The sequence below is a fragment of the Bradyrhizobium sp. genome, from assembly GCF_049519115.1.
Lineage (GTDB): Bacteria > Pseudomonadota > Alphaproteobacteria > Rhizobiales > Xanthobacteraceae > Bradyrhizobium.
On the sequence record NZ_JBEKRB010000007.1, the window covers coordinates 56,462 to 169,624 of the forward strand.

Here is a 113,163-nt window from a genome sequence, read left to right on the forward strand (position 1 = left end):
CTCCGCCCGCAAGCCGGATCGACACTTAACTTTAAGATTAATACGCGACGATTCCCTGCTTTCGGGGCCGGGATATTGCAATGAAACTGTTTGCCAGAATGTCGATCCGGGTCGTGCTCGGACAGATCATTGGAGTGCTTGGAATCTTCCTGGTTGCGCTCAGCGCAATGGAACTGGTCTCCGCCGTGGAGCGCAACGAGGCCGCGCAGCGTGTGGCGTCGCTTGCCGGGACCGACCAGCAACTGTTCGCGACGCTGATGGGATTCCGTCTGGAGCGGGGGACGACAATTCCGGGTCTGATCAGCGAAGCGCCCGCGGATAGCGTTGCCGAAACCCGGGTCGCAACCAACCGGGAGGCTTCCGAAAACGGCTATCGTGCGGTGATCGAACGGCTCGCCGGGACTGCGGACCCCACTTTGTCACCGCTGCTGGCCCGCCTGATGGCGGCTCATGAAACCCTGGCGGAACTGCGCACCAAAGCGGACGCCGCCACGCATTGGCCGAAATCGGAGCGCGACCCAAGTGTCGCGCAAGACTACCCGAAGGCCGCCCAGGTCTATCTGGACGCCATTCTTGGGCTGACCGGCGCGCTGGAGGCATCGCTCAAGCTGGTCGATCCGGTCGTCGATCAATTGTTGATGGTCAAGCAAGCCGCATGGGCCGCGCGCAGTTTCGGCGGTCTGGTGGCTGTTCGGATCGAAAACAACGCCGCGGCCGGGCAACCCTTCAGCCAGGCCGATGTCGTCGCCGCCGCGGAGGACCGCGGCCGGGCCGCGCTGGCCTGGAGTCAGATCATGGAGGCGGTCGCCCGCGCCGACGCTCCGGCGTCCATCGTCGACATCGTCGCCCGCTCGAAGGAGCCCGCCGCGGTCGCGATCGTCGAGCGTCAGCGGGAGATCGTCAAGGCAATGAGCAACGGACAGAAAGCGGAGCTTCCGGTTTCGGAGCTGCAGAAGATCAGTACTGCTTCGCTCGTCCCCAGCGTCGACGTCGCCAACGCCGCGCTCGCCGAGATGGTGGCCCGCGCCGGCCGTCAGATGAGTGGCGCCACGCGGAGTCTGGCGTTGAACGGCGTCATGATGCTGGTCGCTCTGGCAATGACCATTGCCGGTTTCGTAATCGTCCATCGGCGTGTCAGTGCACCGATCAGGCGGCTGACCGGCGCGATGCGCCGATTGGCCGAACACGATCTGGCGACCGAGTTGCAAGGTACCGAGCGCACCGACGAGATCGGCGACATGTCGCGGGCCGTCGCTATTTTCAAGCAGAACATGCTCGAGGCCGATCGGCTTTCCGCCGAACAGCAAAACGAGCAGGGCCGCAAGGAGCAGCGTCAGATCGTGATCGAGGGTTTTATCGCAGCGTTCGACCAATCGGTTACCGAGTCGCTTCGCTCGTTGGCCGCAGCGTCGACCGAACTGCAAACGACGGCGCATTCGATGTCGGCGACGGCCGAGCAGACCAGCAGTAAATCCGCCACGGTGGCGTCGGTCTCGGAGGAGGCTTCGACCAACGTCCAGACTGTTGCGTCGGCGACCGAGGAGTTGTCGGCATCGATCAACGAGATCAGCCGGCAGGTTGCGGAATCCACCGGTATCGCAGGCGAAGCGGTCAGCCAGGCCGAACGAACCAACGCCCAGGTCCACGCGCTCGCCGATGCGGCGCAGCGGATCGGCGATGTGGTCAAGCTGATCAGCGGGATCGCCGGACAGACCAACCTGCTGGCGCTCAACGCGACGATCGAGGCCGCGCGCGCGGGCGAAGCCGGCAAGGGTTTTGCGGTCGTGGCATCCGAGGTGAAAAGCCTTGCTACCCAGACTGCGAAGGCGACGGAGGAGATTACCGCGCAGGTCGCCGCCATCCAGGAGGCGACCGGCTCTTCCGTGCAGGCCATCCAGGCCATCGGGGAGACGATCAGCCGGGTCAATCATATTGCTGCGGCGATCGCCGCAGCCGTCGAACAGCAGGGCGCAGCGACCCAGGAGATTGCGCGCAACGTGCAGCAGGCGGCTGCCGGGACCACGGAGGTTTCGGGACATATCGCGAGCGTCAGCCAGGCGGCCGGTGAGACCGGCGTCGCTGCCGGCGAAGTGCTCGGTTCGGCGAAAGGCCTGGTCCAGCTCTCGGAAGCCTTGCGCGATAACGTTGATCGCTTCATCGGCAACATCCGCGCGGCTTGAACCCACGCGATTGCCGCCTGCTCAATCACGCGCGGCAAGTGTGCGGGCGTTGGCGCGGATCGCCGCATCGCTCACCGTGATGCCCAGCCCAGGACCATCCGGCACGACGACGTGACCGTCACGGTGCGGGATGCGTAGTTCGAGCACGTCTTCGGTGAGGACGTGGTGGGGCATGTAAAACTCGCAGCCCAGCGAGATCCCCGCCGTGGCGGCGATCAGATGGGTGCCTGCGGCAAGGCCGATGCCGCCCTCCCACAGCGTGCCGCCATAGCCGGGCAGGCCCGCTGTGTCGGCTATGGCCATCAGGCTTTGGGCCTTGAGCGGTCCGCCGCATTTCATCAGCTTGACAGAGATGGCGTCGGCGGCCTGGAGGCGGACGATTTCGACCAGATCCTGTACATCGAAGCAACTCTCGTCGGCCAGGATCGGTGTATCGAGCGCAGCGGCGAAGGATGCCATCGCGGCGAGGTAGGGACGTGGAACCGGCTGCTCGATAAAGGTCGGCTGGAACCTGTCGACATCGCGCAGGATCTTGATCGCGCCGAAAGGTTGCAGCGCCTGATTGTAGTCAAGTCGCAGATCGATGCTGTCGCCGAACTCGGCGCGCATCGTTTCCAGATGTGCAAGATCCTCGCGGTGGGGTTTGACGCCGGTCTTGACCTTGTAGATGACGTTGCCGGCCGCAACCATGGTCCGCATCCGATCTAGATCGGCCGCAAAATCAGGATCGGCGATCGAGAACGAGAGCGGGATCGTGTCGCGCACGCGACCGCCGAGCAGGTCGGCAACCGACAGTCCGGTCTGCTTGCCCAGAATGTCGAACAGCGCAGTCTCAATCGCGACCTTGGCTTCGGCATGACCAACCAGAGTCTTGTCGAGCAGGACCATCGTCTCGCGGATGCGGCGTATCGGCCGGCCGATCAGCACCGGGCGCAGATACACGTCTATGGCCGCGAAGGCGGCCTCCGGCGTTCCGGTAAACACCTCCCATGGGGCCGCTTCGCCCCAGCCGACAGTGCCGTCGCTCGCGGTTAGCTCAAGCAGGACGCGCTTGACGGTCCCTTTGACATTCCCGACTCCCTGGAGCCGGGTCATCTTGATGGGACTCTCGATCAGGAACAGCCTGATCCGTTCGACAACCTCGGTCCCCATGCGATTCTCCGTTTGGAGCCAGACCCGGTCTGCGACATTTGATGATGCTGGCATGTCACGGAAGTCAAATCTGACGACGGCGTTCAATTTGCGCCACTACGGCGTCACATCGCCGCGGGACACCGCTTTCGGCGCGGTCGTTTGCTTCCAGGTCGAATTCGCCACCTGGATCGGCGAGAACGCCGGCCGTTCGACATATTTTCCATCGCCCTTTTCGGCGCGAAGTTCGCCTTTGGCGAAGGCGATCCTGCCGCCCGACAGCGTGGCGGCGGGCGCGCCGGTACAGTCAAAGCCTTCGAACACGTTATAATCGATCCGGCTGATCTGGTTTTTGACGCTGATGGTTTTGCTTTGCGTTGGATCCCACACTACGATGTCGGCGTCGGAGCCGATCCCGATCCGGCCCTTGCGCGGATAGACGTTGAGGATGCGAGCGATATTGGCCGACGTCACCGCGACGAACTCTTCCTTTGTCAGTCGCCCGGTGTGGACGCCCGCGGTCCAGAGCAGCGGCATGCGGTCCTCAAGCCCGCCGGTGCCGTTCGGGATCTTGCGGAAGTCGCCGGCGCCCAAACGCTTCTGTTCCGTCGTGAAGGCGCAGTGATCGGTCGCAACCACCTGCAACGAGCCCGACTGAAGCCCGGCCCATAAACTGTCTTGGTGGCTCTTGTCGCGGAACGGCGGCGACATCACCCGCCGCGCGGCATGATCCCAGCTCCTGTTTTCATATTCGTCGGCATCCAGCAGCAGATGCTGGATCAGCGGCTCGCCGAACACGCGTTTTCCGGCGGCACGCGCCCGTGCAATCGCCTCATGCGCTTCGCGGCAACTGGTGTGCACGATGTAGACCGGCGAGCCCGTCATATCGGCGATCATGATGGCGCGGTTGGTGGCCTCGCCCTCGACCAGAGGCGGCCGCGAATAAGCGTGGCCTTCGGGACCGGTGATGCCGCGTTCGAGCAGCGCTTCCTGCATCCGCGCCACGACGTCGCCATTCTCGGCATGCACGAGCGGCAGCGCGCCGAGATGGGCGCAACGCGCGAACGAGTTGTAGAGCTCGTCGTCGTTGACCATCAGCGCGCCCTTGTAAGCCATGAAGTGCTTGAAGGTGTTGATGCCATAGGTTTTGACCACGGTCTCCATCTCGTCGAATACCTGTTTCGACCACGACGTCACCGCCATGTGGAAGCCGTAGTCGCAAGCCGCCTTCTCGGACTTGCGGCGCCAGTCCTGATACGCTGCCAGCATCGATTGCCCGGAATCTGGAATGCAGAAGTCCACGACCATGGTGGTGCCGCCGGCCAGCGCCGCCTTGGTGCCCCACTCGAAATCGTCCGCCGACACGCTGCCCATGAATCCGAGTTCGAGATGGGTATGCGGATCGATGCCGCCCGGCATCACGTAGCAACCGCCGGCATCGATCACTTCAGTGCCGGCGGGCGCGTCGAGCGATGGACCGAACCCGACAATTTTGTCGCCATCAACAAGCACGTCGGTGCGCCAGGAATGATCGTGGTTCACCACCGTGCCGCCGCGGATCAGGATCATGATGATGTCTCCTGTGGGAGTGGAACACCGCCATAGGCGATCGCCTTGCCGCCAGTATGGCCTGCAACGGGCATGCCATAGCAGGAAACTTTGCAAGAAACTTTGCATGGCTGAAATCGCAGTACGCCTCAATCAACCCTTGCGCCGTTGCAGCCCTGGCGGCACATTTAAGCACAAGGGCGCGCCCCGAATGCGACGCCCAAGAAAGACACGCAAGAAAATAAGATCGAGGAAACGGCACCAAGGGACGGAACATGGCGGCGACGCGGATCGACTGCGATATCCACCCCGCGATAGGCGGCACACGTACCACGCTGTTGCCCTATCTCGATGATCACTGGAAAGAGCAGGTGGTGAGCCGGGCGATCGACGGTCTCGATCTCAACAGCTATCCGCCGAACATGCCGCTCTCCGGCCGTGCCGACTGGCGGCCCGCCAAAGGCAAGCCCGGCAGTGACCTCGCGATGGTTCAGCGCGGCGCGTTCGACCAACTCGGTGCGAGCCACGCGATCTGCAACGTGCTGTACGGCGCACAGGCCGTTTACGATCCCTATATGGCGTCGGCCTTCTGCGAGGCGATCAACGACTGGATCGCGGCCGAATGGCTCGATCGTGACTCTCGTCTGCGGGCCTCGATCGTGATCCCATTGCAGGCGCCGGATCTGGCTCTCGAGGAAATCGAACGCCGCGCCGGCGACAACAGATTCGTCTCCGTGCTGGTGCTGGCGCAGGGCGAAAGCCTGCTCGGCCGGCGGCATTATTGGCCGGTGTGGCAGGCCGCCGAGAAACACAGATTGCCGATCGCCATCCATGCCGGCAGCGCCTATCGGCAGGCGCCGAGTTCGGTCGGCTGGCCGTCCTACCGCTATGAATTTTATCTCGCCGAAGCGCAGGCGTTTCAGGCCCAGGTGCTCAGCCTGATCTATGAGGGTGTGTTCCTGAAATTTCCGAAGCTCAAGGTCGTGCTGATGGAATCCGGCATCACCTGGCTGCCGGCCTTCATGTGGCGGGCGAACAAGACCTGGCGCGGCGTCCGCGTCGAAGTACCGTGGGTCGATCGCGAGCCGGCGGCGATCATGCGCGACCATGTTCGTCTGACCACGCAGCCGTTCGACAGTCCGCCCGATGCCAGGAGCGTTGCCGACATTATTGATATGATTGGTTCGGACAAGATGTTCCTGTTCTCTTCCGATTATCCGCATTGGCAGTTCGACGGGGACGACGCGATCCCGCCGCATCTGCCGCCAAGTCTTGTTTCGCGCATGTGTGCCGACAACCCGCTTGAAACCTTTCCGCGGCTTTCGCTCGCCGCATAGATCATGATCCGGAAAAGTGGGAACCGGTTTTTCCGATAAGATCATGATCCAGACTTAGAATGGAGGATCGCATGAGTGATGTCATCGACCGCCCGCTGCTCGATCAGGAAGCCCCTGCCAGGATCCGGTTTCGGATCGTCGACTGCGATGTCCATCCGAGCCTGCATGCGAAAAGCGATCTCAATCCGTTCCTGCCCAAACGCTGGCAGGAGCATCTCAAGACTTACGGCGATCACCTGCGCACGCCCTATATGGGCACCACGCCCTATCCGCGGTCCTCGCCGTTGATCGCGCGCCGCGATGCCTGGCCGCCGACCGGTGGACCGCCCGGTTCCGATCTCGATTTCATGCGCAAGCAGTATCTGGATCCCTACGATGTCGAGTTCGGCGTGTTGCAGGTGCTCGACATGTTCATCTTCTCGCAACAGAACCTGGAATGCGGCGCCGCGATCCAGCGAGCTGTCAACGAGTGGCAACTCGCGCACTGGACCAGCCGCGATCCGCGATTGAAGGCCTCCATTCTGGTCGGGCAGGACGGCACCGATTTGGCGGTCGCCGAGATCGAGCGCTGCGCCAAGGTCGGCCAATATGTGCAGATCAACATTTCGCCGCGGGCCAATGAGCCGATCGGTCGCAGTCGCTATTGGCCGATCTATGCGCGCGCGGAGGAATTGGGTCTGCCGCTCGGCATTCATACCGGTGGCTATGGTGGTCATTCGCCGGCTGCCGGCGGCTGGCCGTCCTATTACGCCGAAGAGCACCAGTCGAATGCGCATACCATGGCGGCCGCGCTGACGAGCCTCGTGCTCGAAGGCGTGCTGGAGCGCTTCCCGCGCCTGAGGATCGTATTCATCGAAGGCGGCTTCGGCTGGATTTCATCCACCCTGTGGCGGATGGATCAGCACTTCGCGCGCTTCCGCGACGAGGTGCCCCATCTCAAGCGCAAGCCCTCGGAATATGTGCGGGAACATTTCTGGTTCACCACGCAGCCGGTCGACGAGCCGGACGAAGCGAGGCATCTGCGTTCCCTGATGGAATGGGTCGGCATCGATCGCCTGCTGTTTTCGTCGGACTATCCGCATTGGGATTTCGACGATCCGCGCTTCGCCTTCAAGACGCCGCTCAGCGAGGCCGAAAGGATCAAGATTTTCCAGACCAACGCGCGCGCCGTCTACAAACTCTGATCGCAAAGCACTGATCGTTCGCCATGGCCCGTCACATCGTCGCCCGGACCACCGACATCCCGCCCGGCGGTAACAAGGTGGTCACGCTCGAGGGCCGCGACGTGGTCGTGTTCCATGCCAATGGCGAGTTCTTCGCTTTGCTTAATCGCTGTCCGCATGCCGGTGCGCCGCTCGACCAGGCGGCCTGCGTGGCGCGGCTGACCTCGCCGGAACCCGGGGTGTATCAGCGCTCGCGCGTCGGCGAATTGCTTCGTTGCGCCTGGCATGGCTGGGAATTCGACATGCGCAACGGCCAGTCCTGGTTCGATCCCAAGCGCGTGAAGGTCAGGACCTATCCGGTCGTCATCGAGGACGGTGAAACCCTCGCCAAGGGACCCTATGTGGCGGAAACCTTTTCGGTTCACGTTGAAGACAATTATGTGGTCGTCGAGACCTAGTGTCCCGATTCCGAAGTTCGTAGCATTTTACGGAGCCACGTTTCGAACATCGGAATCGAAAGGACACTAGCAAACCTATTGTTCTAGTGTGGCTTTGGTTCAGAAGCCCGCATAATGAACTCGCGGCGACAACGATGCGGACTTCTGAACCGCCACACTAGTGGCTTGCGAATGTCAAATCCACTTCACTAGACTCTTTTGCTCGCAAGGCACAATGACAATGCTATAAGGCCGCCATCTGCGATCAGGATCAGGTACGAGCCGATGTCAAAACAGTCGATGCGCGAGGAGGCCGAGCGGCTGATCCGCGAAGCCATGGCGCGCAAGCCGCTGGTGGTCAAAGAGGGCAACACCCGCATCGAGGCGGTTTGCGGAAAATGCGGCGCGCCGAACCGCGTCTCCGCCGAACGCGGCGTAACGCGCGCAAAATTCGTCTGCAAGCAGTGCGGACACAAGCAGGAGACGTTGTAACCGCTTCGAGGTGAGCAGATGGGTGTAGCGGACGGAATGGAGCCGATCGAGACTGCCAGCGCCGACCAACTAGTTTCACTCCAGCTTGTGCGCCTGAAAGACGTGGTCAGCCGTGCCTATCAAAAGGTGCCGCATTACAGGCGCGCCTTCGACGATGCGGGCGTGCATCCGGACGACCTCAGGCAGCTTTCCGATATTTCGAAATTTCCGTTTACGACCAAGCAGCATCTGCGCGACAATTATCCGTTCGGGATGCTGGCGGTTCCGATGGACAACATCATCCGGATTCACGCCTCCAGCGGCACAACCGGCAAGCCCACCGTCGTCGCCTACACCCGAGGCGATATCCAAATCTGGTCGCAACTGATGGCGCGCTCCATTCGCGCCGCTGGGGGCCGGTCGACGGACAAGATCCAGGTTGCCTATGGATATGGCCTCTTCACCGGCGGGCTCGGCGCGCATTATGGCGGCGAACATCTGGGCGCGGCGGTCATTCCCGTCAGCGGCGGGATGACCGAACGGCAGGTGCAGATCATCTGCGATTTCCAGCCGGGGATCATCATGGTGACGCCCTCTTATATGCTGGCGATCGCCGACGAGTTCGACCGGCAAGGGATCAAGGCCAGCGCGTGCTCCCTGCGAATCGGCATTTTCGGCGCTGAGCCGTGGACCGAAAGCATGCGGTCGGAAATCGAATCGCGCATGGGGCTGCAGGCGCTCGATATCTACGGTTTGTCCGAGATCATGGGGCCCGGCGTGGCGCAGGAATGCATCGAGACCAAGGATGGCCTGACGATCTGGGAGGATCATTTCTATCCCGAGATTATCCATCCGGATTCAGGAGTTCCGCTGGCTGACGGCGAGGCTGGCGAACTCGTGTTCACCACCCTGACCAAGGAAGGCATGCCGCTTATTCGTTACCGCACCCGCGATCTCACACGCCTGTTGCCGGGCACGGCGCGAACGATGCGCCGGATGGAGCGGGTCAAAGGCCGCAGCGATGACATGCTGATCGTTCGAGGCGTCAACGTCTTTCCGTCCCAGATCGAAGCGGCGCTGTCAGGCGAAGAAAAATTGGCCCCGCATTACGTGCTCGAGTTGCGCCGTTCTGGGCGTCTCGACGAGCTCGATGTCGTGGTCGAGACGCGGCAATTGTTGGGCGGCGAAGCAGGCAGTGAACGGGAGACGTTGCGGCTTCGGGCCGAACATCTGATCAAGGCGTCGGTCGGTGTGAGCTCTCGGGTTCGCATCGTCGATCCCGGCGCGATTGAACGGTCGCAGGGCAAGGCAAAGCGCGTCCTCGATCTGAGGCCCAAAGACTGACCAAGGATTGACTGAGGTGGAGTCGAACATGCTTCCTATTGGCCTTCTGCCGGCCGCGACCCTCCAGAGCTGGCAAGCTGCGGATCCGGATTCGGCGACTGATTTTGCTGCGAGCGATTTCGCCGGCGATTGCCGCCGCTACGTGGCCTTTTGGACGCTTGCCCGCGAGCTTCTTGAAAGCTTGCCGGCCAAGCCGGCCCGCAACAATGAACAGGCAAGAGCCGCCGAAACCATCCGAGAGAAAGCGCGCGCCGCGCGGCAGCGCTTCCTGGCTCAGCATACGGCTTCCGTCTACGAGAGGCTCACGCAAAACTATTCCAGGTTTATCCGGGTCGAGACTTTGGTTCAGGCCGCGGCCGATGCCTTTCCAGGCCTCGTGCCCGGCGCCGACGAGATTGCCGAAGATGCAGGCAGGCTGCAACGCGACAAGGAAGGCGTCGAAATCGACCAGGGGATATTCCTGTCACATGTGCTGGGCGAGATGCGCTCGGGCACGCATCTTTGCCACGCGATGCTGTTGCCGAGAGCGGATACCGAGCCACATCTCGAAAAGTTTATCGCCGATGGTTTTGTCGACCTTGACGCGGTGACGGTCGAGCGCCGCGGACATGCGGTCCACGTCACCTTGAAGAACCCGCGTTATCTGAATGCGGAGGACCAGACCACGATCGATGCGACCGAAATTGCCATCGATCTGGCGACCCTCGATCCCAAAAGCAACATCGCCGTGCTCAGGGGTGGCGAGGTTGAGCATGTCAAATACAGTGGACGCCGGATACTCGGCAGCGGGATCAATCTCACGCATCTTTACCGGGGAAAAATTCCCTTTCTCTGGTTCATCCAGCGCGAGCTGGGCTTCGTGCATAAATTCATGCGCGGCGTTGCGCGTGCCGATGCGCTTCCGGACGATGTCCATGGAACGGGTGCCGAAAAGCCGTGGATCGCCGTGGTCGAAAGCTTTGCGATCGGTGGCCATTGCCAGATTTTGCTGACGCAGGATTATGTGCTCGCGGCAAACGATGCCTTCATGACGCTGCCCGCCCGCAAAGAGGGCATTGTTCCCGGTGCTGCGAATTTACGGCTGCACCGTTTTGTCGGTGACCGGTTGGCGCGTCAGTGTGTCCAATACGAGCGCAAGCTGCCCTGCGATAGTCCGGAAGGACGCTTGATCTGCGACGAGGTCGTCGACGCCGGCGAGATGGATGCGGCGATCGAGCGGGTGATCGAGAACTTGACCAGCTCCGGCGCTGTCGGTGCGATCAGCAATCGCCGCGCGTTCAGGATCGCGGTGGAATCGCTCGATCTGTTCCGCCGTTACATGGCCGTCTACGCGCGTGAACAGGCTTATTGCCATTTCAGCCCGGCCCTGATCGCCAATCTTGAACGATACTGGAATGCACAGAACAGGGCGGACTAAGGCTCGATTGCTGTAGAGCCTGTGTCAGCTTTCTGTGACAAATTTTGCGAAAGCTTCGGCATAATCCGGATGCCAGCGCGAAAGCGGCGGACGATTTTCGACAATATCTCCCGCCGCCCAGAGAATTCGCCGCTCGTCGAGGCGTCGCGGCACGTCGTTGTCAGGACAAAGAATATAGAAGTCGCCGGCCTCCAGCCGCTCGATCATGAAATCGACGGTTTGCTCCCCGGTCCAGGCGCCGGCCGGCTTTTCAGTGCGGCCCTTGGCGGTCAAGCCGGTAAATACGAAGCCCGGAATCAAGAGATGCGCCGTGATGAGGCTGCCTTTGACGTTTCGCAACTCGTGTTGGAGCGCCTCGGTAAAGGCTTTCACGCCGGCTTTGGAGACGTTGTAGGCGGGATCGCCGGGCGGCGTGGTGATGCCCTGCTTGGAGCCGGTGTTGATGATCAGGCCCGGCCGTCCGCGCTCGATCATGCGGGGCGCAAAAATCTGCGAGCCGTAGATCACGCCCCACAGATTGACGGCCAGAATCCGCTGCCAGTTCTCCGCTGGGCCGAACATCGCGCTGCCCGGCTGAATGCCGGCATTGTTCATCAGGAGATCCGTGCCGCCGAAGCGCCCGCGTACGGCGGCTTCCAGCTTTGACACTTCCTCGGCCCGGCTGACATCAACCGCCATGGTCATGATATTGGCAGCCCCTCCTTTCGACGCCGACACCAATTCGGCCTCGGCGGCCGCAAGACAGTCGGCGCCGAGGTCGGCGATGCATACCTTCATGCCGAGAGATGCGAATTTTCGGGCGGCGGCAAAGCCTATTCCGCTCGCGCCTCCGGTGATGACGGCGACCTGATCGGGTGACAGGACAGGATGGGCCATGAGTTTTTCTCAACAATGGAAGAGGATTGTTACGAACTTCGGAAAAAGAGCGCCAGACCTGTTGCGGTGACATCATCTTGATCGCAAATTGTGGCGGACACACTGCTAGTGCGGCGAATTTGAAGTTCCTGTCAGTTTCGCTGCAAGTACGTTATAGGGACTTCAAATTCAAAGCCGCACTAAAAACCCATATTTTCTAGAGCTCCTTTGATTCCGAAGTTCGCATCAGGGGTTGCTGCGATTGTTTGCGAACTTCGGAATCGGAGCTCCAGAGGGCGCGCATCACATGAATTTTCCTCACCTGTTTTCCCCGCTTCAGGTCGGCCCGTACCGGCTCCAGCACCGGGTCGTGATGGCGCCGCTAACGAGAATGCGCGCCGATCGATCCAGTTTCGTGCCGCGGGCACTGAACGCCGAATATTACGGGCAGCGCGCCACGCCGGGCGGCCTTTTGATCGCGGAAGCAACGCCGGTCATGGTTGAAGGCCGCGGCAATCCCGGTGTCCCCGGAATTTATTCGGATGCGCAGATTGCCGGATGGCGCGGTGTGGTCGATGCCGTCCACGCCAAAGGCGGGTTGATCTTTCTCCAACTCTGGCATGTCGGCCGTGTCTCGCATTCGTCGTTTCAGCCCGGCGGACAGTCGCCGGTCGCGCCTTCTGCCGTGCCGATCACGGGCGATGGCATGCTGGCGATGACATCCGACGGCAAGATGGTGCCGTATGAGACGCCACGGGCGCTTCAGACCGAAGAAATCGGACAGGTCGTCGAGGCGTTCCGGCAGGCGGCGGTGAATGCGAAACAAGCCGGATTCGACGGCGTCGAAATCCACGGCGCCAATGGCTATCTGCTCGAACAATTCCTGCAATCGCACACCAATCTGCGAACCGGCCAATACGGCGGATCGATCGAGAATCGCGCGCGGTTGTTGCTGGAGATCGCGCAGGCCGTGATCGCCGTGTGGGGTTCGAATCGCGTCGGCGTTCGCCTGTCGCCTTACGGTGTTGCGAACGGCAGCGGTGAGGCCGAGCCGATGCCGCTTTACACTTACGTGGTCAAGGCGCTCGATCCGTTGGGGCTGGCTTATTTGCATTTCATCGAGCCGCGATCGAGCGGGGCGGGCCGTGCCGAAGTGAACTGGCAGAACGTGCCGTCGGCGATGGTGCTGTTCCGGCCGCTCTGGCGCGGGGTCTTGATTTCCGCCGGCGGTTTCACCGGCGAGACGGCGGAAGCTGCGATCGCGCAAGGCCAGGCCGATGCGATCGCGTTCGGACGTATCTTCATTTCCAATCCTGACCTGCCACGCCGCCTGCAACACGGCTTCCCGCTCACGCCTTACAACCGCGCGACCTTCTATGGCGGCGAGGCGGCAGGCTATACGGATTATCCCGTTCACGGCGGGATGGCGACGGCGTAGACACCTTCTCAGTCGTCATTCCGGCTCTGGTGCTCAGCGCAAAATTGGACTTCAATTTTGTCGCTTCGCATCATCCCGGAATGACGGTATCGGGATTGCGCAAATGTCAAAACCAACCAAAGCCGCAGGCGTCGCCAAGGGCCAATGCCTCTGCGGCACTATTTCGTTCGAGATCGACGTGCCGGCGCGCTGGGCCTGGCACGATCATTCCGTGGCAAGCAGGAAGGCGCATGGCGCGGCCTATGCGACCTATGTCGGAAGCTGGCGCAAGCGCTTTCGCGTGACGAGCGGCGAGAACGACATCGCGCATTTCGAAGACACGACGACCAAAACCAAGCGCAGCTTTTGCAGGCGTTGCGGCACGCCGCTGATTTACGAACGTGCGCGCTCGCCGCATATGCTCAACATTCCCCGCGCGCTGTTCTCCGGTCGCACCGGCCGGCGACCGCTCTATCACGTCGCGATCGAGGAGTTGCAGGAGTGGACCTATGCCGGCGAGCCACTGGTGCCGCTGAAAGGTTTTCCCGGCGTGGTCTGGCATCGCGGGAAGAAGAAGCCTCGTGGAGTGGATTTGACATTCGCTCTCCACCCAGCCCGATCTCGCTTAGCGAATGTCAAATCCAAAACTCCACGACAAACCTGATTTGGTTAGTGGTCCTTTGATTCTAACATTCGCAAAGTGCCCACCGAGACAGGATGCGAATGTTAGAATCGGACCACTAACAATAATCGCGAGGGGATGTTCTGACCGCGGTTTACTTGCCGCGTTGCAGGCTCAGCTTCTGCTGTGAGGCCGTATCGGGCGGCAGCTCTTTATCACCCTTGGGGTAGTCGTTGTTATCCAGCAGGAAGGAAGCAAGATCGGCATAGCTCTGATCGGTGAGGCTGCCCGGCCGGTCCGGCGGCATCTTTGCCTTCATGTAGGCCACCAAAGCCGCGACCGAGCCGCCGCCCCAGTGCTGCTTGAAATATTTTCCGTTCAGCGGCGCGCCGCCGAACTCGCCGTTATCCAGTGTATCGCCGTGGCACTGGACGCAGCGATCTGAATAGATGTCGGAGCCGCGCGTCACCTGACCCGCCGTGAAGCTGACGGGCGCCGTTCCGCCCGCGCCATTGGGTGTTGCGGCGGTGGCGGTCGCTGTTGCAGGCGCGCCGGACCGCAGCGCATAGACCTGCGTCGAAGTGAGTTCTGGCGTACGTAACACCTTGATCTCGTCTGACGTGAAAGGCTTGAAGTCGGATGGCAGCGACTTGCCATTGTCCCAGGCCTTGCTGACGTAGTTGAGCACGTCAGCAATATCGTTATCGCTTAAGGTGCTCCAGGCCGGCATCGCGCCGGCGAAAGCGTTGCCGTTGACGTTGATCTCGCCCTCGAGACCAAACAGCAGCACCTTTCCGACATAGGTGCGGCCGTCCGCCCGCTTCAACAGCTCGGGAACATGCCCGGCCAGCGGCGGAAAGGCCGCAGGCACCCCTGTGCCGCCCGCCTGATGGCAGGCGACACAGTTGGCCGCATAAACCCGCGATCCCGCATCCGTGGCTCCCGCACCGGTTTGGGCATGTACGGGAAGTGCCGCCGCCAGCAAGACTGTGGCGGTGGCAATCGGGACCAAGCGCGAGAAGCGTCGTTGCATCATTTACTTTCGGGCAGTGCGTACACGAACAACGCCGAGCCGCCATCGGGGACGGCGATCTCCGGCGTCAGCGTGGCGAGCGAACGCGCGTGGCTCGATCCGTTGCCGACCGCAACCGCAACATATTGCTTGCCCTTTACCGAGTAGGTGATCGGGAAGGAGTTGACGATGTTGGAGGCACGCATCTGCCACAGAATCTTGCCGGTCTTGTCGTCATAGGCGCGGAAGTAACGGTCCAGCGCGCCAGCAAACACCAGGCCGCCGCCGGTCGCAAGCGCCGCACCGGTCTGCGGTGCACGGGTGCGATCGGACCACACGGCCTTCTGTGTAAACAGGTCGACGCCGTCCACGCGGCCGATCTTGCCGTCGCTGTTCGGCACCTGTCCGCGCGCGAAGATCGCGCGGCTGCCGCCGGTGTAGCTCTTGCCTTCCTCGATCGGAACCGGGGTCGTGTCGGAGCAATACTCGTTCAGCGGGATGTAGAGCATGTGCGTACGCGGGCTGTAGGCCGTGGCCGGCCAGCCGCGGCTGCCGGGATCGGCCGGGCAGTTGGTGGTGGTCTGGCCGATATGCGGCACGGCAGCCTGGTTGATGGTCTTTTCGCCGGTCTTCGGATCGATCGCCGAGACAACGTTCTGGTACACCGTTTGTTTCGACCACAGCCACTGGCCGTTGGTGCGATCGAGCACCTCGATGATGCCGAGCTTGCCGACCGTCACCATGGCTTTACGTATTTTGCCGTCGACAGGAATGTCGACCAGCACGCGCTCATAGGCGTAGTCGAGATCCCACGTGTCGTTCTTCAAGTGCTGATAGTACCACTTCAGCTTGCCCGTATGAGGGTCCAGCGCCAGCGTCGCGTCGGTATACAAGGCGTCGTTGTTGGCGCCTTCCTTTTTCGGCAACAGGCCGCCGATTTCGGCGATGTGCGGATAGGGTTGGCCGACGCCCAGGAAGAGCGTGTCGGTATCCGGATCGTAGGTGCCCGAATTCCAGGTCGAGGCGCCGAAGCGTTTTTCCAGCGGCAACCCGTTCCAGCTGTCGCCGCCGGGCTCGCCGGGCTGTGCGATGGTGTGGAAGCGCCAGAGCTCCTTGCCGTCGTTGATGTCGTGACCCGTGACGAAACAACCGCCGGGCATCGCGTTGCCGCAGCCGGACATGCCCTGCACAATGACGTTCGAGGCGACCAGCGGGCCACCGGTATAGCGCCAACCCTTCTTGTAATCCTCGGTCTCGTGGTCCCAGATCACCTTGCCGGTCTTGGTGTCCAGCGCGATGATATGCGCATCGGAGGTCGCAACGATCAGCTTGTCGTCGACCATCGCCATATTGCGCTTGGCGGCGTTGTTGCCATTCTGACGCGGGATTTCGACGGCGATATCACGCTTGTACTCCCACAGCAGATCGCCATTGGTGGCGTCGAGCGCCTGCACCTTGTCGAGCCAGTTATAGAGGAAGAGCACGCCGTCATGGACCAGCGGCGTGGTCTCGGTGGCGCCTGGCGTCATCGCCCAGCTCCAGGCCACCGTCAGGTTCTTCACATTGTCGGCGTTGATTTGTTTCAGCGGGCTGAAGCCCCAGCCGTCGTACGTGCGGCGCCACATCAGCCAGTCGTTGTCCGGCGGATTGAGCAGCATCTTCGCCGGCACCGGGGTCAGCGCGCGCAGCGCGGCGTCGTTCTTCGGCGGGGTTACCTGAGGCTTGCCGTTTGTGACCGGCGCAGCTGGGACTTGCGCAAAGGCTGGGGACACGCCCAGCGTACCCGTAGCGAGTGCAGTGGCGAGAAATAATCGTTCAATCAGCTTTGCAACCGGCTTGTGTGTCGGCGTGTTCATTTAGATCTCCCTATATTGATTATTGGCGGAGGAATGCGGTCGGTGGGGTTCAGCCGTTATATCCATACGAATATGACAAATCGCGCATAAGTCTAACCGATTGCAGCTGTGCAGGGCTGCCATGAAGCCGCTTTCTTGCCTCGGACAAGCAAAGTTGATCATGATGGCGGGAAGCTTCGATTCCGAAGTTTGCAAATAACAGCGGCAACCTCTGGTGCGAACTTCGGCAGCAAAGGAGCTCCGGTAGATGGCGGTTTTGAGTAGCGGCTATGAACTTGACGTTCCTATAACAAACTTGCGGCGCCATCGATAGCAACTTCAAATTCGACGCATGACGACGGCAAAAGCCGCGAGCGAGAGGAAACATGAAAAATCGTATCACCGGGCGTTCGGCGTTCCTGGCCCTGCTCAAGGACGAGGGCATTACGCATCTGTTCGGCAATCCCGGCACCACCGAACTGCCGATCATGCATGCGCTGAAGGAACACCCCGATCTCACCTATGTGATGGCGATGCAGGAAAGCCTCGTCGTCGCGATCGCCGATGGCTACAGCCGCGCCTCCGGCCGCCTCGTTGCCTGCAACGTCCATGTCGCGCCCGGATTGGGCAATGCGATGGGCTCGCTCTACAACGCACAATTCACCGGCACGCCGATGATCCTGACCGCCGGCCAGCAGGAGCAGGGCCACGGGCTGATGGAGCCGTTGCTGTATGGCCCGCTGGTGCGGATGGCCGAGCCACTGGTGAAATGGGCGGTCGAGGTGACGCGGCTGGAAGATCTGCCGCGGATCGTGCGCCGCGCCGCTAAGATCGCGACCACGCCGCCGACCGGACCTGTCTTCATTTCGCTGCCGGGCGATATCCTGAATTCCGAGGCCGGTATCGAACTCGGCCGCTCGACCCGCGTCGATACCCGCGTCCAACCTTCCGACGAGGCCTTGCAGGCGCTGGTCGCGCGCATCCTCAAAGCCGAGCGGCCGGTTATCATTGCCGGCGATGAGATCGTGAAAAGCGATGCATTGCTGGAAGCGGCGGCGCTTGCGGAGGCGCTCGGCTGTCCGGCGTTTCAGCAATCGGTGGCATACGGGGCGCATTTCCTGTCGGAGAGCCCGTGTTTCATGGGCGCGCTGTCACGGTCGCAACCGCAGGTGCGCGACGTGCTTGCGCCTTACGATCTCCTGATCGTGCTCGGCGCTGACCCATTAAGAATGTCGGTGCACAGCGAGGTCGATCCGTTGCCGGAGGGACTGCCGATCGTGCAGGTCGGCCTCGTGGAATGGGACCTCGCCAAGAATTACGGCGCGGAGATCGCGCTGAAAGCCGATGTGAGGGAGACCTTGCGGGCGCTGGTTCCGGCGCTAAAGGCCAAAGGCGGGTCGGCGCTGGAGACGCGGGCCGAAAAGGGTATTGCCGCGTTGTCGTCGACCAATTGGTCCGCACGCCGCGCCACGCTGGTCGAACAATTGACGAAGCGGAGCGACCGCGCGCCGATAGACCCGGACTATCTGACCTTGCAGATGGTCGAGGCGCTGCCGGATAACGCCATCGTGGTCGACGAAGGTTTGACCTCTTCGCGTCAGATGCTCTCGCTGCGTCCGCATCGCGATCGTTACGGCTATCATGCGCTGGCCTCGGGCGGCATCGGATGGGGATTGCCGGCGTCCGTCGGCGTCGGCATCGCCAATCCCGACCGCCCGGTGGTGTGCTTCTCCGGTGATGGCAGCGCGATGTATTCGATCCAGTCGCTCTGGACCGCGGCGCATCACAAGCTGCCGCTGAACGTGGTGATTGCCAACAATGGCGGCTATCGCATCATCAAGCAGCGGCTGCTCGCCTTCCATGGCGACGATAATTATATCGGGATGGATTTTGCCGATCCGCCGGTGGATTTTTCAGGCCTCGCCAAATCTCTGGGGTTGGAGGCGATACGGATCACTAACCCTGCGGACCTGAAATCCACGCTGGCCTCGGCGTTCAACCGGCCCGGCACGAAGCTGATTGAAGTGATGGTCGACGGGACGGTTTGAGAGACGTTGTCATTCCGGGGCGATGCGAAGCATCGAGCCCGGAATCCATCGGGCCGCAGAGTTCGTTGAGGAATGGATTCCGGGTCTGCTCCTTCGGACCATCCCGGAATGACGAAATCTAAATAGCTACACAATGAAAGCGGTCGTCTACGTCACCTAGGCCTGAACTGCGCAGCCGTATGCGTTGCATCGAGCCGCGCGCGGCCGGCGCCGAACAGCTTTTCCCGCAACGTACCTTCGCGGTACGCCGTCTTGTAGCGCCCGCGCCGCGTCAGTTCCGGCACCAGCATCTCGGTGATGTCAGCGAAATCGCCGGGTGAAATCGCAAACGGCATGTTCAGCCCGTCGACGTCGGTCTGATCGAACCAGGCCTCGATGGCGTCGGCGGCCTTTTCCGGCGTGCCGACCACCACGGGTCCGATGCCTCCAATGCCGACGTGTTGCGCGACCTCGCGCACGGTCCACACCCGGTCCGGATCGGCACGGGTGATGTTGTCCATCGCCGTGCGGCCCGCATCGTTCTCAACATGCCGCACCTGCTGATCGAGATCGTAAGTGGAGAAGTCGACGCCGGTCCAGCCCGACATCAGCGTCAGTGCGCCTTCAGTGCTGACATGGCTGCGGTAGTCCTCATATTTAGCTTTAGCCTCGGCGTCAGTCTTGCCGAGGATCACGGTAAACATCGAGAACATCAAAATCTCGCTCCCGTTGCGCCCGGCTTTGGCAGCGAGTTCGCGAATGCCCGCCACGCGCGGCGCGATGATTTTCGCCGACGGCCCCGACATGAAGACGCATTCGGCGTGTTGTGCCGCGAACTGGCGACCGCGTGGTGAGGTGCCGGCCTGATAGAGCACGGGGGTGCGTTGTGGCGAGGGCTCGCAGAGATGGATGGCGTCGAGGCGAAAATTCTTGCCCTCGTGCTGGACGCGATGCACCTTCTTTGGGTCGGCAAAGATGCCGCGCGCGCGGTCACGCAGTGCCGCGTCGTTTTCCCAACTGCCTTCCCAGAGCTTGTAGACCACTTCCATATATTCGTCAGCGATGTCGTAGCGGTCGTCATGCCCGGTCTGCTTGTCCTTGCCGGCGCCTTTCGCCGCGCTGTCGAGATAGCCGGTGACGACGTTCCACCCCACACGCCCTTCGGTCAGGTGATCAAGCGTCGACATCCGGCGGGCGAACGTGTAGGGCGGCTCATAGGACAGGTTGGACGTCACGCCGAAACCTAGATGTTCGGTCACCGCGGCCATCGCCGGGATCACCAGCAGGGGATCGTTGGTCGGCGTCTGCGCGGCGTTGCGCAGGGCGGCATCGGGGCTGTTGCCGAACACGTCGTAGACGCCGAGCACGTCGGCCAGAAACAGACCGTCGAACCGTCCGCGCTCCAGTGTCTTGGCGAGATCGAGCCAGTAGGGCAGGCGGTTATAGTCGGCGGTGCGGTCGCGCGGGTGGGTCCACAGTCCCGGCGATTGATGCGCGACGCAATTCATCGCGAACGCGTTGAGCCGGATTTCTTTCTTCATGGGGAGATGACTTTCAAAGGCGCTTTCGCGCGGGCTTTGTGGCCCGCGCGATTTTAGAGAGAAGTTACTGACCGGCCTGCTTGAATGGCATCTCGGCCTCTGCCGGCGGTTTGACGCGGGCGACGTTGAGCGTCATGGAGACCACATCGTAATAGCCGTTGACCGCGACCAGATCGATGATGCCCGCCTCGCCGAACTTCTCCAGCGCGCGTGCGTAGATCGCGTCGTCGACGCTGTGGTCGCGGCGTAATTGCGTGGTGAACTCCCAGACGATAGCTTCGTCGTCCTTCATGTTTTCGGGCTTCCGGCCGGCGCCAATCGCGGCGAGCACCTTAGGATCGAGGCCAGCTTTGAGCGCCAGCGGCGCGTGGGCGTACCATTCATACTGCGCGCCCCAGGCTTGCGCGGTCATCAGGATCGCCATCTCGTTGATACGTTTGTCGAGTGAGGTGTTGAAGCGGACATATTCGCCGACTTTTTGCAGCCGGTCCGCTAGGATCGGGCTGCGAAGCCAGGCGTTGAAAGGACCGCTCATCCGGCCCCTCGGCCCGGTCATGATGGCCTCGGCAATGCTGCGCTGAGCCGGTGTCATCGTTTCCAGCGTCATTTCCGGCATGCGTTCGCCGGTCAGGGCAAATGCGGAACCTGCAAATAAGAGGCTTACGGTTGCAAGGCGCAGAACGGCTTTCATGGAGCTCTCCCTTGGTTGGCTCGATCGGATGCCGGGCCATTTTTCAAATTGTGACATTCCTAGAGCTCCGATTTCAAAGTTCGCAAGCCCCCGAGGTAACTTCTCATGCGAACTTTGAAATCAAAGGAGCTCTAGCAATTTACTAGTTTCTAGTGCGGCTTCGAATTTGAAGTTCCTATAACGAACTCGCGGCAAAATTGATAGGAACTTCAAATTCGCCGCACTAGTCTTAGCAAAGTGCCTTCCAGCCGCCTGGTGGTCCGATTCTAACATTCGCACCCACTTCTCAGCGACCGCTTTGCGAATGTTAGAATCGTAGGACCACCAGCAAAAATAAGCAGTGGAGTTTACGATTTGACATTCGCTTTCCGGATTCGCAGCTAGATTGGTAGCGAATGTCAAATCGACTCCACTGCCTTATCCCGCTAACGTGACCATTGAAACGCCAACGTCAAACTTGCGAATAAAATCCCATGACCAGAGCCGATGCCATCGCCCGTGCCCACATCATGCTGCGTTCGGGAGAATTTCTTGAGCAACTCGATCGCAGGGTCGCCTATCAGACCGAAAGTCAGAACCCCGAGCAGCGCGACGCGTTGCGGGCCTATCTCACTGACGACCTTCAGCCGGCTTTCGCCAACATGGATTTCTCGACCAAGCTGATCGAGTCGCCCGCCGGCAAAGGTCCCTATCTTCTGGCCGAATACCGCGAGAGCGCCTCGGCGCCGACCGTCCTGATCTACGGCCATGGCGATGTGGTCGACGGCATGGCGGGCGAATGGCGGGACAACCTCGACCCCTGGCGCACGACCCAGGTCGGCAACCGGGTCTACGGGCGAGGCACCGCTGACAACAAAGGCCAGCACAGCATCAACATGACGGCGTTGCGCGCCGTGCGCGAGAGCCGCGGCGGCAAGCTTGGTTTCAATGTCAAATTCATCATCGAGACCGGCGAGGAGATTGGCTCACCCGATTTGCCGGAAGTGTGCCGGCAGCTGCGCGACGAGTTGAAAGCCGATCTGCTGCTCGCTTCCGACGGCCCAAGGCTATCCGCCGAGCGACCGACGCTGTTCCTCGGATGCCGGGGCGGCATCCGCATTCATCTCGATGTGAACTTGCGCGCGGGCGGCCATCATTCCGGCAATTGGGGTGGCGTCCTGGCCAACCCTGCGACCATTCTGGCCAACGCCATCTCATGCCTCGTCGATGGCCATGGCCGCTTGCTGCTCGAACAGTTGAAGCCGCCGCGACTGTCGAATCAGGTCCGCGCGGCGCTGGCCGACGTCGAGGTTAGGCCTACGGCGGATGAGCCGGCGCTGTCGGAAAACTGGGGCGAGGATGGCTTGTCGGCAGCCGAGCGGCTGTATGCCTGGAACACGTTAGAGGTGCTGGCGATGTCGTCGGGGAATATCGAAAAGCCCGCCAATGCGATACCCGGACGCGCGTCGGCGGTCCTGCAACTGCGCTTCGTCGTCGGCACCAAGGTCGACAATATCGCTGACGTGATCCGCTCGCATTTGCACGCCCGCGGCTTCTCGATGGTTGGGGTTGAGGCGACGCAGCGCTTTGCCGCCTCGCGCACCGATTTCGACAGCCCCTGGATCAACTGGACGGCGGAGTCGATCCGCAAGACCACAGGCAAGGCGCCGGCCGTGTTGCCGAATTTCGGCGGCTCGCTGCCCAACGACGTCTTTACCGATATTCTAAAACTGCCGACGCTGTGGGTGCCGCACTCCTATCCCGGATGTTCGCAGCACGCACCCGACGAGCACATTTTGCTGTCAGTCACGGAAGAGGCGCTCGGCATCATGGCCGGCCTGTTCTGGGACTTCGGCGAGATGAAACAGCCTTTGGCCCGTGCTTAAGAAAGTGATCGCATGAGCGTTTCGGCACCGGCGGCAATAACCGAAGCGGCAAAGGCCGGCAGTGAAAAGAGCATCGCGCGGCTCATTGTGGCGACGTCGATCGGCAATGCGCTCGAGTGGTACGACATCACGATCTACGGTTATTTCGCCATCTACGTGTCCAAGGCGTTCTTTCCGAACGACGACCAGACGACATCGCTGCTGCTGACGTTCGGAACGTTCGGGCTCGCTTACCTTGCCCGCCCCATCGGCGGCGTTGTGCTCGGCGCCTATGCCGACCGTCACGGCCGCAAAGCCTCTCTACTAATCTCCATCGTTCTGATGACGCTGGGGACGCTCATGGTCGCCGTGATGCCGACGTATGGCACGATCGGCATTCTGGCGCCGATTGCGGTTTTGCTCGCGCGTTTGGTGCAGGGATTTTCGGCCGGCGGCGAATTCGGAAGCTCAACGGCGTTTCTGGTCGAACATCGCCCCGGGCAGCGCGGCTTTATCGCCAGCTGGCAATTTGCCAGCCAGGGCCTGAGCAACCTGCTCGCATCCGCCTTCGGCGTCGGCCTCACCGCCTGGATGGCGCCGGCGGACCTGACCGCATGGGGCTGGCGCATTCCGTTTTTGTTCGGGGTCCTGATTGGGCCGATCGGCATCTACATCCGCAACCACCTGGAAGATGCCACCGCACCGCCGGCCGCGCAGAGCTCGCCGGTGAGAGAAGTTTTCCTCCACCAGAAATCGCGGGTGCTGCTCGGCATCGGCGCGCTCGCGATCTCGACCGCGGTCAACTACCTGATCATCTACATGCCGACCTATGTCGTCAAAAACTTCAACTTGCCGCCGATCACCGGTTACACCGCGACCTTTGTCGGTGGCATCATGGTCACGTTGCTGACGCCTTTTGCGGGAATGGCTTCCGACCGGATCGGCCGGACGCGGCACATGATCACGGTCAATATTTTTCTTCTGCTTTCGATTTTTCCGGTTTTTCTCCTGATCACCAATTATCCGAGGCGGGCCGTCATCGTCTTTGCCGTGTTCTGGCTGTCGACGCTGAAGGCGCTCTATTACGGCCCGCTCGCGGCGTTGATGTCGGAACTGTTGCCGCCGGCGACACGGGCCACGGGGCTGGGGCTCGGCTATAATATCGGTGTCACATTGTTCGGCGGCATGGGGCCGGCCACCATGACGTGGCTCGGCGGCTTTGCCCTGATCGGCGATCTCGCGCCTGGATATTACCTGACGGCGGTTGGCATCCTGAGCCTGGGGACGCTGTTAACCATCCACGCCACGTCGGCGGCTTCCAGCAAGGCGTGACTAGTGTGGCGACACTGACGTTCCTTCCGGTGCCGCCGCGAGTTCTTTGAAGGAACGTCAGTGTCAAAGCCACACTAGAATCATATGGGTTGCTAGTGTCCCGGTTCTGACATTCGTAATCGTGCTCGCCGCGATATGGTACGAATGTCAGAACCGGGACACTAGTTGTGGCGCATGCGCGCTTTTCCCGCCAAAGGTCGGCTTGCGACCTCCTGACGTTCAGACCATAAGATAGGGCAAGAAGACAGGGAAAGGCGCGCCCGCCATCGACTGGCGCGCCAACAGTTTCACGTCGGACAAAGGAGCATTTTTTTATGAAACCAACGCTTATCGCAGGCGCAGCCTTGGCCCTGGCGCTTTCGGCGTGGCCGGTATCTGCACAGGAATTGACGGGGACGCTGAAGAACATCAAGGAGACCGGCGCGATCACGCTCGGCTACCGCGACTCCTCGATCCCGTTCTCTTATCTCGACGACAACCAAAAGCCCGTCGGCTACGCCATGGACATCTGCTACAAGATCGTCGATGCCGTGAAGAAGGAACTCAAGCTCGACAAGCTCGAGGTCAAGCTCAATCCGGTCACGTCCGCCACCCGTATCCCGCTGATGGCCAATGGCACCGTCGACCTGGAATGCGGTTCGACCACCAACAATGCCGAGCGGCAGAAGCAGGTCTGGTTCACCAATACCCACTTTCTGACCGCCAGCCGCTTCGTCTCCAAGAAGGCGAACAACATCAAGTCGATCGACGACCTCAAGGGCAAGTCGGTGGTCTCGACCTCCGGCACCACCAACATCAAGCAGCTCAACGAAGCCAATGCCGCGCGCAGTCTCGGCATCAACATCATTCCGGCGAAAGATCACGCCGAGGCGTTTCTGATGGTGGAAAGCGACCGCGCGGTGGCGTTCGTGATGGACGACATTCTGCTCGCGAGCTTTGTGGCGAGTTCGAAGGACCCGGACGCTTACGTGATTTCCACCGACGCGTTCTCCAAGCCCGAACCCTACGGCATCATGGTGCGCAAGGACGACGAGCCCTTCAAGAAGGTGGTCGATGCGGCTACCGCCGCACTCTATCAGAGCGGCGAGGGCGCCAAGATCTACACCAAGTGGTTCATGGAAAAGATTCCGCCGAAGGGCCTCAATCTCAAAGTGCCGTTGGGTGCGGAACTTAAAGGTGAATTTGCCAAGCCATCGGATTCGCCGGATCCGGATTCCTACAAGGCGATGTGAAGCGGTTATTGTTTGCGCATGATCTCCGCGCAAACGCTTTCGCGTTTGTCGCGAGGGATCACGCGCTGGGGCGAGGGGCACATCATGCGGCGATTGCGCGGGATCGGCTTTGCCTGTGCGGCGGCTTTGTTCGCCGCGCAAGCGACTTTTGGCGTTGTATCCGCGCAGGCTGAAGAGCTTTCGGGCACCCTGAAGAAAATCAAGGACACCGGTTCGATCGCGCTCGGTTTTCGCGATTCCTCGATTCCGTTTTCCTATCTCGACGACGACCAGAAGCCCATCGGCTACGCCATGGACATCTGTTACGCGGTCGTGGATGCCGTGAAAAAAGAGTTGAAGCTCGACACGCTCGCGATCGAACTGGCTCCGGTGTCGTCGTCGACCCGTATCCCGCTGCTCGCCAACGGCACCATCGACCTCGAATGCGGCTCGACGACGAACAATCCGGAACGGCAAAGGCAGATCGCCTTCAGCAACACCCATTTTCTCACCGCGACGCGTTTCATCTCGAAGAAGGCAAACAAGCTGAATTCGATCGACGATCTGAAAGGCAAGCCGGTGGTCGCGACCTCCGGCACCAGCAACATCAAGCAGCTGATCGAGACCAACGCGGCGCGCCATCTCGGCATCAATGTCATCCACGCCAAGGATCACGCCGAGGCGTTCCTGATGGTCGAGAACGACCGCGCCGTAGCCTTTGTGATGGACGATATTCTGCTGGCGGCTTTCGCCGTCGGCTCAAAGGACCCCGAGGCTTACGTGATTTCGTCGGACGCGTTTTCGAAGCCGGAACCCTGCGGCATCACGCTGCGAAAGGACGATCCGGCCTTCAAGAAGGTGGTGGATGATGCGACGGCCGCGCTCTATCAGAGCGCCGAAGGCCCCAAGCTTTATGACAAGTGGTTCATGCAGAGGATTCCGCCGAAAGGCCTGAACCTCAACGTGCCGATGGGGGCCGAACTCAGACATGAATTCGCCAAACCATCCGACTCCTCCGACCCCGATGCCTATAAAGTCATGTAAGGTCGTTCGATGCGGGGGCCTACGGGCGCAGGCGGCCCGGTCCTTGCATAACCGCGGAAATAGAGCCGCGGCTGAAAACTGCGGACAAAGGCCCTGGGTAGAGGGTTCTTGTCGAACGTCGTTGGAGTGAGAGAGATGCGAATGAAGTGCCTGCATATCACGGGGTTTGCGCTCGCCGCGGTTCTTTATGCAGGGACGGCCGATGCCGATGAACTCACGGGCACGCTGAAGAAGATCAAGGAAACCGGCGTTATCAACGTCGGCTACCGCGATTCCTCGATTCCCTTCTCTTATCTCGACGACAACCAGAAGCCGATCGGTTTCGCGATCGATATCTGCATGAAGATCGTGGACGCCGTGAAAAAAGAGCTGAAGCTCGACAAGCTGACGGTGGAATTCAATCCTGTGACGTCATCGGGTCGAATTCCCTTGCTCGCGAACGGCACGATCGACCTCGAATGCGGTTCGACCACCAACAATCCCGATCGGCTGAAGCAGGTCGCCTTCACCAATACCCACTTTCTCACCGCGACGCGCTTCATCTCGAAGAAATCGAGCCATCTTAATTCGATCGACGATCTCAAGGGCAAGACGGTCGCTTCCACCTCCGGCACCACCAATATCAAGCAACTCACCGAGACCAATGCCGCGCGCAATCTCGGCATCAACATCGTCCCGGCCAAGGAACATGCCGAGTCGTTCCTGATGGTCGAGACCGACCGCGCGGTCGCAGCGGTGCTGGACGACATTTTGCTCGCAAGCTTTGCTGCCGGCGCCAAGGACCCCGACGCCTATGTGATTTCGACCGACGCGTTCTCCAAGCCTGAACCGTATGGCATCATGCTGCACAAGGACGACCCGGCTTTCAAGAAGGTCGCGGACGATGCTACCGCGGCGCTTTATCAGAGCGCGGAAGGTCAAAAACTTTACGAAAAATGGTTCTTGCAGAAAATCCCGCCGAAGGGCTTGAACCTCAACGTGCCGATGGGGGCGGAATTGAAGAAAGCGTTTGCCAAACCGACGGACACGCCGGATCCGGATTCCTACAAGGCCATGTGAGGGGGCGGTCTTGAACTATCATTGGAACTGGCACGTCTTCTTCGAGCCGTCGCCGAACGGCACCGGCACCTATCTCGACATGTTGTTGTCCGGGCTTGTGGTGACGATCGTCACCGCGCTTGCGGCCTGGGTGATTGCGCTCGTGACCGGCACCATTGTCGGCGTGATGCGAACACTGCCGTCGAAAGCTGCCAACTTGTTCGGCTTTTGCTATGTCGAATTCTTCCGCAACATGCCGCTATTGGTACAGCTGTTCCTGTGGTTCTTCGTGCTGCCGGAGCTTCTTCCCGCTTCCTGGGGCCTGTGGCTGAAGCAGTTGCCCAACGCGCCGTTCTACACGGCGGCGATCGGGACCGGATTGTTCATGTCGGCGCGCGTCGCTGAACAGACGCGGGCCGGCATCAATTCGCTGCCGCGCGGCCAGAGGCTCGCGGCGACCGCCTTGGGCCTGCGGCCATCGCAGGTCTATCGTTACGTGCTGCTGCCGATCGCGTTCCGCATCATCCTGCCGCCGCTGACATCGGAATTTCTCTCGACCATCAAAAACACCTCGGTCGCCCTCACGATCGGCCTGATCGAACTCACGGCGGAAGCGCGCGCGATGCAGGAGTTCTCGTTTCAGGTGTTCGAGGCTTTTACGGCCGCGACCGCGCTCTACTTGCTGATCAATATCGTCGTCGTCATCGCCATGCACTTCGTCGAGCGCGGCGTGGCGATCCCCGGCTACATCACCGGGAAATAGCCGATGTTCGCCAATTTCGATTTCGACGTCATTCGCCGCTCGCTCGGCTACCTGTTTTTCGACGGCATGACGTTCACGCTGACGCTGACGGGGTTGGCGGCCCTCGGCGGCCTCGTGTTCGGGACCTTGATTGCGATGATGCGGCTCTCCAGCCTGTGGCTGGTGTCGCGCTTCGCCCGTCTGTACGTCGACCTGATGCGCTCGCTGCCGCTGGTGCTGGTGATCTTCTGGTTCTACTTCCTGGTGCCCTATATCGGGCAGTGGATGACCGGCTCGTCGCGGCCGGTGCGCGTCGGCGCGTTCGCCTCGTCGCTCATTACGTTCACGCTGTTCGAGGCGGCGTATTTCGCCGAGATCATGCGCGCCGGCATCCAGTCGATCTCAAAAGGCCAGCCGTCGGCCGCTTCCGCGCTTGGTCTGACTTACGGGCAGACCATGCGCTATGTCGTGCTGCCGCAGGCTTTCCGCAACATGCTGCCGGTTCTGTTGACGCAGACCATCGTGCTGTTCCAGGACACTTCGCTGGTCTACGTGCTGTCGATTCCCGATTTTCTCGGCGCCGCCAGCAAGGTTGCGCAGCGCGACGGCCGGCTGGTCGAAATGTATCTGTTCGCCGCCGTCGTCTACTTCGTGATTTCCAGCATTGCATCTTTCGGCGTGCGGCGCCTGCAAGCGCGCATCGCCATCGTTCGCTAACGTTCAGGAAAAGTGGGACCGTTTTTTTCGAATGAGATCACTTTCAAACAGTTGGGGTCACCGATGATCGAGATCAGCCACGTCGACAAATGGTATAACCCGACCTTCCAGGCTCTGAAGGATTGCACCACGAGCGTCGCCAAGGGCGAGGTGGTCGTTGTCTGCGGTCCGTCCGGCTCGGGAAAATCGACGCTGATCAAATGCGTCAACGCTCTGGAGGCGTTCCAGAAGGGGCAGATCGTCGTTGACGGCATCTCCGTCGGCGATCCCAAGACCAATTTGCCGAAGCTGCGCGCCCGCGTCGGCATGGTGTTTCAGCATTTCGAACTGTTTCCGCATCTTCGCATCATCGATAATCTCTGCCTGGCACAGGAAAAAGTACTCGGGCGGCGGCATGCCGAGGCGCTCGCGAAAGGCTCAAAGCTGCTCAACCGCGTCGGCTTGAAGGTTCAGGCGCAGAAATATCCGGCCGAGTTGTCTGGCGGCCAGCAGCAGCGCGTGGCGATCGCGCGCGCCTTGGCGATGGACCCGATCGCCATGCTGTTCGACGAGCCGACGTCGGCGCTCGATCCCGAAATGATCAGCGAGGTGCTCGACGTCATGGTCGATCTGGCGCGCGACGGCATGACCATGATGGTCGTGACCCACGAAATGGGTTTTGCCCGCAAGGTTGCCAACCGGGTCATCTTCATGGACCAGGGCGAGATCGTCGAAGACGCGCTGAAGGAGGATTTTTTCGGCAAGCCGCGCAGCGACCGCGCGCAGAAGTTCTTGTCGAAGATTTTGTCGCATTAAGTCATCATTGCGAGCGATAGCGAAGCAATCCAGCGTAAGAAAAAAAGACTGGATTGCTTCGTCGCTTTCGCTCCTCGCAATGACGGAAATGGCGGCTTCCTGCACCTCAGAATCGCGTTTGTAAGGGTTTATCAGCAACCGCGTTTCGCCTATATGATCAGTCCATCGTCTCATTGCCGCCGGGAGAATGAACTTGGGCTCCATCGCTTACGTCAACGGTGACTTCGTGCCGCTCTCAGAGGCGAAGGTCTCTGTGCTGGATCGCGGCTTTCTGTTCGCCGACGGCATTTATGAAGTTTCCGCGGTGCTCGATGGAAAACTGATCGACAACGAGTCGCATCTTGCCCGTCTTGAGCGTTCGGTCGGCGAGATCAAGCTGCCGTTGCCGGAAACCGTCGCGCGCATCAAGGAGATCCAGCACGAGCTGATCACCCGCAACGCGGTCAAGGATGGGCTCGTTTATATTCAGGTCACCCGCGGCGCGGATGTGGGGCGGGATTTCGCGTTTCCGAAAGGCGTCAAGCCGACCTTGATGATGTTCACCTCGGTCAAGGACATCGTCAACGCCGCGTCCGCCAAAACCGGCATCGGCGTCATCACCGTGCCTGACATCCGCTGGTCGCGGCGCGACATCAAGAGCGTGGCGCTGCTCGCGCAGGTGCTCGCCAAGCAGGCCGCGGCTGAAGCAGACGCCGGCGAAGCCTGGATGATCGAGGATGGCAAGGTGACCGAAGGCGGATCGTCGTCGGCCTTCATCCTGACCAAGGACGATGTGCTGGTGACGCGCGAGAACTCATCCGCAATTTTGCCGGGCTGCACCCGCAAGGCCGTTGTCAAGCTCGCCGAAGAACGCCAGTTGCGCGTCGAAGAACGGGCGTTCACGATCGAGGAAGCGCTGAAGGCGAAGGAAGCCTTCATCACCAGCGCGTCGTCTTTCGTGCAGCCGGTGGTGAAGATCGACGGCAAGGCCGTCGCTGACGGCAAGCCCGGCCCGATGGCCGCGCGCCTGCGCGAGATCTACATCGAGTTCGCGCGCGCCACGGCGACGTAGCGAAGCGATCCGAAATTTTGTCACCCGTCATGGCCGGGCTTGGCCCGGCCATCCACGTCTTCGCTTCAACGAGAAGTAAGTAAGACGTGGATCACCGGGACAAGCCCGGTGATGACGGTGGAGAGTATCGTTCTCGCCCCCCGTCGCAACGATGCCTTACGGCTTCAAAATCAGCTTCTGCACGCGCCAGTTCAACAATTCGGCGACATACAGCACGTTCTCCGACGGACAGGCCATCGCGTGAATCCAGCCGAATTGTTTTAGCTGCTTGCCGGACTGGCCGAGCACGCCCAGTACCTTGCCGTCGAGTGAGAGCTTGTAGACCCGGCCCGGCCATGCGTCCGAGCTATAGAGCACCTGATGCGGCGGCGGCGTGATGCAGATCGACCAGGGTGAGCCCGGCGCAAACGTGCCCTTGGCCTTCGTCGCTTCATCCGGAATCCTGCCGATCGCGGGCTTCGCATCCGATGGCACCGGCACATCGATCACGATCTGGCGCTCGAACTTGCCGTCCTTGTCGAACACCTGGATGCGATGATTGCCACGATCGGCAACATACACATTGTCGTTGGCGTCGGTCGCGATCGAGTGCGGCGTATTGAGCTGGCCCGGTCCGTTGCCCGGCTCGCCCCACGACTTCAGCCAGTTGCCGTCCTTGTCCACCTTGCCGACGCGCGAGTTGATGTAGCCGTCGCTGATGAAGGTGTCGCCGGCCTTGTCCCAGGCGACGTCCGTCACCTGGCGGAACCGGCCGTCATCCGGCGGCAGCGGCGGCTTCGGGTGCTTCAGCGGTTCGGTATCTTCGTCGGAGGCCTCCTGCTTGCGGCCGAACACCATCAGCACGCGGCCTTCGGTGTCGAACTTGATCACCATGTCCGAGCCCTTGTCGGTGACCCAGATATTGTCGCTGGGGTCGATCTTGACGGTGTGGGCGAACGACCAAGCATAGAGGTTCTTGCCGATCTCGCGGATGAACTTTCCGTCCTTGTCAAACTCAAGAAGCTGCGTGGCGGCAGCCGCGTAAGCGGGGCCGCTCGTGTTGCCGCGCGACAGCGCAAAGACGTGTCCCTTGGAATTGACGGCGACGCCGGAGACCTCGCCGAAATACATGTTGGTCGGCAGCTTCAGCGGATTGGGCACCGACTCGAAATTGATGGTCGGAACCGCCTGCTGCGCGAAAGCTTGTGACCCGACCAGAAGCGGCAAAACAAAGAGCCAGCGCCTCATGGATTCCTCCCAACTGTTTTTCGTTGGCGCGGACACTAATTAACGGCGCTTGATCCGTCCATATGGCCGCGCACGTCCGACGTCATATCGGCAAGTCGCTCCGCGCATGGCATGTTTCATGGGGTGAAACCTGCTAGGCTGCCTGCAAAAATCCGGTCTTCAAAAATCCGTGTCGGAGGCAAATGCCCGTGGTTGATGCACGCATCTGGAAACGACCTTTTCCGCTGCTTGCGGTAGTGGCTTTGGTTCTCGTCGCCTTTCCGAACCGGCCTGCGTCGGCGCTCTATCCGGAGCGGGGATTGCGGATCGTCGTGCCGTTTGCGCCGGGCGGCGGCACCGACGTGGTTTCCCGCACGCTCGCGCAGGAGATGGCGAAGGACCTCGGTGTTTCCGTCATCATCGAGAACAGGCCGGGCGCGGGGACCATCGTCGGAACCCAGGCCGTCGCGGTGAGCGCTGCCGACGGCTACACGCTGTTGATGGGGACCTTTGCAAACGCGGTTAATCCCAGCCTGAACGCGAAGCTGCCCTATGATCCGCACAAGGATTTCGCGCCCGTGGCACTGATTGCGCGCTCGTTCAATATCGTCGTCGTCAATCCGAAGTCTTCGATCCGAACGATCTTGGACCTGATCGCGGCAGCGAAGGCCAATCCCGGCAAAATGACGTTCGGGACCTTTGGCGCCGGCACGTCGGCGCATCTGGCCGGCGAGTTGTTCAAGGACATGGCCAAGGTCAATTTGACGGCGGTGCCTTATAAGGGGGCAGCTCCGGCCATCACCGACCTGATCGGCGGCCAGATCGACGTGATGTTTACCACTGTCGCAAGTGCGGCTTCGCTGGTCGAAAGCGGACAGTTGCGCGCGATCGCGGTGACGTCCGCCGAGCGCTCGCCCGCCTTTCCGCAAGTGCCGACGGTGGCGGAGGCCGGGGTCCCCGGCTATGCCGCCGAAAGCTGGTACGGACTGTTTGCGCGGGCCGGAACGCCCCCTGAGCTGATCAACCGGCTCAATCGATCGGCCGCCTCGGCGGTCCAATCCGAAGCCTTCAAGAGACTGGGCGTCAATGAGGGACTGGTCGCCGTCGCGCTCCCGCCGGAAGCGCTCGATCGATATTTTCACGCTGAAGAAGAACGCTGGCGCCGCGTCATCAGCGAGGCCGGGATCAAGATGGAGTAGGGCGCTCCGTTGCAGTGCGATGATCGCTCGTTAACCGGCGCTGTTAAGGAATATTCCAACCCGGCGGGGGTTGCAGAGGAGGCGTGTTTCAGGCACTTGGCCGGAACGGCCTTCCACTCCTGTTCTGCCGGCCATTCAGACCCCACGGAGGATCAACATGTTCAGTACGCTCCAGCGCACGATCGCTGCTGCGATGTTCGTCATGACCTGTTTTGCGTTGCCGGCGTCCGCACAGGAAACGCTGCGCATTCGCGGCACGGTCGAAAGCGTCGACGGATCCGTCTACGTCATCAAAAATCGCGACGGCGCCGAGGTGAAGCTCGGCGTCATCGATCCCCAGCTTTACGTCGCGATCGTGAAAGCGACGATGGCCGACATCAAACCGGGCCAGTTCGTCGGCGCGACCGGCCTGACGCAGCCCGACGGCAGCCAGAAGGCCATCGAGGTGCATATTTTCCCCGAGTCGATGCGCGGCACCGGCGAAGGCCACTACGACTGGGATCTGCGGCCCAACACCAAGATGACCAACGCCAACGTCGAGCAGACGGTCGGCGGTGTCGATGGGCCGGTGTTGACCGTGAAATACAAGGACGGCGAGAAGAAGGTGTTCGTGACGCCTGAGACCCAGGTCGTCACCTATGTGATCGGCGACAAGGCCGATCTCAAGCCGGGCATCAAGATCTTCGTCGGTGCTGCGAAAAAGGGCGCCGACGGCACCTGGCAGACGCCGCGCGTCACCTACGGCAAGGATGGATTGACGCCGCCGATGTGAGGGGCGTTTCGAGCAAGTATGTCTACCGACACCACTGAAGCTCAGTTCAACAGGGAGAGTATAATGCGTTCGATGATTTCTTTGGCAGTGGCGGCGTTTGCCGTCGTGACGATCAGCTCGCAGGCACTGGCGCAAGCGCCGGCGCCGGCCACCCCGCCGGCACAACCGCCGTCCGGCGGCACACCGGATGCGATGCCTTTCGATATTCCCTATGGCATGTCGATCGGTCTCGAGAAGGCCAAGCAACTCGTAGCGGCGGCCGAGGCCGAAGCCAAAAAGCGCAATTGGAAGATGAATATCGCCGTCGTCGATACCAATGGTGAGCCGGTGCTATTCGAGCGGATGGAAGGCGCACAGATCGCTTCCGGCGCGATTTCGATCAACAAGGCCCGCACCGCAGCGCGCTTCCGCCGAGAAACCCGCCTGTTCTATAATGTCTACGAGAGCGGTCACACTTATCCAGGCACGCTCGATCCAACGCTGACGGCGAGCCCCGGCGGCTTTCCGCTGGTTGACGGCGGCAAGCTGATCGGTGCGATCGGCTGCAGCGGTGGCACTGGCGATCAGGACGCCTTGATCTGCAAGGTCGGCGCCGACCTGATGAAGTAACAGCGCTGTCTAGTGGTCCGATTCTAACATTCGCATCCCATTGCAGCGGCCTCTTTTTGCAAATGTTAGAATCAAAAGGACCACTAGCAAATATAGGTTTCTAGTGGAGTTTTGGATTTGACATTCGCTTGGCGAGCCCGCGGCTAGGTAGATAGCGAATGTGAAATCCACCCCACTAGCGCTTTAGTCTAAGCACGCTCGTTAATGACGCCGCGCCGGTATCCCCGTCGCGGCGTCATTGCGTTGGAGCGTCTCGTCGCTGCAATGCGGCAAAGCAAATGCTGGACGCAGTAACGATCCGGTCGTAGATAGCCAAAAGATAGCTGGCCTCGATAGGTCGAAAGCCGCTTATTAAAGGATGCCCGTCATGTGGGTGCTGTTGCTGCTGCCGTTCGTCGGCCTGTTATGGGTGCCTTTCTACAACTTCCAGGACCCCGCGCTGTTAGGCTTTCCATTCTTCTATTGGTATCAGCTTGCCTGGGTGCCGATCACGTCGATCCTGATCTGGATCGTGTATCGCTCGCGCACGCCCGACGACGAAACGCCATAAAATCCCGCCTCACTGGATAAGGCCCACCATGTCCGCTGACATCGACTGGATCGCGCTCACCGTCTTCATTTTCTTTTTCGCCCTTGTCACGGTGATGGGATTCTTCGCCGCCCGCTGGAAATCCGGCCCGGTCAGCGAGCATCTCGACGAATGGGGCCTGGGCGGACGTCAGTTCGGCACCTGGATCACCTGGTTTCTGGTCGGCGGCGATTTCTACACGGCCTATACCGTGATCGCAGTGCCGGCGCTGGTCTATGCGGTCGGCGCCTACGGCTTCTTCGCGCTTCCCTACACGGTCGTTGTTTATCCCTTTGTCTTTGCGATCATGCCGCTGCTCTGGAAGGTGGCGCACGCCAAGGGACATGTGACCGCGGCCGACGTGGTTCATGGCACCTACGGCTCGCGCGGACTTGAGCTCGTGGTCGCGATCACCGGTATCGTTGCGACGATGCCCTATATCGCGCTGCAACTGATCGGCATGGGCGTGGTGATCAAGGCGATCGGTCTGACCGGCGAACTGCCGATCGTGGCCGCCTTCGTCATCCTGGCGCTCTATACCTACAGCTCCGGCTTGCGCGCGCCGGCCCTGATCGCCTTTGTCAAGGACATCATGATCTATATCGTGGTGCTGGTTGCGGTCGTCGTCGTGCCGGCAAAACTCGGCGGCTATGGCGCGGTGTTCAGTGCGGCCAGCGACGCCTTTGCCGCCAAGGGCGGCGCGACCGGGCTCACGCTGAAGTCGCCGCAGATGCTGGCTTATGCGAGCCTTGCGCTCGGCTCGGCGCTCGCGGCTTTCATGTATCCGCACACGCTGACCGGAATCTTCGCCTCGAAATCCGCCGACACCATTCGCAAGAACGCGATCTTGCTGCCGGCCTACACGCTGCTGCTCGGGCTGATCGCATTGCTCGGCTACATGGCCTATGCCGCCCACATCAAGGTCGCGTCGAACAACGACGTCGTGCCCGCTCTGTTCAAGGAGCTGTTCCCGTCCTGGTTCGCAGGCTTCGCATTCTCGGCGATTGCGATCGGCGCACTGGTGCCAGCCGCCGTGATGAGCATCGGCGCCGCCAACCTGTTCACGCGCAACATCTGGAAGTCCTACGTCAATCCGGACATCAGCCATGCCGGCGAGGCGTCGGTGGCCAAGATCGCCTCCCTTGTCGTCAAGGTTGGCGCGCTGGCCTTCACGATCTTCCTGCCGACGCAATATGCGCTCGACCTGCAATTGCTCGGCGGCCTGTGGATCCTGCAAACCTTCCCGGCGCTGGTGTTCGGTCTGTTCACGCGCTGGTTCCGCGCCGAGGGTCTTCTGCTCGGCTGGGCGGCCGGCATCCTCTGGGGAACCTGGACGGCGTGGAGCAATGGCTTGAAGCCGCTGGCGACGCTCAGTGTCGGCGACACCAGCTACGTCTTCTATGTCGGCCTCGGCGCGCTGATCCTCAATGTGGCCTTCGCCGTCGTCGGCACGCTCGCCGTCGGCCTGATTTCGCCGCGGAGCGCTCCGGCTCGATCCTGATGTCGGTCTTGATATTGCGGGCGCCTCGGGGACACTGAGGCGCCGGCTGCTTTGCGGTTTGTGCCCGCGAAAGCCGTCTATTTCTCGGCGACGAACCGGTTGCGCAGCGTGCCGATACCGGTGATCTCGATCTCGACCACGTCGCCTGCCTTGATGTTCGGCGAAGCGCCGTCGGTTCCCATCCAGATCACGTCTCCGGGCCACAGGGTGAAATACTTCGTCATCTCGACGATGAATTCCCTGATCCCGAAAATCATCTCATTGGTGCGGAAGCGGTTGCTCTCTTTGCCGTTGAGCCGCACGACGGTTTCCATCGCCTCGAGATCGACCGAGGTTTCGATCCACGGTCCCATCGGCTTGAATGTGTCGGCATTCTTGGAACGCCACAGGCTACGGTCGGCCTTCTGCCAGGTCCGCTCGCTGACGTCGTTGCCGATGGTGTAGCCGAACACGCAATCCATCGCGTTGCTTGCGGATAGGTGCTTGGCCTTCTTGCCGATCACGACGACAAGCTCGCCTTCGTAGTGAATTTGTTCGGTGGCGATCGAAGGGATGATCACGTCCTCGTCATGCGCGATCAGCGCATTCTGGGCGCGGTAACCGACCTCGGGCCGGTCCGGGATTTTCGGCACCTCGCCGCGTTTGTCGGCGGCTTCCTTGAGATGCTTGAGGTAATTGAGACCGACGCAATAAAACGTGCGCGGGACCAGCGGCAGCTCGATCTTGACCTCATCGAGGGCATAAGTTTGCGGCGTGCGCCGCCATTCTCCGAAGGGATCGCCGTCGACCGCGATGACGCGGTCGCCTTCGACGATGCCCCAGGAGGAGGTCTGGTTTGCCGTATACCGGAGCCAGCGCATCCGATCACCCCAGCGGTTCGAGCGATGGTTACTCTTCTTTGACCAGCGTTGATGATCCCGGCCCCTCGCCCATGATCAGGAGCACAGCGTCTTCGTCTTTGGCGCCGTCCCAATGCACCTGCTTGCCGAAATGGGTGACGAAGCTGCCGGCCGGGATGGCCTTGGTCTCGGCGGGATCGAAATGCGGTCCGGTTCCGACCCACCAGGTGCCTTGCAGCACCACGATGTAGCGGTCGTTTGGATGGAAGTGCGGGCGGCTGAAATGGTTGCCCTTGGTCCACTTGTTGTAGACCATATAGAAGCCGGGCTTGGTCGGGTCGCCGACCACGACGGCCGATTGGGCGCCGCGGGCATCGACCGGGCTCCACGGGATATTGTCGGGCATCTTGATGGTGATCGCAGCCGGATTGAGTTCGGCGGCCGAACTCATGCTCAGCATGCCGGCGAGCGCCAGCGGCATCAGCAGAAATCGCCAGAGCCGGTTTGTGATTTTCATGTTTTTCCTCCCTTGAAAACTGCCTTACGCCTTGGTTGATCGACACTAGCCGGTGCCCCCGCAGGGGAGCAAGGGGTGGCCCTGCATGGGGGCAGCATTCGCCCATCAACACTTTGAAAACCGTGAAAGCCGTTTACCGAACCCGATAAGCAATTGAAAACCCGCCGCCGGCAAAGTCGTTTCCGGACACAGCCAATGGGGAGGCAAGAGATGAGCGGGAATGCAATTCTGGAAAACGTTCGGCGATATCGCGCCACGGCGTCATTGTATCGTCAAACGGCGGCGTTTCGCCCCACTCAGCGGCAATCGCTCCTGGAGCAAGCCTACGAATGGGAAACCCGCGCGCTGGTCGAGCTGGAGGGCTATTTCGAGCCGCACGAGACCCAGTCAAGCCCGTTGCAGACCTGGATGGTCCAGACCGCCACCTGGCCGATGCTTAACGCCGCGTAACTTTTTTACGCGCGGGCGGCGTAGCCGTCGCGCCCTCCATGCGGTTTTCCGGGGTTGCGCTTTACCTCGCCTTTGGCAAGAGTTGCGTGCCGTGCCTGTCTTTAACGGTGCATGCGCAAGGCCAAAGGAAACCGTTGCAAGATGTCGATCGAGAAAATCCAGCCGGATAAGTTGTTCAAGCGCAATGTCGGCGGCCATGTGCTCTATTCCCATGTCGTCGTCGCTTCCGGCGAAAAGCTTGTTTTCGTCTCCGGTCAGCTGGCACGCGACAAGGACGGCAACATCGTCGGTCCTCGTGACATGCGCGCGCAGATCAAACAGGTCGGCGAGAACCTGAAGAACGCGCTGGAAGCTGCCGGCGCCACGCTTCACGATTTGGTCAAGACCACGACCTTCGTGACCGACATCGATGAGTTCTTCAAACACGTCGATGTCCGGCACGACTATCTCGGCGTCGGCCTGCCTGCGAGCACCACTGTTGAGGTACGCCGGTTGTCGCATCCCGATCTCGTGGTCGAAATCGAGGCCATGGCACTTCTTAAAGAATGATCGCGCTTCTCAAGGGATAATGGCCCTTCTCAAGGCATGAGATTTGCCTGATGGTATCGGCTTTATTTTTGCCTTTTCATTTTAGCTGATGAGAGGAAGTCAGATGACGTCGCCCACCACCTTCATCTCCCGCCGCGCCGTGATGATGGGCGCGACCGGCGCCGCTCTATCGGCGCCCTTCGTGTCCCGCGCGGGGCTGGCCGCTTCCGTCCCGAATATCCGTTATGCGACCGGTGGCGGCATCGGGCCGAACGAGATGGAGACGATCATCTTTCTCGACTACGTCAAGCAGAACGTCCTGAAGAACTACGGCAAGGCCTATACGCTCGACATGACGTTTACGCGCGGTACGCCTGAGGCCGCCGCTTTGTTGGCGGCGGGTCAGGCCGATATCGCCACGCTATCGGGACCGGCCTTTGCCACCATCATCGTCAAGGACGCGGTGCCGAATGGATTGACCATCATCTCGGACAATTACCAGGATGGCCATCCCGGCAACGCCACCAACAGTTTCATGGTCTTGAAGGACTCAGCCATCAGGACCATCGCCGATCTCAAAGGCAAGAAGATCGGCATCAACGCGTTTGCATCCGCGGTCGATCTGGCATTGCGCGTCGTGCTGAAGAAAAATGGCATCGACCCGCGGCGCGACGTCGAGATCGTGGAAATCGCTTTCCCGAATATCGCGTCCGCCATTCGAGAAAAGCGCATCGATTGCGGCGTGCTCGTGATTCCGTTCCTGGCGATCGAAAGCCCGAAGGGCGACCTGCGGCAGGTCTTCACCGGTGGCGATGCGTTCGGGCCGTCCTCGGTGATCTTTCAGGTCACGACCAACGCGTTCCTGAAGGAGAATCCCGATGCGGTGAAGGCCTTCCTCGCCGATTACGTCGACGGCATCGCCTGGTTCTACGATCCCGCCAATCGCGAGAAGGCGATCCAATTGGTGTCGGATTTCACCAAGTCGTCGAAGGAGGTGTTGAATTCCTACTTCGCCACCGGCCGCGATTACTACCGCGATCCGAATGCTTGCGTGTCGGCCCAGACCATCCAGAAGCCGCTCGATGCAATGTTTGAGGAAAAGCTGATCGACCGTCGCATCGACGCGTCCAAATATCTCAATGTCAGCCTGCTGCCGAGGCCGTGCGCGCTGTGATGCCTGAGGTTGCCAAAGTCGAAATCAAGGGAGTCTCCAAAACCTATCCCGGCGACAAACAGGCGGTGCAGGCGCTTCGGACCGTCGACCTCAAGATCAAGACCGGCGAATTCGTATCCATCGTGGGTCCCTCCGGCTGCGGCAAGAGCACGCTGCTGTATGTCGTCGGCGGGTTCCTCGATGCCGCCGGCGAGGTTCTGGTCGATGGCAAGGCGATCACGGGATCCGGCATCGATCGCGGCGTGGTGTTTCAGGAATATGCGCTGTTTCCGTGGCTCTCGGTGCGCAACAACATTCTCTACGGTTTGGAACGAGGTCCGTTGCCCACTGATGAGTGCGCGCGCATCGCCGACCGCCTGATCGGCGTGATCGGCCTGAAGGGTTTTGAAGACCGATTCCCACGCGAACTGTCCGGCGGCATGAAGCAGCGTGTCGCGATTGCACGGACGCTGGCCTGCGATCCCGCCATTCTGCTGCTCGATGAACCCTTCGGTGCGCTCGATGCGCAAACGCGCGAGGTGATGCAAGATGAACTGCTTCGGATCTGGCTCGAGACCCGCAAGACGGTTCTCATGATTACCCACGACGTCAACGAGGCGGTCTATCTCTCCAACCGCATCTGCGTGATGTCGGCCCGGCCGGGAAAGATCGTCGAGGAATTCAAGATCGATCTCGACCGCACCATCCCGCGCGAACAGCTCTTCACGTCGGATGCTTTCAACAAAGTGCGCAACGAGGTCTGGATTTCGGTCCGGCGTCAGGCGCTCGTCGCGGAGAAAGCCAAGCATGCGGGCTGATCGCGCGCCCCTGCTGTCGTCGCCGGTGGGGCGCGCCCTGCCGCTGGTTCTGATCGGCCTGCTCTGGCAGGCGGCGAGCAGTTTCGCTCTTATCGACCCGGCGTTTCTCCCGTCGCCCGTGCGTGTCGGCACCGCGATCTATGATCTTCTTTCGGGGCGAGAAATCAGGGACAATCTGTTCATTACGCTCTGGCGCGCCGGCCTTGGGCTGGCGCTCGGCTCGATTGCGGGCATCTGGCTCGGCCTGATGATGGCGCGCTCGCCGGTGTTTCGCGCCTATGCGACGCCGATCGTCGGCGGCACCTATTCGCTGCCGAAATCGGCGCTGATTCCGCTGTTTATCCTGTGGTTCGGCATCGGCACCACCACTTCGGTGTGTGCGATATTTTTGGCTTGCCTGCTGCCGATGGTCGTCAACACGGCGCAGGGCGTCGCTTCCACCCCGCACGTGCTGGTCTGGGGCGCGGAAGCCTTCGGCACCCGGCCGCGCGCCATGCTGTGGCGGGTCTATCTGCCGCACGCGCTGCCGGATATTTTCGCGGGTCTTCGCGTCGCGCTCGGCTTTTCCTTTGTGCTTGCGATCTCCTCGGAAATGATCGCCTCGACCAACGGCATCGGCAAGCTGATCTTCATGTATGGCGAGAACGGCGCCTACGATTACATGTTTGCTGCAATCGCCTGCATCGTCGTCGTGGCCTTCGTCGCGGACCGCCTTCTGTTGATGCTGACCGGGAAAAGCCTTCGCTGGCATGAATCGGCGAGGGGACAATGACGGCAAAAGTGGTGAGCCAGCGTGGCCTTCACGCCCGCTCGACGATCTCGGTGCTGACGGTCATCGTGCTCTGGGAGGCGGTTGCGCGAGCGGGCCTCACTTCGGCTTTGTTCCTGCCGCCGTTCACGAAGGTGATTTCAGAATGGTGGGCGGTCTGCGCCGACGGTTCGCTGCCGCTTGATCTCGCGGTCAGTCTGTCGCGCGCAGCGGTCGGGCTTTGTCTGGCAACCGCCATTGGTGTTCCGCTCGGCATTGCGATGGCACGCAGCCGCTTTCTGCACTGGCTGTTCGATCCCGTGATCGCGCTGGCCTTTCCCTCGCCGAAGATCGCCTTCCTGCCGATCTTCATTCTCTGGTTCGGCATCTACAGCCTGTCGAAAATCCTGCTGGTGGCGTTCGCCTGTGTGTTCCCGATCCTGATCGGCAGCTTCGCGGCGGCCGCAGGCGTCAACCGGGTCTGGATCTGGTCGGCGGCTTCGTTGGGAACATCTCGCCTCGGCATGTTGTTTCGCATCGTGCTACCGGCGGCCTGGCCGAGGATTTTCTCCGCATTGCGGGTCGCGCTGCCAGTGTCACTGATTACGACGTTCACGGCGGAAATGGTCTCTGGCGGCGGCGGGATGGGCGCAACCCTGATGTACTCGCAGCGCTTTTTCGAAAGCGCGACCGTGTTCGCCTATATCCTGACCATGCTCGGTGTCGGCTTGTTGCTCGATTTTCTCATGCTGAAGCTGCAAGCGGCGTCGGCCTGGTCGCAGCCGTCGTGATTGCCTCAGGTCAGCGCATCACTTAAGAGTCTTCCCACATGGCGGATTTCCACGGTGTCTTTCCCTATCTTGTTTCTCCGGTCGATCCTGACGGCACCATTCGCCGCGAGGTACTGGCACGCCTGTGCGAGGACCTCATCGCCTCCGGCGTGCACGGGCTCACGCCGCTTGGCTCGACGGGCGAGTTCGCCTATCTCAACAACGCCCAGCGTTCGGCCGTTGTTGAGACAACGATCGAAGCGGCACGCGGCCGGGTGCCGGTCGTGGCCGGCGTCGCCTCGACCTCAACGCTGGACGCGGTGGCGCAGGCGAAGGCGTATCAAAAACTCGGTGCCGACGGTATCCTCGCGATTCTGGAGGCGTATTTCCCACTGTCCGATGCGCAGGTCGAATCTTATTTTCGAGCCATCGCGGATGCGGTGGATATTCCCGTCGTGATCTATACCAATCCACAATTCCAGCGCTCGGACCTCTCGCTCGATTGCATCGCGCGGCTGTCGGCCCATCCGCGCATCCAGTACATCAAGGATGCCTCCACCAATACCGGGCGGCTGTTGTCGATCGTGAACCGCTGCGGCGATTCGATCCGGGTGTTCTCTGCGTCCGCGCATATCCCGGCGGCGGTGATGCTGATCGGCGGCGTCGGCTGGATGGCGGGGCCGGCCTGCATCATCCCGCGGCAGAGCGTGGCGCTTTACCAGCTCTGCAAGGCGAAGCGCTGGGACGAAGCGTTGGTGCTTCAACGAAAGCTGTGGCGGGTCAACGAGGCCTTTGCGCGCTACAATCTCGCGGCCTGTATCAAGGCCGCACTCTCGATCCAGGGCTATGACGTCGGCGATCCCGTCCCGCCTCAAAAGGCGCTGACGGCCGACGAGTGCACGGCCGTGGCGGCAGTATTGCGGGAGGTCGGGTGACTAAACGCCGTCGTCGCTGCGCCCTTTGTCGTCATTCCGGGGCAGCCCGTCAGGGCTGATCCCGGAATCCATTTCTCCCAGCGTTCGTGCGGCACCATGGATTCCGGGCTCGCTCGTTGCACTCGCGCCCCGGAATGACGGCGGAGGGGGCTTGGCGTGTTCCTTGCCTGTCGGCTACATTGGCAGCCTGACGAAATCCTAGGGAAAGCGCGCGATGAACATTCTTCCCGGCAATCTACGTTTCGGTGCGGGCCAACCGGTCAAGCGTCTGGAAGACCAGCGGCTGCTGACCGGCAAGGGCCATTTCATCGACGACAAGCCGGAAGACGGCGCGCTGTGGCTCTATATGCTGCGCTCGCCGCATGCGCATGCCAAGATCGTCTCGATCGACACCAAGGCGGCGGCCGAGATGCCGGGCGTGGAAGCGATCTATACTGGCGCCGACCTGATCACTGATGACATCGGTACCCTGCCGACGCTGTTGATTTTCCCGCGGCCGGACGGCTCGTCGATGACGGTCCCGCCACGGCGTCTGCTCGCCCATGATCTGGTGCGTTATGTCGGCGAGACCGTCGCCGCTGTCGTTGCGACCTCGCGGTTTGCCGCGCAGAGCGCAGCCGAAGCGATCGCAGTGGAATATCAGGAATTGCCCTCCGTGGTCGACCCGTTGGAAGCGATCAAGCCGGGCGCGCCGCTGGTGTGGTCCGAAGTGCCCGACAATATCGTGGCCCGGATGAGCTATGGCGATGCGGCGGTGGTGGAAGCCGCCTTCGCCAAAGCCGACCACGTCGTCTCGCTCGATCTCGTCAACCAGCGTCTGGTGCCTTCCGCGATGGAGCCGCGCTCGGCCATTGCCGAAGTCGAAAGGAAAACCGGCCGGCTGATCCTGCATGTCCAGTCGCAGACGCCGGCCTCGACCCGCGACATTCTCGCCGAAGCCGTGCTGAAGCGCCCAAAGGAAAGCATCCAAGTTCTGGTCGGCGACATCGGCGGCGGCTTCGGTCACAAGACCAACCTCTATCCGGAAGACGGCATGGTCGCCTATGCCGCCGTCAAGCTGAACAAGAAGGTGCGATGGCGTGGCGAAAGGTCGGACGATTTTCTCGGTGGCACCCATGGCCGCGATCTGACCTCGACGGCGGAGTTCGCGCTCGATGCCAAGGGCCGCGTGCAAGCCTTCCGGGTGCGTTCGGTTGGCGGCACCGGCGCCTATATCTCAGGCACCGGCGCGCTGATCCCGCTGATCCTCGGGCCGTTCGTGCAGACAGGGGTCTATGACCTGCCGCTGGTTCATTACGACCTCAAGGCGGTGATGACCCACACTGCGCCGGTCGCCGCCTATCGCGGCGCAGGCCGGCCCGAGGCCGTCTTTGTCGTCGAGCGCTTGATGGATGCGGCCGCGCGCCAATTGAAAATGGATCCGCGCGCCATTCGTAAAGCGAACTACGTCAAGCCGGCGCAAATGCCTTATACCAATGCGGTCGGTCAGGTGTACGATTCCGGTGCGTTTGCGCACATGCTGGAATGCGCCGTCAAACTGTCGGACTGGGAGGGTTTCGCCGCGCGCAAGAAGGCCGCGAAAAAAAAGGGCCTGCTCTACGGCCGTGGTCTGACCAGCTATATCGAATGGACCGGCGGCACCGTGCATAACGAGCGGGTCAACCTGCATGCGACTGCCGAGGGACGCATCGTGCTCAATGCCGGCACCCAGGCGATGGGGCAGGGGCTACAAACCACCTTCTCACAGATGATCGCGGAAGCGCTCGGCGTCTCCATCGACAAGGTCGATGTGGTGCAGGGCAATACCGATCTGGCGATCGGCTTCGGCAGCGTCGGCTCGCGCTCGCTGTTCGTCGGCGGCACCGCCGCGGTGGTGTCGGCGGCGGATCTGATTGCGAAGGCTCGCGAGAAGGCCTCGCAGATGCTGGAGACTTCCATCGAGGACATTGAGTATCGCGACGGCACGCTCACGGTTGTGGGCACCGATAAACATGTTAGCCTGTTCGACATCGCCAAAAAGGAAGCTGGCGCGCGGCTCTCGGTCGACAGCGAGGGCCAGACCGACGGCCCGAGCTGGCCGAACGGGACGCACATCTGCGAGGTCGAGATCGATCCGGAAACTGGTGTGACGCGCGTGGTGCGCTACACCACGGTGGACGATGTCGGCGTCGCCATCAACCCGATGCTGGTGACGGGGCAGGTGCATGGCGGCGTCGCGCAGGGCATCGGACAGGCGCTCTATGAAGGCGTGACCTACAGCGGTGAAGGCCAGCTGATCACCGCGAGCTATCAGGACTACTGCATTCCGCGCGCCGACGACGTGCCGCCGATCGAGGTGACGCTGGATGGTTCGGCGCCGTGCCGCACCAATCCATTGGGCGCCAAAGGTTGCGGCGAATCCGGCGCGATCGGTGGCCCGCCTTGCATCGCCAATGGCGTGATGGATGCGCTTTCCGATCTCGGCATCACCTCGATCCAGACTCCGATCTCGCCGATGAAGGTCTGGGAGGCGATCCGGGACGCCAGGATCAAGGCGGCCTGATTCTTCTCTTATCCCTCCCCACGCAACGCGGGGAGGGATCAAGCGACCATCGTCACGCATCCCCTGAACTTTTAGCATCATCAAGACGACTAAAGCCGACAACACCACGGAACTGGGCGTGTGGCGCGATTTGGTGGCTTACCTCGCTGTGCCGTTCTGATAGGTTCGCCCGCGATGGTAACGGAGAAATTCGATGCGCAAATTCTTGACGATGCTCGCGGCGTTGGCGACGCTGAGCCTTACCAATTGCGGCTATAACGCGATTCAGACCAATGACGAGCAGGTCAAATCGTCATGGTCGGAGGTCCTCAATCAGTATCAGCGCCGCGCCGACCTCGTGCCTAATCTCGTCAATTCGGTGAAGGGCTTTGCGCAGCAGGAAAAAGACGTGCTGTTGGGCGTGACAAATGCGCGCGCCAAGGTCGGCTCCATCCAGGCGACGCCGGAACTCGTCAACGATCCCGGCGCGTTTGCAAAATTCCAGGCCGCCCAGGGCGAACTGACGAGCGCATTGTCGAAGCTTCTGGTCGTGACCGAGAATTATCCCCAGCTCAAATCGGATGCGCTGTTTCACGACTTGATGTCGCAACTCGAAGGCACCGAGAACCGCATCACGGTGGCGCGCAACCGCTATATCAAGGCGGTGCAGGATTATAACGTCGGCATCCGCACCTTCCCGAACAATCTCACCGCGATGGCGTTCGGCTATAAGGAAAAGGCCAACTTCACGGTCGAGAACGAAAAGGAAATTTCGACCGCGCCGAAGGTGGATTTCAACCCAGCACCGGCGCCGGCGAAGTAGCCGCGCACCGATGATCGCAAGGGCTCTCCTCGCCGCGCTTCTGCTGTGCTGGCCGTTTGCCGCCGCGGCCGATGTCGCGGTGCCACCATTGTCCGGGCGGGTGGTCGATCAAACCGGCACTTTGTCGGCCAGTGACGCCGCCGCGCTGACGCAACGGCTAAAAGACCTCGAGACCCGCAAGGGCAGCCAGGTCGCGGTGCTGATTGTGCCGACCACGCAGCCCGAGACGATCGAGCAGTTTTCGATCCGCGTCGCGGAAGCCTGGAAAATCGGCCGTAAGAAGATCGACGACGGTGCACTGTTGGTCGTGGCCAAGAACGACCACAAGCTGCGGATCGAGGTCGGTTACGGGCTGGAAGGCGCGCTCACCGACGTCACCGCGCGCCGCATCATCGACGAGATCATCGCGCCTCAGTTCAAGACCGGCGATTTCACCGGCGGCATTTCCGCAGGCGTCGACCGCATTATCCGCATCATCGATGGTGAGCCGTTGCCGGCGCCAAAGCCGGAAGTGTCGCACAGCGTCGACCCGGATATGGCGTTCAACATCATTTTCAGCCCGTTCGGCTTTATCGGCTTTTTGGCGATTGCCGGCATTTCCCGCGGCCTATTCGGCCGGCTGCTCGGCTCCGGCGTTACCGCCGGCGTGATCGGTGCGGTCTTCTGGTTCTTGCTGGGATCGATCGCCGTTTCCGTCGGGTTCAGTATCTTTGCGTTCATTCTCACGCTGTTCGGCGATGCCATCATGGCCGCAAGCCAGGCGGCGAGCCGCAACGCCGGCCGCGGGGGCAGCGGCTGGTCGACGGGTTCGTCCGGAAGTTCCTGGTCCAGCGGTTCGAGTTCGGGCTCCAGCGACAGCGGGTTTTCCGGCGGCGGTGGCAGTTTCGGCGGCGGCGGCGCGTCGGGGAGCTGGTAGCGATGAGCCTTACACGCATCAGTAAGCATCTGATCGAGCACCACTGGCGGGTGCGGCGGGTTTTCCCGCAACAAGCGCTCGACCTGATCGAGCAGGCCATCAAGGCGGGCGAGGCGACGCATTCCGGTCAGATCCGTTTTGTCGTCGAAGGCGCGCTCGACGGCAAGCCGTTGTTCAGCGGGCAATCGGCACGCGAGCGCGCGCTCGATATTTTCTCTCACCTGCGGATCTGGGACACCGTGCACAATAACGGCGTGCTGATTTATCTCTTGCTCGCCGATCGTGATGTCGAAATCGTCGCCGACCGCGGCATCGACGCCAAGGTCGGCGCGGCCGGTTGGGACAAAATCTGCAAAGCGATGGAGGCCGATTTCAGAGGCGGCAATTTTTCGGGCGGGGTGATCAAGGGAATTCAAGCCGTCTCGCAACAGCTGGCGACATATTTTCCCAAACAGGGCGCGGGTCCCAACGAACTGCCGGACAAGCCGGTCGTGATGTGACGTTGTCATTCCGGGGCGCGCGTTAGCGCGAACCCGGAATCCATTTATCCGCGCGCTATTGTGGCTCATGGATTCCGGGCTCGAGGCTTCGCCTCGCCCCGGAATGACACCCAGTCGTGCTACGATGGCCACCGCGCGCGCGTTCACGCCTTCTTGGCAGCGGCAGGAGGGGTCACAGGGTCAGCCTTCAGCGAAGGCCGCTCGGCGACACGGTCGAACCATGCCTTGATATGGGTGTTGGCGGGATCGATCGATTGCCCGACCAGGGCACCGAAATCGAGCCAGCAAAACAGCAGGATGTCGGCCAGCGTGAAGCGTTTGCCGCAGAGATATTCGCGCCCGTCGGCCATCTGGCCGTTGAGCCAAGCGAGGCGATTGGCCGCGACCATCTTCAAGCCTGCCGAAGCCTCCGGAACGACCGGAACGCGCTTTTCGAAGAACCTCACGGCTTCGCCGAAACGATAACCGTTGGCGAGCGGCTCGCAAATATTGAGATCGACGCGGCGCGTCCACATCCGGCATTCCGCACGTTCCTTCGGAGTCGATCCGATCATCGGCGGCTCCGGCTTGATCTCTTCGAGATATTCGCAGATCGCGGTGATCTCGGAGAGATAGCTGCCATCGTCGAGTTCGAGCGTCGGCATCTGGCCGTGCGGGTTGCGCTTGATATGTTCGGCCTGCCGGTTTTCGCCGCCGCGCAGATCGACGGTCTGTTTCGGCATCTCGATGCCTTTTTCCGCCATGAAGATGCGAACGATGCGCGGATTGGGCCCGATCGAGTCGTAAAGTTTCACGGCGTTCTCCCCCTCTGTTTTTTTCAACGGCAGGATGAGCAGACCGAAGTAGACCTGTCAAATGGCGGGGATGCTTAACTGTCGTCGAGCTTGTTGAGGTCGCGCACCGATTGCATGATCGGCTCGAAGTTCGAGCGCGCGTCGAGCGCGTCGAACAGTTGCGCGGTATCGGACAACAATGCGTGCGAACGCGCGATCGCGATCCGCACATCTTCCTGCGGCGTATCGGACAGCCGTCCATGCCCCGACAGCAGGATTTTCGAGTCGAGGCCCTTCAGCCGCCCCAGCGACTGGATGTAGTCGCTGATGCTGCCGGAGCCGAACACCCCGCCCATCACGCCGCCGGGCATCAGCGTGTCGGCGGCAAACAACAGTCCCTTGTCCTGGTCGAATAGGCTGATGCAGGCCGAGGTGTGGCCCGGCGTGTACATGACATTCAGGCGGAAATCGCCGAGGTCGAGCAGATTGCCTTCCTCGAGCCAGATGTCGACATTGATCGGCACGTTCGGCTCGTTGAACATCTTGCGCAGCATCGAGAAGTCGTCGCGCAGCATGATCTTGTTGGCGGCAAGCCGATGCGCCGCGATGATGGTGCGGCTTTCGTTGAAATGCCAGGCGGCGCCGATGTGATCGAGATGCTCGTGGCTCAGGATCACCATGTCGATCTTGCTTGGTGGACAGTCGAGATGGTTCAGGCACTCCAGCAGAGCTGAGTAGTTCGACGACAGCCCGACATCGATCATGATGGTGCGCAATTTGCCGCGCACCAGATAGGCGTTGGCGGCGCGGTTCTTGAACCGGATCTGGTAGACGTTTTCGGCAGCCTGGATCAGCGAGCAGACGTCGTTGTTGAGCAGCACCGGAAACGGGCTCGGCTTGCGGTCGCTCATGAGTTCGCCGCCTTGAAGGTGACGGCATTGGAGGCGCGCAGGCGTTTACTGAGCGCATCCATCACCATCAGCGCGAACGCCGGCTGCTGGCTGACCAGATAGACAAAGCGGGCGTGATTGATCCGCATCACGCGGGTATTGGGCGCAGCCGCGATCGCGGTCGCGGAGCGGGCCGAGCCGTCGATAACAGCCATCTCGCCAAAAAACTCGCCTTTGCCGAGGGTGACGATCACGGTCTTGCGGCCGTCGTTGAGCTTGGCGATCTCGACCTGGCCGTCGAGCACGACGAAGAGTTCGCGCCCGGTCGAGCCTTCCTCGAAAACGACCTGATCGACCGCAAACTCGTTGATGCATTTCTCGATGGCCATGGCTCCCCCGCCCATCTTTTCAAGCCATGTTAGTCGGGAAAGCTGGCGCTGCAAACCGGTCGCTAGTGTGGCGGTTCAGAAGTCCGCATCATTTCTGCCGCGAGTTCGTCATGCGGACTTCTGAACCAAAGCCACACTAGATCAATGGGTTTGCTAGTGTCCTTTCGATTCCGAAGTTCGAAATGTAGCTCCGCAAAACGCGACGAACTTCGGAATCGGGACACCAGCCCGGGGATGGGTTCCGGCCGGGAGGCCGGCGGGGAGGCCGCTGGCTGCCCAAAGACCGCCCCGGTCATTTCCTAAATTTTCGGTAAGACCTCTGCCAGTTAAGGATTTGGCAAGATATGAAAGTTACCAAATGGTCAATCTTTAATGGAGAATTGCCGTGAGCGACCAGCAACCCGAGCCAATTGGCGGCGAATCCGGTTCCCTTGACGCAGGTGTTTCCCATCCGTCCAGCGAGGCGGTAACGGCTTCCGCGGCGGCGACCAGCGAAGCGGCGGTCGTGCCGGTGTCCGAGCCATCCATGCCGGAGCCGTCAATGTCCGAGCCTTCAATGGAGGCAGTGGCGTCGGAGACCCCGAAAGTCGAGGCCCCGAAAGTCGAGGCCGTGAAGGCCGAGGCGAGCCCTCAGGCAGCCCAGCCGGAAGCCGCGGGTGAGAAAATTTCACCCACCCCCGGCAAGGTCATCGTCATGTCACGGGGCGATCGTGCCTGGTCCGATCATGGCGTCCATGCCGAGTCTGAGGCGGCCGGGCAGCAAAGCGTGTTCGGCATGCGCCGAATCGCGGCGATCGCCGCCGTGGTGGCGCTGGCGATTGCAGCCGGTGCGCTCGGCGGTGCGTTTGCGACCGCGACCCTCATGCATGGCGGCAGCGACACGGCAAGCAACGGCAGCCCGACTTCGCTCGAGGCTTCGCTGTCGCGGATCGACACCGATATCCAGGCGCTGAAGACCGGCCTCGATCACACCTCCAAACTCGGCTTGAGCCAGTTCAACAAGACCAGCGAGCGTCTCGACAAGCTCGAGCGTGCGCAGGCCGACCCGGCCGCCAAGATCGCCAAGCTCAGCGAAACCGTCGACAAGCTCCGCGCCGCACCCGCTGCGGCACCGGCGGCGGCTGCGGCGGCTCCTGCCGCATCTTCCGCCGCGAAGGAAACCACCGGTTCGATCGCACCCGCCCAGCAAGCTTCGGCAACGACGGCTGTGCCCAAAACCGAAGCCAAGACCGAAGCCAAGGTCGACACGAAGACCGAAGTCGGCCGCTTGCCGACGCTGGAAGATTGGGTGCTGCGCGATGTCGGCTATGGCGGCGCCCTGATCGGCGGCCGTCGCGGCACTTACGAAGTCTATGCTGGCGACACGATTCCGGGTCTCGGCCGGGTCGATGCCATCCGCCGCCAGGACGGCCGCTGGGTGGTCGTGACCAGCCGCGGCCTGATTGTGGCGCGCTAAAAATCCTTCGTCCGGTTCTCACCGTGACGTGAAAGTGCGGCGGTTGTCACAAGACAGCCGCCGTCTTTTTGTCTATTTCCTGACCACAAAGCCTCACCCGAAACGTGTGGAATGCGGGCCTCCGCGCGGGGTTTGTCAGGATATGGGTCTTCCGTTGCGTTCACTTGTCATCGCCTTCGCGCTCGTCTTTAGTTCGTTGCCGCCAAGCGCTGCGCAAAGTGCGCCGGCGCTGGAGCGCGGCACGGCGGTCACCGATCCCCTCGCTTTACGTGAACTCGATCGAGGCCCATTCGGCCTTGCGCGGATGCTCTCCGCATCGTCATCGTCGAACAAACCGTTTACCGACGACGCATTGTTTGCGTTGTCGGCCATCACGCCGATCCGAAAATCGCTCGACGAGGAGTTCGAACGATATGTGCAGCGGCACAAGGCCGAACTCCCGAACGAAACCATCGGCGTCGGGCCGCAATTCGATTTCCAGCTATTCGACCGCGACCAGCTTTATTCGCAGGCCAGCCGCTTTGTGCTCGCCGGTATTGTCAGCCGGATGGACCGCGCTTTTGTGGCGCCGGACAGTTGCGGTGAAATCCGGCTGATCTATCGCCTCAGCGAGATCGATGCGCCGCCGGTCGGCGATCACGGCGATCACGGCGCTTCGGCGCGGCTGCCGATGACGCTTAATCTGGTTTTGAAGGCGAAAGCCGACAAGGCCGACGCCAAGGGCGCGGCACTGACCTGCGCGGCCATTGCCCGCCGTTGGCTGGAATCAGGTGACTGGCCGCTCGCTGGCGCGGCGCTCGCGGAAAAACTGACGTCCGATGAGGGGCCGTTGGTTTCGATCGGGCCCGAAAATATCGAGCGCATCGAAACCAACCTGCAGATCGCGCATGTGTCGCAGTCGCCGGGCCATGAATTCCGCACCGACTATCTGCTGAAGGTCTTTGACTATAACCCGCAGGCAAAAGCTTTCGAGGAAGCAACGCTGGAAGACCAGATCGATCGCGAGCGTTTGCTGGCGGATGAAAAGCTCAGGCGGGATTTCAAGGCGTGGCTGCTCGATCCCACGCATCTGGCGGAATTCGATCGCGGCACGGTCCTGATCCCGAAGGAATTTCTCGCCAAAGCGGCGATCGCGCCGACCCCGATCGGCTTTGCGGCCTCGCCGGTACAACCAGCTTTCGGCCTTGTGCAGGGCGAGGGCGAAAATCCCCTGTTTTCGACGGATGACGTCGTGACGGCGCTGCAAAAAGCAGCGGCGCACGGAATCAATTTGCAAAACATCCGTTCGGTTGCAGGCTTCGAGCGCCGTCTCAACGACATCACCTGCGCCGGATGCCACCAGACCCGCGGCATCGGCGGATTTCATTTTCCCGGCGTCGACTGGATGGCGGCCCATCCGTCCAACACATTGATCGTGCCGGCCTCGCCGCACTTCTTCGGCGATCAGGTTCGCCGCCGCGACATTCTGGCCGAAATCCGCGACGGCAAGCCGGTCGATTACAGCCGCGGCTTTTCCGAACGGCCGCAGTTGCGCGGCAGCGGGGAGCTGGTCGGAACCGAATATGACGACGGCTGGGGCGCGCATTGCTATGGCCTGCATGCCAAAGCCGGCGACAAGGCCGCCGATAACGACCGAAGTTTCGTGTCATGGAGCTGCGCCAAGGGGCTCGCCTGTCAGGTCATGAGCGAGGCCTCGCGCATGGGCATGTGTTTCGTCGCCAATCAGTAGAACGCGGGCGCTCTCGCACCGCGCGAGATTGACAGTAAGCTCACTAATCGTGTTTCATCGCGCCAACGCAACCACCAAGGGATGCGGGGAGGGAACATGGACGACATCCTGATCGTCGGCGGTGGCATCGGCGGCCTGACCCTGGGTCTGTCGCTGCACGCGGCCAACATTCCCTGCCGGGTCTTCGAGTCTGCGCCGGAAATCCGTGCGGTTGGCGTTGGCGTCAATCTGCTGCCGCACGCCACCAAGGAACTCGCCGCGCTCGGGCTTGAGGCAGATCTGGCGCGGGTGGCGATCGAGACCAAAGACGCATCCTTCTTCAACCGCTTTGGCCAGTTGATCTACCAGGAGCCGCTCGGGCGCGCGGCCGGTTACGACCATCCGCAGTTCTCGATCCATCGCGGCGACCTGCAAATGGTGCTGCTCGAAGCCTTCAAGAGCCGCGTCGGCGCCGATCGCATTCTCACCAACCATCACTGTGTCGGCGTCGAGCAGGACGACCACGGTGTCACCTTGCATTTTGCGTTCGGCTCAAACGATGCAGTCGGCAAGAGCGTGCGCGGTCGCGCTGCGATTGCCTGCGACGGCATCAATTCGGTGATCCGCAAGCAGTTTTTTCCCGACGAAGGCGAACCGCGTTATTCCGGCGTCAACATGTGGCGCGGCGTCACGCGATGGAAGCCGATCTTGTCGGGCGCAAGCATGACGCGGGCCGGCTGGCTGTCGCATGGCAAGATGGTGATCTATCCGATCCGTGAGGCCGGCAGCGATGGCTTGCAACTCATCAACTGGGTCGCCGAGATCGAGACGCCCAATTATCGCCGGCGCGACTGGAATCGCTCGGGCTCGCTTGACGATTTCATCGGGGCCTTTGCCGACTGGCATTTCGACTGGCTCGACGTCCCCGCCTTCATCCGCGCCGCCGACAGCGTGCTGGAATTTCCGATGGTCGATCAGGATCCTCTGCCGCAATGGAGCTTCGGCCGCGTCACGCTGCTCGGCGACGCCGCGCACCCGATGGTGCCGCGCGGCTCCAACGGTGCGGGCCAGGCGATCCTGGACACGCGGGCGATGACCTCGGCGCTGCTCGCCGACGATGATCCCGTCGCGGCGTTTGCGGCCTATGAGAAGCAACGGCTGGAGGCGACGACACGCGTGGTTCTCACCAACCGCACCAATCCGCCAGACGCGATCCTGCGCGAAGTCTATCAACGCACCAACGACCAGCCGTTCAAGGCGATCGGTGACGTCATCAGCCATGATGAACTGGTCGCGTTGTCCGATAGCTATAAGCAGATCGCGGGCTTTTCCCAAGAAGCGCTGCGCGCGTGACCGGCACATCGCCAAGAGATGCGTCGACCGTCGACGTCGCGACGTTCATCGACGCCCAGCCGGTCGGCGCCTTTCAGGTCAAGCTGCTGCTGATCTGCGCGACGGTCCTGTTTCTCGATGGCTTCGACACCACTGCTATCGGCTATGTCGCGCCGGCGCTCGCAAAGGAATGGAATGTGGGCAAGGCCGCGCTCGGCCCCGTTTTCAGCGCGGGCCTGTTCGGCCTGATGATCGGTGCGTTGGTGTTCGGCCCGCTGGCCGATCGCATCGGGCGCAAGAAGATCATCATTTTCTCCACGCTCGCGTTCGGTCTTGGCACGCTGGTCACTTCGCTCGTCAACGACGTGAATTCGTTGTTGGCGATCCGGTTTCTGACCGGCCTTGGTCTCGGCGGCGCGATGCCGAATACGATTGCGCTCACCTCCGAATTCGGCCCGGATCGCCGCCGCGCCACCATGGTGATGGTGATGTTCGTCGGCTTTTCGATCGGGGCGGCGCTCGGCGGCCTGTTGGCCGCCGCGTTGATTCCGCCATTCGGCTGGCGATCGGTGTTTGTCGTCGGCGGCGCTGCGCCGCTCGTGCTGGTGCCGTTTCTGGCTTGGCGGCTGCCCGAATCCGTGCGGTTCCTGGCGCTGACCGGCCGCGCCGATCGACGCGTCGCCGAGCTTTTGACCTTCGTCAATGCCAAGGCGGCCTTCGCCGAAGGCGCTCGCTTTGTCGTCGATGAGCCCGCATTGAAGGGCATTCCGGTCCAGCATCTCTTCAGGGGCGGACGAACGCTTGCCACGCTGTTGTTGTGGGTGGTGTTCTTCATGAGCCTGCTCGATATTTATTTTCTGTCGAACTGGTTGCCGACCGTGCTCAACGATCTCGGCGCCTCGATCTCTGAAGCGGCCGCGATCGGCTCGATGCTGCAGGTCGGCGGCGTGGTCGGCACCTTTGCGCTCGGCAGCATCATCGATCGCTTCTCGTTTCGCGCGCTGGCGCTGGTCTATTTCGTCGCGGTGTTCGCCGTCGGCGCGATCGGCCAGCTCGGACATTCGGCCGCTCTTGTCACGTCAGCGATCTTCGTCGCCGGCTTTTGCATTGTCGGCGGTCAGATCGCGGCGAATGCGCTCGCCGCCGGATTCTATCCCACGTCAGTCCGAGCGACCGGCGTTGGCTGGGCGCTGGGTGTGGGGCGCATCGGCTCGATCGTCGGTCCGCTGGTCGGCGGCGTCTTGCTCAGTCTGCAATGGAGCGCGGGCGAAGTGTTTGTGGCCGCAGCCGTGGCTGCGCTGTGCGCCGCACTGGCCGCGTTTTCGCTGGGCCGGTTGGCCGGATTGGGTGGAACCGGCAGGGATGTTCGCGCATCCGCGCCGCCGCTGGAGGCGGTGACGCGGGCTCGGGCATAAGATACCTTGGGGCCAGAGTCGTTGCTGGGAGATACGCCGTGACCGATCCGACCGGAGAGAGCAAGGAACGCAACCGCGAGATCGCCGCCAATGAAAGCGCGCGGCAGACCACGAGTTCCGTTCGCGTCAGCGTCTGGGCGATTGGGGCGGCCGTGATCATCGGGTTGGCGGCCTTCGGCTGGGTGGCCCTCCACAACCAATAGGCGGCGCGGCAAACTTGACTCGGACGTCTTGGCTCAGACGTAGTGCGTCAGGCGTTTGCCTGGCAGGAGGTCGTAAGCCGAACGCCAGCCCGGAAGGGCCGCCACGCGTTGCAGCCAGCGATCAATCGCGGGATGGCTGGTCTCGAGATCATATCCGGTTTCCTCGGCCGGATAGTGCAGATAGGCGATCATCGAGATATCCGCGATCGTGGGCTTCACGCCTGCGGCAAAATCGTTTTGCTGCACATGCCGCTCCAAAATGCCCAGGAAATCGTCGAGGCGTTTGCGCAGGAATTTCAGAACATTCGGATCTGGCGACGGCGTGAAGGTGCGCATGAAACGATAGGTCGCCATGTAGCCCGAGAGCTTGTGGTTGTCCCAGAACAGCCAGCGCAGCACTTCGAATTTTTCCTCCGCGCTCTCGCCACCGAGGCGGTCATATTGTTCGGCGAGTTTGAGCAGGATCGGCGCGGTCTGGGTCTGGCGCGCGCCGTCTTCTTCCAGCACCGGGATTTCGCCCATCTCGTTGACGGTTTTCCGCCACTCCGCGGTTCGCGTCACGCCCCCGGAGAAATCGGTCCACACCGGCTCAAAGCTCTGGCCGCACAAGGTCAGCATCAGCGCCAGCTTGTAGCTATTGCCGGATTCCGGGAAGTAATGCAGTCGGTAGGTGGGCATTCTCGTCACCCTTACGCCACGGCACCGGACGCCTTCAGGCGACCAATCGAAGCCTCATCGTATCCGGCCTCGCGTAGAATTTCATCGCTGTGTTCGCCGACTTCAGGCGGGTGCTTGGGTTTGACCTTCGCGCTGCCATCGACCCAGATCGGGCTATTGATCGTCAGCATCGTATCGTTTTCAAACGGCACCAGCGCCTGGGTTTCGATCATCTGCGTATCGTTTTTGATATCGTCGAGAATGCCGACCACCCCGAATACCAGGCCGTTGCCGTCGAGAACGGTGCGCCATTCGGCAAGGTCTTTTGTCGCGAAGATCTGGTCGAAAATCGCGATCAACTCGATCGAGCGCGCATGGCGTTGGGCCTTGGTGGCAAATCTGGCATCACTCACCAGATCTTCGCGCCCCAGGCAACGGGCCAGCGCCGGCCATTGCCGCTCTTCATTGAGCAGCGAGAGGATCAGCCAGCGGCCGTCCCTGCAGCGATAGTGATTGGTCACGGCGTTCAGCGCGCGGTCGCGCGGCCTCCGCTCCTGAAACTCGGCGCCGCATAATTTGGCCTGTGCCAGCACGCCCGCGGCCCATAGGCCATTCGCCATTAGGTTTGACGATACGTGCGAACCTTCGCCGGACCGCTCGCGCTTGTAGAGTGCGGTCACAATCGCCCCATAGAGCGCCATCGCGCACGGATGGTCGCCCATGCCGGGAATAGAGCGCGCTGGTGTCGTGTTCTCTTCGGCGCGCACGAGGTCCATCAGGCCCGATCGCGCCCAATAGGCGTTGCTGTCGAAGCCGGGCTTGTCGGCCTCCGCGCCGGTTTCGCCGTAGCCGGTGAAGGAGGCGTAGATCAGACGCGCGTTCATGGGCTTGATGTCTTCATAGGTGATGCCGAGGCGCTTGCGAACACCAGGCGGAAAATTGGTGATGAAGACATCGGCCTCGGCGGCCAGCCGATACAGCACCTCGCGTCCTTCCGGCTTGGCGAGGTCGAGCGCCAGGCTTCGTTTGTTTCGCCCTTCCAGGAGCCAGGCAAAGTTATGCTCGCTGATCGGATATCCCGGCAGTTTTGGTAAAAGCCGGTAAGGATCGCCGGTGCCCGGCGGCTCGATCTTGATGACTTCGGCGCCGAAATCCGACAGCACGGTGGCGGCTGCGGGCGCCGCGATAAAGCTCGCGCAATCCAGAACCTTCAGCCCTTCGAAGATGCCGCCTTCCATGATGAGGCCGTCCCGTGTGTTGATATTATTCCGCGCGATGGAAACGTCGTTCCACGCGGTTTGCCGATGGTTTTGATCGATAACGGCGGTCGATGCAACGGCGGTTTTTTGCCGTCGACGATGACGGCTATTCCTCGCCCGACAGCAGCGCGGCATTGCCGCCGGCGGCGGCCGTATTGATCGTTACGGTCTGCTCGGTGGCAAAGCGCGCGAGGTAGTGCGGGCCGCCGGCCTTGGGGCCTGTGCCGGACAGGCCGGAGCCGCCGAACGGTTGCACGCCCACGACCGCGCCGATCATGTTGCGGTTGACATAGACATTGCCCACGCTGAGCCGCTCCACTACCGCATCGACCACATCGTCGATCCGCGAGTGAATCCCGAGCGTCAGCCCGTAACCGGTGCGTTCGATCGACGCCAGCACCTCGTCAAGACTACTGGCCGCGTAACGCACCACATGCAGGATTGGGCCGAATACTTCTTCGGTCAGCTGACCGGCGTTTTCGAGTTCAAAGATATGCGGCGCGACATACTGGCCCTCCGGGGCGGCCCCGGAAAAATGCACCCGCGCCTCGCGCTTCATCCGCGCAATGTGCGCGTCCAGTCGCGCTTTGGCCTCAGCATCGATCACCGGGCCGATATGAACGGCGGGATCGGAAGGATTGCCGATCTTCAATTCACGCGCAGCCCCGGAAATCATTTCGATCATGCGATCGGCGACGTCTTCCTGCACGAACAAAATCCGCAACGCCGAACAGCGTTGGCCGGCCGAACGGAAGGCAGAGGTGAGGACATCGTCGGCAACTTGTTCTGGCAGCGCGGTCGCATCCACGATCATGGCGTTGATGCCGCCGGTCTCGGCGATCAGCGGCACGATCGGGCCGTCCTTGGCCGCCAACGTGCGATTGATGCTGCGCGCGACTTCCGTCGAACCCGTAAAGACGACGCCGGCCGCGTCCGGATGGGCCACCAGCGACGCACCGATGCGGCCGTCGCCGGGCACCAGATGCAGCGCGGACGAAGGCACGCCGGCCTCGTGCAACAGAGCTACCGCCTCGAACGCGATCAACGGCGTCTGCTCGGCGGGCTTTGCCACCACGGTATTGCCGGCCATCAGAGCCGCGGTGATCTGGCCGGTAAAAATCGCGAGTGGAAAATTCCAGGGCGAAATCGCGACGAAGGCGCCGCGGCCGCGCAGGCCCAGCACATTGCTCTCGCCGGTCGGGCCAGGCATGGTCTCGCCCGCGCCAAACAGCTCGCGGCCAAGGCTCGCGTAATAGCGGCAAAAATCCGTGGCCTCGCGAACTTCCGAGATCGCGTCGTCGAGCGTCTTGCCGCCCTCGCGTTGTAAAAGCGCGATGAAACGCGCGGCGCGGCTCTCCAAGAAGTCAGCGGCGCGATCGAGATGATCAGCACGGATGGCGGCCGGCGTGCGGCTCCAGCTTGAGAAGCCGGCGCGGGCAGCAGCCATGGCTGCATTGGCGCCCTCAACGGTCGGCTCGATCACGTTTCCGATCGGCGTGGCCGGATCGGCCGGGCTGAAAAGCTGTCGCGCCTTCCCGGTGCCGGCGTTGCCGCCGATCACGGCTGTCGCGTCGACCGGCGCGGTCTCGGCTTGGACCGACGCGAGCATGGCTTGCAAGGCCGCGCGGTCGCCGAATTCGATGCCGCGCGAGTTCTGGCGCTGCGGCCGATAGAGATCGACCGGCAAGGGGATGTTGGGGTGGCGGGCATTGTCGGCGCTACCGATGATATCGGCGGGACGCCGCAGCAACGTCTTTACTGGCACGGCGTCGTCAGCGGCGAGCGCGACGAAGGAGGAGTTGGCGCCGTTTTCAAGCAGGCGCCGCACCAGATAAGCGAGCAGATCACGGTGGCTGCCGACCGGCGCGTAGGTGCGGCAAGCGAGCGTCGGGCGATCGGCGGTCAGTCGCGCATAAAGCGCTTCGCCCATGCCGTGCAGGCGTTGCAATTCAAAGCCGCCCTCGTCGCCCGCAAGTTCAAGAACGGTGGCAACCGTCAGCGCGTTGTGGGTGGCGAATTGCGGGAACAGCCGCGGCCGCAGCTTCAGGAGCTGTTCGGCGCAGGCGATGTAGTTCAGGTCGGTCATCGCCTTGCGCGTGAAGACGGGATAGCCGTCGAGGCCGCGCTCCTGCGCGCGCTTGATCTCGCTGTCCCAATAGGCGCCCTTGACGAGCCGCACCATCATGCGCCGGTTCAGTTTGCTTGCCAGTTCGCAACTGTAGTCGATCACGGCGCTGGCGCGTTTTTGATAAGCCTGAATGGCGAGGCCAAAGCCGTCCCAGTCCGCGAGCGAGGGGTCGGCAAACGCCGCCTCAATCACTTCGAGCGAAAGGTCGAGCCGGTCGGCCTCTTCGGCGTCGACCGTGAGGTTGAGGTCGAAGGATTTGGCGCGCTGCGCCAGATCGATCAGCCGTGGCACTAATTCCGCCATCACGCGCTGCCGGCTCAAGGGCTCAAAGCGCGGATGCAGCGCCGAGAGTTTGATCGAAATGCCGGGCCGGTCGGGCAGGGGGCGCGAGCCGGCGCTGGCGCCGATCGCGTCAATCGCGCGTGCGTAGGCTGTGAAATAGCGCTCGGCGTCGGCGGCGGTGCGCGCGCCTTCGCCAAGCATGTCGAAGGAGTAGCGGGGAAACGCGCCCGATTGGGCCCGCGCCAGCGCGGCCTCGATGGTCTCTCCAAGCACGAAATGGCTGCCCATCAGCCGCATCGCCTGCCGCGTGGCGGCTCGGACGGCCGGCGCGCCGAGGCGCTTCACCAGCCGGCCGATGGTCCCATCCGGCGTTTCGCCCGGTTGAATGACCCGCGCCGACATGCCGAGCGCCCAGGCCGAGGCATTGACCAGGAATGCGCTCGATCGGGTCTCGTGGTGGATGAAGTCGCCCTCGCCGAGCTTGTCCTCGATGAAGCGGTCGGCGGTGCGCGCGTCCGGAACGCGCAGCAGCGCCTCCGCCAGCACCATCAGCGCGAGGCCCTCTTTGGTGGAGAGCGCAAATTCGCGCAGCATGTCCTCGACGCCGCCGAACCGGTCGTCGTTGGCGCGGATGGCCTCGATCAGCCGGGTCGCGGTTAGGTCAATCCGCGCCTCGCGATCGCCACTGAGGCGTGAAGCGCCCAATAACTGCCTTGCGATCGCGATATCGTCCACAGCGTAAGGCGCCGTAAACGCAAGCAGGCCAGCAGGTTCGGAATGCATCGCGGGCTCCGACGCAAGAATCCGCACTAGTGGTCCAATTCTAACATTCGCACCCCTTCGCAGCCGCACTTTTGCGAATGTTAGAATTGCAGAACCACTAGCAACAGTCGATTTTCGTGGAGTTTAGGATTTGACATTCGCTTCGGGAGTTTGCGGCTAGGCGGGTAGCGAATGTCAAATCCACTCCACGAAGCATATATTATAAGGCGCCTTCAAAGGAATCGGCTTTGCGAAAGCGCCGGGGTCGGTCTAGCCGGTCCTCAGCGAGGCGCTATGGCCGATCGGCGCGAGAGACGGTCCATCCTGGCGTTTGGACCACGATGCATAGCCTGCAACCATCGTCATGATGGCGATACCGCCGAGGCTGACCAGGATCTGTTGCATCGGGGACCCGGACCCCGTCACCAGAACAAAGTGGCCGGCAAGGGAAAGCAGCACGCCGGCGCAAAACACCGACAGCGCCTGTTCGCCGCACAGGATCAGCGGCCTGAAGACCGGCGAGTTAAGGGCGTACCACCGCTTCGGGATCAGGCGTGTGGCAAACAGCGCCAGAACGATGAAATGCAGGATGCGGTAAGGGGCGAGGTTGACCCGGTCGTTTGGAATGAACGCGTCGTGCAGCCACACCGGCAGCATATCGCCGAGCGCGGGGAAGTGCCCGGCCAGCGTCATGGCATAGGCGAAGACGAGAAAGGCAAGACCAAGATACGCCCATAAGGGCTTGCGGAAACGGGCGTGAAACCGGCTCACGCCGCCAAGCGCGCACCAGGAGCCGAGCACGAACAGCAACTGCCAGCAAAACGGGTTGAAATTCCAGTTTCCGTCCGGAAAAGTCTGCAATGTCCATTCGAACCGGCGCGCGGCAACATAGAGCACGAACGATCCGGCCAGCGTGAAATTGGGCACGCGCAGCATCAGCCACAACACGGCCGGAAAGCACGCCATCAGCAAGACGGAGAGCTGAAGCACGTCGAGGTTGGCTGCCCTGGATTGCAGCAGCAGGCCGTGGGTGATGGTGCGGACCGGATCGTCGAGGAGAGCGACAACATTGAACTCGTAGACGATGTCAGGCGCGGCGTAGCGCGTGGCGATATCGCCGATCGACACGGCGTAAATCGCGAACAGCACGATGAAGGCGGCATAAAGCTGCCAGGCGCGCCGGAATACCCGCGTGGCACCGACGATGCTGCCACGTTCCAGCATGATGGGCGCATAGGTCAGCGCGGCGGTATAGCCGATGATGAATACAAACAGCTCCGCGGCGCCGGAGAAACCGAAGTTCCGCAGCGTGATCGAGCTCACCAGGTTGTTCGGGATGTGGTCCAGAAAGATGAACCAGTTCGCCAGACCCAGGAACAGATAGAGCCTCGTGTCGCGCGCGTGACGAGCGAGGGCGGTAATGGCATCCATAAAGATTAATTTCGTGTGGGGGCGTTCTGCCGGCGTGACAATGAACGCAGGACGTAAGGCGCTTCGGCCGCGCTTGCAAGGAGGCTCGCCGTTATGTGAATCGAGGCTGATCTGCGCCTGCGTTCATCGTGAAGTTCGCTGGGGACACGAAGCCGTGAGGCACGGGAATATTTTAGCGCGTGGGCGAATGATCGTTAATTGATCATTGACGGCTTCTGCTTTCGAAAGAGGCAATCATCTCCAGGGCGCGAACGAATCACCGGTTTGCAAAGTGAGGGGAGCGGCGTTCGCGCCGTACTTGATCAGCAGAGCGAGAACGATCGCAAGCAGGATGACGAAGAGAAGCCGTCGTTTCATGGCGGCGAGTGTGACACCCGCTTTCGTCAAGTCAATTCCGGATCACCGGTCAGCCTGTTTTCTCAAAAAATGCGACGCTCCGGCCGCGAGCTGGCGACCGGAGCGTTCGAAGCAAACGGGAATCATTTCGATCAGTAAGCGCAGACGTTCACGGTGCGGAAGCGATAGCCATACGGCGTCAGCACACGGCGGGTGACGTAGCAGCCGTCGTCCACATAGCCGACGCCCATGCCGAAGCCGCCGAAGTGGCGATGATGGAATCCGCCCCAACCCCAGCCGCCAAAGGGCTTGGCCGATGCGGTGGATGGAGCCAAGGCTGCGACGCTGAGAGAAGCCGCGGCGGCCAATACGATCGTCAGTTTGCGTAGCATGGTCGTTCTCCTCGATTTGCGCTGGTTGCGCGGGTTGCAGTTGCTGTCAGTTGCAGTCTCACCCCTTGGCAATCAGTCGCGCCGTTTCGAAACGTGGTTCGAGAAAACCCCATTCGGTTTAAGGATTTTTTTCTGAATGCCTGTTCAGCTTCGCGCGTAAATAGCTTCGTCCCCGCCTTGTGCGCAATTGCGCACTGGCGCGGGGACCCCAGCGTGAGCACAATCACGCTCGTCGCGGTACGCCGTGGCTTCTCATTTTTGAAATTTGGCTGACGGCGTTTGCTGCCATCTGCTGGTGGTTATGGGTCCCTGCTTACCGCCTTCGCTAAAGCTTCGGCGGCCGGAGAGCCTTCACACCGGCGAAGCCTTGGCGTAGCCGGGTCGCAGGGACGACGTGGGCTGCGGCGGCGGATCGTTCAGGCGGCTACAGGCTTCTCGTCGTCAACGAGCGCAGACAAGGCATCGGCCTTGGCGACGACGCACACACTCATCGGTCCCGCGCGGCCACGGATTTCAATGTCCTGCCGTGATAGCGCATCGTCGGCAACGCCCGCCGTCGCGCGCACGTCATCCGAGAAGATGACCTCGCAGCCGAGGCCTTTGGTCATGTCCTGCAACCGCGCCGCGACGTTGACGGCGTCGCCGAGCGCGGTGAACACCATGTGGTCGCGGTAGCCGATATCGCCGACGATGACCTCGCCGGCATGAATGCCGATCCCGAATCGGATCGGCTCGCGCAGGTCGTTTTTGAGGAATTGATTGAGTTCCTCGACATGGGCCGAAATGCGCCCCGCCGCCGCCAGCGCCTGGCGGCAGGCGATTTGTTTGGTCGTCGCCAGTCCGAACAGCGCGAGTTGCCCGTCGCCGAGAAACTGGTTCGGCTGGCCGCCGCATTCGATCACGGCCCTGGAGACCGCGCCGAGAAAACGGTTGACGACGAAGACCGTGTCGAACGGCAGGCGGTTTTCCGCGAGCCGCGTCGAGCCGCGCATATCCACGAACATGCTGACGAGATAACGCTCCTCGCCGATATGCGAGGGGCCGTGACGGGTCGGCGCGGCCTGCGGCGTGAAGATCTGGAAGAAGGAAAGGTCGGCATCGGGGCGGAGCTGACAGGCGAGCCGGATCGCCGGATCGGCGTCGCTCCCGACCCGGTTGAGTACGAACGCTTCGCGGTTGGAGGGCCGCGGCAGGGACGCACAGTCGCCGATCACGCGGATGCGGCAGGTCGAACAGCGGGCGCGGCCGCCGCAGACGCTGGCGTGCGGGACCTGATAGCGCAGGCTTGCCTCGAGCACCGAAAGGCCTTTCGGCACCCGGATGGTGCGGCCATTGCCGTAAGACAGGTTAATCATGCCGGCGCGCCGCTCGTGAAGCGTGCGAAAGCCACGCGCAACCAGTACCAGACCGAGCAGGCCAAGATAGCCGATCAGGAAGTCCGTCGTGATGGTTTCGAGCACATCGGCCTGGGCCGGCGTGCCCGTCTTGTCGGGAGCCAGATTGACCGCGCGCCACTCGGCGTCAGCGCTGTCTTTCACGATCGTTCGGCCGCTCTGGTAGAGGCCGAGCAAAGCGAGGGTCGGCACCACAACCGCCGCAGCCAGCAGGAACGGGGCGGCGTATTTGAAAAACGCCTTCATCCGCAGCCAGAAATAAAGGCCGATGCTGCCGTGGATCCAGGCGATGATCAAAACCGAGAGCGTCATCCACATCCGGTTCGATGCCGTCGCCCAATAGCCGTGAAGCACCTGCGGATAGAGCTTGGAGGTCCCGAACAGCGTGTGGCCGAGCCGCGTCCCGATGATGTGGGCGGCAATCAGCGCCGGAATGCACAGGCCGAGCACGAGTTGCAGCGGCTCGATCGTCTTCCAGCGGAATTGCCGCCGCTCGTAAAGCGCCCAGATTCCAAGACCGCCATGAACCAGCACCGCGCCGTAGAACACGATTGCGACGGGCAGGAATTGCCAGAACAGGAGATGGTAGTGCAGGCCCCAGGCCAGCGCCTCCAGCGAAATATTGCCGAGCGCGTGGTTGAGGAAATGGCTGATCAGATAGGCCAGCAGGATCAGCCCGCAGACCATGCGAATCTGCCGGACGCTGACGCCACGAAGGAATTTTCCGATTTGGGGCAGGGTGGGTTCGCTCATTCCGGTCCACTGATTCATAGACTCGCAAAGCTAGCGTTTAATTCCATCTGGCACGAGTGGCGGTTTTGGCCAATTAACGCAATATCCGGCCGTTGACACCCATGCCGGAGTTGGGGAGAAAGCGCCGTGACGATGGCGCCCCCAGATAGCTTCCGGAGCGAAGCCAAACATTCCGCGCTCAAGCCGTGGCTTGGCGTCATCGCGCTGATCGTGGCGATGACGGTCATGCGCGCCGTCTATGCGAGCCTGATCGATCTGCGGACCGACGAATCCTATTACTGGACCTGGTCGAAGGAGAGCGTGCTTTCCTTCCTCGACCATCCGCCCATGGTGGCCTGGTTCGTTCGTTTCGGCACCGCGATCTTTGGCGATACGAATTTCGGCGCGCGATTCGCCGGTCTCGTGGCCATGCTTGCCGCGCAATTATTGCTTGCCGATCTCGTCTGGCGCGTCACGCGCGATCTTCGGATGGCCGTCGTCGCGGTACTGATGATGGAGGCATCGCTCTATTACGGCCTGCTGATGACCAAGATCGCGCCGGATGTCCCGCTGGTTCTCTTCGTCACCGCGATGGCCTGGGCGCTGGTGCGGTTGGCCGAAAGCGGCGATGGGCGATGGTGGCTCGCGGCCGGTGTTTTTGCCGGGCTCGCGGCACTGTCGAAATTCACGGTTGCCTTACTGCTTCCGGCGGTGCTCGCCTTCATGTGGGTGCCAAACTGGCGCGGCCGCTGGCTGCGCAGTCCCTATCCATGGACGGCTGCCGCAATAGCATTGTTGCTGTTCACGCCGGTCCTGATCTGGAACATGCAGCACGATTGGGCTTCGTTTCGTTTTCAGGCGGTGCGGGCGGCAGCATCCCATCAATGGTCGCTACGTACGTTCGGCGAATTTCTGGGCCTGCAATTCGGCCTCGTCGGTTTTGTCCTGTTGCCGGTCGTCTTGACGGGCGTCGTGTTGACGGCGTGGCGCGGATATCGCCGTGGTGAAGCCGTTGCGATCCTGCTGTCGACCGCCGTGCTCATTCCCTTTGTCTACTTTTTGTGGAAGTCGCTGAGCTTGCGGGTCGGCGATACCTGGCCGACCTTCATCTGGCCGTTCGGTTTTGCGGCGGCCGCGATCAATCTGTCGATGCTGCGGAAGGAAGGATGGTCCCAATCCTTTATCGCGATGTCGCACCGCTGGGTCAGGATCGCGATCGTCTCCGGCATCGCCTTTGTGGTTGCTGTTTGCTTCTACTACCTGGCGATGCCGTTCAATTTCATCGGCCGCACCGATCCGGTCGGTGGCGAGGCTGGCTATGAGTCGATCGTGACGCGGACCGAGGCCGAGCTGCAAAAGACCGGTGCGACCTGGATCGCCACGTCAGACTACCGCACTTATGCGATGCTGCGCTGGTTCTTCCATGGCCGCCTGCCGGTGGTGCAAATCAACGAGCGCGGTCGGTATCAGGGTTTTCGCGAGCCGGACATGAGCCTGATCGCAGGCCATGCCGGCATATATGTCGGGCGCGAACCCGACAATAATCCGTCGGCTTCCTTGTGGGCTTCGGTCCCGGCCAAACGCGAACCGCTGGAGCGGGTCGATCGCGTCTGGCGTGGGATCGTCATGGATAGTTATTCGATCGAGAAGTTCACCGGCTGGACGCCACAGCTCTCGCCGCCGCCGGATTCGCCGTTGTTCGACTGGCGCTGGCTGGCGTAGCCGAGGGAGTTTTGCGGTCGCACGTTGCCGCCGCCAGCATGTCATTCCTGGGGCCCGAAGCGCGAACCCGGAATCTCGAGATTCCGGGCTCATGCTTCTCATGCCCCGGAACGACGAGTTCAACAACTTAATCACCGCTCGTCCTCTTCCCCACGCTTCCGCAAAAGATCCTTGGCGAGGTCCGTGAGCGAGGGACGCGGCAGGGCTGCAAACGGTAGCGGCCGGGTGACGTCGATCGCAGCCAGCCCCAGCCGCGCCGTCAGGAGCCCGTTGAGGACACCTTCGCCGAGCCGTTGCGACAGTTTGGCGGTCAGGCCATGGCCGAGGATCTGCTGGATCACGCTGTCGCTCGCCGCCATGCCGCCGGTGATGGCGAGATGAGCGAGCACGTGGCGCATCAACCTTATCATACCAAGCGTGCCGGGCCGTCCGCCGTAAAGCCGCGCCAACTGCCGGATCAGGCGGAGCGAAGCCGCGAACACAAAGACGACGTCGAACAGCGCGCGCGGGCTGATCGCGGTGACGAGCAAGACGCGTTGCGCGGCGGCGGAAATCAGCAGCCGCGCCTGCTGATCGAGCGGCGTCATCAGTTCACGCTCGGCGAGGCGGATCATGTCCGCGCCGTCAATAATGTCGCCGGAATGCTGGCTCAGCGTGGCGCGGGCGCGCGCTAGATGCGGATTTTGATGAGCGATCTTCAAGAGATCGCGCAACACGTCGCGGCTCTGGTTGCGATCGTCGCTCGCGATCACTAAAGCTGCACGCCGATGCAGCTCTTCGATCGCGGAAAGCCGCATCAGGCCGATCGCCTCGCGCGCGGTCACCACGATCAGTGACAGGGTCGAAGCAAAGGTCAGCACCAATCCCAGGATCCCGAGGCTTTCGCTGCGCGCAAACAGATCCTCGATCAGATGCGCCACGCCAAGGCCGGCGCCGAGCAGCACCAGCCCACCGAGCGCGCTCCAGAACAGCGTGCCCCAGCGAAATCGCGGCTCGGGCGGAGCGATCACAGGCTCCAACGCCACCGGTAACTGCGGCGCGTCGTTTTCCGGCGTGACGTGAACCGTGCCGCGCGAAGGGCGGCTCTCGTCGTTTGGATCGGTTACGACGACGTTTGCGTCGTCCAGCTTGAAGGTCGCGGGCTTGCGGTTGTGGGGGCGCTCGCTCATTGCAGCCTGTCTCCGATCAAGAACTGCAGCGCCCGGTCAAGGCGGATGTGGGGCAGCGAAGCCGCATTGTCGCCCTCCGGCGTGAGGCGGGGCGGGCGGAAGCGAAGGAAGCGGAAGTCGGTGCCGTTACCTTGCCCGTTGGCGAGGCCGGAAAACGCGGCCTCGCTCTCGAACAATGCTTGCGGATCCTCAGGCAGCTCGCCGGGAAAGGTCGCCACTTCCGTGTTGCCGTCGAAAGTCTCGCCGTCCGCTTTCTCGCCCGCGATCGGTGTTCCTAGGATCGACGGCAGGCTTTCCCGGCTGCGCGTGACCTGGGCCTCCCGCGTGGCGCGGACGGCGGAAAGGGCCACGACGTCGATGGTGGCGCCGGTATCTTCAGCCCGCATCACGGCGCGCGAAACCGCCCGCCGCAGCACCGCTTCCAGCCGGTCGTGGCTTATATGATGCAGGTGGTCGGCTTTGGTGGCGGCGAATAAAATGCGGTCGATCTTCGGGCGGAACAGCGCGTTCAGGATCGTGCCGCGGCCGATGTGGAAGCAGTCGAGGATTCCGGCCAGCGCCGACTCCAGGTCGAACAGCGCGTTCGGTCCCGAATTGAACGCGGCCAAGGCATCGACCAGAACCACCTGGCGATCGAGCCGCGCGAAATGGTCGCGGAAGAACGGGCGAACCACGACGTCCTTGTAGGACTGATAGCGCCTGCGCATCATCGCCCACAGCGAGCCGTCCGGCGGGTTACCGTCTCCGGGCACGTCGAGCGGCGCGAAGGTCAGCGCCGGCGAGCCCGCAAGATTGCCCGGCATCAGGAAGCGGCCCGGCGGCAGTAGGCTCATGGCGAAACGCTCGTCGCGGCAGGCACGCAGATAATCGGTGAAGAGTTTGGCGGAGGCAAGTGCGGCCTGTTCGTCGGCCGGCGCTTGTGCGTCCAGCCCGGAGATATACGCATGCCAGTCGGCAGCGAGGGCCGCGCGGGCATTCCCGCGCGACAGTGCCAGGCTCTCGCTCGACCACTGTTCGTAGCTTTTGTTGAGCAGTGGCAGATCGAGCAGCCACTCGCCGGGATAATCCACGATATCGAGGGTCAGCGTCCGCTCGGTACCGTTCTGGCGCTGGTAATCGATCACAAGCCGCAACTCGCTGATGTCGACAGTCGAGTTCGGCCAGGCCCGTTCGTCGATCAACGTGCGAACGTGGCGCTCATAGTCGAAGCGCGGCACGGCGTCGTCGGGCTGCGGCGCGAGATAGGCGCGGGCGATCCGGCCCGAGGCCAGCGGCTCGAACACTGGAAAGCGTCCGCCGCGGGTGAGGCCATGGATCAGCGCCGTGATGAACACGGTCTTGCCGGCCCGTGAAAGCCCGGTGATGCCGAGTCGCAGCGTCGGATTGAAGAGGCCCTCGCTGAAATCCTTCAGCGCGCGCGCCGAAATGCGCGCTTCCTCCATCATGTCGGAAAAATCAAAGGCCATGCGCTGAAAAGGGGAACAAACCGGCTTCGGAAAGGTAATTTGGTAAACCAATCACAAGTGGCGATTGACCGGCTAAAATCAAGCTTCACATTTAAGACGCCAATTCCGCTTAATTTCCGCGTACAGGCTTAGGGGATCGTTGACGCCCCAAAGTTATCCTCTGTTTCATCCTGAAGAAGTGCAGTACTGGATTAAATGACCGTTTTCCAACTGAAACAGTTCGCCTCGACCTCGGCCCATGCGGCGGCCGACGCGATTCGCTGGAATTATGACCGCGCCGAGCTGATCGCCGACGGCATCGTGCACGGCATCGGCGTGTTCGGTGGCGTGGTGGCGGCGACCGTGCTGATCGTGCTCGCGGCGGTGTTCGCCTCCGCCTATGAAGTCGTCACCGTGTCGGTCTATGCCGCGGGCCTGCTGGCGATGCTCGGATTTTCCGCCGCCTATAACCTCTGGCCGGTGTCGCGGCGCAAGTGGCTGTTGCGCCGCTTCGATCATTCGGCGATCTATGTCCTGATCGCGGCGACCTATACGCCGATCTTCACGCAGTTGCAGGACCGCGTGTTCGCAATGTCGCTTTTGGCAGGCGTATGGGGCGTGGCGGTGATCGGCATTGCCGTGAAGCTGATGTTCCCCGGACGCTTCGACCGGCTGGCGGTCGGGCTCTATCTTGCGATGGGCTGGAGCGGCATCATTGCCTATGACGCCGGCCTCTCGCAGCTGCCGCAACTGGTGTTCTGGCTGATCCTCGCCGGTGGCATGCTCTACAGTTTCGGGGTAATCTTCCACGCATGGCAACGGCTGCGCTTCCAGAACGTGATCTGGCATTGTTTCGTGCTTCTCGGCGCGGCGTGTCACTATACGGCTGTGCTCGATCTGGTTCTGGCGTAACACTTCATTTCATCATTCAGGGTTTGCGATGCAGGTGAACGGCAAGGTCGTCGTCGTCACCGGCGGCGCCAATGGCATCGGCCGAGCGTTGTGCGAGGCCTTTCATCGCGCGGGCGCCGCCAAGGTGATCGTGGCCGATCTCGATATCGCAACCGCGCGGACGGTCGCCGCTTCGCTCGACGGCGCGGCATTCAAATGCGATGTCGCGCAGGAGAAAGACATCCTTCACGTCATCGACGAGACCGAACGCTTGTTCGGACCGATCGATTTGTTCTGTTCCAATGCCGGGATCTTCGCCGGCATCGATCCGTTGTCAGAAAATGCCGGCGGCAGCTCGGATGAACCATTTTCGCGAAGCTGGGCCGTTCACGTCATGGCACATATTTACGCGGCGCGGCATCTCGTCCCCCGCTTCAAGGCGCGCGGCGGCGGCTATTTCCTCAACACCATTTCGGCTGCAGGGCTTTTGTCGCAGGTCGGAAGCGCGGCTTATTCCACGACCAAGCATGCGGCCGTGGGTTTTGCGGAAAATCTCGCGATCTCGCACAAGGCCCACGGAATCAAGGTTTCGATCCTCTGCCCTCAGGGCGTCGACACCGAGATGATCCGTACGCTCCCGAAGGGGCCGCAATCCGGTGACGGCGACCTGCCGCCGGCGCAGGTCGCCAAAGATGCGCTCGAAGGCATCGAGTGCGAGACGTTTCTGATTTTGCCGCACCCGCAGGTGCTTACCTATATGCGCAACAAGACCGAGAATTACGACCGCTGGATTGGCGGCATGGCCAAGATCCAGGCGAAGCTGCGGGAAGAGCATCGCGGTTGACGGAAAGTCAGTCGGTGGCAAGCTGAAGCGAGCCTTCCAGCGACGCGGATCTCAAGTGGTCCGCTGTCAATGCTGCCGCATACAGTCTCAGCCCCTCACGCACCGTCCGCTGCTCCGATTTGCTTAGACGTTGGAGTGCGGCCATCACCTGGCGCCTGCCAAAATCGTGAAGCGCGGCAAGAGTGCGCTTTCCCTTGGCCGTGAGCGAGAGTGGCTTGCTGCGCGAATCGCACGAATCCATTGTGTCCTTCAGTTCGCCGGCCTCGATCAGCTTGTGTACCATCCGGCTAACGCTCGATTTCTCCAGATGCAAAATATTGGCAAGTTGCATCGCCGTCATCGGCCCGCGAAGTCCGATCTCGAGAATGGTATGGACCGCCGAAGGCGGATAGTCGGTGGCTGCCAGCGTCGCTTCCATAAAACCCAGCTCGCGAACCATCAGGCGCGAAGACGAGCGGATGTCGTCAATGAGAGCGACGTCGAGATCAGGCATCTTGACTCCTCATACAGTTGTATTATACAACTATATGCCGAAACGATGTACTTTGAAAGAGGAACCGGCCTTCGTCGCGGTTAGTCAGGTGTCATGAGCGAGACTTTGCCAAGTGAAGGTCGGCTAGCGAAATCATCGGCTCGCATGCTCGGGAAGGTCTGCCTGGTCACGGGAGGCGGCACCGGCATCGGCCGCGCCTCCGCGCTAAAGATGGCTGAGGAGGGGGCTGCCGCCGTGCTGATCGCCGGACGGCGGCCATCCGAGATCGAAGCCACAGCGCAAGCCTGCGAAAATTTCGGCGTCGAAGCCTTTGCGCTCGCCACCGACGTAACCCGCGAGGACGAAGTCGAGCGTCTGGTTGCGACAGCGATCGCGCGCTTTGGCAGGCTGGATGCCGTCTTCAACAATGCCGGCTTTCAGGAAAGACGCGCTCCTCTCGAAGCACAGGACAGCGCCGTTTACGATACGGTATTCGACACCAACGTGCGGGGCGTATTCCTCTGCCTGCGAAATCAGTTGCCGGTGATGTTTGCGCAAGGCTCGGGCAGGATCGTCATCAATGCCTCGGTGAGCGGTGTCCGCAATCCGAATCCGGGTCTGTCGCTCTATTCCGCTTCCAAGGCCGCGGTGCTGTCCCTGGTTCGTTCGGCAGCGATGGAGGCCGCGTCGCGCGGCGTCTCCATTAACGCGGTCGCGCCGGGCCGCGTCATCACCGATATGATGCTGCGCTCGGGCGTTGGCGACATGGCAAGCGTTGCGGCCGGCTTGCCGCTGAGACGCATGGGCAAGGCGGAGGAGGTGGCCGAGGCTGTGGTCTGGCTGCTCTCAGACGCGTCTTCTTACGTGGTCGGTCATGTTCTCGCGACCGATGGCGGCTTCCTGGCCTCCTGAGGCTGCGCGCTACGTCGGTGTCTTGCGCGCGTAAAGCACCGTCACCGCGGAATCCACCGTCACCTCGATCACGCTCGTGCCCTGATGCGTCAGGCCAAGCTGCAGCGCGCTGGCCAATTCGGATGATTTCGTCACGCGCAACGCCATGCAGCCCATGCCCTCGGCGATCTTAGCAAAATCGATGCCGGGCATGTCGAGGCCGGGCACATTGCGCACCTGCATCACCTGGCTGAACGCGCGCATCGCGCCATAACCTTCATTGTTGATGACGATGACGGTCAGCGGCAACTTCCGCTGCGCCGCCGTCCAAAGCGCCTGGATCGAATACATCGCCGAGCCGTCGCCGACGAGGCAGACGGTGCGGACGTTCGAGCGCGCCATTGCGATGCCGACGGCGGCCGGCAGGCTGTGGCCCAATCCGCCGCTCGCCATGGTGTAAAAACTGTCCTGGCCCCGCATCGGCATGAACTTGTGCATCGTCGGACGATGTGAGGGCGCTTCTTCCACCAGCACGGCATCCTCGGGCATCGCCACGCTAAGGCTAGCCAGCAGAAATTCCGCCGGAATCGGATCGGCCGCTTTCGGCGGCGGCGGCAGTGCGCGGCCTTTCGGCATGGCGCGTGTGGTCTCAGCCGTCAGCTCGATCAGCGCGGCCAGCGCCGGCTTCATGGTCGCGATGATGCTGGTGCCGGCCGGCGTCACTGCGGCCGCTTCCGGATCGTCGGTAATCTGGAATAGCTGCGTCGCGCCATCGAAAATCGGAGCGTGGCCTTCGACGTGAAAGGTGAACACCGGCGCGCCGATCACGACGACCAGATCATGGCCGCGCAACGCTTCGGATAGTTGACCGGGCGAGGCGTGCAGAAAGCCCGCGAATTGCGGATGGCGTTCCGGGAAACTGCATCGCGCCGAGAAAGGGCTGACCCAGACCGCGGCGCGGGTCTTCTCGGCCAGCCGCACCATCAGATCAACCGCCTGCGCGCGATCGATGCCGGGACCGACCACAAACGCGGGTCGTTCACTCGCCGCGAGGGCTTGCGCCAGACCCCTGATAGCGTCTGGATGGGGGCCGAGCTCGCGCGTCACGCTGCGGGCTTCCAGTGCCTGCGCGGGCTTGGTCCAGTCGTCGATCGGCACCGAAACAAAGGTCGGTCCGCACGGCGGCTGCATCGCCGTATAATAAGCGCGCGCAATCGCCGCCGGCACGTCTTCGGCGCGCGCCGGCTCGACCGCGAATTTCACATAGGGCCGCGGGAATTCGGAGGCGCGTTCGGCAAACAGAAACGGCTGCAACGGCAGGATCGAGCGCGCCTGCTGGCCCGCGGTGATCACCAGCGGCGTCTGGTTGCGATAGGCCGTGAACAGGTTGCCGAGCGCGTGACCGACGCCCGCCGCCGAATGCAGATTGACGAAGCTGGCATTGCGGGTCGCCTGCGCATAGCCGTCGGCCATGCCGATCACGGAGGCTTCCTGCAGGCCCAGCACGTAATCGATGTCGTCGGGCCAGTCGCTCAGAAACGGCAGCTCGGTCGAGCCGGGATTACCGAAGACTTTTCGAATGCCGAACGCCCGCAACAGGTCCAAGGTGACCTGTTTGACCGTGAGCGTGCTCACCACGTCGCCGTCCCCTTCATGGTCGGCTGTCCCATTGAATTCGCCGTCCACGTCTCTAGGCCGGCCGTCGTCTCGTTGGCATTGACCGAAAACTCAGAACCCTCGAACAACGGTTGCACGCCGCGATAGGCGAATTTTGCCGGCACTCGCCCGCGCAATTTGGCGGCGAACTCGATCTGCAGCGCCGCCTGCATCGGTCCGTGAAAGATCAGGCCGGGATAGCCCTCGACCTTGGTGACGTAGTCGCGGTCATAGTGGATGCGATGGCCGTTAAACGTCAGTGCCGAGTAGCGAAACAGCAGCACCGGATCGGCCATATGGGTTTCGCGGTGCTTTGCCGCCGGCGGCGGCGCGGCGGCCTTGGCGGGCGCGGCCGCAGCGGGGGTGACATCGCGGTAGACGATATCGTGCCGCTCCCGGATCGCGATGCCGCGCTTGGTGGTCAGCTCGTGGTCCACGGCCACAAAACACAACGTGCCGGTCGAGCCGCTCTTCAAGCTCACGTCCTTGATGCGCGAGGTGCGTGTCACCTCGTCGCCGACGCGCAGCGTGTCGATGAATTCCAGTTCGCCGCCCGCCCACATCCGGCACGGCAGTGGCACCGGCGGCAGAAAGCCGCCGCGGGCCGGATGACCGTCGAGGCCGAGCTCCGAGCTAGGCACCACCGGCGGCGCCAGGCACCAATGCACGGTGAAGGGCGCCGCGTCGCCCGCCTTGGGCTCGCCGACGGGGAGAAACAGCGTGGCCTGCAATCCCTTCACGAGTTGGGCGGTGACGGTGTCGGAGGCTTCGGTGCTGCGGCCGATCCATTGCCGTAAATGATCGAGGTCGGGCTTTTCGCTCATGACGCTTTCCGCGTGGAAGACTTCTTGGCGGACGCAGGCTGCTCGCCGATCGCGGGCACCGCTCCGTAGGTCCGCGGTTCGTCGACGAAGATCACAGCCGGCGCCGGGTAACTCACCACGCCATTGGGCGTATCCACCTCGATCCGCCTTAAGTGCGGGTGCTGGGCCAGGTCGGCAGTGCTGTTGACCTCGGCAAAGGCGATGTCGGCCTCCGCCAGCCGCTTTAAAACCTCGTCGCGCGTCATCGATCCAAAACTGTCGCCGACGATGCCGTCGGTGAGTTGACGGTTCTTGACGCGCTCGACCATGCTGGAAAAGCGCGGGTCATTCGGCAGGTCGGGCTGGCCGAGCACGTCACTGCAGAGTTTTTTCCACTCCCGCTCGCTCTGGATCGAGATCAGGATGTCCTTGCCGTCTTTTGAGCGGAACACGCCATAGGGCGCGATCGAGGGATGGGCGAGGCCGATCCGTTTCGGCGGTTGACCGGCTTCTGAGTTGATCAGCGGCACGGCCATCCAGTCGGCCATCACGTCGAACATCGAGATGCGGATGTCGGCGCCCTTGCCGGTGCGCGAGCGCGCGATCAGCGCTTCGAGTATCGAAGCATGCGCGGTGGCGCCGGTGGCGATATCGACGATCGAGAGCCCGACACGCGAGGCGCCCTCCGGTCCGCCGGTGATCGATGCGAGTCCGCTTTCGGCCTGGATCAGGAGATCATAGGCCTTGCGGTGCGCGTAGGGCCCTTGGTCGCCGTAACCTGATATGGTGCAGCAGATCAGCGCCGGATAATCCTTCTTCAGCCGATCGAGCGAAAAGCCGAGCTTGTCCATCGAGCCGGGCTTGAGATTCTGCAACAGCACGTCGGCCCTTGCGATCAGCGTTTCAAGCTTAGTGCGGCCCTCTTTGGTGGCGAGGTCGACCACGGCGGAATCCTTGCCGCGGTTGAGCCAGACGAAATAGCTGCTTTGTCCTTTTGCGGCGGCATCATAGCCGCGCGCGAAATCGCCTTCGGGCCGCTCGACCTTGATGACATGGGCGCCGGCGTCCGCGAGCCGCGACGAGCAGAACGGCGCGGCGACAGCCTGTTCGACGGCGATGACGGTTATTCCTTCGAGCGGCAGCATGGCTAGTGTCCCGGTTCTGACATTCGTATCATATCACAGCGGGCACTTTACGAATGTCAGAACCAAAGGGACACTAGCAAATCTATAAATTCTAGTGTGGCTTTTGACCCTGACGTTCCTTTTGCGAGGCCGCTGAGAAACTGAAAGGAACGTCAGCGTCGCCACACTAGATCTCAATAAGAGCGGGGCATGCCGAGCACGTGCTCGGCGATATAGGACAAAACCAGATTGGTCGAGATCGGCGCCACCTGATAGAGCCGCGTCTCGCGGAATTTGCGCTCGACATCGTATTCTTCAGCAAAACCGAAGCCGCCATGGGTCTGCACGCAGGCATTGGCCGCTTCCCAGGAAGCATCCGCCGCCAGCATCTTGGCCATGTTGGCTTCCGCGCCGCAATCAAGCCCGGCTTCATATTTGCGGGTGGCTTCCTTGACCATCAGTTCGGCGGCGCGCATCGCGGCATAGGCTTTCGCGATCGGAAACTGGACGCCTTGGTTCTGGCCGATCGGGCGGCCGAACACGCTGCGTTCCTTGGCATAGGTCGAAGCCTTTTCAATGAGCCATTTGGCGTCGCCGATACATTCGGCCGCGATCAAAATCCGCTCGGTGTTCATGCCGGAAAGAATGTAGCGGAATCCCTTGCCTTCCTCGCCGATCAGGTTCTCCGCCGGCACCTTCATGTCGGTGAAGAACACTTCGGTCGTCGAGTGGTTCATCATGGTGCGGATCGGGCGGATCGTGAGCCCGGCCTTCTTGGTCTCGCGCATATCGACAATGAAGACCGACAGCCCGTCGGTGCGTTTTGCCGCCTGCTCCTTCTGCGTGGTGCGCGCCAGCAGGATCATCAGGTCGGAATATTCGGCTCGGCTGGTCCAGATCTTCTGGCCGTTGACGACGTAGCTGTCATTGCCTTCGCGCCGGGCGAAGGTTTTCAGCGACGACGTATCGGTGCCGCTGGTTGGCTCGGTGACGCCAAAGGCCTGCAATCGCAATTCGCCGCTCGCGACCTTCGGCAGCCACTGGGCCTTTTGCGCCTCGCTGCCATGCCTCAGCACCGTACCCATGGTGTACATCTGGGCGTGGCAGGCTCCGGCGTTACAGCCGGCGCGGTGAATTTCTTCCAGGATCGCGGTTGCGGCCGAGAGTTTCAGGCCCGCGCCGCCATATTCTTCCGGGATCAAAACCGAGAGATAGCCGGACTCCGTGAGCGCATCGACGAAGGCCTTGGGGTAGGCCATCTCGCGATCGAGCTTGCGCCAGTATTCGCCCGGAAACTGCGCGCAGAGCTTGGCGACGGCGTCGCGGATATCGGCATGTTCATCGTGGTCGGTCGTTGTCATCGGAACTCGGCTGGAAGATCGAGGCCGCGCATGGTGGCGGTGCAGAATGCGCAGAGGGTTTCACCGGCCTCGTCTTTGCTGAAGATTTCGACCGTTGCAACCCCGATCGAGCCCGACATTTTCAAAGTTTTGGCCCGGGCGATCAGCTCGCTGCCGCGGGCCGGTTCCATGAAGTTGATCTTGAGTTCGACGGTGACCCCTATTCGCCCCTTGGGTAGTCTGGACGTTACGGCAATTCCAGCCGCCTGGTCGGCCAGTGCCGTGATCACGCCGCCATGGAAATGGCCGAAAAACTGCAGGAGATCGTCGCGGCGCGACAGCGCCACCTCGGCATAGCCCGGTTCGACGGTGACGATGCGAAAACCGGCCGCGCCCGTGAAACCCTTGGCATTGATGGCTTCAGCGAGGCTCGGCGGGTTCAGCGCGTCATTCATGAGGGTATGCGTACAGGTAGGGACTCGATACCCCGCACAAAGCTGGAATAGACCCGCTTCGGCTCGCCGACCACCTCGATCCGCTCGAACCGCTTCAATATCTCCTGCCAGACGATCTTCAATTGCAGCTCGGCGAGCCGCATGCCGACGCAGCGGTGAATGCCGAAGCCGAACGCCAGGTGGATTTTCGGCCGCGCCCGGTCGATGATGAATTCATTGGGCCGCTCGATGACTTCCTCGTCGCGGTTGCCGGAGACGTACCACATCACGACGCGGTCGCCTTTGCGGATTTTCTTGCCGTTAAGCTCGGTGTCGACCAGTGCGGTGCGCCGCATATGCGCAAGCGGCGTCTGCCAGCGAATGACCTCCGGCACCATGGAATCGATCAGATCAGGATTGTCGCGCAGCTTCTTGTACTGCTCCGGATTTTCGCTCAGCGCCAGCACCGAGCCGCTCATGGTGTTGCGGGTGGTGTCGTTGCCGCCGACGATCAGGAGAATGATGTTCCCCAACAGATTATCGGGGTCCATGTTTCGTGTGGCCTCGCTGTGCGCCATCATCGAGATCAGGTCGTTGCGCGGCTCGACATTGACGCGCTCGTTCCAGAGTTTGGTGAAATAGGCCGCGCATTCGCCCATCTCGGCGCGGCGCTGTTCTTCGGAATCGACGATACCGCCCTTCGGCAGTGCGGTCGAGACATCCGACCAGCGGGTCAGCTTGCGCCGCTCTTCAAAGGGGAAGTCGAACAGCGTCGCCAGCATCTGCGTGGTCAGCTCAATCGAAACCAGGTCGACGAAATTGAAGGTCTCGTTGCGCGGCAGCGAATCCAGCACCTTGCCGGTGCGCCCGCGAATCAGGATCGCGAGTTCGTCGAGATGTTTCGGCGTGAACATCGGCGACACCGTCTTGCGCTGCGCCGAATGCCGCGGCTGATCCATGGCGATGAAGCTCGGCCAGTCATAGCCCGACGGAACGTCCCGGATCGAAATACCGCCCAGCGACACGTCGGACGAGAAGATGCCATGGTTGGTATCGACATGCATGATGTCGTTGTATTTCGTGACCGACCAATAGGGTTCGATCGGCGACTTGGTGCAGTAGTGCACCGGCTCTTCCTTGCGCAGCCGCTCGAAATAAGGCCATAGCGTATCGTTGCGGAACAGTTGCGGCGCGCCGGGATGAAAATCCTCCAACGGTGTGGAATAGGCGGCCTCGCGCGCAGCGCGCTGAAGCTCCTGGCTGTCTAACCCGGGCGATCTCTGGATGTTCATGGCGGCTCTTCCCTGGACTAGTGGTCCAATTCCAACATTCGCATCCTTCTCAGCAGGCACTTTGGCGAATATTGGAGTTAGAAGGACCACCAGCAAATATAGGTTTCCAGTGGAGTTCTGGGTTTGACATTCGCGTTTTACGAATTCGCGGCTAGTCGCGAGCAGCGAAAGTCAAATCCACTCCACTAGGCCCCCTCCGTTGAGTCGGAAGGTGGGTGTTAGGACCAAATTACATCCTCTTGCGCAGCTTTGGGCAAGAGACAGTTTTGACGGATTTGATGTCGCGGCTCCATGGCATGCCACACACAATGCCTTCCTCACCTCTGTCGCCCGTGACAAGGTGAGGTCTAGGGATTAAGGCATAGTTTGAAACAACGTTTGATTTCGCCGGAGGCCGCCCGCCATGATTCCCAACGCATACCGGATGTTCAATTTTGACCTTGGCGAGACCGCGGACGCGCTGCGCGAGACCGTGCATGACTTTTCAAGCAATGAAATCGCACCGCGCGCCGCCGAGATCGACAAGGCCAATCAATTTCCCATGGATCTCTGGCCGAAGCTTGGTGCGCTCGGCCTGCACGGGATTACGGTCGAGGAGGAGTATGGCGGCTCGGGCTTAGGCTATCTCGAACATTGCGTGGCGATGGAGGAGATTTCGCGGGCGTCGGCTTCGGTCGGTCTTTCCTATGGGGCGCATTCAAATCTCTGCGTCAATCAGCTTCGGCGCAACGGCAACGAGGCGCAGAAGCAGAAATATCTGCCGAAGCTCGTTTCCGGCGAACATGTCGGCGCGCTCGCGATGTCCGAGCCTGGTTCCGGCTCCGACGTGGTCTCGATGATGACGCGCGCCGAGAAAAAAGGTGACCGTTACGTCCTCAACGGCTCCAAGATGTGGATCACCAATGGGCCGGTCGCCGAGACGCTCGTGGTCTACGCCAAGACCGATCCGGCCGCAGGCCCGCGCGGCATCACCGCGTTCATTATTGAAAAGGGCATGAAGGGATTTTCCACCGCGCAGAAACTCGACAAGCTCGGCATGCGCGGCTCCGACACCTCTGAACTGGTGTTCGATAATTGCGAAGTGCCGGAGGAAAACGTGCTCGGCCAGGTCGGACGCGGCGTCAATGTGTTGATGTCGGGTCTCGATTACGAGCGCGCGGTGCTGGCGGCAGGGCCACTCGGCATCATGCAGGCCTGCATGGACGTGGTGCTGCCTTATGTGCACGAGCGCAAGCAGTTCGGCCAGCCGATCGGCAGCTTTCAACTCGTGCAAGGCAAGATCGCCGACATGTACACGACGATGAATGCCTCGCGCGCCTATGTCTATGCGGTAGCGAAGGCCTGCGATCGCGGCGAGACCACGCGCGAGGATGCGGCCGGCGCCATTCTCTATGCCGCCGAAAAAGCGACACAATGCGCGCTCGATGCGATCCAGTTGCTCGGCGGCAACGGCTATATCAACGATTACCCCACCGGCCGCCTGCTGCGCGACGCCAAGCTTTATGAAATCGGCGCCGGCACCTCGGAAATCCGCCGCATGCTGATCGGCCGGGAGCTTTTCGAGAAGTCGGCTTAAAGGCGGATTAACCGGGACGGCGCGCGCGCGTTGACATCGGCTCAATCCAAGGTTTCACTAATACCACCGATCTGAAGTCCCTGCACTGCGGGCGGCGGGTTCTCCCCAGGGACTTCAGATCGAAAGCGGTACTAGAATCATATCTTTGCAAGTGCCCTTGCTTTCCGAAGTTCATGTAAGGTGCCGCTGCGATGTCTCACGATCTTGAGGGCACTAGCGAGGTGGGACCGCTAGCGCCCGCTTTTCCTTGAGGGCGCCTTCGTGAACGAGATGAGTTCGGTGCCGCATTTTCCGCCGCCGCCGCCATTGCCGGCATCGTCGGTGAAGGCGATTTTTTCCGGAGATCGCGGCGAATTCCGTGGATTGGTGGAGCGCGGCACCGGTCTGGAGCTGGTTACCTTCGGCTTTTACCGCTTCTGGCTTGCCACCGACATCCGCCGTCATCTGTGGTCGCATACCTCGCTCGACGGCGACGCGCCGGAATACACCGGACGCGGCCGGGAATTGCTGATTGGATTTTTGTTCGCGCTGGCGATCCTGGTGCCGATCTATCTCGCCTACTTCCTCATCGGCATCGAAGCGGAGCGCGCCAAGGCCTTTGGGAGCTTCCCGCTGTTCCTGTTCTTCTATCTGTTCGGACAGTTCGCGATCTATCGGGCGCGGCGCTACCGTCTCACCCGCACGGTGTGGCGCGGGGTGCGTTTCTGGATGGATGGGTCGGGCTGGGTCTATGCGATGCGGGCCGCAGGCTGGGCCTTACTAACAGGGCTCACGCTCGGCGCGGTATTGCCGTGGCGGGAAGCCGCGCTCGAGCGCTACAAGATGCGGCATTGTCATTACGGCGATCTGCAAGGCGGCTTTGATGGGCGCGGATCGGAGCTGTTTCAACACGGCTGGAAATTATGGCTGATAGCGCTTTCCCCGGTCATCGTCGGGCTCGCGCTATTCGTCATGAACGCCGGTCATAGATTACCTGCCGCGCAAAGCCGCGTGTTCGGTCTGGTGATCCTGATCTGGATGGTCGCTTTGCCGTTCGTCTACGGCGCCTTCAAAGCCACCGAATGGCGCTGGTGGATTTCGGGCATCCGCTTTGGCGAGGTCTCGTTTGAATCGGATCTCTCGTCAGGTGCTCTGTACGGCCTCTACTGGAAAGTAATCGGCTGGTTCGTTCTTGTTCTGCTGCTGTTCGCCGGCATTATCGTTGCTTGCAGCTTCTGGATTTTTGGCTTTGGCGATCTATCTCATCTCGGCGATCGGCTCCGTGCGAGCACGGCGATGACGGTAGTCTTCGGCATCGGCTATCTCGGATTCATTCTCGCCGTGAATATCGTGCTTCGGGTTTATCTCCTGCGCGACGTCTGGGCGAGAGCAGCAGCATCTGCGACCGCCTTCCGCCTGGAAGCAGCCGCCAACGTCGCCGCCAAAGGCGAACTCGCCGATGCGCTGGGCGAGGGTTTTGCCAACGGCCTAGATGTCGTCGGATTCTGAGCACATGATGTCTGGGATCGATGGCGGGGTGGAGAACAATTCGGAAGCCGGCTCAACGGAGCCTGAGCCCCGCCCGTCCGTTTTTTACGACGGCACATCGAGCCGCCGTCGTCAGGTGCAGCTTGCGCTCAAGGACGGGCTCGAAATTATCGAGAGCGGGGCGATGCTTGCGACCTGGCCGTTTGCGGACATCCGCCGCGCTGACGGTGTTGCCGGTATCTTGCGCCTGAGTTGTGTGACCGCGCCGTCGCTGGCACGGCTTGAAATTCGCGATTCCGCACTCGGCGCGGTTTTGATCTCCCGGTGCCCGCATCTAAACGACAATGCGGTCGGCCGGCGTGGCGTCGCGACGATCGTGGGCTGGTCGGTGGCCGCGACCGTATCGATCGCCGCCGTGATCTGGTTCGGGCTGCCCTTGGCGGCGGACCGTCTCGCGCCGCTGGTGCCGAGCGCTCTGGAGCGCCGCATCGGCGATGCTGCTGAAGGCCAAATGGGGGCCATGTTCGGCGGCAAGACATGCAGCAGTGCCGCCGGAAGTATCGCCTTCAACAAGTTGATGAAGAAAATCTCGACCGCCGCGGGCTTCGAAGCGCCGGTCCGGGCCGCTGTTTTGAATACGCCGGTTCCGAACGCTTTCGCACTGCCGGGCGGCAAGGTCTATTTGTTCAACGGATTATTGGTACGGGCGAACGATCCGGATGAAATCGCGGGCGTGCTTGCGCATGAGCTCGGTCATGTCAGCCATCGCGACAATACGCGCAACATGATCTATAGCGGCGGCACCTCGTTCCTGATCGGTCTGTTGTTCGGCGACGTCACCGGGTCCGGCGCCCTGATTTTCGCCTCGCGCTCGCTCTTCAACGCGTCCTATTCGCGCGAGGCCGAGCAAAACGCCGACAATTTTTCCATTGAGGTGATGCATCAGCTCGGCCGCCCGACCAAACCGATGGGTGACTTGATTTTCCGTGTTACCGGAAACCAGGGGGACAATACCTTGTCGATCCTGGCCAACCATCCGCTCACCGAAGACCGGCTGAAACATCTCAGCGACGAAAACCGCCCCGCAAGCGGCCCGTCGCTACTCAGCGAGCCGGAGTGGACGGCGCTGAAGACGATCTGCAAGTCGAGGAGTTGAGGCCGCTGGCGGCCGGTCGTCATTGCTTAGTCGTCATGGGCCGAGACAAACGCGAGAGGCGTTTGCGCACGGGAGCGCAAGCAATGCTTGATCGTCATGCCCGGCCATGACGAGAGAGTTATTGCTGTTCGTAGAGACCTTGAATGTAGAGCTACTGCACCACCACCACGGTTCCGACCGGGACGCGGCTATAGAGATCGGTGACATCCTCGTTGGTCATGCGGAAGCAGCCGGAGGAGACGGCGTGGCCGATCGTTTCCGGTTCGTTGGAACCGTGGATGCGGTAAAGCGTCGAGCCCAGATACATCGCGCGCGCGCCGAGCGGGTTTTCGATGCCGCCGGCCATGAAACGCGGCAGGTCAGGCCGCCGGGCGCGCATCTGCGAGGGCGGCGTCCAGCTCGGCCATTCCTTTTTTGCCGTGATGCGGTGGGTGCCGGTCCAGCGGAAGCCGTCGCGGCCGACGCCGATGCCGTAGCGCAGCGCCTCGCCATTGCCCAGCATCAGATAAAGCCGCCGTTCCGAGGTCGAGATGTAGATGCTGCCCGGCGCCATCGCGATCGGCGCGCTGACCCGCTCGCGCGGGATGGGACCTGAACCGCCGCCGCCGAAATAGTCGGAGCCGGGGCCGTAATAGGGGGCGCCTCGTTGCTGCATCCCCGGCTGCTGCTGGCGGCCGCGGAAATTGAAAAAGTCGTCGTCCATGGTGGCTCGGGCAGAGGAGGTGGCCGCCAGCACCATCAGCACCAGGGTGAGATAGGCAAAAATCCGGGTCATCGGGTTCCTCGCAATTCAAGCTTGATGAGTAAGCAGGCCATATCGGGGCTATTTTCGCAAGCAAACGTGACGGATTTCAAACAAGTACCGCCGATCTGAAGTCCCTGCGGCACTTGTAGCGAATTATTTCAGGGACTTCAGATCGAAGGCGGTACTTGAATCCACAAGTTTGCTGGTGCCCTTGGCTTCCCGAAGTTCGCAAAAGGTATTGTGGAGCCCGGGGGCGAACTTCGGAAAGCGGGCACCAGTGCGGTTAAAATTGCGCTTGGCGTGTACCGGCGATGGCAGCCATGCGCCCAAAACCTCCACGGCCCCTTCCGGACCCCTTTGACGAACGGCGTAAAACGAGTGATTGATCTGGCCATAAGGTGCTTCGAACCCCGAACGGGAGCTAAAGAATGAACGGTGCGGAAAGTCTGGTGCGGACCCTGGTCGCGGGCGGGGTCGACGTCTGTTTCACCAACCCCGGCACCTCGGAGATGCATTTCGTCGCGGCGCTGGATCGCGTGGAGGGCATGCGCTGCGTGCTCGGCCTGTTCGAGGGCGTGGTGACGGGTGCGGCCGACGGCTATTTCCGCATGAAGGGCACGCCGGCCTCGACGCTGCTGCATCTCGGGCCTGGTCTCGCCAATGGGCTTGCCAACCTGCACAACGCCAAGAAGGCGCATTCCGGCATCGTCAATATCGTCGGCCAGCACGCGACCTATCACATCGGCTACAATGCGCCGCTCACCTCCGACATCGAGGGTCTGGCGCGACCGATGTCGGAATGGGTGCGGACCTCGCCGGATGCCAAGTCCGTCTCGGCAGACGGCGCCGCCGCCATTGCCGCCGCCAAGAGCGCCCCGCCGCAGATCGCCACGCTGATTTTGCCCGCAGACACCGCCTGGAACGAAGCCGACGGCATCGCGCAGGTCCCGCCGCCCAAACAGCAGCCGGGTTTTTCGGCTGGCGCGGTCGAAAAGGCCGCCGGGATACTGCATTCGGGCGGTACGCAGAATCTGCTGCTGATCACCGGCAGCGCGCTGACCGAGCGAGGTCTGGCGCTGGCGCAGCAGATCGCCGGCAAGTCCGGCTGCAAGGTGATGGGCCAGACCTATCACCCGCGCATGGCGCGCGGCCGCGGCCGGTTCTCGATCGACCGCATTCCCTATGTGATCGAGCAGGCGCTGCCGCTCTTGAAGGACTTCAAGAACATCATCCTGGTCGAGGCCAACGACCCGATCGCCTTCTTCGCCTATCCGAACAAGCCGAGCCATCTGAAACCCGACGGCTGCGAGGTTCACCGCCTGACCGCCTGGGGCGAAAATTCGGTCGCAGCACTTGAAGCGCTCGCCGATGCGCTCGGTGCCAAGCCTTCCGATGTCAAGCCGCAGAAGCTCGTCGAACTCAACAAGCCGACCGGGCCGCTCAATCATGCTTCGATCGCGCAGGCGATCGCATGCGCGATCCCCGAGAACGCGATCATCGTCGATGAATCCATCACCACCGGCCGTGGCTTTTTTCCGCCGACGGCGGCGGCAGCCCCGCATGACTGGCTGCAGAACATGGGCGGCTCGATCGGATTTTCGACGCCGGTGGCAACTGGTGCCGCGGTGGCGTGTCCCGACCGCAAGGTGATCTGCATGGTCGGCGACGGCAGCGCGATGTACACACTCCAGTCCCTGTGGACGCAGGCGCGCGAAGGCCTCAACGTCGTCACGATCGTGTTCGCCAATCGCATCTATCAGATCCTGCGCGGCGAATTCGACGGGGTCGGCGCCGGCGCGCCCGGCCAACGCGCCATGGACATGCTGAAGATCGACAACCCGACGCTGGACTTCGTCGCGCTTGCCAAGGGCATGGGCGTTGCGGGGCGCGCGGTGACCACGGCGGACGAATTCAACGTGGCGCTGGCGGAAGCGATCGCCGAGCCCGGGCCGCGGCTGATCGAAGTAAAGTTCTAAAGCGCATCAATTAATCCGCTCCTCGTCATGCCCGCGCTTGTCGCGGGCATCCACGTCTTAAGTAGCCATGGAAAGAAAGACGTAGATGGCCGGGACAAGCCCGGCCATGACGAGATAGCATCAATCGGCCGAAATTATTGTTGAAGCTAAATCGCCGTGCTTCATGAGACTTGCGGGGGCCAGATGCGTACCGAACTGGACAAGATCGTCGCCGCGCTGAAGGAATTTTATGCGCGCGAAGCATTCCTGTTTGAGCACGATCTCGGCGAGCGCGCCCTGGCGCATCGGCTGGCGCTGCATGTGGAGCGGCAGTTTCCGGATTTCGAGGCCGATTGCGACTTCGACCGGCTCGGTCCGCGAACCCTGAACATGCCGCACGGTTCGATCGTGTCGACCGACGACCATCTCGGCAAATCGGTCTACCCCGACATCGTCGTGCATCAGCGCAGCGTTCCCAACAATCTGATCGCGATTGAGGTTCGCAAGGCCTCCAATCATCAGCCGCTGGAGCACGACCGGCAGAAGCTGCGCGCTTTGACCGATCCGCACATCTGGTTCGCCTACTGGATCGGTATTTTGCTGACGCTTGGAAAAAACAACGTCACGTCAACGGAAATCTACGCGTCGGGCAAGCACGATCCCGAAATGTCCGGCGTTCTGGCCGAGCTATTGAAAGAGGCTGATATCGGCCTCGCTTGAGCCGCGCGCAAACGCGTCACTGCGTCGGACGGACGGCCTTTTCCCGCATGCGGTAGAATTTGAGCGCGGTTCGCGCGGTCGCCGGCTGCAGCCGGTAGAAATTGGCGAAGGTCACGTCGAGCTGCTGGCGGGAAGAGCCGTTGACGCCGGCATGCATCAGCAACAGCTTCATCGTCGTCGCCCAGGAGATATCGAGCGCGCGGGCGAGAACGACGATCTGTTCGGTCTGGTTCTGCACCAGTGCGCGTTCCACGACGCCGACCGGCAGGTCGCACATCAAGGCGAGCGAGGCGACCACCAAATCGAAATTTCCTTCATCGGCGAAGGCCAGTAACTGCGGCTCGTTCAACTTGCCGGCGGCGTTCAGTTCACGCACCTCGTTGGAGGCTACCGAAAAGTCGTTGGAGCCGGCGCGCGCCTTGGTCTGGATGTCGTCGGTGGCTTGGGCAACCATCGACTTGATCAGTTCGGCGCGGCGAGGATCGGCTTCCACCAGCTGGTTCTTGACCGCCTCGGACGCATCGACGAACAGCTTGACCAGGTTTTGCCGCGGGATATCCGGGCGGGACCAGACGCACAAAGCAAGGTCGCCGTCGTCGCACGCCTTGCGGACCAAAGTGGAGACCCCGAATTCGGAGAATTTCGCTCCGGCATTATGCGCGGTCGACGAGACCACGGCGTTGTTGCCGCGTTCCACCAGCACATCGGTCACGGCTTCGACCAGGACCTTGCGGGTCGAGATCGCCAGCAGATGGTCCTGGCTCATCGTCTTCGCGGTGTCGACCAGCGTGTCGACGTCGAGGCGCTCGCTATGGGTGAGCAGGGGGCCGGCGACCTCGATCGCGTGATCGAATGCCAGCAGGCGGACCACCCCGCGCGGCGCATCGGGCAGTTTTGCGATGCGGCTGCCGAACTGCGCGCGGGCAGCACTTTCGATGTTGTCGACGAGCTTGCCCATCACGACATCGAACAGCGCGATCTGATCGTCGGAAAACGACCCGGATCGCAGCACGAAAAGGTCGGTGACCCGGCGCAGGACCTCGGCGCGCCGCGCCAGATCCTTGTTGCCAAGCGCGCTTTCGAGTTGATCGATCAAACCGCCCTGCGAATCTGCTTGCGCGCCCATGGTCAAATCCGGAAAAGAATTCTCCGCTTAGGCCACCATATTTTGCTTAACCGACGGATAACGGACGGTGAAATCGAGCTGGGAAGCGGGCACCGGCCGGCTGAAAAGATAGCCCTGGGCGAGGTTGACGCCTGCGGAGCGCATATATTCGAACTGCTCCTCGGTTTCGATGCCTTCCACGGTCGTGACCTTGTCGAGGCCTTTCGCGAGTGCGAGCACCGACGACACCACCGCGGCGTAGTCGCGGCGCTCCAGGACGCCGTGGGTGAAGGTCCGGTCGATCTTGATCTTGTCGAACGGAAAATTCGTCAGGTACGTCACCGACGAATAGCCGGTGCCGAAGTCGTCCAGCGCCAGGGATATGCCGAGGTTCTTGAGCTGGCGGATCGTCGCCAGATGGGCTTCCTGGTTTTCCAAGAGCGAGGTTTCGGTGATCTCCAGCTCCAGCCGCTCCGGATCGAGGCCGCTCTCGACCAGCGCGCACAGGATGACCTCAAACAGGTTGCCCCGTTTTAACTGAACGGCCGAAATGTTGATCGCGAGCTTGATATGCGCCGGCCACTGGGCTGCGTCGTTGCAGGCCCGTTGCAGGATCCACTCGCCGATCGGCACGATCAGGCCGCTCGATTCGGCGAGCGGAATGAACTGATCGGGCCCAACCAGTCCCTTGACCGGATGCCGCCAGCGGACCAGCGCCTCGACGCCGCAGATTTGCCGGGTCGTGACGTCAACCACCGGCTGGTAATGCAGTTCGAATTGCTCGCGCGCGATGGCGTCGCGCAATTCGCTTTCCGCCGTTTGCTGCGAGGCTGCGTTTTCCAGCATGCCGGGCTGATAGATGCGGTAATCGCTCCGCCCATTTGCCTTTACGGCATAAAGTGCCAGATCGGCGCTCTTGAGCAGTCCTTCGGGGTCGGTGCCGTGTTCGGGCGCCAGCGCAATTCCGATGCTGGTGCCGACATTGACCTCAAACCCGCCGAGTTCGAACGGCTCGGCAATCGCGCTATTGATCCGCAGCGCCAGCGCGATCGCCCCCTCGTGCTGGCTGGGTCCGCCATCCTGAATGATGGCGAATTCGTCACCGCCGAGCCGTGCCAGCAGGTCGGTTTCCCGCAATGTGGATTTCAGCCGGCGGCCGACTTCGATTAGCAGTTCGTCACCGGCGGGATGGCCGAACATGTCGTTGACCGCCTTGAAGCGATCGAGATCGAGCATCATGACGGTGATGGCCTCGCCGCCGCGCTTCAGCCGCTTACAGGCCTCGTCGAGCTTCTCATTGAATTCGGCGCGGTTGGCGAGCCCCGTCAAAACGTCGTGGCGTGCCAGGTGGACGATTTCGGCTTCCGCGCGCTTTCGCTCGGTGATGTCTTCCACGATGGCGAGCCAGCCGCCGCCCGGCATCGGCTGACGCGACAGCAGCAGGAAGCGGCCGTCGGCGAGTTCATCGACCCGGTGCGAGTCTCTTGCCAGCGAAGACAGCTCGGTGACTTTCGCCTGGACGGCCTCGGGGCTCGTATCCGCCTTGGTGACGCCGCGGGTAAAGCGGTCGGCGATGATGTCCTCGTAGGGCGTTCCGACCTTCAGGAACTTTTCCGGCACGTCGTACAATTCGGCAAAGCGCTTGTTCCAGACCACGAGCCGCCTGCGTTCGTCGAACATCGACAGGCCCTGCGTCATGTGGCTCAGCGCCGCATCGAACCGCAGGTTGATGCGCGCAAGCTCGGCAGCCTGATTGAAAAGGGCTTCCTCGTCGCTGACGCGTTCGGTGATGTCTTCGTGGATCGCGATCCATCCCCCGCCTGATATCGCTGTATTGGTGACCGACATCACGCGCCCGTCGTTCAAGCGCGAGATTTTTACGCTTCTGCCGTCCTTTAGCAGGTCGTTGCGGAATTCGTCGACATAGGTTCTCGCGTCCATGTCGAGGCCGCTGATCAGCTTGCGATGCGCGACGATGTCGTAGATGTCCGCGCCGCGCGTGACGAGATCGGGCGACATTCCGTACAGCTCGATGTAGCGCTCATTGCACACCATCAAGCGGCCGTCGGCATCGAACATGCTCAAGCCCGTCGGCATGTTGGCCAACGCGGCGTCGAAACGGGTATTGGTCTCGCGAAGTTCGATCGAATTTCTGGCAAGGTCTTTGGTGGCGCGCCAGACGAAAGCACCCATCACCAGGATGAAGCAGGTGATGGCCGCGGTCTCGATCAGCCGGCGAATCGCGTTGGCCTTCCACGGCGCCAGCAACTCATTCATGTTCTGCGCGACGGCGACGAAGATCGGATAGGTTTGTCCCTGCTCGTAGCTGTTGAAGCGCGTCACGCCGTCGATCGAAGCCTTGATTTCGAGGCTTCCAGAAGGCGCCTGTTTCAACTGCGCGAAGATCACGCTGTTGGTCATATCGCGGCCGACATTGGCCTCGACGAACGGCCGCCGTACCAGAAGCGTCCCATTTGTCGACACCAGGATGACGGCGCTGTTGTTGTCGAGTTCGAGGCGATCGTAGAAATCCTGGAAATATTGCGGATTGATCCCGGCCACCGCGACGCCGCCGAATGTCCCGTCGGGCTTGTTGTAGCGGCGCGTCACTGGAATGAGCCAACCTTCGGCCTTGCGGCCCCGGATGGGAGCGCCGATGTGGAGCTCGTCGTGGGTGCGATGATAGGCAAGGTATTCTCGGTCGGAGAATTGTCCCGACGGCGCCTCGCCGAACGTGCTGACGATCATCGCGCCGTCGCTGTCGATCACGGCAAAGCTGACGAATTGAGACGAGTGGCGCACTTCGTCGGCGAACCAGGCCCTGAGTCGCTCGTGCGTAACTGCATCGAGCGATTCGTGCTCCAGCCGTTCGACAACGCCGATCAGGATCGCGTCTGCCGTCCGGAAGGTCAGCTCGGCGTGCTGAAGCAGGGATTTCGTGAGATTGGCCGTCTGCAATCGCGCATTGGCGATGACTGTGGAACGCTGGGTGACGATGCGGGAGACTTCCAGGCCGATCAGCACGGTGCAGGCCAGCGCGACAAACCACGCGACCCGTGTCGCCAAACGTTGAGCGGTGCCGTTACCGGACCGCCTGGCCATCATCCATGCCTTGACTCCGAACATGACGGCGCCGGTTCCCAATGCTTTTGCGGGAAATGAAAGGAAATTCAGCCGCCAAGCGTAGGTTTAAGGGGTTAAAAAAGTGACGCGGCGATTCTGCAAAACCCCTTTGCAAGATCGAGTCGGATGGCTGCACGCGATGTGAAAATTCTCTCTGCTGTTGTCTGATTTTTTGTCTACCCGTTTTGCGTGCAGATCGGTTCCGTAGAACTACGGAACTGCGAACAGAGAACGCGCGGATCTTTGAATCCGCCGCTTCGCGGGGATTCACGCTGCGTTAAGTCTGCGAGTAAATGGATCGTAGCCTGCTTCCGGCGCAGGGGGTACGAAGAAGCTCATGAATCCGTCGCAAGGATCGGTCGCAGGTCGCCTTCGAACTCAGCGGGATTCGTGAAGTGCGCGCACTTCCGCGTCGCGATGTTTTGCGATCAACTCCGGTTCTTTCTCGTCCAGCCTCGTCAGTTCCGAGCGCGCGTTTTCATCGGCGCGGATCAGCTCATCCAGCTTGGCGTGAATCGCGAGCGTATCGCGGTGGCTTGAGCGTTGAATGAACAGCGTCATGATCCACACGATCAAGGTCGCAACGGCGCTGAAGTCGAAGGTTTGCCGGTCGAAGGCTAGCCAGGCGAGCGCATAAAGCAGAACGACGGCGAAAGCCGCCGGATGGGCGGCGGCCTGGCCGAGCGTGGTCGTCCAGTGTCGCCTTTCGTGCGATGTGATCTCCGAGGGCATTCGAAGCTAATTCCTTCGTGAGATAACGGCTGCGAACAAGCTTTGCGCCAGTGGATTGGATTTGACATTCGCGACCCACTCAGCCGCAAACTCGCGAAACGCGAATGTCAAATCCTAAACTCCACTGGAAACCTATATTTTCCGGTGCTCCTTTGATTCGAACATTCGCAAAAGTGCCGGCTGAAAAGGGATGCGAATGTTAGAATCGGACCACTAGCCGGCCTCTTCTCTGGCGCGCTCCTGAATTTCTTCCTGCGCGGCATCCAGTTCTTCCGGACTGGCGTTTTCGATCGCCGCGATCTTGTTGTTGGCGGTCTCAAGCGCCAGGATCAATTCGGAGAGCTTGACCTGCAGCGCCTTGGTGTCGCGGTTTTGCGTATTTTGAATCAGAAACACCATCAGGAACGTGACGATCGTGGTGCCGGTATTGATCACTAGTTGCCATGTATCGCTGTAGTGAAAGACCGGGCCGAGAACGGCCCACACCAGCACGACCAGCACGGCGATCACGAACGCCGGCGAGGTGCCGGCCCAGGTCGCGGTCGACGCGGCAAAGCGCACAAACCAGTGGGTTGAGCTGGTCGCGGAACCTGTCAGCGATGACACCGGGAGGCTGCCGCGCATGCATCCGTTCTCGAGAGGGCGATCCCGTTATAATTCCGTGGGTTCCCTATGGTTCCATCGGGGAAGGCTGGCTTCCGCTGGCTGGTGGAGTGGATTTGACTTTGTTCCCCTGTGGCCGCGCGCTCGTGGCGCGAATGTCAAATCCAAAAACTCCACCAGGAACCTATTTGCTAGTGGTCCTTTGATTCTAGCATTTGCAAAAGTGCCTCCGACACCGAGATGCAAATGTTAGAATCGGACCACTGGAGGAAGTGGCCGGATCGGGGTGCTTGCATCGTGCACCTCGGCAGCCATACTTTGAACCTACAGGGTTCACCTTGCGAGGAGTTCCGATTGAGCGTCGCATTTACCAAGGAAGAGAGTGCGGAGACGGCTTCCGAGACCCTGCTGCCCGATCGGCCGATCTCGCCTCATCCCAATCTGGTAACCGGGACCGGATTGAAGACCCTGGAGCGTCAGCTCCGAGAGGCGCGCGAGGCCTATGAGGCCGCACACGGAATCGAAGACGTGAACGATCGCAGGCGGGAGGCGGCAATCCCGTTGCGGGATCTGCGTTACTACTCGGAGAGAGTGAGAACGGCTCAACTCGTTCCCGATCCGACCTCATCCGAGGTCGTTGCCTTTGGCAGCACGGTGACCTTCAAACGGAATGACGGCCGTGTGCAGCAATATCGGATCGTCGGAGAGGACGAAGCCGATCCCAAAGCCGGCTCGATTTCGTTCGCCTCGCCGGTGGCGAAGTCCCTGATGGGCAAAGGCGTGGGCGATGTCGCAGGCGCTGGAAGTCAGGAGCTTGAGATCTTTGCGATCTCGTAGACCCCGCTGCTCGTAGGCGCGACGTGACGCGGAATCGGGATCGCAGGCCCGCGTCAGCGCGTTCCAGCCCACCTTTTGCCGAAGTCAGGTGTGTCAGCCTTGTCGACCTGCCAATCGAAGAAATCGTAGTTGCCGGACCAGGCGTGGACCAGGCTGCCGCAGACTTCGCAAGCGAAGCTGCCGGAACGCCTGGTCGGCTGCTCTTCCTTGGTCACGCTGTAGGGCAGCGCGCAACTGGGACAGCTGAAATATTCGATGGTGAAAAGACTGCCTGCCATCGCGCCATGATGCTATGCGCGGCGGGTTTGTCCAGCCCGACAGGTTGTGAGAGTCAATGACCTGCTACCCGGATCGTCGAGGCTGGTCGCGTACCAGCTAGCGATTTCTTAACCCGGTGAATTTTCGGCAAGCGTGATCACAGGCACGTATCGTTCAGCATCAATCGGCAAGGCTTCTCCTTGCCTTTCGCGCCCTTGACGTTCCCTCTGCGCTCGGGTTCCGGCCCCGCAATCACCATCGCCCAGTAGATCTCACCGCTCTTGCTTCTGGCGCTGGCGATGCCGACGCGCGTGCCTTCGTGCATCAACAGGTTGCTGCGGTGGCCGTACGATCCGATCCATTGGTCGAGCGCCTTCGCAAAAGTGGCGTCCCCTTGCGCAAGGTTTTCCGCAGCCCGCTCAGCGTTGAGGTTTGCGACGCGATCGGCGAATGGCTTCTGCACGGCATGATCCATCCTGTCCCTTGCGGCCATCGCACCAGCCTGCTCCTGCGCGATGCGATTGAGGGCGGGATCGGTCGTGACCTTCCCTTCGCCGTGCGCGAGTCGATAATGTGAGATCATCTCGGCGGGAGAGGCGGCTTTCGCAGCTAACGAGCAAGCGAAGACGAGGAGGGCGACAGATAACGTGACGCGATATCCGATCAAGATCAATTCGCCGAATTTCATGTTGCCTCGTAACGCCGCTGTTCCGATCTTGTCAAAAACGAAAAGCCCCGATTTGGGGCTTTTTTGGGCTGGCCGCGCCATCCGGAGCCCGAAGGGCGAAGCATGGTGGGCGCACAAGGGATCGAACCTTGGACCTCTCCCGTGTGAACATATGTGGCCACAGGCGGCCATCCCGGTCCATACTGCATTTTGTGTGCCCCTGTTGTGCCCCCTGTGAATTTTCCCCTGGGGCACAAAACGGGGGGAGGTCTGAGACCCGGTTCTGTTTGGGTCTGTCGATCATTCCTGCGTGGGCACAGGGCGAGGGAAAGGTCTGAGGCCAAGTTTTGTTCAAGGGCTGATCATCGTTCGTGCGGGGCACACCGGGGCACAAAGAAGGGGTAGGGATCGTGACGGAGCTGGCCAATCAACTGACACTCACCGATGCGGTGATCCGCAACGCCACGCTGCCGCCGGGCAAAGCGCAGCATTATCTCCACGACGACAAGCTGCCCGGCCTCGCCATGCGCATGCGCACCACCGGTGGTCGGACCTGGGTCTACCTCTTCACCAAGCCGGGTGTGAGGGGGACCCAGCGCAAGACACTCGGCGCGTGGCCCAAATACAATGAGAAAGCTGCGCGCAAGGCCGCCACTATCGCCGCTGGTGAAGTCGTCAAGGGCGTGGACCCCAACGAAACGAAGCGCGAGGCGAGGCGGCAACAGGCAGCCGAGAAGCAGCGGACCACGCTGGCGATCCTCATCGTTGAAGATGGTCCCTACCAGACGTTCTTGACCGGACGTCAAGTCGTCAACTGGAAGCCAGCAATGTCGGCGCTGCGGCGCGGGCTCAAGGATCACGCCGAGAGCGGCGTGGGGGACCTGACGCGGCGGCAGATCATGGCGGCGGTCGACAAGATTGCGAAGACCGGCAAGCGTGGCGCGGCCAAAGACCTGCGCAAGCACACCCACACCTTCCTCGAATGGTGCGTTAGCGAGGGCTATGTCGACCACAATGTGGTCGCCGGCTATCGCGAGCCCAAAGAAACCCGTGCGCAGAGGATCGGACGCCGAACGAAGGGCCGCGCATTAACCGATGATGAGATCATCAAGGTTTGGCATGCATCCGGCAAGCTCGGGGCTTTTGGTCTCCTGACACGCATGTGCCTACTCGGGGGCCCGCGCCGCAGCGAGCCCACCATGATCGAGTGGTCTAAGCACGTCATGGAGGACCGCATCACCTTCGATGCGGCGTGGACCAAGATGGGCCTACACCACGACGTGCCACGCACCCACCTCGTTGACGAGGTGCTTGCAGCCGCGCAACATTTCCAGCGAGCGACGTCCGACTATGTCTTCCCGTCACCGAAGACCGGCGGCCAGATGTCAGGCTTCACCAAGATGGTCAACCGTCTGATCAAGGAAGCCGGTGTTGCCAAGTTCACCATGCATGATTTAAGGCGCAGCTTGCGCACCATCATGTCACGCTGCGGCTACGACAACGAAATCCAGCGGCTGTGTGTTGGGCAAAAGCCGCGCGGAATCGATCAGGTCTACAATCACGACGAACAGTGGATCATCCGCAGGATGGCGTTCGAAGCGGCTCATGACTACATCGCGCAGTTGGTTGGCGCGAAACGGGTCGGCAAGGTCGTGCGCCTGCAGCGGACGAACCCGCTCGACCCCATCAAAGCCGAGCTGCTCGGCCGTCTCCGCGAGCATTATGCGGCTGGGGCGGCTTAGTGGTCTTGTCGCATCCGGCCAGATAGTCGCGCACGGCATCGACACGATAGAGTGGGCGGCCATCGACGTAGCGCCATTTCAGCGGATGGTTCGGATCGCGCCGCCACTGCTCCAGCGCGCCGGGCGTGCGCCGAATTACCGCGGCCGCCTCCAATGCTGTCAAATTGGAGCTGCCCGGCAGCGTGTCGATATCGAAAGTCGCGGGCGGAGGGATGCCACGGTTTTTACGATGGCGCTTCGTTGAAGGTAGCACTCCCTGGGGACCACTTGATGACCCCAATGCCTCGCTACGAGTCTTTTCGTCCTTGCCGCTCATGCCATCCCGAACAATGATCGGTCTGAGGCAATAAGATCGTATTCGTCTCTAGCAAGAAAGAAATCGCGAGCGCAGATACGGCTGCTGGGTAGCTGTGGCGTAGAAATAGGACGAATGCATCCTTTCGCGCAGGCGGGGCGGCGCTCAAAGTCGACAGCAGCGGCAATCTTCCGCCGATCGAGGAAGCGGCGACCGCTGCGGGATCCGAATCGTTTGCGCCTGTCACGATCACGTTTCTGACGGTCGAGCAGTCCGGAAACTCCACTTGCCGCGGTTCGTAAACAGGCGTTGGATGATTTCAGGGACGCAGGTCGGGCAGGCGCCGATTTCGTACCTCGGTCGACTGTAGATGGCACGGAATCCACTTCTGAGGGCTGGCAGCCCGAAGAATACGTTCACGGCATCGGAGGACTGACCCATGACTTCCGAGAAGAGCAAGGTTCGCGTCACCGTTTCCGACAACGGCCCCTACATGGTCACCGGCGACATCCCTCTCGCCAAACAGACCATCACGACGAATGCCGAAGACGGGTCCGAGGCGTGGCAGGAAGGTTCGGCCGTCGCGCATCGAGAAACATATGCGCTGTGTCGCTGCGGGGCGTCGCAAACCAAGCCGTTCTGCGACGGCTCACATCTCAAAATCGGTTTCGTCGGTAACGAGACGGCGAGTCGAGAGCTAACTGACGCGGAAAGCCTCTGCGCGTTCGCGCGTTTCTGCGACCCGAACGGCAATGTTTGGAGTCAGGTTTCGCAGACCGACGATGGCGAAGTCCGCACCATGTTTGTTCGGCAGGTGAACGAATGTCCCTCGGGACGTCTGGTGGCCTGGAACAAAGTCTCCGGTAAACCCGTCGAACATGCGTTGCCGGTATCGATCGGCCTGATCGAGGACCCCGAGCAGCAATGCAGCGGACCCCTGTGGTTGCGAGGTGGGATACCGGTCGTCGCTTCGGACAGGTTCGAATATGAGGTTCGCAATCGCGTCACACTCTGCCGTTGCGGAGAATCGAAGAACAAGCCGTTCTGCGATGGGACGCATGCGGCAATCAAGTTCTCGGATTCCTAACATTGGAGTAGGTCATGGTTTCGAATCAGGCGGGTTCTCCCGATTCAGCGTTGCGCGACCTCGAAAGACTCCTCCCGGACTTGGAAGCCCTTTACAAGGACGTGCATTCGCATCCCGAGTTGTCGATGCAGGAGACGCGCACGGCGGCGCTGGCGGCGGACCATCTTCGCGCTGCGGGTTTTGAAGTCTCAGCGGGTGTCGGAAAGACCGGCGTGGTCGGCTTGCTCCGGAACGGCGAGGGGCCGACCGTCATGCTGCGCGCCGACATGGACGCGTTGCCCGTCGAGGAAGCGACCGGACTTCCCTATGCCAGCAAGATCACCGCCAAGGATCAAGACGGAATGACGGTCCCCGTCGGTCATATGTGCGGCCACGACATGCACGTAACCTGGCTCGTCGGCGCCACCAAATTGCTCGCCGAGGCCAAAACGACGTGGCGCGGGACCGTAATGGCAGTCTTTCAGCCCGGCGAGGAGACGGCGCAAGGAGCGCAGGCCATGATCGACGACGGGTTGTTCAAGCGCTTCCCGAAGCCGGATGTGGTTCTCGGCCAGCACGTCATGGTGGGCTCCTTCGGGTACGGTTGCCGGCCGTGCGGGTGCGATCACTTCGGCGGCGGACAGCTTGCAGATCCGCCTGTTCGGGCGCGGCGCGCACGGATCGATGCCGCAGGCGAGCATCGACCCGGTCGTGATGGCGGCCGCTACGGTGATGCGGCTCCAAACGATCGTTTCACGGGAGATCGCCGCGGCGGAGGCGGCCGTCGTAACCATCGGCGTCTTGCAAGCGGGGACGAAAGAAAACGTCATTCCGGACGAGGCCATCATCAAACTGAACGTGCGGACTTTCGACGCCGACGTCAGGACGCGCGTACTGGCTGCGATCGAGCGGATCGTCAACGCCGAGGCGGCAGCTTCCGGCGCTCCTCGCAAACCTGAGATCACGTCGCTGGACCACTATCCTCTCAACGTCAACGACCGGGAGGCCAGCAAGCGGGTAGTTGACTCGTTCCGGGGGCATTTCGGTGCCGACCGCGTCCGGGAAACGGGGCCCGCTCCAGCGAGCGAGGACTTCGGATCGTTCGGGACCGAATGGCACGTGCCCTCGGTTTTCTGGTTCGTCGGCGGCACCGATCCGGAGACTTACGCCAAGGCGAAAACGGCAAACAAGCTCACCGAGCTTCCGGTGAACCACAGCCCGAAATTCGCACCTGTTCTACACCCCACCTTGCAAACCGGTGTGGAAACGCTGGTGGTCGCGACCCGCGCCTGGTTGCCGGCGTAACGCCGGAAAGCGGCATCATGGAAAAGCTCCCGCTTGCGCTTGATCTGACGGGTACCTTCGTCTTCGCGCTGAGCGGGGCGTTGGCGGGGGTCAAGCGCGAACTGGACTTGTTCGGCGTTCTGGTGCTGTCGTTCGCGGCGGCCAATTCCGGAGGTATCACCCGGGATCTCCTGATCGGCGTCGTTCCTCCCGGAGCGGTCGCCGATTGGCGCTATCTCGGCGTGTCGCTCTTCGCCGGCATCATCACCTTCTGCTTCTCGCCCCTGATCGTGCGCCTGTCGAACCCGGTCCTTCTCTTCGACGCGGCGGGTCTCGCGCTGTTCGCGGTCACCGGAGCATCGAAAGCGCTGGCCCACGGACTGAACCCGGTCATGGCGATCGTGCTCGGCATGGTGACCGGAATCGGCGGCGGCATGGTCCGCGATGTGCTGCTGGCCGAGATTCCGACGGTGCTTCGTGCGGAACTGTATGCCGTCGCGGCGCTGGCAGCCGCAGCCATCGTAGTGGTCGGACACATGTTGCGGTTGCCGGATGCCCCGGTGATCGCGGTGGCGCTTTTTTCATGCTTCACGCTCCGCCTCATGGCGATCAAGTACCGCTGGCGGCTTCCGGTCGCGAAGATCAGGGGCCAAGGCGATGCGGGCGTCGAAAAAGCGCGTTCGAAAGATCCGGAGAAGTCCTAGTGCTCCGTTCTCGTCCCCTAAAAATCGAGCCCCGCCAATCTCTGAAATCCTGGATCATGCTGCGCCGCTCAAATCGGGAGGCCAAGTTGCGATTCCTCTTGGTCGTCACCTTGCAATGAAGAAAGAGAAACCCCCAAGAGGCGCACCGGCCTGGGAACGGGCATCTCGTTTTGCAGCAGTGCGATCGACAGCCGTTCGAGGTCGCCGCGGCTCGCTACCGCGACGATGCCGCCGACATGTAATCCCCCGAAAGCGCGAGGCCGTTCTGCCATCCTGTGAGGACTCGACCTGAAGAACGTGAAGAACTGGCCTGAGTACGCCATCTGGGGTCTGGCACTTCACCAGGAGCAACTGCCGTGGTTCACATTGGTGGAATTCATCCAGTGTCTCAGAAGCGCCAAAAGCCAACCTCGCGGCCAAAGCAGGCTTAACGCCGCTAAGTCGTCGGCATCCGAAAAGTGAACCGGGTCTCCGCTGCCGATGAAGTGACATCGAGTGTCCCTCCGTGCGCACGTGCTATCTCTGATGCGATGTACAATCCAAGGCCCAAGCCTTGAAGAGATTGTTGCACGGTTCCTCGATAAAAAGGGTGAAATAATTTCTCCATGGCCGCTGGCGGGATTGGACTACCGGAATTCGCAACCGACAATTCAAACGTTCCGGCGTGAGTTGCGGCGTTGACGATTATCGGCTTGTCCTGGGATCCGTGTGTGATGGCGTTGCCGAGCAGATTTGAAAACAATTGGCCGATCCGCTGCCCGTCGAAATTTACCGTCTTGGTCAGGTTGAAATTCGTCTCGATCGTTCTGTCCAGATGACTTGAACGAAGCTCCGCCACGACCTGATCGAGTATCTGAGCTATTGGTTCTTTGGTGCTACGTTGTAAAGTCAGACCGCCGCCCAAGCGTCCCCGCGCGAAATCCAGCACGTTATCGATCAAACGAGACATGCGATTGATGGTGGTTTGCATCAAGATGGCAATGTCGGATATCTCTTTTTCCGATTTTGCTCTCGTCATCATTCGCGTGCCAGATGCCATTGACGCAAGCGGGTTACGCAGGTCATGGCCCAGCACGGCGATAAACTGTTCGCGTAGATCAGATACTTGGCGCTCACCGAGAAGAATGGCCTCGCTTGCCGCTAGACTTTGAGCGGAGTTAAGCTGGGAGCCAATCAGTTCGGCGAACAGTTTGAACGTCTGGACGATTTCGGGACTTAGACGTGCTGGGCGCGGGTCGATAGCGCACAGCGTCCCGAACATTGACCCATCCGACAAAATGATCGGCATCGATATATAGCTTTGGAAACCGTATAGTGCTGGAGTGGGATGACCGCTGAAACATTCATCGTTGGCTACGTGCTCAATGACGACAGCTTCATGGCTGAGGCGGATTTCGTTGCAGATCGTGGTGTCAAGTTTGAGCTCACTTCCGGGTTTCAGGCCGAAGGCGATTTCGTCGCGTGCCGCACAGCAAACCCATCGATGGTCGGTAACCCGTGCGATGCCAGCAAATCCCATTCCGGTAGAACGGCACACAACCTCGAGAATACGAGGCACCGCATCGATGCCCTGTATGGCGTCGATGTCTGCCGCAAAATCGTTCGCCATCAGTAGCTAACTCAAACGTCCAAATTTACGGTAACCGACTGAATTGACTTTTGTCCACATGGAACAAGCGTCGCACGCGGTGCTTAGCATCCATAGGGAGGCATATGGTGTGGCGCAATCGACAAAGAGATCGCCGGTCGTCCTGATCGTTGAAGACGAGTTCCTTATCCGAAAGGATGCAGCCGATATGGTTACGGAAGCCGGCTTCGATGTTGTCGAAGCAGAAAACGCCGATGAAGCGATTTCGATCCTTGAGAGCCGCTTCGACATAACCGTTGTGTTCACCGATATACAGATGCCGGGTTCTATGGATGGGTTGAAGCTTGCCGCCGCCATTAGAGGCCGCTGGCCGCCCATCAAGATCGTGGCGACCTCTGGACTGCTCAAGATTAACAAGGATGACTTGCCTTCTGGCAGTCGCTTTCTGCCCAAGCCCTACAGCCCCTCGCAGATCGTTGGAGCGCTCCGCGAGTTGACCGGCGAGGTCTGATGCCTCGAGCCCCTCTGACTTAGGGTTCCTGAGTCCGCCGCCGCGGCAGATTTAACTCCTCCCGCGTGTGCGTATAATGGCGCGCATGGAAGAGACTGCACCCAAGGAACCAGCTGCGCCGCCTTGCAGCAAGGTGCGGGGACCAACCTCGGTTTATGACCAGCATGCTGGACCCGCCGACCGGCCGGACGTTTCACATATTCCGCTGCCCATGCGGGGATAATTCCTGGATTTCGGAAAAGAAGCCAGGGCCCGGGTGGACGAATTATCGGGGCTTAAGTTGATAGCCTCGCACCGTGGCGATCAAAACGTTTGAATGCAAAGTGCAACTACGCCACCGCTTGGCTTTTCGCCTCACCGCCTGCAAAGGTCGCGTGAGTAACCGTAACGGCCGTTCCTTGTGGTCCGCTCGAAGTAACGACTTGGGAGTCGAGTTGCTTGGCGAGCGCCTTGACGATACCGGTGCCAAGGCCGGATTTCGGCTGGGCAAAGACGCCGTCAGGTTTTCCAATCCCGTTATCGACGACGGATAGTTTCCAGTCTATGCCGGACACTTCGTAAGAGACGGCGATCTGTCCGTTTTGCGTTCCTGGTTTAAAAGCGTGCTTTAACGCGTTAATCACAAGTTCGGTGACGATTAATCCCAGGCTCTCGGCGTCGCGACAAGTTGCCCTCCCACCCCGACCGAGCACCCTCAACGAAATCGACTGATGCTCGGCTATCATCGAGTGGGCGAGTGCTTCGCAAAGCTTGGTCAGATACGGCTGCATTTCCATCGAGCCGAGGCCCGCCGAAGCGTGAAGGTGCTCCTGCACGGCCGCAACCGAAATGACCCTGACGTGAGCGTCGTGCAGATGGCGCCGCGTTTCCTCCGACTCCACCGATTTTGCCTTCATCATGATAATGCTGGCGATGATCTGGAGGCTGTTGGCGACCCTATGCTGGAGTTCGTCGAGCAGCACGTCTTTCTGGTGTAATAGCTCATCCTTATCGCGCTCTAGACCGCGTTGAATCGTAATGTCCTCGATGCCAAGCAGGATATTGGTATGCGCTTTCTCGTAGCGAACGATGCAGGCATTTAAAAGCATCACACGTCGTCCGATGCGGAGAAAGTCATGCTCGACTTCGTATTCAACCATCGGACTTTGACTGGGTATAACTTCTTCCAGGAGCAAGCGGAGCTTGGGAATGTCCCATTCGCGGTCGCGCAATTCATAAAGGTGCTTTCCTTGTGCGTCGCGGGGATCGATCGAGAACTTCACATAGAACGACCGGCTCGCGGCGACCACCCGCAGGTCCTTGTCGAGGACGATCAGAGGTTCACGAACGGTGTCGACCATCGCTTGTGCCAGCGCACAAGCGTCTTCGACCTCGCTAAATTGCTTTCTAAACACGGGTGACCTTTCGCCGCGCGTTCGGATGTGCGCGGGATAAACCGGATGCGGTGAGGAGATCAGGTCCAACGGTCTTAAGTTACTTAAGGTCCGTCGTTAGATCGGCTTATTACCGGTCAATATTGACCACTCGACCGTAGCAGGTTGGAGCCGCAGATCGTCGTGATGTCCGAGTTGGGGTCATTAGCACCGTTCTGACGCTTTGCCGGCCACTTCCGGTCTAACCCGACGAACAGACATTTTCTGATGCGCTCGGCATGTTGGCTTCGTGCCAGAAGCAGAACTGAAAGTGCCCGGCTACTTCGCCCGCTTGAATACGACTTCAAGCGTCGTGCTGGGCACCAAGCCAGGTCTTGTGAACTTCAACTCGTTTTCGGTCAGTGAAGTAATAGTGCGTTTTTCGGTGGGGTCGCCGGTTAGATTTGCAAATGTACTGGCTTGGATATCGACACTGAGAACGTTGCTTGCTTCGTCCAGCAAATATTTTCCGAAATAGGCGATGGACCCGGCGAGGACGGCCTTGGCCTCGTCAGCAGTCGCCGTTTGGGGTCTGCCGGAAACCAGCTTTGGAAGATCAGCCCGCGCCTGCATGAGAGAAAAATATCCATCGCTCGTGTAGATTACGATGCCCTTCGGATTTTCACCGAACAGAGGACGCCTCGTGCCGTCGGAAGACACGACATCGACGGAAACCTGGAGCCAGGTGCCGACGAGTTTTTCCTTGAGCGATTGTTTCTGGCCGAGCGCATCGAATGTCATCAGGGGCGATCCAAAAGCCGCGATAATGCATGCGGCAAAAATCACGCGCAAATTCATTGGTTTCTCCCGAAGAGACGACTGATCGCGTTGGTCAAAGCCGCAATTCCGGACGTTACCACGCTCCGAAAAACGAGCAAGGTAAGGCTCGGGCCTGGCATGTCCTTGAGGGTCATGTGTGGACGACGCCCACGGGTCAAGGGATTTTTTGGTTCTCAGCTTGCGGTCGGGTGCAAGTCATGTGTCCGGCCTGTTGGTGCGGCGCTCATGACCGCTGGCCCTGATGTAATCCGCAGATTGAGTCCCTATCATTCGCCCGCGCTCAAGAGCGCTTGACCCAGTAGCGGGTTCTCCCAATCCCCGGTCCAACCGGTTCGCATCAAACCATTATCACCCTCGACTTTCTTGTGCGCCTCGACGCAGCTTCCCAAACTATTTCGATGCCAAGCCCTTCAAGCCGCCACCGCGATGGTTGTGTTGCTTGAGCGTGTCGGTGCCCGATAGCTCTCACCCTTGGCCAGCACCGCCCACGCGATCCGGGCCATCTTGTTGGCCAGCGCCACCGCGACCACCTTGGCGGGTCGACGACCCAGCAGCTCGATTACCCAGGGATATTTCTCTGGCCACATCCGAGCGGTCCTCACGATGGAGATTGCACCAACGACTAATAGTCGTCGCAGGTAGCGATCACCCTGCTTGGAAATAGAGCCGAGACGCTCCTTTCCACCGGTGGAGTTCTGCCGCGGCACCAGTCCGATCCAGGCTGCAAACTCACGGCCAGTCTTAAACGCCTTCGGGTCGGTCATAGTCGCCACGACAGCTGTAGACAGGATCACGCCAAACCCTGGAATGGCATCGAGCCGTTTGCTGTCTGCGTTAGCGCGATGGGTCTGAGTGATACGCTTGTCGAGGCCGCCGATCTGGATCTGAAGTGCGTGCAATTCCGCAACGATGGTCTGGCAGGCAAAGCGTGCGTCAGTTGGCAGCCGCTCATCACTGCTCTTCGTCACGGCTGTAATCAGTTGCTGCAACCCTTCACGTCCCTTTGCTGCCACTAGCCCGAGCTCAGCCAGGTGGGCACGAAGTGCGTTGATCAGTTGAGTCCGCTGACGGATCAGAAGATCCCGCGTCCGATGCAGCATCAGCGCGCTCTGCTGCCCAACGCTTTTGATCGGCACAAACCGCATCGATGGCCGCGTTACGGCCTCGCAGATCGCTGCCGCATCGGCCGCATCGTTCTTGCCACGCTTCAAGTAGGCTTTGACATAGCTCGGCGGCATGAGCCGCGTGTCATGCCCGAGCATCCTGAGTTCGCGTGCCCATTGGTGCGCCGTTGCGCACGCTTCCATGCCGACGACACAAGGCGGCAAATCGCCAAAGAATTCAATAACCTTCGCCCTACCAACACGCTTGCGGATCACCACGGTACCATCCGCATCGACGCCGTGAACCTGAAATACTGACTTCGCAATATCGAGACCGATCGTGATAACCTCGCCCATGGACGGCTCCCCTCAATGTGGTTTGCTTCGACGCAACCATCCTATGGCACTTCGATGCCGCAGAGTGGGCGCCGTCCACCACATCATTCGCGTCGTTTCCGCGATGTCGGCTGCGGGTCCTCTTTTCCCCCAAGAACCGACATCGCCAGTAAGAATGGCCATGTCGGAAAAGCGCCAAATCCGTACACGCGAACTGTCCAACGATCGCCATGAACGTTGACGAGTTTGGGCGGACGAACCAATTCGGACCACCATGCCCTCCAACTCCAACACCAGTATCGCCAGGAAAGCTCGCACGAAAGCCGAGGCGGATTTTGCCACGTGGCTCATGATGGCCAAACTCGGTGGTTTCGACGACCTTCCGCCAAACGCACAGAGCTTTCTGACAACCTACCGAACCCGACTCGAGGCGATGAGCGAGACCGAGGCCACCGCCCTGGCCGTTCGCGAGGTCTACAGAGCTTATTACAGCGAAATGGGAGGCGTGGGCGACGCGCCAGAACCAAAGGCTCGCAGCGCAACGACAGAGGGCAAAGTCGTGCGGCTCCAGACACGGCCTAAACCTGCGCCCGGACTATCGGCTGCGCGTCATTCAATGAGGCCATTGAATCCAAAATCCCTTGGGGCACTGCTGATTTTCGCGAGCATGGTGGCTCTGATTGCCGCATATAGATTTTTGACGCAGTAACGCCGCCCGCGCAGGCGCATTTGGAATCCCGAATCCGCACTGCCGCGCCGATGCGGCAGTGCGTTAGTTGAGAAAACCCCTGTTGGCTAAAACGGGCAGGTGGGGTTGAGTCCGATGTTACTGCTTACTCGGATCATCAGCTGGATCAACATACGTAATCGCGAACGGCCCCTGGCCGTGCACTTGAATAACGGATGGACTGCTTGCCCAAGCATAGTGATTCATTTTCGCAGGTGCTTCGCCGTAACCACCTGCCGTTAGTTCGATACCGTTTTTATCATCAAGCTTGTCGCCCATTCCGAGATGAAAATTACCGGATAGAACAGTTACGTATTCGGTTGTCGGATGATTGTGCGCGGGGATCTTGTAGCCATCCGGCACTTTCAATCGGACAACGTAAAGTCCGTCCGTGGAAGGATCGCCGGACAGAACGGCGATTTCCGCCGCTTTTGGTAGTGCCGCCGGCGCTGGACCCCATTTGAGATCACCGGGGTTAGTCGGCATCTTCATATCATCGGCCAAAGCCGCGCTCGCAGCCGCCAGCACGAAAGTCAAAGGGATCAATCGGCGTAGCATCGTCTCCTCCCTGATGTTGAAACCGTGACACTCGCTCCAAAGAGAAAGCAGCCCGTGGAGAAAGCAGCCCGTGGCTTTTCGTTTTGCTCACGACAGCCAACCGACTGGACTGCCTCGTTTGCACCGAAGCCATATGCATATTGCTGAGATACAGTGCGTGGCCCGCGAGGCCGATTACATGGCGCGTGTACTCAGAAATCAAGTGAGGGGTGCTGCCGTAAGCGATCCGATCAGGCGAAAGCAGAGTATCGGGACAGCTGGAAGAAGGGTTCGAACTGGTAGGCTGGATCGACGGCGAGGCGGGCAAGCTTCTCGCCGATCGCCGATGCGAACTTGGCGCCGTGACCCGAGTAGGGCGAGACGATCAGCCGGGAATTCGGCCAACGATCGATGATGAATTCTTCGCCTTTGTCCGGTCGCCGGTCTGCCGGCAAAGTGTTCGTGTAGGCTCGAGGATCGTAAAACGCGGGCTATGCGCATCGTCGCCGACTTTGACCAATTACACGATCCAAGATCGGCAGCGGATCTCTAATGCACTGTCTCGCTGCGTACTTGGTGCATAGTTCATCAAAAAAAGAAGATCAGGGCGAGGAGGGCCATGGCCGAAACCACAATACCGAGGCCCACAGCAAGAATGACCACTCCGTAGAGTGGGGTTCGGTCGGAGATTGACCGGTCAGGCATGGTCAAAATCTCTTTCGGAGACTCTCCCTCGAGAGTTCCATGTGCCGAGGTTGCAACCCGCGAGCGGCCTGCCCGGGAATCGGGACCATTCCGCGGACAGGCCGCTCCACGACGTCCAAGCCTGGCAAAATTGGGGCATCCCAGGCCGGCCGTTTCCTTCGCGAACCCTGCGGTTGCGATTCTTGTCCCCCCAAAAATGCCCTGATAAGCTTTGGTCAAAGAGTCCATACGGCGATCCAATTCTCTCTGTCGCGATACTGAGGACACCTTTCGACGACCCTTGCCTAAAGGTAAGAGCGTTATTGTAGTTAGTTTACAAAACCAAACTGTATCGTTTATATAATCCACCTTCAGCGGGCTGACAAGGAGAATTGTGTTTGGCCAGGACAGAAATTAAGGCGCTTGAGCGGACAATCCGGCGGGGCGGTGGCGGCCGTCCCACCCGGGAGGAGGCTGAGGCGCGTGACGTGCGATTGCTCGATGTCGCAACGAGATTGTTCATGGAGCGAGGCTTTGACGGCACATCCATTGACGCGGTCGCGGAGGCGGCTGGCGTCAGCAAGCCGACCGTCTATGCGCGTTACCATGACAAGCGGGATCTTTTCGCGGCTGTGCTGAGGGGTAGGATACGAAAGTGGCTTGCCCCGCTATCTGCGGCGGCCGAAGCCCAGGCAACCGAGACCAGCCCCAAAAGCATCAAGACGACTCTGCATGAGCTTAGCCGACATATGGTTGCATACACATTGGCGCCGGAGGCAGCCGCGGTGCAGCGGATCCTTTCAGCGCAGGCTGTCCATTTTCCCGAGTTGGCAAAACTTGCAAATGAAGAAGGCTGGCTGCGTGCGGTCCGGGGAGTTGCAAGTATATTGCGTCAGTCCGCCGCCCGCGGCCAGATCAAGGGAGACGACCCGGAACTTGCGGCTGACATGTTCCTCAATCTTGTGCTTGGGCACTCCAAACGCCTCGCTGTCTACGGCATCGCAACCGATCCAGAAACCGCGGAGCGGCATCGGAAGGCTGCCGTTGACTTCTTCCTGAATGGTATGCGCACCAAATGAACCTAGCCGGATCCCAAAAGGGTTCACCTGCGATGCTATCGGTTGCCGTCAGTCGGGGGGACGGCGTGACGTCAGGATCGTTACCGCACCGACTTCTCCTCATTGCGACGCAGCTGATCTCCGGTAGCGAAAGCCGTTCGGCAGGGAATCGTCCGAAGGGGGCGCCTTGGTCCAGAAATCCCCGGTTTTGGCCTTGTCGAACCCGTACTGGTAGAGCGACCGCATATAGTTCGTTTCAAAGCCGGACGATGCGGGTGACGGAAAGTCCCTGGCGATATAGGTCAGGTTGAATCCGAAATTGTTGCGGTGCGCGGAGTCATAGGTCTCAAAAAGGACCGAGCGAATTTGCGTCTTCGTGACGGAAGCGGAAGCGCGTGCGGCGATGTCGATCATGCTGTTCGGCACCAGCCGGAAATCCCGTTCCACCTTGTCGTTGACCAGGATATAGATGTTCATGCGCAGCCCTCGGGCAATCGCGCCGTCGCGCAACAGGAACGCCTCCGGCAAGGTCAGGACCGGCGCCGTCACACCGCCATCCGCATGCATCTCCTGGAAACGATGTCCGTTCGCCTCCGCATCGATCAGCATCGGCGGGAAAACCACCGGGATACTTGCGGACGCGGCCAGGACATCCCTGAACAGATCTAGCGCCTTGGGGGACCCGATCGCAGCGATGCGACCCATATCCCAGATCACCGTGCGTTGTGTATCGAGATTGGTCGTTACGACGAGAAGGCGTCGGCCCTTGGCATGTTCGGCAGCGATTGCTGCGAGCATGTCCTGTCCGACATAGCGGGCGACGAGTTCACGCAGCTGCGTATTTCCAAACAGGCCAGAGCCGAACAGAGCATGGACGATGCTTGGCCTGTCGAGCAGGCTTTCGGCAATGCCGCTGGTGTAAACGTCTCGCAATGTCGCGTCGTAGGCCGGGCCGAGAAACGCAAATGGTGCAATCAGGGCACCCGTGCTCACCCCGGAAACGACGGAGAATCGGGGGCGCGTTCCCGCCGCGGTCCAGCCATTCAGCACGCCTGCGCCGTAGGCGCCATCGGCACCGCCTCCTGATAATGCCAGATAGCTGAGAGGACCAGCTCGCGAATTCACATCGGCTTTGAACGCCGATGCAGGCTCGTCAGCATATCTGCGCAATTCGCCGAGATCCAATACCGTCGAGGATGCTGCATCGGATGCGGTGTACGCCGTTCGCGGCAGCGAGCTGCAGCCGGCAAGAATGAACATTGCAGCCAAAAACGCGAGCGGCCGGACAAGCAACTGCCGACGTGAACACATGACAATCCCCGGCTCAGGCTAACAACAATTTTTCGACGTAGGATCTGTCGCGGATGCGAGCGACCGCCTCGTTTCCAGCAAAGTGTGTTTGCTTCGAAACTAGCGCAGCGTGATTCCGTCGCCGGTTTCCATGAAACTCGGGTCGATCGTTCGGCATCGACAATCCTCCTTGTCAGCTCCCTAGATCTGGATTATGAAAACGATACAGTGTGGTTTATATCCGTAAACGATATGCCCACAATTTGTAAAGTTAGTCTTAAGAGCGCGGACTCCGCGCACCCGTCGCGAGCTCAGGAGTTTCAGGCCGTTGGAAGTAGACCAGCCCACGCTCGCCTTCTTGTTGCACGACGTAGCCCGCCTGCTGAAGAAGAGGTTGGAACGGAATTCTCGCGGATCCGGACTCACCCGGTCGCAATGGCAGATTCTGGCCTACCTTGCGGGGAACGAGGGCATCAATCAAAAGGGACTCGCGGAGCTTCTCGAAATCGAGCCGATCACGCTTGGCCGCATCGTCGACAAACTCGAGACGCTGGGACTGGTCGAACGGCAGCCGCATCCGACCGACCGCCGCACATGGCTTCTCCATCTTGTGGAGTCGGCACGCCCCAAACTCAAAGAGATTCGTGAGCTCGGCGATGTTATCCGCGGGGAGGCATTGGCTGGCGTTTCCGAAGACGACGGACGGCGTCTGTTGCAGACGCTCCAGGCAATGAAAGCAAATCTGACCGAAGCATGCGAAGCACCGATTACAGGACAAAAACGAGCAAGCCATGGCTAATCGAGAAAACAAGCTGAATGAAGCGACGAGTTCTCCGCAGGACGGAGCAGGCGTACACGATGACAGGGTGCGCCGACTCGGTCGCCTTGCGGACGCCGCGAAAGATGCGCCGCCTTTTGGCCAGGATGCGGCGCCGGACGTCAGGGTCTTGAAGCCGGGTAGCCGTGAAACGGAGGTGAAGGAGGTGGGACCGCCTCCCAATCCGCGGCCGGACACCGTGGACGCATCGAAGAAGCCGCTGCGCCGGCCGTTGATGTTTGCGCTATTGCCGTTCGTGCTCGTCATCGGCGCGTATTGGTACATCACGGGCGGCCAGGTGGTTTCGATGGACGACGCGTATGTCGAGGCCGACAAGGTCGGCGTCTCGACCGACGTGCCCGGAATCGTCGCCGAAGTCGGGGTCACGGAGAATCAGCATGTCGAGGCTGGTCAAATTCTGTATCGGCTGGATGATCTCCAGTTGCGGCTCGCATTGGCGCGCGCCGAGGCACAGATCGGGACGGTCCGGGATTCCTTGAATGCACTCAAGGCAAATTACCGCGACATGCAGTCGCAAATACAGCAGGCTCAGAACGACATCGAATATTACGACACCGAATTCCGCCGTCAGCAGGACCTTCTGGCCGCGCATGTCGCGTCGCAATCGACCTTCGATACGGCTCGCCGAAACCTGGTGAATGCGCAGCAGAAGCTCGCCTCCCTGACCCAGCAACTTGGGGCCATTGCCGCCAATCTTGACGACGATCCCACCGGCGCCGTGGAGAAGAAGCCCCGCTACCTCGACGCCGTGGCGCAGCGCGATGAAGCCTCGCGGCAACTCGCTCACACCGTCGTCAAGGCGGCGTTCGCCGGCATTGTGACGAACGTTCCTGCGATTGCACCCGGCAAATATCTCCAGGCGTCAGTCACGGCCTTCTATCTCGTCGCCGCCGATCATGTGTGGGTTGTCGCCAACCCTAAAGAGACCGAGTTGACCTATGTTCGGGCAGGCCAACCAGCCTCGGTGACGGTGGATACCTATCCCGACACGCAATGGAGCGGGAGCGTCGAGAGTATCAGTCCAGCGGCCGCGCAAGAATTCTCGCTGCTGCCGGCGCAGAACACCAGCGGCAACTGGGTAAAAGTCGTACAGCGCGTCCCGGTGCGGGTGCGGATCGACACAAATGACAAGAGCTTGCCGCCGTTGCGCCCCGGAATGAGCGTCGAGGTTGACGTCGATACCGGGCATAGCCGTGGCCTGCCACACTTCCTGACCGCAATGTTCGGTCATGATCGGCAGGGACGCTGATGTCAGCTCCCGTTGAACTGCCCAAACATACCAGGGTGGCGATCACCATCTGCGTGATTCTCGCCACTCTCATGCAGGCGCTCGACACGACCATCGCCAATGTCGCGCTTCCCTATATGCAGGGCAGTGTTTCGGCGAGCCAGGATGAGATCGCCTGGGTGTTGACCTCATACATCGTTGCGGCCGCGATCATGACGCCGCCGACCGGCTACCTCACAAGCCGCTTCGGACTGAAGCGTGTTTTCCTGGTTTCGATCGCCGGCTTCACCGTTTCCTCGGTCCTGTGCGGCATGGCGCAGTCTCTGGTGCAGATCGTGCTGTTCCGGGTTCTGCAAGGCTTGTTCGGCGCGGCGCTCGTCCCACTCTCACAGACTGTACTGATGAACATCAATCCGAAAGAGCGGCAAGGATCCGCGATAGCGTTATGGGGGGTTGCGGTAATGGCCGGTCCCGTCCTGGGGCCGGTGCTCGGCGGCTGGCTGACCCAGGCGTTTAGTTGGCGCTATGTCTTCTACATCAACGTGCCCGTCGGCATTCTTGCTTTCTTCGGAATGATGACTTTTTTGTCCGACACGACGCGGAACGCGGCAGCGAAGCTGGATTGGTTCGGGTTTGGCACCTTGAGCCTGGCGATTGCCGCCATGCAGGTCTTGCTGGACCGTGGCGAAGAGCTCGATTGGTTCGGTTCAGGGGAGATAGTTGCCGAGGCCATCATAGCTGCCTCGGCGTTCTACCTCTTCCTCGTCCATACCTTCACCGTGCGCGAGCCCTTTGTAAGGCTCTCCTTGTTTCGTGATGCCAACTTCACCGCTGGAGTTCTGTTCATCGCGATTGTCGGTCTCACATACTACGCCTCGCTGGCGCTGCAGCCTCCCTATCTCCAGAATCTCATGAACTACCCGATCATCAGCGCGGGCCTTGTGCTGGGACCTCGGGGTGTCGGCACCATGGGCTCCATGATGATTGTTGGAAGGCTGATCGGGCGCGTCGACACGCGACTTCTTCTGGCCCTGGGGCTCGGGCTCACAGCCTGGTCGTTCTATGTGATGACCGGCTGGACGCCGGATGTGTCGCAGAAGACTATTGTCGTCGTCGGGATAATCCAGGGTGTTGGCCTGGGCTTTATCTTCGTGCCGTTGAGCGTGGCGACGTTATCGACGCTTGCGCCCGAGCGTCGGGCGGAGGGCGCCGGCCTTTACAGTTTGTCACGCAATATCG

At 61.2% G+C, this 113,163-nt stretch carries 104 protein-coding genes and 2 pseudogenes (1 of these 106 running past the window's edge); 62 read left to right on the forward strand and 44 right to left on the reverse strand.

Annotated features, from left to right (window positions below; genetic code table 11):
* Positions 1 to 80: 80 nt before the first annotated feature.
* A complete protein-coding gene (locus ABSE61_RS07740; RefSeq protein ID WP_423870497.1) occupies positions 81 to 2,180 on the forward strand; it encodes a methyl-accepting chemotaxis protein in 2,100 nt (699 codons plus the stop codon).
* Between the two features lie 21 nt (positions 2,181 to 2,201).
* Here the strand turns inward: ABSE61_RS07740 and ABSE61_RS07745 are convergent, their stop codons facing one another.
* Positions 2,202 to 3,332, reverse strand: a complete 1,131-nt coding sequence (locus tag ABSE61_RS07745) for an enolase C-terminal domain-like protein (RefSeq protein ID WP_423870498.1) — start codon at positions 3,330 to 3,332, stop codon at positions 2,202 to 2,204.
* Between the two features lie 96 nt (positions 3,333 to 3,428).
* Positions 3,429 to 4,883, reverse strand: a complete 1,455-nt coding sequence (hydA, locus tag ABSE61_RS07750) for a dihydropyrimidinase (RefSeq protein ID WP_423870600.1) — start codon at positions 4,881 to 4,883, stop codon at positions 3,429 to 3,431.
* Between the two features lie 251 nt (positions 4,884 to 5,134).
* Here hydA and ABSE61_RS07755 point away from each other — a divergent pair, with 251 nt between their 5' ends.
* The 6 genes from ABSE61_RS07755 to ABSE61_RS07780 all read left to right on the forward strand — a co-directional run bounded on the left by ABSE61_RS07755 (position 5,135) and on the right by ABSE61_RS07780 (position 11,028).
* Entirely contained in the window at positions 5,135 to 6,196 is a 1,062-nt protein-coding gene (locus ABSE61_RS07755) for an amidohydrolase family protein (protein WP_423870499.1), read from the forward strand.
* A gap of 71 nt (positions 6,197 to 6,267) precedes the next feature.
* Positions 6,268 to 7,380, forward strand: a complete 1,113-nt coding sequence (locus ABSE61_RS07760) for an amidohydrolase family protein (RefSeq protein WP_423870500.1) — start codon at positions 6,268 to 6,270, stop codon at positions 7,378 to 7,380.
* A 23-nt stretch (positions 7,381 to 7,403) separates the two neighbouring features.
* The gene (locus ABSE61_RS07765) at positions 7,404 to 7,817 is read left to right on the forward strand and encodes a Rieske (2Fe-2S) protein (RefSeq protein ID WP_423870501.1); all 414 of its coding nucleotides are present in this window, start codon (positions 7,404 to 7,406) and stop codon (positions 7,815 to 7,817) included.
* Between the two features lie 264 nt (positions 7,818 to 8,081).
* On the forward strand, positions 8,082 to 8,288 hold the full coding sequence (locus tag ABSE61_RS07770; protein WP_423870502.1) for a hypothetical protein: 207 nt from the start codon (positions 8,082 to 8,084) through the stop codon (positions 8,286 to 8,288).
* An 18-nt stretch (positions 8,289 to 8,306) separates the two neighbouring features.
* Positions 8,307 to 9,611 (forward strand): phenylacetate--CoA ligase PaaK, encoded by a 1,305-nt coding sequence (gene paaK, locus ABSE61_RS07775; protein ID WP_423870503.1) that lies wholly within the window; start codon positions 8,307 to 8,309, stop codon positions 9,609 to 9,611.
* A 28-nt stretch (positions 9,612 to 9,639) separates the two neighbouring features.
* A complete protein-coding gene (locus ABSE61_RS07780; RefSeq protein ID WP_423870504.1) occupies positions 9,640 to 11,028 on the forward strand; it encodes an enoyl-CoA hydratase/isomerase family protein in 1,389 nt (462 codons plus the stop codon).
* 24 nt (positions 11,029 to 11,052) lie between these two features.
* On the opposite strand, the gene ABSE61_RS07785 is transcribed toward ABSE61_RS07780, so the two are convergent.
* Positions 11,053 to 11,904, reverse strand: a complete 852-nt coding sequence (locus tag ABSE61_RS07785; protein ID WP_423870505.1) for an SDR family NAD(P)-dependent oxidoreductase — start codon at positions 11,902 to 11,904, stop codon at positions 11,053 to 11,055.
* Between the two features lie 286 nt (positions 11,905 to 12,190).
* Here ABSE61_RS07785 and ABSE61_RS07790 point away from each other — a divergent pair, with 286 nt between their 5' ends.
* Both ABSE61_RS07790 and ABSE61_RS07795 read left to right on the forward strand, forming a co-directional pair.
* Entirely contained in the window at positions 12,191 to 13,321 is a 1,131-nt protein-coding gene (locus tag ABSE61_RS07790; protein WP_423870506.1) for an alkene reductase, read from the forward strand.
* Positions 13,322 to 13,424: 103 nt separating this feature from the next.
* On the forward strand, positions 13,425 to 13,964 hold the full coding sequence (locus tag ABSE61_RS07795; protein WP_423870507.1) for a GFA family protein: 540 nt from the start codon (positions 13,425 to 13,427) through the stop codon (positions 13,962 to 13,964).
* Positions 13,965 to 14,076: 112 nt separating this feature from the next.
* Here ABSE61_RS07795 and ABSE61_RS07800 read toward each other — a convergent pair whose 3' ends face one another.
* Together ABSE61_RS07800 and ABSE61_RS07805 are read right to left on the reverse strand one after the other, a co-directional pair.
* Positions 14,077 to 14,958, reverse strand: coding sequence for a c-type cytochrome (locus tag ABSE61_RS07800; protein WP_423870508.1), 882 nt, complete (start codon positions 14,956 to 14,958; stop codon positions 14,077 to 14,079).
* Positions 14,955 to 16,790, reverse strand: coding sequence for a pyrroloquinoline quinone-dependent dehydrogenase (locus tag ABSE61_RS07805; protein WP_423870509.1), 1,836 nt, complete (start codon positions 16,788 to 16,790; stop codon positions 14,955 to 14,957). The genes ABSE61_RS07800 and ABSE61_RS07805 overlap by 4 nt, the downstream gene beginning before the upstream one ends.
* A 365-nt stretch (positions 16,791 to 17,155) precedes the next feature.
* Here ABSE61_RS07805 and ABSE61_RS07810 point away from each other — a divergent pair, with 365 nt between their 5' ends.
* Entirely contained in the window at positions 17,156 to 18,817 is a 1,662-nt protein-coding gene (locus tag ABSE61_RS07810) for a thiamine pyrophosphate-binding protein (RefSeq protein WP_423870510.1), read from the forward strand.
* A gap of 152 nt (positions 18,818 to 18,969) precedes the next feature.
* Here ABSE61_RS07810 and ABSE61_RS07815 read toward each other — a convergent pair whose 3' ends face one another.
* Together ABSE61_RS07815 and ABSE61_RS07820 are read right to left on the reverse strand one after the other, a co-directional pair.
* The gene (locus ABSE61_RS07815; RefSeq protein WP_423870511.1) at positions 18,970 to 20,337 is read right to left on the reverse strand and encodes an LLM class flavin-dependent oxidoreductase; all 1,368 of its coding nucleotides are present in this window, start codon (positions 20,335 to 20,337) and stop codon (positions 18,970 to 18,972) included.
* Positions 20,338 to 20,401: 64 nt separating this feature from the next.
* Entirely contained in the window at positions 20,402 to 21,028 is a 627-nt protein-coding gene (locus ABSE61_RS07820) for a carboxymuconolactone decarboxylase family protein (RefSeq protein WP_423870512.1), read from the reverse strand.
* Positions 21,029 to 21,501: 473 nt separating this feature from the next.
* Between ABSE61_RS07820 and ABSE61_RS07825 the strand changes: the two genes are divergently transcribed.
* From ABSE61_RS07825 to ABSE61_RS07865, 9 genes are all read left to right on the forward strand, one after another.
* Positions 21,502 to 22,893, forward strand: coding sequence for a M20 family metallopeptidase (locus tag ABSE61_RS07825; protein WP_423870513.1), 1,392 nt, complete (start codon positions 21,502 to 21,504; stop codon positions 22,891 to 22,893).
* Between the two features lie 12 nt (positions 22,894 to 22,905).
* Entirely contained in the window at positions 22,906 to 24,204 is a 1,299-nt protein-coding gene (locus ABSE61_RS07830) for an MFS transporter (protein ID WP_423870514.1), read from the forward strand.
* A 314-nt stretch (positions 24,205 to 24,518) separates the two neighbouring features.
* Positions 24,519 to 25,436, forward strand: a complete 918-nt coding sequence (locus tag ABSE61_RS07835; protein ID WP_423870515.1) for an amino acid ABC transporter substrate-binding protein — start codon at positions 24,519 to 24,521, stop codon at positions 25,434 to 25,436.
* An 84-nt stretch (positions 25,437 to 25,520) separates the two neighbouring features.
* Positions 25,521 to 26,459 carry an amino acid ABC transporter substrate-binding protein gene (locus tag ABSE61_RS07840; protein ID WP_423870516.1) on the forward strand — a complete coding sequence of 313 codons (939 nt, stop codon included), beginning with the start codon at positions 25,521 to 25,523 and terminating at the stop codon, positions 26,457 to 26,459.
* Between the two features lie 141 nt (positions 26,460 to 26,600).
* Positions 26,601 to 27,518 carry an amino acid ABC transporter substrate-binding protein gene (locus ABSE61_RS07845; RefSeq protein WP_423870517.1) on the forward strand — a complete coding sequence of 306 codons (918 nt, stop codon included), beginning with the start codon at positions 26,601 to 26,603 and terminating at the stop codon, positions 27,516 to 27,518.
* 10 nt (positions 27,519 to 27,528) lie between these two features.
* Entirely contained in the window at positions 27,529 to 28,260 is a 732-nt protein-coding gene (locus ABSE61_RS07850) for an amino acid ABC transporter permease (RefSeq protein WP_423870518.1), read from the forward strand.
* A gap of 3 nt (positions 28,261 to 28,263) precedes the next feature.
* The gene (locus ABSE61_RS07855) at positions 28,264 to 28,956 is read left to right on the forward strand and encodes an amino acid ABC transporter permease (protein WP_423870519.1); all 693 of its coding nucleotides are present in this window, start codon (positions 28,264 to 28,266) and stop codon (positions 28,954 to 28,956) included.
* A 63-nt stretch (positions 28,957 to 29,019) separates the two neighbouring features.
* Entirely contained in the window at positions 29,020 to 29,751 is a 732-nt protein-coding gene (locus ABSE61_RS07860; RefSeq protein WP_423870520.1) for an amino acid ABC transporter ATP-binding protein, read from the forward strand.
* A 193-nt stretch (positions 29,752 to 29,944) separates the two neighbouring features.
* Positions 29,945 to 30,802, forward strand: coding sequence for a D-amino-acid transaminase (locus tag ABSE61_RS07865; protein WP_423870521.1), 858 nt, complete (start codon positions 29,945 to 29,947; stop codon positions 30,800 to 30,802).
* A gap of 156 nt (positions 30,803 to 30,958) precedes the next feature.
* Here the strand turns inward: ABSE61_RS07865 and ABSE61_RS07870 are convergent, their stop codons facing one another.
* Complete coding sequence (locus ABSE61_RS07870) at positions 30,959 to 32,029, reverse strand: peptidyl-alpha-hydroxyglycine alpha-amidating lyase family protein (protein ID WP_423870522.1); 1,071 nt, start codon at positions 32,027 to 32,029, stop codon at positions 30,959 to 30,961.
* A 188-nt stretch (positions 32,030 to 32,217) separates the two neighbouring features.
* Here ABSE61_RS07870 and ABSE61_RS07875 point away from each other — a divergent pair, with 188 nt between their 5' ends.
* The 5 genes from ABSE61_RS07875 (at position 32,218) to mctP (ending at position 36,657) form a co-directional block, all read left to right on the forward strand.
* On the forward strand, positions 32,218 to 33,207 hold the full coding sequence (locus tag ABSE61_RS07875) for a tripartite tricarboxylate transporter substrate binding protein (RefSeq protein ID WP_423870523.1): 990 nt from the start codon (positions 32,218 to 32,220) through the stop codon (positions 33,205 to 33,207).
* Positions 33,208 to 33,364: 157 nt separating this feature from the next.
* Entirely contained in the window at positions 33,365 to 33,979 is a 615-nt protein-coding gene (locus tag ABSE61_RS07880; protein ID WP_423870524.1) for a hypothetical protein, read from the forward strand.
* 63 nt (positions 33,980 to 34,042) lie between these two features.
* A complete protein-coding gene (locus tag ABSE61_RS07885; RefSeq protein ID WP_423870525.1) occupies positions 34,043 to 34,588 on the forward strand; it encodes a GlcG/HbpS family heme-binding protein in 546 nt (181 codons plus the stop codon).
* Positions 34,589 to 34,955: 367 nt separating this feature from the next.
* Positions 34,956 to 35,138 (forward strand): DUF3311 domain-containing protein, encoded by a 183-nt coding sequence (locus tag ABSE61_RS07890; RefSeq protein WP_423870526.1) that lies wholly within the window; start codon positions 34,956 to 34,958, stop codon positions 35,136 to 35,138.
* A 28-nt stretch (positions 35,139 to 35,166) separates the two neighbouring features.
* The gene (mctP, locus tag ABSE61_RS07895; RefSeq protein WP_423870527.1) at positions 35,167 to 36,657 is read left to right on the forward strand and encodes a monocarboxylate uptake permease MctP; all 1,491 of its coding nucleotides are present in this window, start codon (positions 35,167 to 35,169) and stop codon (positions 36,655 to 36,657) included.
* Positions 36,658 to 36,734: 77 nt separating this feature from the next.
* Here the strand turns inward: mctP and ABSE61_RS07900 are convergent, their stop codons facing one another.
* Positions 36,735 to 37,517: a fumarylacetoacetate hydrolase family protein gene (locus ABSE61_RS07900; RefSeq protein ID WP_423870528.1), complete on the reverse strand. Its 783-nt coding sequence runs from the start codon at positions 37,515 to 37,517 to the stop codon at positions 36,735 to 36,737.
* Between the two features lie 28 nt (positions 37,518 to 37,545).
* Positions 37,546 to 38,013 (reverse strand): cupin domain-containing protein, encoded by a 468-nt coding sequence (locus tag ABSE61_RS07905; RefSeq protein WP_423870529.1) that lies wholly within the window; start codon positions 38,011 to 38,013, stop codon positions 37,546 to 37,548.
* 210 nt (positions 38,014 to 38,223) lie between these two features.
* Between ABSE61_RS07905 and ABSE61_RS07910 the strand changes: the two genes are divergently transcribed.
* The 11 genes from ABSE61_RS07910 (at position 38,224) to ABSE61_RS07960 (ending at position 48,175) form a co-directional block, all read left to right on the forward strand.
* The gene (locus ABSE61_RS07910) at positions 38,224 to 38,463 is read left to right on the forward strand and encodes a hypothetical protein (protein ID WP_423870530.1); all 240 of its coding nucleotides are present in this window, start codon (positions 38,224 to 38,226) and stop codon (positions 38,461 to 38,463) included.
* Positions 38,464 to 38,604: 141 nt separating this feature from the next.
* Entirely contained in the window at positions 38,605 to 39,012 is a 408-nt protein-coding gene (locus tag ABSE61_RS07915; RefSeq protein ID WP_423870531.1) for a RidA family protein, read from the forward strand.
* 103 nt (positions 39,013 to 39,115) lie between these two features.
* Positions 39,116 to 40,165, forward strand: a complete 1,050-nt coding sequence (locus ABSE61_RS07920; RefSeq protein ID WP_423870532.1) for an ABC transporter substrate-binding protein — start codon at positions 39,116 to 39,118, stop codon at positions 40,163 to 40,165.
* Positions 40,165 to 40,962 (forward strand): ABC transporter ATP-binding protein, encoded by a 798-nt coding sequence (locus tag ABSE61_RS07925; protein WP_423870533.1) that lies wholly within the window; start codon positions 40,165 to 40,167, stop codon positions 40,960 to 40,962. The genes ABSE61_RS07920 and ABSE61_RS07925 overlap by 1 nt, the downstream gene beginning before the upstream one ends.
* Positions 40,952 to 41,734, forward strand: a complete 783-nt coding sequence (locus ABSE61_RS07930; RefSeq protein WP_423870534.1) for an ABC transporter permease — start codon at positions 40,952 to 40,954, stop codon at positions 41,732 to 41,734. The genes ABSE61_RS07925 and ABSE61_RS07930 overlap by 11 nt, the downstream gene beginning before the upstream one ends.
* Positions 41,731 to 42,501, forward strand: coding sequence for an ABC transporter permease (locus ABSE61_RS07935; RefSeq protein WP_423870535.1), 771 nt, complete (start codon positions 41,731 to 41,733; stop codon positions 42,499 to 42,501). The genes ABSE61_RS07930 and ABSE61_RS07935 overlap by 4 nt, the downstream gene beginning before the upstream one ends.
* A gap of 38 nt (positions 42,502 to 42,539) precedes the next feature.
* Positions 42,540 to 43,415, forward strand: coding sequence for a dihydrodipicolinate synthase family protein (locus ABSE61_RS07940; protein WP_423870536.1), 876 nt, complete (start codon positions 42,540 to 42,542; stop codon positions 43,413 to 43,415).
* A 214-nt stretch (positions 43,416 to 43,629) separates the two neighbouring features.
* A complete protein-coding gene (locus ABSE61_RS07945) occupies positions 43,630 to 45,957 on the forward strand; it encodes a xanthine dehydrogenase family protein molybdopterin-binding subunit (protein ID WP_423870537.1) in 2,328 nt (775 codons plus the stop codon).
* Between the two features lie 193 nt (positions 45,958 to 46,150).
* Positions 46,151 to 46,759 (forward strand): LemA family protein, encoded by a 609-nt coding sequence (locus ABSE61_RS07950; RefSeq protein WP_423870538.1) that lies wholly within the window; start codon positions 46,151 to 46,153, stop codon positions 46,757 to 46,759.
* Between the two features lie 10 nt (positions 46,760 to 46,769).
* The gene (locus ABSE61_RS07955; RefSeq protein ID WP_423870539.1) at positions 46,770 to 47,675 is read left to right on the forward strand and encodes a TPM domain-containing protein; all 906 of its coding nucleotides are present in this window, start codon (positions 46,770 to 46,772) and stop codon (positions 47,673 to 47,675) included.
* A gap of 2 nt (positions 47,676 to 47,677) precedes the next feature.
* The gene (locus ABSE61_RS07960) at positions 47,678 to 48,175 is read left to right on the forward strand and encodes a TPM domain-containing protein (protein ID WP_423870540.1); all 498 of its coding nucleotides are present in this window, start codon (positions 47,678 to 47,680) and stop codon (positions 48,173 to 48,175) included.
* Between the two features lie 143 nt (positions 48,176 to 48,318).
* On the opposite strand, the gene ABSE61_RS07965 is transcribed toward ABSE61_RS07960, so the two are convergent.
* The 3 genes from ABSE61_RS07965 to ABSE61_RS07975 all read right to left on the reverse strand — a co-directional run bounded on the left by ABSE61_RS07965 (position 48,319) and on the right by ABSE61_RS07975 (position 50,227).
* Positions 48,319 to 48,969, reverse strand: coding sequence for a glutathione S-transferase family protein (locus ABSE61_RS07965; RefSeq protein WP_423870541.1), 651 nt, complete (start codon positions 48,967 to 48,969; stop codon positions 48,319 to 48,321).
* A 74-nt stretch (positions 48,970 to 49,043) separates the two neighbouring features.
* On the reverse strand, positions 49,044 to 49,859 hold the full coding sequence (locus ABSE61_RS07970) for an MBL fold metallo-hydrolase (RefSeq protein ID WP_423870542.1): 816 nt from the start codon (positions 49,857 to 49,859) through the stop codon (positions 49,044 to 49,046).
* On the reverse strand, positions 49,856 to 50,227 hold the full coding sequence (locus ABSE61_RS07975) for a Crp/Fnr family transcriptional regulator (protein ID WP_423870543.1): 372 nt from the start codon (positions 50,225 to 50,227) through the stop codon (positions 49,856 to 49,858). The genes ABSE61_RS07970 and ABSE61_RS07975 overlap by 4 nt, the downstream gene beginning before the upstream one ends.
* Before the next feature lie 385 nt (positions 50,228 to 50,612).
* Between ABSE61_RS07975 and ABSE61_RS07980 the strand changes: the two genes are divergently transcribed.
* From ABSE61_RS07980 to ABSE61_RS08000, 5 genes are all read left to right on the forward strand, one after another.
* Complete coding sequence (locus tag ABSE61_RS07980) at positions 50,613 to 51,683, forward strand: hypothetical protein (protein ID WP_423870544.1); 1,071 nt, start codon at positions 50,613 to 50,615, stop codon at positions 51,681 to 51,683.
* A gap of 142 nt (positions 51,684 to 51,825) precedes the next feature.
* The gene (locus ABSE61_RS07985; RefSeq protein ID WP_423870545.1) at positions 51,826 to 53,412 is read left to right on the forward strand and encodes a hypothetical protein; all 1,587 of its coding nucleotides are present in this window, start codon (positions 51,826 to 51,828) and stop codon (positions 53,410 to 53,412) included.
* A 96-nt stretch (positions 53,413 to 53,508) separates the two neighbouring features.
* Positions 53,509 to 54,744 carry a flavin-dependent oxidoreductase gene (locus ABSE61_RS07990; protein WP_423870546.1) on the forward strand — a complete coding sequence of 412 codons (1,236 nt, stop codon included), beginning with the start codon at positions 53,509 to 53,511 and terminating at the stop codon, positions 54,742 to 54,744.
* Complete coding sequence (locus tag ABSE61_RS07995; RefSeq protein ID WP_423870547.1) at positions 54,741 to 56,138, forward strand: MFS transporter; 1,398 nt, start codon at positions 54,741 to 54,743, stop codon at positions 56,136 to 56,138. The genes ABSE61_RS07990 and ABSE61_RS07995 overlap by 4 nt, the downstream gene beginning before the upstream one ends.
* A gap of 38 nt (positions 56,139 to 56,176) precedes the next feature.
* On the forward strand, positions 56,177 to 56,341 hold the full coding sequence (locus ABSE61_RS08000; protein ID WP_423870548.1) for a hypothetical protein: 165 nt from the start codon (positions 56,177 to 56,179) through the stop codon (positions 56,339 to 56,341).
* A 33-nt stretch (positions 56,342 to 56,374) separates the two neighbouring features.
* On the opposite strand, the gene ABSE61_RS08005 is transcribed toward ABSE61_RS08000, so the two are convergent.
* The 4 genes from ABSE61_RS08005 to ABSE61_RS08020 form a co-directional block, all read right to left on the reverse strand.
* Entirely contained in the window at positions 56,375 to 57,019 is a 645-nt protein-coding gene (locus ABSE61_RS08005; protein ID WP_423870549.1) for a glutathione S-transferase family protein, read from the reverse strand.
* An 11-nt stretch (positions 57,020 to 57,030) separates the two neighbouring features.
* A complete protein-coding gene (locus ABSE61_RS08010) occupies positions 57,031 to 58,236 on the reverse strand; it encodes a CaiB/BaiF CoA transferase family protein (protein ID WP_423870550.1) in 1,206 nt (401 codons plus the stop codon).
* 127 nt (positions 58,237 to 58,363) lie between these two features.
* Entirely contained in the window at positions 58,364 to 61,450 is a 3,087-nt protein-coding gene (gene putA / locus ABSE61_RS08015) for a bifunctional proline dehydrogenase/L-glutamate gamma-semialdehyde dehydrogenase PutA (RefSeq protein ID WP_423870551.1), read from the reverse strand.
* 249 nt (positions 61,451 to 61,699) lie between these two features.
* Entirely contained in the window at positions 61,700 to 62,860 is a 1,161-nt protein-coding gene (locus ABSE61_RS08020) for an OpgC domain-containing protein (RefSeq protein ID WP_423870552.1), read from the reverse strand.
* 198 nt (positions 62,861 to 63,058) lie between these two features.
* Here ABSE61_RS08020 and ABSE61_RS08025 point away from each other — a divergent pair, with 198 nt between their 5' ends.
* Positions 63,059 to 63,355 carry a hypothetical protein gene (locus ABSE61_RS08025; protein WP_423870553.1) on the forward strand — a complete coding sequence of 99 codons (297 nt, stop codon included), beginning with the start codon at positions 63,059 to 63,061 and terminating at the stop codon, positions 63,353 to 63,355.
* On the opposite strand, the gene ABSE61_RS08030 is transcribed toward ABSE61_RS08025, so the two are convergent.
* Positions 63,349 to 63,588, reverse strand: a complete 240-nt coding sequence (locus ABSE61_RS08030; protein ID WP_423870554.1) for a hypothetical protein — start codon at positions 63,586 to 63,588, stop codon at positions 63,349 to 63,351. The genes ABSE61_RS08025 and ABSE61_RS08030 overlap by 7 nt on opposite strands.
* 416 nt (positions 63,589 to 64,004) lie before the next feature.
* Positions 64,005 to 65,735, reverse strand: a complete 1,731-nt coding sequence (locus tag ABSE61_RS08035; RefSeq protein ID WP_423870555.1) for an adenylate/guanylate cyclase domain-containing protein — start codon at positions 65,733 to 65,735, stop codon at positions 64,005 to 64,007.
* A 132-nt stretch (positions 65,736 to 65,867) separates the two neighbouring features.
* Between ABSE61_RS08035 and ABSE61_RS08040 the strand changes: the two genes are divergently transcribed.
* Positions 65,868 to 67,436 (forward strand): glycosyltransferase family 39 protein, encoded by a 1,569-nt coding sequence (locus ABSE61_RS08040; RefSeq protein ID WP_423870601.1) that lies wholly within the window; start codon positions 65,868 to 65,870, stop codon positions 67,434 to 67,436.
* A 131-nt stretch (positions 67,437 to 67,567) separates the two neighbouring features.
* On the opposite strand, the gene ABSE61_RS08045 is transcribed toward ABSE61_RS08040, so the two are convergent.
* Complete coding sequence (locus ABSE61_RS08045; RefSeq protein WP_423870556.1) at positions 67,568 to 68,605, reverse strand: YcjF family protein; 1,038 nt, start codon at positions 68,603 to 68,605, stop codon at positions 67,568 to 67,570.
* Positions 68,602 to 70,071, reverse strand: coding sequence for a YcjX family GTP-binding protein (locus tag ABSE61_RS08050; RefSeq protein ID WP_423870557.1), 1,470 nt, complete (start codon positions 70,069 to 70,071; stop codon positions 68,602 to 68,604). The genes ABSE61_RS08045 and ABSE61_RS08050 overlap by 4 nt, the downstream gene beginning before the upstream one ends.
* Before the next feature lie 195 nt (positions 70,072 to 70,266).
* Between ABSE61_RS08050 and trhA the strand changes: the two genes are divergently transcribed.
* Together trhA and ABSE61_RS08060 are read left to right on the forward strand one after the other, a co-directional pair.
* Complete coding sequence (trhA, locus tag ABSE61_RS08055; protein ID WP_423870558.1) at positions 70,267 to 70,962, forward strand: PAQR family membrane homeostasis protein TrhA; 696 nt, start codon at positions 70,267 to 70,269, stop codon at positions 70,960 to 70,962.
* A gap of 28 nt (positions 70,963 to 70,990) precedes the next feature.
* Positions 70,991 to 71,785 carry an SDR family oxidoreductase gene (locus ABSE61_RS08060; RefSeq protein ID WP_423870559.1) on the forward strand — a complete coding sequence of 265 codons (795 nt, stop codon included), beginning with the start codon at positions 70,991 to 70,993 and terminating at the stop codon, positions 71,783 to 71,785.
* Between the two features lie 7 nt (positions 71,786 to 71,792).
* Here ABSE61_RS08060 and ABSE61_RS08065 read toward each other — a convergent pair whose 3' ends face one another.
* Positions 71,793 to 72,278: a MarR family winged helix-turn-helix transcriptional regulator gene (locus ABSE61_RS08065; RefSeq protein WP_423870560.1), complete on the reverse strand. Its 486-nt coding sequence runs from the start codon at positions 72,276 to 72,278 to the stop codon at positions 71,793 to 71,795.
* 93 nt (positions 72,279 to 72,371) lie between these two features.
* Between ABSE61_RS08065 and ABSE61_RS08070 the strand changes: the two genes are divergently transcribed.
* On the forward strand, positions 72,372 to 73,169 hold the full coding sequence (locus ABSE61_RS08070; RefSeq protein WP_423870561.1) for an SDR family NAD(P)-dependent oxidoreductase: 798 nt from the start codon (positions 72,372 to 72,374) through the stop codon (positions 73,167 to 73,169).
* Between the two features lie 9 nt (positions 73,170 to 73,178).
* On the opposite strand, the gene mdlC is transcribed toward ABSE61_RS08070, so the two are convergent.
* The 6 genes from mdlC to ABSE61_RS08100 all read right to left on the reverse strand — a co-directional run bounded on the left by mdlC (position 73,179) and on the right by ABSE61_RS08100 (position 79,797).
* Complete coding sequence (gene mdlC / locus ABSE61_RS08075; RefSeq protein WP_423870562.1) at positions 73,179 to 74,783, reverse strand: benzoylformate decarboxylase; 1,605 nt, start codon at positions 74,781 to 74,783, stop codon at positions 73,179 to 73,181.
* Positions 74,780 to 75,628 (reverse strand): HTD2 family dehydratase, encoded by an 849-nt coding sequence (locus tag ABSE61_RS08080; RefSeq protein ID WP_423870563.1) that lies wholly within the window; start codon positions 75,626 to 75,628, stop codon positions 74,780 to 74,782. Before ABSE61_RS08080 ends, mdlC begins: the two co-directional genes overlap by 4 nt.
* Positions 75,625 to 76,752 carry a CaiB/BaiF CoA transferase family protein gene (locus ABSE61_RS08085; RefSeq protein ID WP_423870564.1) on the reverse strand — a complete coding sequence of 376 codons (1,128 nt, stop codon included), beginning with the start codon at positions 76,750 to 76,752 and terminating at the stop codon, positions 75,625 to 75,627. Before ABSE61_RS08085 ends, ABSE61_RS08080 begins: the two co-directional genes overlap by 4 nt.
* Positions 76,753 to 76,925: 173 nt before the next feature.
* The gene (locus ABSE61_RS08090; RefSeq protein WP_423870565.1) at positions 76,926 to 78,092 is read right to left on the reverse strand and encodes an acyl-CoA dehydrogenase family protein; all 1,167 of its coding nucleotides are present in this window, start codon (positions 78,090 to 78,092) and stop codon (positions 76,926 to 76,928) included.
* Positions 78,089 to 78,526, reverse strand: coding sequence for a PaaI family thioesterase (locus tag ABSE61_RS08095; protein ID WP_423870566.1), 438 nt, complete (start codon positions 78,524 to 78,526; stop codon positions 78,089 to 78,091). Before ABSE61_RS08095 ends, ABSE61_RS08090 begins: the two co-directional genes overlap by 4 nt.
* The gene (locus ABSE61_RS08100) at positions 78,523 to 79,797 is read right to left on the reverse strand and encodes a cytochrome P450 (protein ID WP_423870567.1); all 1,275 of its coding nucleotides are present in this window, start codon (positions 79,795 to 79,797) and stop codon (positions 78,523 to 78,525) included. Before ABSE61_RS08100 ends, ABSE61_RS08095 begins: the two co-directional genes overlap by 4 nt.
* Positions 79,798 to 80,200: 403 nt before the next feature.
* On the opposite strand from ABSE61_RS08100, the gene ABSE61_RS08105 reads away from it, so the two are divergent.
* From ABSE61_RS08105 to ABSE61_RS08115, 3 genes are all read left to right on the forward strand, one after another.
* Positions 80,201 to 81,373 (forward strand): isovaleryl-CoA dehydrogenase, encoded by a 1,173-nt coding sequence (locus ABSE61_RS08105; protein ID WP_423870568.1) that lies wholly within the window; start codon positions 80,201 to 80,203, stop codon positions 81,371 to 81,373.
* Between the two features lie 270 nt (positions 81,374 to 81,643).
* Positions 81,644 to 82,861 carry a DUF898 family protein gene (locus ABSE61_RS08110; RefSeq protein ID WP_423870602.1) on the forward strand — a complete coding sequence of 406 codons (1,218 nt, stop codon included), beginning with the start codon at positions 81,644 to 81,646 and terminating at the stop codon, positions 82,859 to 82,861.
* Between the two features lie 7 nt (positions 82,862 to 82,868).
* Positions 82,869 to 83,996, forward strand: a complete 1,128-nt coding sequence (locus ABSE61_RS08115) for a M48 family metallopeptidase (protein WP_423870603.1) — start codon at positions 82,869 to 82,871, stop codon at positions 83,994 to 83,996.
* Between the two features lie 151 nt (positions 83,997 to 84,147).
* Here ABSE61_RS08115 and ABSE61_RS08120 read toward each other — a convergent pair whose 3' ends face one another.
* Entirely contained in the window at positions 84,148 to 84,771 is a 624-nt protein-coding gene (locus tag ABSE61_RS08120; RefSeq protein ID WP_423870569.1) for a L,D-transpeptidase, read from the reverse strand.
* 398 nt (positions 84,772 to 85,169) lie between these two features.
* On the opposite strand from ABSE61_RS08120, the gene ABSE61_RS08125 reads away from it, so the two are divergent.
* Both ABSE61_RS08125 and ABSE61_RS08130 read left to right on the forward strand, forming a co-directional pair.
* Positions 85,170 to 86,717 (forward strand): acetolactate synthase large subunit, encoded by a 1,548-nt coding sequence (locus tag ABSE61_RS08125; RefSeq protein ID WP_423870570.1) that lies wholly within the window; start codon positions 85,170 to 85,172, stop codon positions 86,715 to 86,717.
* A 183-nt stretch (positions 86,718 to 86,900) separates the two neighbouring features.
* Positions 86,901 to 87,416, forward strand: a complete 516-nt coding sequence (locus tag ABSE61_RS08130) for a hypothetical protein (protein WP_423870571.1) — start codon at positions 86,901 to 86,903, stop codon at positions 87,414 to 87,416.
* A 16-nt stretch (positions 87,417 to 87,432) separates the two neighbouring features.
* On the opposite strand, the gene ABSE61_RS08135 is transcribed toward ABSE61_RS08130, so the two are convergent.
* The 4 genes from ABSE61_RS08135 to ABSE61_RS08150 all read right to left on the reverse strand — a co-directional run bounded on the left by ABSE61_RS08135 (position 87,433) and on the right by ABSE61_RS08150 (position 93,000).
* Positions 87,433 to 88,542, reverse strand: coding sequence for a DUF2336 domain-containing protein (locus tag ABSE61_RS08135; RefSeq protein ID WP_423870572.1), 1,110 nt, complete (start codon positions 88,540 to 88,542; stop codon positions 87,433 to 87,435).
* Between the two features lie 27 nt (positions 88,543 to 88,569).
* Positions 88,570 to 91,626 (reverse strand): bifunctional diguanylate cyclase/phosphodiesterase, encoded by a 3,057-nt coding sequence (locus ABSE61_RS08140; protein ID WP_423870573.1) that lies wholly within the window; start codon positions 91,624 to 91,626, stop codon positions 88,570 to 88,572.
* A 396-nt stretch (positions 91,627 to 92,022) separates the two neighbouring features.
* A complete protein-coding gene (locus ABSE61_RS08145) occupies positions 92,023 to 92,376 on the reverse strand; it encodes a low affinity iron permease family protein (protein WP_423870574.1) in 354 nt (117 codons plus the stop codon).
* A gap of 213 nt (positions 92,377 to 92,589) precedes the next feature.
* Positions 92,590 to 93,000 carry a low affinity iron permease family protein gene (locus tag ABSE61_RS08150; RefSeq protein WP_423870575.1) on the reverse strand — a complete coding sequence of 137 codons (411 nt, stop codon included), beginning with the start codon at positions 92,998 to 93,000 and terminating at the stop codon, positions 92,590 to 92,592.
* Between the two features lie 333 nt (positions 93,001 to 93,333).
* Here ABSE61_RS08150 and greA point away from each other — a divergent pair, with 333 nt between their 5' ends.
* Positions 93,334 to 93,816 carry a transcription elongation factor GreA gene (gene greA, locus ABSE61_RS08155; RefSeq protein ID WP_423870576.1) on the forward strand — a complete coding sequence of 161 codons (483 nt, stop codon included), beginning with the start codon at positions 93,334 to 93,336 and terminating at the stop codon, positions 93,814 to 93,816.
* Positions 93,817 to 93,869: 53 nt separating this feature from the next.
* On the opposite strand, the gene ABSE61_RS08160 is transcribed toward greA, so the two are convergent.
* Together ABSE61_RS08160 and ABSE61_RS08165 are read right to left on the reverse strand one after the other, a co-directional pair.
* Entirely contained in the window at positions 93,870 to 94,094 is a 225-nt protein-coding gene (locus ABSE61_RS08160; RefSeq protein ID WP_423870577.1) for a hypothetical protein, read from the reverse strand.
* Positions 94,095 to 94,231: 137 nt separating this feature from the next.
* Positions 94,232 to 94,762, reverse strand: coding sequence for a CAP domain-containing protein (locus ABSE61_RS08165; protein WP_423870578.1), 531 nt, complete (start codon positions 94,760 to 94,762; stop codon positions 94,232 to 94,234).
* Between the two features lie 389 nt (positions 94,763 to 95,151).
* Here ABSE61_RS08165 and ABSE61_RS08170 point away from each other — a divergent pair, with 389 nt between their 5' ends.
* Positions 95,152 to 96,483 carry a tyrosine-type recombinase/integrase gene (locus ABSE61_RS08170; RefSeq protein ID WP_423870579.1) on the forward strand — a complete coding sequence of 444 codons (1,332 nt, stop codon included), beginning with the start codon at positions 95,152 to 95,154 and terminating at the stop codon, positions 96,481 to 96,483.
* Here ABSE61_RS08170 and ABSE61_RS08175 read toward each other — a convergent pair.
* The gene (locus ABSE61_RS08175; protein WP_423870580.1) at positions 96,428 to 96,799 is read right to left on the reverse strand and encodes a hypothetical protein; all 372 of its coding nucleotides are present in this window, start codon (positions 96,797 to 96,799) and stop codon (positions 96,428 to 96,430) included. The two genes, ABSE61_RS08170 and ABSE61_RS08175, sit on opposite strands and share 56 nt — an antisense overlap.
* Before the next feature lie 418 nt (positions 96,800 to 97,217).
* Between ABSE61_RS08175 and ABSE61_RS08180 the strand changes: the two genes are divergently transcribed.
* From ABSE61_RS08180 to ABSE61_RS08195, 4 genes and pseudogenes are all read left to right on the forward strand, one after another.
* On the forward strand, positions 97,218 to 97,865 hold the full coding sequence (locus ABSE61_RS08180; RefSeq protein WP_423870581.1) for a CDGSH iron-sulfur domain-containing protein: 648 nt from the start codon (positions 97,218 to 97,220) through the stop codon (positions 97,863 to 97,865).
* Between the two features lie 266 nt (positions 97,866 to 98,131).
* Positions 98,132 to 98,377, forward strand: a pseudogene (locus ABSE61_RS08185) (M20/M25/M40 family metallo-hydrolase); the annotation flags it as partial.
* A 25-nt stretch (positions 98,378 to 98,402) separates the two neighbouring features.
* Positions 98,403 to 99,149: a peptidase dimerization domain-containing protein gene (locus ABSE61_RS08190; protein WP_423870582.1), complete on the forward strand. Its 747-nt coding sequence runs from the start codon at positions 98,403 to 98,405 to the stop codon at positions 99,147 to 99,149.
* Between the two features lie 17 nt (positions 99,150 to 99,166).
* On the forward strand, positions 99,167 to 99,832 hold the full coding sequence (locus ABSE61_RS08195) for a trimeric intracellular cation channel family protein (protein ID WP_423870583.1): 666 nt from the start codon (positions 99,167 to 99,169) through the stop codon (positions 99,830 to 99,832).
* Positions 99,833 to 99,900: 68 nt separating this feature from the next.
* On the opposite strand, the pseudogene ABSE61_RS08200 reads toward ABSE61_RS08195, so the two are convergent.
* Positions 99,901 to 100,050: pseudogene (locus tag ABSE61_RS08200) on the reverse strand (DNA polymerase IV); the annotation flags it as partial.
* Between the two features lie 218 nt (positions 100,051 to 100,268).
* Complete coding sequence (locus ABSE61_RS08205; RefSeq protein ID WP_423870584.1) at positions 100,269 to 101,441, reverse strand: GAF domain-containing sensor histidine kinase; 1,173 nt, start codon at positions 101,439 to 101,441, stop codon at positions 100,269 to 100,271.
* Between the two features lie 109 nt (positions 101,442 to 101,550).
* Here ABSE61_RS08205 and ABSE61_RS08210 point away from each other — a divergent pair, with 109 nt between their 5' ends.
* Positions 101,551 to 101,931: a response regulator gene (locus ABSE61_RS08210; protein WP_423870585.1), complete on the forward strand. Its 381-nt coding sequence runs from the start codon at positions 101,551 to 101,553 to the stop codon at positions 101,929 to 101,931.
* Positions 101,932 to 102,260: 329 nt separating this feature from the next.
* Here the strand turns inward: ABSE61_RS08210 and ABSE61_RS08215 are convergent, their stop codons facing one another.
* The 3 genes from ABSE61_RS08215 to ABSE61_RS08225 all read right to left on the reverse strand — a co-directional run bounded on the left by ABSE61_RS08215 (position 102,261) and on the right by ABSE61_RS08225 (position 105,583).
* Positions 102,261 to 103,394 carry a sensor histidine kinase gene (locus tag ABSE61_RS08215; protein ID WP_423870586.1) on the reverse strand — a complete coding sequence of 378 codons (1,134 nt, stop codon included), beginning with the start codon at positions 103,392 to 103,394 and terminating at the stop codon, positions 102,261 to 102,263.
* Positions 103,395 to 103,622: 228 nt separating this feature from the next.
* The gene (locus ABSE61_RS08220; RefSeq protein ID WP_423870587.1) at positions 103,623 to 104,141 is read right to left on the reverse strand and encodes a lipocalin-like domain-containing protein; all 519 of its coding nucleotides are present in this window, start codon (positions 104,139 to 104,141) and stop codon (positions 103,623 to 103,625) included.
* A 392-nt stretch (positions 104,142 to 104,533) separates the two neighbouring features.
* On the reverse strand, positions 104,534 to 105,583 hold the full coding sequence (locus ABSE61_RS08225; RefSeq protein ID WP_423870588.1) for an IS110 family RNA-guided transposase: 1,050 nt from the start codon (positions 105,581 to 105,583) through the stop codon (positions 104,534 to 104,536).
* 253 nt (positions 105,584 to 105,836) lie between these two features.
* On the opposite strand from ABSE61_RS08225, the gene ABSE61_RS08230 reads away from it, so the two are divergent.
* Positions 105,837 to 106,271 carry a hypothetical protein gene (locus ABSE61_RS08230; protein ID WP_423870589.1) on the forward strand — a complete coding sequence of 145 codons (435 nt, stop codon included), beginning with the start codon at positions 105,837 to 105,839 and terminating at the stop codon, positions 106,269 to 106,271.
* A 117-nt stretch (positions 106,272 to 106,388) separates the two neighbouring features.
* Here the strand turns inward: ABSE61_RS08230 and ABSE61_RS08235 are convergent, their stop codons facing one another.
* Both ABSE61_RS08235 and ABSE61_RS08240 read right to left on the reverse strand, forming a co-directional pair.
* A complete protein-coding gene (locus ABSE61_RS08235; RefSeq protein WP_423870590.1) occupies positions 106,389 to 106,847 on the reverse strand; it encodes a cupin domain-containing protein in 459 nt (152 codons plus the stop codon).
* A gap of 230 nt (positions 106,848 to 107,077) precedes the next feature.
* Positions 107,078 to 107,281, reverse strand: coding sequence for a hypothetical protein (locus ABSE61_RS08240; RefSeq protein ID WP_423870591.1), 204 nt, complete (start codon positions 107,279 to 107,281; stop codon positions 107,078 to 107,080).
* A gap of 627 nt (positions 107,282 to 107,908) precedes the next feature.
* Here ABSE61_RS08240 and ABSE61_RS08245 point away from each other — a divergent pair.
* Positions 107,909 to 108,589, forward strand: coding sequence for a TetR/AcrR family transcriptional regulator (locus ABSE61_RS08245; RefSeq protein ID WP_423870592.1), 681 nt, complete (start codon positions 107,909 to 107,911; stop codon positions 108,587 to 108,589).
* Positions 108,590 to 108,688: 99 nt separating this feature from the next.
* Here the strand turns inward: ABSE61_RS08245 and ABSE61_RS08250 are convergent, their stop codons facing one another.
* Complete coding sequence (locus tag ABSE61_RS08250; protein WP_423870593.1) at positions 108,689 to 109,879, reverse strand: patatin-like phospholipase family protein; 1,191 nt, start codon at positions 109,877 to 109,879, stop codon at positions 108,689 to 108,691.
* Between the two features lie 307 nt (positions 109,880 to 110,186).
* Between ABSE61_RS08250 and ABSE61_RS08255 the strand changes: the two genes are divergently transcribed.
* The 3 genes in view from ABSE61_RS08255 to ABSE61_RS08265 are tightly spaced (each overlapping or abutting the next) and all read left to right on the forward strand, a layout consistent with a single transcriptional unit that may run on beyond the window.
* Entirely contained in the window at positions 110,187 to 110,657 is a 471-nt protein-coding gene (locus ABSE61_RS08255) for a MarR family winged helix-turn-helix transcriptional regulator (protein WP_423870594.1), read from the forward strand.
* A complete protein-coding gene (locus tag ABSE61_RS08260; protein WP_423870595.1) occupies positions 110,650 to 111,945 on the forward strand; it encodes an HlyD family secretion protein in 1,296 nt (431 codons plus the stop codon). Before ABSE61_RS08255 ends, ABSE61_RS08260 begins: the two co-directional genes overlap by 8 nt.
* Positions 111,945 to 113,163, forward strand: the 5' portion of a protein-coding gene (locus ABSE61_RS08265; RefSeq protein WP_423870596.1) for a DHA2 family efflux MFS transporter permease subunit. 320 nt of this gene lie beyond the right edge of the window; 1,219 of the gene's 1,539 nt are visible here — the first part of the coding sequence; the start codon lies at positions 111,945 to 111,947; its stop codon lies beyond the right edge, outside the window. Before ABSE61_RS08260 ends, ABSE61_RS08265 begins: the two co-directional genes overlap by 1 nt.

Excerpts from the sequence above, each read along its gene's own strand:
- ABSE61_RS07740 (WP_423870497.1), top strand. The coding sequence starts at position 81 with ATGAAACTGTTTGCCAGAATGTCGATCCGGGTCGTGCTCGGACAGATC.
- ABSE61_RS07745 (WP_423870498.1), bottom strand. The coding sequence starts at position 3,332 with ATGGGGACCGAGGTTGTCGAACGGATCAGGCTGTTCCTGATCGAGAGT.
- ABSE61_RS07755 (WP_423870499.1), top strand. The coding sequence starts at position 5,135 with ATGGCGGCGACGCGGATCGACTGCGATATCCACCCCGCGATAGGCGGC.
- ABSE61_RS07760 (WP_423870500.1), top strand. The coding sequence starts at position 6,268 with ATGAGTGATGTCATCGACCGCCCGCTGCTCGATCAGGAAGCCCCTGCC.
- ABSE61_RS07765 (WP_423870501.1), top strand. The coding sequence starts at position 7,404 with ATGGCCCGTCACATCGTCGCCCGGACCACCGACATCCCGCCCGGCGGT.
- ABSE61_RS07770 (WP_423870502.1), top strand. The coding sequence starts at position 8,082 with ATGTCAAAACAGTCGATGCGCGAGGAGGCCGAGCGGCTGATCCGCGAA.
- paaK (WP_423870503.1), top strand. The coding sequence starts at position 8,307 with ATGGGTGTAGCGGACGGAATGGAGCCGATCGAGACTGCCAGCGCCGAC.
- ABSE61_RS07780 (WP_423870504.1), top strand. The coding sequence starts at position 9,640 with ATGCTTCCTATTGGCCTTCTGCCGGCCGCGACCCTCCAGAGCTGGCAA.
- ABSE61_RS07785 (WP_423870505.1), bottom strand. The coding sequence starts at position 11,904 with ATGGCCCATCCTGTCCTGTCACCCGATCAGGTCGCCGTCATCACCGGA.
- ABSE61_RS07790 (WP_423870506.1), top strand. The coding sequence starts at position 12,191 with ATGAATTTTCCTCACCTGTTTTCCCCGCTTCAGGTCGGCCCGTACCGG.
- ABSE61_RS07795 (WP_423870507.1), top strand. The coding sequence starts at position 13,425 with ATGTCAAAACCAACCAAAGCCGCAGGCGTCGCCAAGGGCCAATGCCTC.
- ABSE61_RS07800 (WP_423870508.1), bottom strand. The coding sequence starts at position 14,958 with ATGATGCAACGACGCTTCTCGCGCTTGGTCCCGATTGCCACCGCCACA.
- ABSE61_RS07805 (WP_423870509.1), bottom strand. The coding sequence starts at position 16,790 with ATGAACACGCCGACACACAAGCCGGTTGCAAAGCTGATTGAACGATTA.
- ABSE61_RS07810 (WP_423870510.1), top strand. The coding sequence starts at position 17,156 with ATGAAAAATCGTATCACCGGGCGTTCGGCGTTCCTGGCCCTGCTCAAG.
- ABSE61_RS07815 (WP_423870511.1), bottom strand. The coding sequence starts at position 20,337 with ATGAAGAAAGAAATCCGGCTCAACGCGTTCGCGATGAATTGCGTCGCG.
- ABSE61_RS07820 (WP_423870512.1), bottom strand. The coding sequence starts at position 21,028 with ATGAAAGCCGTTCTGCGCCTTGCAACCGTAAGCCTCTTATTTGCAGGT.
- ABSE61_RS07825 (WP_423870513.1), top strand. The coding sequence starts at position 21,502 with ATGACCAGAGCCGATGCCATCGCCCGTGCCCACATCATGCTGCGTTCG.
- ABSE61_RS07830 (WP_423870514.1), top strand. The coding sequence starts at position 22,906 with ATGAGCGTTTCGGCACCGGCGGCAATAACCGAAGCGGCAAAGGCCGGC.
- ABSE61_RS07835 (WP_423870515.1), top strand. The coding sequence starts at position 24,519 with ATGAAACCAACGCTTATCGCAGGCGCAGCCTTGGCCCTGGCGCTTTCG.
- ABSE61_RS07840 (WP_423870516.1), top strand. The coding sequence starts at position 25,521 with ATGCGGCGATTGCGCGGGATCGGCTTTGCCTGTGCGGCGGCTTTGTTC.
- ABSE61_RS07845 (WP_423870517.1), top strand. The coding sequence starts at position 26,601 with ATGAAGTGCCTGCATATCACGGGGTTTGCGCTCGCCGCGGTTCTTTAT.
- ABSE61_RS07855 (WP_423870519.1), top strand. The coding sequence starts at position 28,264 with ATGTTCGCCAATTTCGATTTCGACGTCATTCGCCGCTCGCTCGGCTAC.
- ABSE61_RS07860 (WP_423870520.1), top strand. The coding sequence starts at position 29,020 with ATGATCGAGATCAGCCACGTCGACAAATGGTATAACCCGACCTTCCAG.
- ABSE61_RS07870 (WP_423870522.1), bottom strand. The coding sequence starts at position 32,029 with ATGAGGCGCTGGCTCTTTGTTTTGCCGCTTCTGGTCGGGTCACAAGCT.
- ABSE61_RS07880 (WP_423870524.1), top strand. The coding sequence starts at position 33,365 with ATGTTCAGTACGCTCCAGCGCACGATCGCTGCTGCGATGTTCGTCATG.
- ABSE61_RS07885 (WP_423870525.1), top strand. The coding sequence starts at position 34,043 with ATGCGTTCGATGATTTCTTTGGCAGTGGCGGCGTTTGCCGTCGTGACG.
- ABSE61_RS07890 (WP_423870526.1), top strand. The coding sequence starts at position 34,956 with ATGTGGGTGCTGTTGCTGCTGCCGTTCGTCGGCCTGTTATGGGTGCCT.
- mctP (WP_423870527.1), top strand. The coding sequence starts at position 35,167 with ATGTCCGCTGACATCGACTGGATCGCGCTCACCGTCTTCATTTTCTTT.
- ABSE61_RS07900 (WP_423870528.1), bottom strand. The coding sequence starts at position 37,517 with ATGCGCTGGCTCCGGTATACGGCAAACCAGACCTCCTCCTGGGGCATC.
- ABSE61_RS07905 (WP_423870529.1), bottom strand. The coding sequence starts at position 38,013 with ATGAAAATCACAAACCGGCTCTGGCGATTTCTGCTGATGCCGCTGGCG.
- ABSE61_RS07910 (WP_423870530.1), top strand. The coding sequence starts at position 38,224 with ATGAGCGGGAATGCAATTCTGGAAAACGTTCGGCGATATCGCGCCACG.
- ABSE61_RS07915 (WP_423870531.1), top strand. The coding sequence starts at position 38,605 with ATGTCGATCGAGAAAATCCAGCCGGATAAGTTGTTCAAGCGCAATGTC.
- ABSE61_RS07920 (WP_423870532.1), top strand. The coding sequence starts at position 39,116 with ATGACGTCGCCCACCACCTTCATCTCCCGCCGCGCCGTGATGATGGGC.
- ABSE61_RS07925 (WP_423870533.1), top strand. The coding sequence starts at position 40,165 with ATGCCTGAGGTTGCCAAAGTCGAAATCAAGGGAGTCTCCAAAACCTAT.
- ABSE61_RS07930 (WP_423870534.1), top strand. The coding sequence starts at position 40,952 with ATGCGGGCTGATCGCGCGCCCCTGCTGTCGTCGCCGGTGGGGCGCGCC.
- ABSE61_RS07935 (WP_423870535.1), top strand. The coding sequence starts at position 41,731 with ATGACGGCAAAAGTGGTGAGCCAGCGTGGCCTTCACGCCCGCTCGACG.
- ABSE61_RS07940 (WP_423870536.1), top strand. The coding sequence starts at position 42,540 with ATGGCGGATTTCCACGGTGTCTTTCCCTATCTTGTTTCTCCGGTCGAT.
- ABSE61_RS07945 (WP_423870537.1), top strand. The coding sequence starts at position 43,630 with ATGAACATTCTTCCCGGCAATCTACGTTTCGGTGCGGGCCAACCGGTC.
- ABSE61_RS07950 (WP_423870538.1), top strand. The coding sequence starts at position 46,151 with ATGCGCAAATTCTTGACGATGCTCGCGGCGTTGGCGACGCTGAGCCTT.
- ABSE61_RS07955 (WP_423870539.1), top strand. The coding sequence starts at position 46,770 with ATGATCGCAAGGGCTCTCCTCGCCGCGCTTCTGCTGTGCTGGCCGTTT.
- ABSE61_RS07960 (WP_423870540.1), top strand. The coding sequence starts at position 47,678 with ATGAGCCTTACACGCATCAGTAAGCATCTGATCGAGCACCACTGGCGG.
- ABSE61_RS07970 (WP_423870542.1), bottom strand. The coding sequence starts at position 49,859 with ATGAGCGACCGCAAGCCGAGCCCGTTTCCGGTGCTGCTCAACAACGAC.
- ABSE61_RS07975 (WP_423870543.1), bottom strand. The coding sequence starts at position 50,227 with ATGGCCATCGAGAAATGCATCAACGAGTTTGCGGTCGATCAGGTCGTT.
- ABSE61_RS07985 (WP_423870545.1), top strand. The coding sequence starts at position 51,826 with ATGGGTCTTCCGTTGCGTTCACTTGTCATCGCCTTCGCGCTCGTCTTT.
- ABSE61_RS07990 (WP_423870546.1), top strand. The coding sequence starts at position 53,509 with ATGGACGACATCCTGATCGTCGGCGGTGGCATCGGCGGCCTGACCCTG.
- ABSE61_RS08005 (WP_423870549.1), bottom strand. The coding sequence starts at position 57,019 with ATGCCCACCTACCGACTGCATTACTTCCCGGAATCCGGCAATAGCTAC.
- ABSE61_RS08010 (WP_423870550.1), bottom strand. The coding sequence starts at position 58,236 with ATGGAAGGCGGCATCTTCGAAGGGCTGAAGGTTCTGGATTGCGCGAGC.
- putA (WP_423870551.1), bottom strand. The coding sequence starts at position 61,450 with ATGCATTCCGAACCTGCTGGCCTGCTTGCGTTTACGGCGCCTTACGCT.
- ABSE61_RS08020 (WP_423870552.1), bottom strand. The coding sequence starts at position 62,860 with ATGGATGCCATTACCGCCCTCGCTCGTCACGCGCGCGACACGAGGCTC.
- ABSE61_RS08030 (WP_423870554.1), bottom strand. The coding sequence starts at position 63,588 with ATGCTACGCAAACTGACGATCGTATTGGCCGCCGCGGCTTCTCTCAGC.
- ABSE61_RS08035 (WP_423870555.1), bottom strand. The coding sequence starts at position 65,735 with ATGAGCGAACCCACCCTGCCCCAAATCGGAAAATTCCTTCGTGGCGTC.
- ABSE61_RS08040 (WP_423870601.1), top strand. The coding sequence starts at position 65,868 with ATGGCGCCCCCAGATAGCTTCCGGAGCGAAGCCAAACATTCCGCGCTC.
- ABSE61_RS08045 (WP_423870556.1), bottom strand. The coding sequence starts at position 68,605 with ATGAGCGAGCGCCCCCACAACCGCAAGCCCGCGACCTTCAAGCTGGAC.
- ABSE61_RS08050 (WP_423870557.1), bottom strand. The coding sequence starts at position 70,071 with ATGGCCTTTGATTTTTCCGACATGATGGAGGAAGCGCGCATTTCGGCG.
- trhA (WP_423870558.1), top strand. The coding sequence starts at position 70,267 with ATGACCGTTTTCCAACTGAAACAGTTCGCCTCGACCTCGGCCCATGCG.
- ABSE61_RS08060 (WP_423870559.1), top strand. The coding sequence starts at position 70,991 with ATGCAGGTGAACGGCAAGGTCGTCGTCGTCACCGGCGGCGCCAATGGC.
- ABSE61_RS08065 (WP_423870560.1), bottom strand. The coding sequence starts at position 72,278 with ATGCCTGATCTCGACGTCGCTCTCATTGACGACATCCGCTCGTCTTCG.
- ABSE61_RS08070 (WP_423870561.1), top strand. The coding sequence starts at position 72,372 with ATGAGCGAGACTTTGCCAAGTGAAGGTCGGCTAGCGAAATCATCGGCT.
- ABSE61_RS08080 (WP_423870563.1), bottom strand. The coding sequence starts at position 75,628 with ATGAGCGAAAAGCCCGACCTCGATCATTTACGGCAATGGATCGGCCGC.
- ABSE61_RS08085 (WP_423870564.1), bottom strand. The coding sequence starts at position 76,752 with ATGCTGCCGCTCGAAGGAATAACCGTCATCGCCGTCGAACAGGCTGTC.
- ABSE61_RS08090 (WP_423870565.1), bottom strand. The coding sequence starts at position 78,092 with ATGACAACGACCGACCACGATGAACATGCCGATATCCGCGACGCCGTC.
- ABSE61_RS08095 (WP_423870566.1), bottom strand. The coding sequence starts at position 78,526 with ATGAATGACGCGCTGAACCCGCCGAGCCTCGCTGAAGCCATCAATGCC.
- ABSE61_RS08100 (WP_423870567.1), bottom strand. The coding sequence starts at position 79,797 with ATGAACATCCAGAGATCGCCCGGGTTAGACAGCCAGGAGCTTCAGCGC.
- ABSE61_RS08105 (WP_423870568.1), top strand. The coding sequence starts at position 80,201 with ATGATTCCCAACGCATACCGGATGTTCAATTTTGACCTTGGCGAGACC.
- ABSE61_RS08110 (WP_423870602.1), top strand. The coding sequence starts at position 81,644 with ATGAGTTCGGTGCCGCATTTTCCGCCGCCGCCGCCATTGCCGGCATCG.
- ABSE61_RS08115 (WP_423870603.1), top strand. The coding sequence starts at position 82,869 with ATGTCTGGGATCGATGGCGGGGTGGAGAACAATTCGGAAGCCGGCTCA.
- ABSE61_RS08120 (WP_423870569.1), bottom strand. The coding sequence starts at position 84,771 with ATGACCCGGATTTTTGCCTATCTCACCCTGGTGCTGATGGTGCTGGCG.
- ABSE61_RS08125 (WP_423870570.1), top strand. The coding sequence starts at position 85,170 with ATGAACGGTGCGGAAAGTCTGGTGCGGACCCTGGTCGCGGGCGGGGTC.
- ABSE61_RS08130 (WP_423870571.1), top strand. The coding sequence starts at position 86,901 with ATGCGTACCGAACTGGACAAGATCGTCGCCGCGCTGAAGGAATTTTAT.
- ABSE61_RS08135 (WP_423870572.1), bottom strand. The coding sequence starts at position 88,542 with ATGGGCGCGCAAGCAGATTCGCAGGGCGGTTTGATCGATCAACTCGAA.
- ABSE61_RS08140 (WP_423870573.1), bottom strand. The coding sequence starts at position 91,626 with ATGATGGCCAGGCGGTCCGGTAACGGCACCGCTCAACGTTTGGCGACA.
- ABSE61_RS08145 (WP_423870574.1), bottom strand. The coding sequence starts at position 92,376 with ATGCCCTCGGAGATCACATCGCACGAAAGGCGACACTGGACGACCACG.
- ABSE61_RS08150 (WP_423870575.1), bottom strand. The coding sequence starts at position 93,000 with ATGCGCGGCAGCCTCCCGGTGTCATCGCTGACAGGTTCCGCGACCAGC.
- ABSE61_RS08160 (WP_423870577.1), bottom strand. The coding sequence starts at position 94,094 with ATGGCAGGCAGTCTTTTCACCATCGAATATTTCAGCTGTCCCAGTTGC.
- ABSE61_RS08165 (WP_423870578.1), bottom strand. The coding sequence starts at position 94,762 with ATGAAATTCGGCGAATTGATCTTGATCGGATATCGCGTCACGTTATCT.
- ABSE61_RS08175 (WP_423870580.1), bottom strand. The coding sequence starts at position 96,799 with ATGAGCGGCAAGGACGAAAAGACTCGTAGCGAGGCATTGGGGTCATCA.
- ABSE61_RS08180 (WP_423870581.1), top strand. The coding sequence starts at position 97,218 with ATGACTTCCGAGAAGAGCAAGGTTCGCGTCACCGTTTCCGACAACGGC.
- ABSE61_RS08190 (WP_423870582.1), top strand. The coding sequence starts at position 98,403 with ATGTGGTTCTCGGCCAGCACGTCATGGTGGGCTCCTTCGGGTACGGTT.
- ABSE61_RS08195 (WP_423870583.1), top strand. The coding sequence starts at position 99,167 with ATGGAAAAGCTCCCGCTTGCGCTTGATCTGACGGGTACCTTCGTCTTC.
- ABSE61_RS08205 (WP_423870584.1), bottom strand. The coding sequence starts at position 101,441 with ATGGCGAACGATTTTGCGGCAGACATCGACGCCATACAGGGCATCGAT.
- ABSE61_RS08220 (WP_423870587.1), bottom strand. The coding sequence starts at position 104,141 with ATGAATTTGCGCGTGATTTTTGCCGCATGCATTATCGCGGCTTTTGGA.
- ABSE61_RS08225 (WP_423870588.1), bottom strand. The coding sequence starts at position 105,583 with ATGGGCGAGGTTATCACGATCGGTCTCGATATTGCGAAGTCAGTATTT.
- ABSE61_RS08230 (WP_423870589.1), top strand. The coding sequence starts at position 105,837 with ATGCCCTCCAACTCCAACACCAGTATCGCCAGGAAAGCTCGCACGAAA.
- ABSE61_RS08235 (WP_423870590.1), bottom strand. The coding sequence starts at position 106,847 with ATGCTACGCCGATTGATCCCTTTGACTTTCGTGCTGGCGGCTGCGAGC.
- ABSE61_RS08250 (WP_423870593.1), bottom strand. The coding sequence starts at position 109,879 with ATGTGTTCACGTCGGCAGTTGCTTGTCCGGCCGCTCGCGTTTTTGGCT.
- ABSE61_RS08260 (WP_423870595.1), top strand. The coding sequence starts at position 110,650 with ATGGCTAATCGAGAAAACAAGCTGAATGAAGCGACGAGTTCTCCGCAG.